The 81938-nt window shown below is 32.3% G+C and carries 71 protein-coding genes; 28 read left to right on the top strand and 43 right to left on the bottom strand.

Annotated features, from left to right (window positions below; all coding sequences use genetic code 11):
* Positions 1-2213 (bottom strand): PKD domain-containing protein (locus ACN0WY_RS13220; RefSeq protein WP_417800665.1); only part of this gene is annotated, 2213 nt, incomplete at its 3' end.
* Positions 2214-2634: 421 nt separating this feature from the next.
* On the opposite strand from ACN0WY_RS13220, the gene mnmE reads away from it, so the two are divergent.
* The 13 genes from mnmE (at position 2635) to ACN0WY_RS13155 (ending at position 14510) form a co-directional block, all read left to right on the top strand.
* Positions 2635-4029 (top strand): tRNA uridine-5-carboxymethylaminomethyl(34) synthesis GTPase MnmE, encoded by a 1395-nt coding sequence (gene mnmE / locus ACN0WY_RS13215; protein WP_417800664.1) that lies wholly within the window; start codon positions 2635-2637, stop codon positions 4027-4029.
* A gap of 304 nt (positions 4030-4333) precedes the next feature.
* Complete coding sequence (locus ACN0WY_RS13210; RefSeq protein ID WP_330486963.1) at positions 4334-4573, top strand: hypothetical protein; 240 nt, start codon at positions 4334-4336, stop codon at positions 4571-4573.
* On the top strand, positions 4574-5974 hold the full coding sequence (locus tag ACN0WY_RS13205; protein ID WP_330486964.1) for a GspE/PulE family protein: 1401 nt from the start codon (positions 4574-4576) through the stop codon (positions 5972-5974).
* A gap of 9 nt (positions 5975-5983) precedes the next feature.
* The gene (locus ACN0WY_RS13200; RefSeq protein WP_417800663.1) at positions 5984-7216 is read left to right on the top strand and encodes a hypothetical protein; all 1233 of its coding nucleotides are present in this window, start codon (positions 5984-5986) and stop codon (positions 7214-7216) included.
* On the top strand, positions 7216-8469 hold the full coding sequence (locus ACN0WY_RS13195; protein WP_417800662.1) for a hypothetical protein: 1254 nt from the start codon (positions 7216-7218) through the stop codon (positions 8467-8469). The genes ACN0WY_RS13200 and ACN0WY_RS13195 overlap by 1 nt, the downstream gene beginning before the upstream one ends.
* Positions 8470-9498, top strand: coding sequence for a cell wall anchor protein (locus ACN0WY_RS13190; RefSeq protein ID WP_417800661.1), 1029 nt, complete (start codon positions 8470-8472; stop codon positions 9496-9498). It begins immediately after the preceding gene.
* 9 nt (positions 9499-9507) lie between these two features.
* Complete coding sequence (locus tag ACN0WY_RS13185; protein WP_417800660.1) at positions 9508-10422, top strand: hypothetical protein; 915 nt, start codon at positions 9508-9510, stop codon at positions 10420-10422.
* A complete protein-coding gene (locus ACN0WY_RS13180) occupies positions 10415-10876 on the top strand; it encodes a hypothetical protein (RefSeq protein ID WP_417800659.1) in 462 nt (153 codons plus the stop codon). Before ACN0WY_RS13185 ends, ACN0WY_RS13180 begins: the two co-directional genes overlap by 8 nt.
* 3 nt (positions 10877-10879) lie before the next feature.
* On the top strand, positions 10880-12112 hold the full coding sequence (locus ACN0WY_RS13175; RefSeq protein ID WP_417800658.1) for a hypothetical protein: 1233 nt from the start codon (positions 10880-10882) through the stop codon (positions 12110-12112).
* Positions 12100-12453, top strand: coding sequence for a hypothetical protein (locus tag ACN0WY_RS13170; RefSeq protein WP_417800657.1), 354 nt, complete (start codon positions 12100-12102; stop codon positions 12451-12453). The genes ACN0WY_RS13175 and ACN0WY_RS13170 overlap by 13 nt, the downstream gene beginning before the upstream one ends.
* Entirely contained in the window at positions 12443-12904 is a 462-nt protein-coding gene (locus ACN0WY_RS13165; protein WP_330486973.1) for a PulJ/GspJ family protein, read from the top strand. The genes ACN0WY_RS13170 and ACN0WY_RS13165 overlap by 11 nt, the downstream gene beginning before the upstream one ends.
* The gene (locus tag ACN0WY_RS13160) at positions 12904-14037 is read left to right on the top strand and encodes a type II secretion system F family protein (protein ID WP_330486974.1); all 1134 of its coding nucleotides are present in this window, start codon (positions 12904-12906) and stop codon (positions 14035-14037) included. Before ACN0WY_RS13165 ends, ACN0WY_RS13160 begins: the two co-directional genes overlap by 1 nt.
* 53 nt (positions 14038-14090) lie before the next feature.
* Complete coding sequence (locus ACN0WY_RS13155; protein ID WP_417800656.1) at positions 14091-14510, top strand: prepilin-type N-terminal cleavage/methylation domain-containing protein; 420 nt, start codon at positions 14091-14093, stop codon at positions 14508-14510.
* A 249-nt stretch (positions 14511-14759) separates the two neighbouring features.
* On the opposite strand, the gene ACN0WY_RS13150 is transcribed toward ACN0WY_RS13155, so the two are convergent.
* The 24 genes from ACN0WY_RS13150 to ACN0WY_RS13035 all read right to left on the bottom strand — a co-directional run bounded on the left by ACN0WY_RS13150 (position 14760) and on the right by ACN0WY_RS13035 (position 45953).
* A complete protein-coding gene (locus ACN0WY_RS13150) occupies positions 14760-15695 on the bottom strand; it encodes a hypothetical protein (RefSeq protein WP_417800655.1) in 936 nt (311 codons plus the stop codon).
* Positions 15696-16023: 328 nt separating this feature from the next.
* Positions 16024-16581, bottom strand: a complete 558-nt coding sequence (locus ACN0WY_RS13145; RefSeq protein ID WP_417800654.1) for an REP-associated tyrosine transposase — start codon at positions 16579-16581, stop codon at positions 16024-16026.
* A gap of 962 nt (positions 16582-17543) precedes the next feature.
* Positions 17544-17957 (bottom strand): hypothetical protein, encoded by a 414-nt coding sequence (locus ACN0WY_RS13140; RefSeq protein WP_417800653.1) that lies wholly within the window; start codon positions 17955-17957, stop codon positions 17544-17546.
* A gap of 11 nt (positions 17958-17968) precedes the next feature.
* Positions 17969-22486: a polymorphic toxin type 43 domain-containing protein gene (locus tag ACN0WY_RS13135; protein ID WP_417800652.1), complete on the bottom strand. Its 4518-nt coding sequence runs from the start codon at positions 22484-22486 to the stop codon at positions 17969-17971.
* An 8-nt stretch (positions 22487-22494) separates the two neighbouring features.
* Positions 22495-27660, bottom strand: a complete 5166-nt coding sequence (locus ACN0WY_RS13130) for a hypothetical protein (protein ID WP_417800651.1) — start codon at positions 27658-27660, stop codon at positions 22495-22497.
* Between the two features lie 58 nt (positions 27661-27718).
* Positions 27719-28330, bottom strand: coding sequence for a hypothetical protein (locus ACN0WY_RS13125; RefSeq protein WP_417800650.1), 612 nt, complete (start codon positions 28328-28330; stop codon positions 27719-27721).
* Positions 28331-28366: 36 nt separating this feature from the next.
* Positions 28367-28900 carry an OmpH family outer membrane protein gene (locus ACN0WY_RS13120; protein ID WP_330486980.1) on the bottom strand — a complete coding sequence of 178 codons (534 nt, stop codon included), beginning with the start codon at positions 28898-28900 and terminating at the stop codon, positions 28367-28369.
* 73 nt (positions 28901-28973) lie between these two features.
* Complete coding sequence (locus tag ACN0WY_RS13115) at positions 28974-29501, bottom strand: hypothetical protein (protein ID WP_417800649.1); 528 nt, start codon at positions 29499-29501, stop codon at positions 28974-28976.
* On the bottom strand, positions 29488-30702 hold the full coding sequence (locus ACN0WY_RS13110; RefSeq protein ID WP_417800648.1) for a hypothetical protein: 1215 nt from the start codon (positions 30700-30702) through the stop codon (positions 29488-29490). Before ACN0WY_RS13110 ends, ACN0WY_RS13115 begins: the two co-directional genes overlap by 14 nt.
* Complete coding sequence (locus ACN0WY_RS13105) at positions 30703-32850, bottom strand: type II secretion system protein GspD (RefSeq protein WP_417800647.1); 2148 nt, start codon at positions 32848-32850, stop codon at positions 30703-30705.
* Positions 32851-32856: 6 nt separating this feature from the next.
* Positions 32857-34104, bottom strand: coding sequence for a hypothetical protein (locus tag ACN0WY_RS13100; protein WP_330486984.1), 1248 nt, complete (start codon positions 34102-34104; stop codon positions 32857-32859).
* A 36-nt stretch (positions 34105-34140) separates the two neighbouring features.
* Positions 34141-34872, bottom strand: a complete 732-nt coding sequence (locus ACN0WY_RS13095; RefSeq protein WP_417800646.1) for a hypothetical protein — start codon at positions 34870-34872, stop codon at positions 34141-34143.
* A 235-nt stretch (positions 34873-35107) separates the two neighbouring features.
* Positions 35108-35608, bottom strand: a complete 501-nt coding sequence (locus ACN0WY_RS13090; protein ID WP_330486986.1) for a hypothetical protein — start codon at positions 35606-35608, stop codon at positions 35108-35110.
* Between the two features lie 398 nt (positions 35609-36006).
* Positions 36007-37287 (bottom strand): hypothetical protein, encoded by a 1281-nt coding sequence (locus ACN0WY_RS13085; RefSeq protein WP_417800645.1) that lies wholly within the window; start codon positions 37285-37287, stop codon positions 36007-36009.
* A 12-nt stretch (positions 37288-37299) separates the two neighbouring features.
* On the bottom strand, positions 37300-37593 hold the full coding sequence (locus ACN0WY_RS13080; protein ID WP_330486988.1) for a DUF7677 family protein: 294 nt from the start codon (positions 37591-37593) through the stop codon (positions 37300-37302).
* 4 nt (positions 37594-37597) lie between these two features.
* A complete protein-coding gene (locus ACN0WY_RS13075; protein WP_417800644.1) occupies positions 37598-38905 on the bottom strand; it encodes a hypothetical protein in 1308 nt (435 codons plus the stop codon).
* Positions 38902-39483: a hypothetical protein gene (locus ACN0WY_RS13070; RefSeq protein WP_417800643.1), complete on the bottom strand. Its 582-nt coding sequence runs from the start codon at positions 39481-39483 to the stop codon at positions 38902-38904. Before ACN0WY_RS13070 ends, ACN0WY_RS13075 begins: the two co-directional genes overlap by 4 nt.
* A gap of 13 nt (positions 39484-39496) precedes the next feature.
* The gene (locus ACN0WY_RS13065; RefSeq protein WP_330486991.1) at positions 39497-39742 is read right to left on the bottom strand and encodes a hypothetical protein; all 246 of its coding nucleotides are present in this window, start codon (positions 39740-39742) and stop codon (positions 39497-39499) included.
* Positions 39743-39751: 9 nt separating this feature from the next.
* A complete protein-coding gene (locus ACN0WY_RS13060; RefSeq protein WP_330486992.1) occupies positions 39752-40093 on the bottom strand; it encodes a hypothetical protein in 342 nt (113 codons plus the stop codon).
* 13 nt (positions 40094-40106) lie between these two features.
* On the bottom strand, positions 40107-41051 hold the full coding sequence (locus ACN0WY_RS13055) for a hypothetical protein (protein WP_330486993.1): 945 nt from the start codon (positions 41049-41051) through the stop codon (positions 40107-40109).
* A gap of 101 nt (positions 41052-41152) precedes the next feature.
* The gene (locus ACN0WY_RS13050) at positions 41153-42307 is read right to left on the bottom strand and encodes a DUF1566 domain-containing protein (protein ID WP_417800642.1); all 1155 of its coding nucleotides are present in this window, start codon (positions 42305-42307) and stop codon (positions 41153-41155) included.
* A 28-nt stretch (positions 42308-42335) separates the two neighbouring features.
* Positions 42336-42902 (bottom strand): hypothetical protein, encoded by a 567-nt coding sequence (locus ACN0WY_RS13045; protein WP_417800641.1) that lies wholly within the window; start codon positions 42900-42902, stop codon positions 42336-42338.
* Positions 42903-43030: 128 nt separating this feature from the next.
* Positions 43031-43768 carry a LytR/AlgR family response regulator transcription factor gene (locus ACN0WY_RS13040; protein WP_417800640.1) on the bottom strand — a complete coding sequence of 246 codons (738 nt, stop codon included), beginning with the start codon at positions 43766-43768 and terminating at the stop codon, positions 43031-43033.
* Entirely contained in the window at positions 43743-45953 is a 2211-nt protein-coding gene (locus ACN0WY_RS13035) for a tetratricopeptide repeat protein (RefSeq protein WP_417800639.1), read from the bottom strand. The genes ACN0WY_RS13040 and ACN0WY_RS13035 overlap by 26 nt, the downstream gene beginning before the upstream one ends.
* A gap of 343 nt (positions 45954-46296) precedes the next feature.
* On the opposite strand from ACN0WY_RS13035, the gene ACN0WY_RS13030 reads away from it, so the two are divergent.
* The 5 genes from ACN0WY_RS13030 to ACN0WY_RS13010 all read left to right on the top strand — a co-directional run bounded on the left by ACN0WY_RS13030 (position 46297) and on the right by ACN0WY_RS13010 (position 51636).
* Positions 46297-47094: a hypothetical protein gene (locus ACN0WY_RS13030; protein ID WP_417800638.1), complete on the top strand. Its 798-nt coding sequence runs from the start codon at positions 46297-46299 to the stop codon at positions 47092-47094.
* A 24-nt stretch (positions 47095-47118) separates the two neighbouring features.
* On the top strand, positions 47119-48114 hold the full coding sequence (locus ACN0WY_RS13025) for a metal-dependent hydrolase (RefSeq protein WP_417800637.1): 996 nt from the start codon (positions 47119-47121) through the stop codon (positions 48112-48114).
* 259 nt (positions 48115-48373) lie between these two features.
* On the top strand, positions 48374-48727 hold the full coding sequence (locus tag ACN0WY_RS13020) for a hypothetical protein (RefSeq protein WP_417800636.1): 354 nt from the start codon (positions 48374-48376) through the stop codon (positions 48725-48727).
* Positions 48727-49167, top strand: a complete 441-nt coding sequence (locus ACN0WY_RS13015; RefSeq protein WP_417800635.1) for a hypothetical protein — start codon at positions 48727-48729, stop codon at positions 49165-49167. The genes ACN0WY_RS13020 and ACN0WY_RS13015 overlap by 1 nt, the downstream gene beginning before the upstream one ends.
* Positions 49168-49272: 105 nt before the next feature.
* Positions 49273-51636: an FdhF/YdeP family oxidoreductase gene (locus ACN0WY_RS13010; protein ID WP_417800634.1), complete on the top strand. Its 2364-nt coding sequence runs from the start codon at positions 49273-49275 to the stop codon at positions 51634-51636.
* 6 nt (positions 51637-51642) lie between these two features.
* Here ACN0WY_RS13010 and ACN0WY_RS13005 read toward each other — a convergent pair whose 3' ends face one another.
* Positions 51643-51933, bottom strand: coding sequence for a chaperone modulator CbpM (locus ACN0WY_RS13005; protein WP_330487003.1), 291 nt, complete (start codon positions 51931-51933; stop codon positions 51643-51645).
* A 2-nt stretch (positions 51934-51935) separates the two neighbouring features.
* Positions 51936-52838: a DnaJ C-terminal domain-containing protein gene (locus ACN0WY_RS13000; RefSeq protein ID WP_417800633.1), complete on the bottom strand. Its 903-nt coding sequence runs from the start codon at positions 52836-52838 to the stop codon at positions 51936-51938.
* A 109-nt stretch (positions 52839-52947) separates the two neighbouring features.
* Here ACN0WY_RS13000 and ACN0WY_RS12995 point away from each other — a divergent pair, with 109 nt between their 5' ends.
* Positions 52948-53307, top strand: a complete 360-nt coding sequence (locus ACN0WY_RS12995) for a hypothetical protein (protein ID WP_417800632.1) — start codon at positions 52948-52950, stop codon at positions 53305-53307.
* 16 nt (positions 53308-53323) lie between these two features.
* Here the strand turns inward: ACN0WY_RS12995 and ACN0WY_RS12990 are convergent, their stop codons facing one another.
* The 10 genes from ACN0WY_RS12990 to ACN0WY_RS12945 form a co-directional block, all read right to left on the bottom strand.
* On the bottom strand, positions 53324-54646 hold the full coding sequence (locus tag ACN0WY_RS12990) for a glycosyltransferase family 2 protein (RefSeq protein WP_417800631.1): 1323 nt from the start codon (positions 54644-54646) through the stop codon (positions 53324-53326).
* Positions 54643-56016: a hypothetical protein gene (locus ACN0WY_RS12985; protein ID WP_417800630.1), complete on the bottom strand. Its 1374-nt coding sequence runs from the start codon at positions 56014-56016 to the stop codon at positions 54643-54645. The genes ACN0WY_RS12990 and ACN0WY_RS12985 overlap by 4 nt, the downstream gene beginning before the upstream one ends.
* Positions 56017-56045: 29 nt before the next feature.
* Positions 56046-57410: a nucleotide sugar dehydrogenase gene (locus tag ACN0WY_RS12980; RefSeq protein ID WP_330487009.1), complete on the bottom strand. Its 1365-nt coding sequence runs from the start codon at positions 57408-57410 to the stop codon at positions 56046-56048.
* A gap of 277 nt (positions 57411-57687) precedes the next feature.
* Positions 57688-58707: a hypothetical protein gene (locus tag ACN0WY_RS12975; RefSeq protein ID WP_417800629.1), complete on the bottom strand. Its 1020-nt coding sequence runs from the start codon at positions 58705-58707 to the stop codon at positions 57688-57690.
* Positions 58694-60235, bottom strand: coding sequence for a hypothetical protein (locus tag ACN0WY_RS12970; protein WP_417800628.1), 1542 nt, complete (start codon positions 60233-60235; stop codon positions 58694-58696). The genes ACN0WY_RS12975 and ACN0WY_RS12970 overlap by 14 nt, the downstream gene beginning before the upstream one ends.
* Before the next feature lie 96 nt (positions 60236-60331).
* The gene (locus ACN0WY_RS12965; protein ID WP_330487012.1) at positions 60332-61042 is read right to left on the bottom strand and encodes a response regulator transcription factor; all 711 of its coding nucleotides are present in this window, start codon (positions 61040-61042) and stop codon (positions 60332-60334) included.
* A gap of 10 nt (positions 61043-61052) precedes the next feature.
* Positions 61053-61370, bottom strand: coding sequence for an Hpt domain-containing protein (locus ACN0WY_RS12960; RefSeq protein ID WP_330487013.1), 318 nt, complete (start codon positions 61368-61370; stop codon positions 61053-61055).
* Between the two features lie 2 nt (positions 61371-61372).
* Complete coding sequence (locus ACN0WY_RS12955) at positions 61373-63085, bottom strand: ATP-binding protein (RefSeq protein ID WP_417800627.1); 1713 nt, start codon at positions 63083-63085, stop codon at positions 61373-61375.
* Positions 63085-63624, bottom strand: a complete 540-nt coding sequence (locus tag ACN0WY_RS12950; protein ID WP_330487015.1) for a heme NO-binding domain-containing protein — start codon at positions 63622-63624, stop codon at positions 63085-63087. The genes ACN0WY_RS12955 and ACN0WY_RS12950 overlap by 1 nt, the downstream gene beginning before the upstream one ends.
* 3 nt (positions 63625-63627) lie before the next feature.
* The gene (locus tag ACN0WY_RS12945; protein ID WP_417800626.1) at positions 63628-64032 is read right to left on the bottom strand and encodes a response regulator; all 405 of its coding nucleotides are present in this window, start codon (positions 64030-64032) and stop codon (positions 63628-63630) included.
* Positions 64033-64194: 162 nt separating this feature from the next.
* Between ACN0WY_RS12945 and ACN0WY_RS12940 the strand changes: the two genes are divergently transcribed.
* Positions 64195-64560 (top strand): YchJ family protein, encoded by a 366-nt coding sequence (locus ACN0WY_RS12940; RefSeq protein WP_417800625.1) that lies wholly within the window; start codon positions 64195-64197, stop codon positions 64558-64560.
* A 158-nt stretch (positions 64561-64718) separates the two neighbouring features.
* Here the strand turns inward: ACN0WY_RS12940 and ilvA are convergent, their stop codons facing one another.
* From ilvA to ACN0WY_RS12910, 6 genes are all read right to left on the bottom strand, one after another.
* The gene (gene ilvA / locus ACN0WY_RS12935; RefSeq protein ID WP_417800624.1) at positions 64719-65984 is read right to left on the bottom strand and encodes a threonine ammonia-lyase IlvA; all 1266 of its coding nucleotides are present in this window, start codon (positions 65982-65984) and stop codon (positions 64719-64721) included.
* Positions 65985-65988: 4 nt separating this feature from the next.
* A complete protein-coding gene (gene ilvC, locus ACN0WY_RS12930; protein WP_417800623.1) occupies positions 65989-67491 on the bottom strand; it encodes a ketol-acid reductoisomerase in 1503 nt (500 codons plus the stop codon).
* Positions 67492-67515: 24 nt separating this feature from the next.
* Positions 67516-68043, bottom strand: coding sequence for an acetolactate synthase small subunit (ilvN, locus tag ACN0WY_RS12925; RefSeq protein WP_330487020.1), 528 nt, complete (start codon positions 68041-68043; stop codon positions 67516-67518).
* A 6-nt stretch (positions 68044-68049) separates the two neighbouring features.
* Positions 68050-69783 carry a biosynthetic-type acetolactate synthase large subunit gene (gene ilvB, locus ACN0WY_RS12920; RefSeq protein ID WP_417800622.1) on the bottom strand — a complete coding sequence of 578 codons (1734 nt, stop codon included), beginning with the start codon at positions 69781-69783 and terminating at the stop codon, positions 68050-68052.
* A 163-nt stretch (positions 69784-69946) separates the two neighbouring features.
* Entirely contained in the window at positions 69947-71623 is a 1677-nt protein-coding gene (gene ilvD, locus ACN0WY_RS12915) for a dihydroxy-acid dehydratase (RefSeq protein WP_417800621.1), read from the bottom strand.
* Position 71624: 1 nt separating this feature from the next.
* Positions 71625-72512: a branched-chain amino acid transaminase gene (locus ACN0WY_RS12910; RefSeq protein ID WP_417800620.1), complete on the bottom strand. Its 888-nt coding sequence runs from the start codon at positions 72510-72512 to the stop codon at positions 71625-71627.
* A gap of 899 nt (positions 72513-73411) precedes the next feature.
* Here ACN0WY_RS12910 and ACN0WY_RS12905 point away from each other — a divergent pair.
* The 8 genes from ACN0WY_RS12905 (at position 73412) to ACN0WY_RS12870 (ending at position 81731) form a co-directional block, all read left to right on the top strand.
* The gene (locus ACN0WY_RS12905; RefSeq protein WP_330487024.1) at positions 73412-74023 is read left to right on the top strand and encodes a GNAT family N-acetyltransferase; all 612 of its coding nucleotides are present in this window, start codon (positions 73412-73414) and stop codon (positions 74021-74023) included.
* A complete protein-coding gene (locus ACN0WY_RS12900; RefSeq protein WP_417800619.1) occupies positions 74020-75213 on the top strand; it encodes an argininosuccinate synthase in 1194 nt (397 codons plus the stop codon). Before ACN0WY_RS12905 ends, ACN0WY_RS12900 begins: the two co-directional genes overlap by 4 nt.
* Before the next feature lie 245 nt (positions 75214-75458).
* Complete coding sequence (gene argC, locus ACN0WY_RS12895; RefSeq protein WP_417800618.1) at positions 75459-76436, top strand: N-acetyl-gamma-glutamyl-phosphate reductase; 978 nt, start codon at positions 75459-75461, stop codon at positions 76434-76436.
* Positions 76437-76490: 54 nt separating this feature from the next.
* Positions 76491-77288: a pyrroline-5-carboxylate reductase gene (proC, locus tag ACN0WY_RS12890; protein WP_417800617.1), complete on the top strand. Its 798-nt coding sequence runs from the start codon at positions 76491-76493 to the stop codon at positions 77286-77288.
* A complete protein-coding gene (locus ACN0WY_RS12885) occupies positions 77288-78415 on the top strand; it encodes an aspartate aminotransferase family protein (protein WP_417800616.1) in 1128 nt (375 codons plus the stop codon). The genes proC and ACN0WY_RS12885 overlap by 1 nt, the downstream gene beginning before the upstream one ends.
* Before the next feature lie 397 nt (positions 78416-78812).
* Positions 78813-79751: an acetylornithine carbamoyltransferase gene (locus tag ACN0WY_RS12880; protein WP_417800615.1), complete on the top strand. Its 939-nt coding sequence runs from the start codon at positions 78813-78815 to the stop codon at positions 79749-79751.
* A 136-nt stretch (positions 79752-79887) separates the two neighbouring features.
* On the top strand, positions 79888-80667 hold the full coding sequence (gene argB, locus ACN0WY_RS12875; RefSeq protein ID WP_417800614.1) for an acetylglutamate kinase: 780 nt from the start codon (positions 79888-79890) through the stop codon (positions 80665-80667).
* Entirely contained in the window at positions 80664-81731 is a 1068-nt protein-coding gene (locus ACN0WY_RS12870; protein WP_417800613.1) for a M20 family metallo-hydrolase, read from the top strand. Before argB ends, ACN0WY_RS12870 begins: the two co-directional genes overlap by 4 nt.
* Positions 81732-81938 lie beyond the last annotated feature (207 nt).

Below are 81938 nucleotides of genomic sequence, written 5' to 3'. Positions count from 1 at the left end.
GTTGATTCCCATTTACGGACAATCGCTCCACAGCCGTCTACTACCGTATTGCTTACTTCGGTGAAAATTACATCAACGACAGTATCACAATTATCGGTTGCAGTGATGGTGGGTACCGCTGGTATGGCTTCACAGTCGACACTTACATCGGCTGGTGTTGCTGATAATACGGGTGCTGTCGTATCGGTTACTGTAATCGTTTGGGTGTGACTTACCGTGTTGCCACAGTTATCGGTTGATTCCCATTTACGGACAATCGCTCCACAGCCGTCTACTACCGTATTGCTTACTTCGGTGAAAATTACATCAACAACAGTATCACAGTTATCAGTTGCAGTGATGGTGGGTACCGCTGGTATGGCTTCACAGTCGACACTTACATCGGCTGGTTCCTCTGATAATACGGGTGCTGTCGTATCTACAACTGTAATTGTTTGTATTTTTTCTGTTGTATTACCACAGCTATCTATTAATTTCCAAGTACGTTTAACTATCTTTTCCCCATTACAACTACCTGTTAGCTCTTCATCTGTAAAGGTAGCCTCTAAGCCAGTATTACAATTATCTGATTCATTTGTAACATCTCCTGTTATACCTACACTGGCATCATAATTACAGCTAGTATCTGAAAAAATTGAAATATCTCCTGGCACTGTAAAATCTGGTGCTATAGTATCTTGAATGGTAATCACCATTGCATCTGTTCCTATTTTACCACATGTGTCAGTAACAGTAAATGTTCTTGTAACTGTAGTAATACATCCATCATCAGAACTAATTGCATCTATATAAGTTATACTTGCTATTGTTCCATCATCAGAAGCAGTATAGCCAGTTGTAAAAAAGCTGTCTTTGATATCAGAAGATGGTGCTAAACTCAAAGGGTATCTAGCATTTAAACTTGTTATATCATTTTCATCACAACCTTCAATTCCTAAGGTTTCTGGAACGCTAATAATAGGATTTTCATTGTCATTCGACACTAAAGTGATAGCTCCAACTTCTTGACACCCATTAGTGTCTGTTACAGTAACCGTATAAGTCCCTTCTGTTAATCCACTAAGGTCTTCTGTTGTTGCTCCTGTATTCCATAAATAAGTATAACCTGCTGTTCCTCCTGATACGGTTAGATCGATAGCTCCATCACTTCCTCCACAACTTAAATCACTTCCTAAAAGAGAAAGTGACAATAGAGGAGGCTCGATTATTGTTACATTTGTAAAGGCAATACAATTATTAGCATCAGTAACGATTACTTGATATGTACCAGCTTCTAAACCTGTAATATCTTCAGTATTAGCTCCATTATCCCATGAATAAATATAAGGAGCCTTCCCTCCTGTTATGGTTAAATTTGCTGCCCCATCACTTCCACCATTACAACTAACATTTGTTCCAACTATACTTGCCTCAGGAGTAGAGTATACTGCAACATTTTTAGTTATTGAATTTGTATCTCCATCTTCATCTGTAACAATTAGTGTTACTACTTTAGTTCCCGAACTAGTATAATTAACCGGATGTGGGCCTTCAGTTGTTGCCATTGATGGAGAAGCTCCTGTTCCAAAACTCCACTGATATGTTAAGGTTCCATCTCCTCCAGTAGAAGTATTAGTATAGGTTACTCTTTGAAAACCTCCACTTCCACAATCGTATTCAAAAGTAAAATCAGGAGCTATTGGAGTTTGCACATCAATTGGTGGTAAATTTTCTCCTGAACATTTAGAATTTTGTGTTGAACACCCTGGTCCTACATTGCTACCGGGAGTTTGCCAAGAAAGATATACGTCGGTTAAAGTTAATTCTTCTCCACAAGTGTAGTTTATTAACTCAAACATTTGGTAAGTACTAGGACTAATTGCCCCTGAGATACCTATACTAATTTTATTTGTTCCAACATAAACATTTCCATCTTTATCAATCTTATCTGCTCCATTCATCAAGTAAAACTGCATATATAAATCTATTTTACTTGCTGCTTTAGAAATGTCTACATATAGGTAAACATTAGAGAGTTGTTGCCCTACTGTACACGTGCTTATTGGGTTTCCATTTGAATCTCCTATATAAACACTTCCTATTTCGACATCCTGAGCTCCACACCCAGAAAGGTTACAGGGACTCTGCATGGATACTGTTGTTTGTGAAAAAACATAATTAGCACTAAACAACAAAAGTATCAGCATTAGTTTTCTTAAATGAGTAGTTTTCATTCCCATACCTTAACTTTTAAAATTTAACTTTTTAAATACTCTAAATTTCTTTAGGGTATTACTCTTATTAAGTCTTAGTGTTCGCTAAAACCATCTTACGGGGATGGGGTAAAATGGGGTGTGGGGTAATTAAGGGATACGTATTTCTGATGTATTACAAGAATGCAATACTTTTATAACACACAATGAGTACACAACAAAAATTTTATGAGGAAACTAAAATAATACTGAGTGGGTATCGTATTATTTTGAGGGATTAACGTTTTTTAAGTTCTAAAAACTGTTACACCAAATGTAATGCTTATTTTTAGTTTTTAAAAATAAAATGTTAAAAAAAGGGGTTTTCCCCCATGCTTGTTCAGTAAAAAATATGTTGTTGATATTTTATAATACTTCCTACTAAATTAGGTAATTTTGCAGTATGATACAAAACGATACAATTATTGCATTAGCAACCCCAGCAGGAGTTGGTGCTATTGCTGTTATTAGACTTTCAGGAGAAAAATCGATAAAAATTGTAGATTCATTTTTCACTTCTGTAAAGAAAAATAAGTCATTATTATCTCAAAAGTCTCATACCTTACATTTAGGTCATATTGTAAATAATGGAGTAATTATTGATCAAGTTTTAGTATCTATTTTTAAAAATCCGCATTCTTATACAGGTGAAGACGTTGTGGAAATTTCTTGTCACGGTTCTAGCTTTATTCAGCAAGAAATTATTCAACTTTTCTTACAAAATGGTTGTCGAATAGCTGATAATGGTGAGTTTACCATGCGTGCTTTTTTAAATGGTAAAATGGATTTATCACAAGCGGAAGCTGTTGCCGATGTAATTGCCTCAAATTCTGCTGCTTCGCATCAAGTGGCAATTCAACAAATGCGCGGGGGAATTACTAATGAACTAAAAGAGTTAAGAGGACAATTACTTGATTTTGCCGCTTTGATTGAACTTGAACTTGATTTTTCTGGTGAAGACGTAGAATTTGCTGATAGAACTAAATTTAAAGAATTAGTAGCTAAAATATCAGCTGTTTTAAAGCGTTTAATTGATTCTTTTGCTTTTGGAAACGCCATGAAAAATGGAATTCCTGTTGCTATTATTGGAGAACCTAACGTTGGTAAATCTACGTTGTTAAATGCCTTGCTAAACGAAGAAAAAGCTATTGTATCTGATATTGCTGGTACTACTCGTGATGCTATTGAAGATGAACTAATTATTGATGGTGTTGTTTTCCGTTTTATAGATACTGCTGGTATTAGAGAAACTGAAGATGTTGTTGAAAGTATTGGTATTAAAAAAGCTTATGAAAAAGCAGAAAATGCTCAGTTAATTATCTTTTTAATTGATTCAAACAAGTATGTACATTCTAAAGAATTATTTTTAGAAGAAATAGCAACTATAAAACAGCGTTTTCCTAATAAACGTTTATTGGTTATTGCCAATAAAGTAGATACTTTATCGTGTCATGACTCCTCTATTTTACAATCAGAAATTGAACATTTAATTTTACTTTCAGCAAAACAAAAAATTGGCGTTAATGAATTAAAACAAGAACTTATTTCTTTAGTGAATACAGGGGCTTTAAGTAATAACGAAACAATTGTTACTAACTCACGCCACTTCGAAGCATTAAACCATGCTCTAGAAAGTATTAATTCGGTGAAAAATGGAATTGAGTTAGGTATTTCTTCTGACTTATTTGCTATTGACATTCGAGAATGCTTACGCCATTTAGGAAATATTACAGGTGAATACGATGTAGATAAAGATATTTTGGGACACATTTTTGGAAATTTCTGTATCGGAAAGTAAGACTCCTCTTTTTATTTTATATTTATAATAGATTTTTAAGTACACAAATCTTTATTCTTTTCTAATGATTTTTACGATTCTTTTATATTTTAATCTCGTATTTATAACTTATCAAGATTTCAAAGAAAGAAAAGTATACCTACTTAGTTTATTCACCTCTTTAATTTTTATAAGCTTTACTCATTATTCAAATTCATTTTCAGTTTATAGTTATTTATATACTAGCATTGTAAACATGAGTTTTTTATCTATAATTTTCTTAGTATTATACTTGTATACTACATTAAAATTAAAAAAAAGTCTTTTGAAAACCATCGGATTAGGTGATCTTTTCTTTTTTATAATTATTGCTATGGGCTTTCCTACTTTTGCTTTTTTAATCATCTTTTCTTCTTCTTTGATATTTTCTTTTATTTTATTTATATTTTTGAAACCTAGATTAACTAACAAAACTGTTCCGCTAGCAGGATTACAATCTTTATTCCTAGTAATTATTTTATTACTGAATAATAATTTTGAAGTTTTGAATTTATACGCTATGTAAATGAAAAATACTCTTTTAACAGATGTTGAAGCGCTTCAACTATTATCTTCTGAACAAGCTTTTTTTTATAACATCCTTCCTAAAACAATCAAAAACAATACGTTAATTATTTATAGTGATTTTGATAATTTAGAGTTAAAACAAGAGCTAGAAGTTATACTTGGTCTAAGTATTGAATTTGAAATAATTGATTCTGACTTATTAAAAAAATCCATTAATTCAAAATATAGAAAAGCTGTTCGTAATCATGAAAAAATACTCAATTATTCAGATGATTTCCTTACAAACATCATTCAGGAAGCTAAAGAAATAGGAAGTAGTGATATTCATTTTGAGGCTTTTGAAAACTCAAATAGGGTCCGATTTAGAATTGACGGAAAATTAATTGAACGTCATGTTATTTTAAAAAGCGAATACCCAAAAATAGTCAACCGACTTAAAATTATGTCGGGTCTGGACATTTCCGAAAAAAGATTACCCCAAGACGGAAGAATAAACTTTAAAAATGGAAATGATGTTTTTGACATTCGTGTTTCTTCCTTACCTACTCTATATGGTGAAAAATTGGTACTTCGTATTTTATCAAAAGACTTATTATCCTTCAAGCTAGAAAGTTTAGGTTTTAATGAAGAAGAGTTAAACATATATCAAAAAGCAGTACACAAACCCAATGGAATTGTGTTAATCTCTGGACCAACTGGGTCAGGAAAAACAACTACTTTATATGCTACTTTACAACTTTTAAATAAACCGAACACAAATATTTTAACAGTTGAAGACCCCATAGAATATACCTTAGAAGGCATTAATCAAGTTCAATTAAAAGAAAGTATCGGATTAGATTTTGCAAGTACTCTAAGAACTTTTTTAAGACAAGATCCTGATATTATTATGGTTGGTGAAATACGAGACCCAGATACAGCAAACATGGCTATTAGAGCTTCGTTAACAGGTCACTTAGTATTATCAACCATACATACAAACTCTGCTTGGGGAACCATTTCTAGACTTATAGACATGAACATTCCCTCTTTTTTAATTGCCAGTACTTTAAATGTTAGTGTTGCGCAACGTTTGGTTAGAAAACTATGTAATAACTGTAAAAAAGAAGTAGTTAAAAATGATACTGATTTACACTTAGCAAACAAACTTTTAAATAACCACACACATTATGAAGCTGTTGGTTGTACTGAATGTTATCATACAGGCTATAAAGGACGTAAAGCTATTTATGAAATAATACCCATAACTCAAGAATTAGTATCGGCTATAAGTACTAAAGAACAAGATATTTATACCTATCTAAAGCAACAAAATATTGCTACTCTACAAGACAATGCTCTTCATTTAGTAAAAGAAGGAGTTACCTCATTAAAAGAAATTTATCCATTATTAATATAAGAATTTATTATGAAAAAACTAATTATTGCTATGCTATGCTTATACAACCTAAGCATTTTTTCTCAACAGTTTACTACTAATACTACTCCTGTAGGCATGGAACATAATGTTTTGTTCGATGCTACCAATCGCTACACTGTAACGCAAACAGGTGATGCAACTGTTAATTTACGAGCACTTTTTGATGGTAGGTTTATTCCAAGTTATAGTGGCCCACCCGCTTCAACAGTATCACCTACTACTATTTTAATAGAAAACTTACCTAACATGCATACTCAAACTGGAGCATGGGTAGGTTGGTCAACGAGATATTGGCAGCCTAAACGATTTAAAATTGAAGGGTATAATGTTTACCAAAATGCTAATATGTGGGTTACAATAGCTGACTATTCTAATCAAGATTATGGAAGCTCTAGATTTGTTTCAGAAAAACTGCCTTCAGGCGCATATACTAAATTACGATATACCATCTACTCCACTCACGGAGCAGATGGAAAACTAGGGTTATCAGAATTATTTTTTATCCATCCAGAAGCGACCACTCCTTATAAAGGATTGTTAGCTTCTGAAAGTGATATTACATGGAAAAAAGAAGCTTCAAATACTTATTTCAACATAGGTAATACTGGGATTGGTACTTCCACTCCCTCCTCTTTATTACACATTAATGGTAAAGGAGGAGAACCTTCCGCAAATACTGAAGATTTACAAAACAAAGCTAGTTTTATTTTGTCTTCAACTCCAAGGCTTCCAGAAGGTTTAGGTACAATGACAAGATTGTATGCAGGTATTGGTTCTAGTCAATACACATGGTTTCAAGCATATAATGGACATACTACTGGTTCTCCTAAAAATATTTCTCTTAATCCAAAAGGTGGTAACGTAGGGATTGGTACTACCACAATTCCAACCGATTACAAACTAGCAGTTGCTGGAAAAATTCTTACCGAAGAAGTAAAAGTACTGTTACAAAATAACTGGCCCGATTATGTTTTTTCTAAAGAATATACACTACCTAGCTTATATGAAGTAGAAAAACATATTAACGAAAAAGGACACCTACAAAACATTCCTAGCGCGAAAGAAGTAGCAAAAAATGGAGGTATTGAGTTAGGTGAAATGAATAGAAAATTGTTAGAAAAAATTGAAGAACTAACGCTATATACTATTCAACAACAAAAAGAAATCGAAAGGTTAAAAAAGTTAGAAGAAAGAATTAACAAACTTGAAAACAAAAATTAATGATGAAAAAGATTACTTTATTTATTTTAGTCTTGATTTCTTTTACTATTAAAGCTCAAAACTATACTCCTTTAAATTATAGTTTTAATGGCACTCCTACTCATGGAATAAAAATTAAAACCAATTTACCTTATGCAAATGGCTCTCAAATGCCTACTGTAATTATAGAAGGATATAACTATTCCAAAGGCAAGTCTATCGGAATTATGTTGAACTGGTATATTTATCAAGATAACTTTCATTCTTATGGAGCCTCAAGTCATGGTGCTTATGCTCCCGGTATAAAATTGGCTAATGAAAATGGTAAGGTGGTTATCTTTTTAGACTCAAGAGAGTATTATAATAGGTTTCAAGTAAGAGCATATGCAAAAGGTAGGACTGCCGATGACATTCCCGCTAACTATGAAAACTGGATTGCTGTTGATGAAGCTTTGTCGGGTACAAATGTAGTGGCTGTTCCTTATAAAAAAGATATTAATGGGAACACAACTATAAAAGGAGACCTTAATATAGGAGGGGAAACAAATACCGCTCTAAGAGTTAGACATATTAATGGAAAAAAAGCAGACAGCAATGACTTTGATAACTTATATCTAAACTATGGTAATCAAAAAGATGTTTGGGTAGGTAGCACTAGTAGTCCTTCTAATTTAGCTGTTTATGGTAAACTAGGTATAGGAACAAATTCTCCTGCAGAAAAACTGGAAGTAAATGGAAATATTTCACTAGCAAGAACTTATAAAATTAAGTTTTTAGAGAAACCGGGAGGAAATGATAGAGCATATATTAGATCAACTAATGGTGAAGGAGGAGATTTTAATTCGTTAATTTTTGCTGTAGGGACAGGAAACGAATCAATGTATTTAAAATATGATGGAAATGTGGGGATTGGAACAACCTCTATACCTACTAATTACAAATTGGCTATTGCAGGAAAAACAATTACAGAAGAAGTAAAAGTACAGCTACAAAGTAACTGGCCCGATTATGTATTTTCTAAAGAATACCAATTAACTACTCTACAAGAAGTAGAGCAACACATTAATAAAAAAGGGCATTTGCAAAACATTCCTAGTGCTAAAGAAGTAGCAAAAGATGGAGGTATTGAATTAGGCGAAATGAATAGAAAATTGTTAGAAAAAATCGAAGAGCTAACCTTATATACTATTCAACAAGAAAAATCAATTAACGAGTTAAAGAAAATCGTTAAACAACAATCTAAACAGTTAGAGAGTTTAACAACAAAAAAATAAATGATGAAGAAAATTATTATTACGGTTTTATTTGTAACCTTCTCTTTTAAAATTAACGCACAAATTGCTGAAAACATTAAAGTATTAAACACTCGATATGATAATTTTGCACCTAGTTATTACAATAACGAAGTAAAATTTGAATTTAAAAAAAGAGAGAATATAGGGGTTCCTGGTATAGGATACTACTCAGGTCTTTTAACCTTTGCACCTTGGGCAGATAATACTGGAGGACATCACCATCAATTAAACTTTAATGAAGGAGGTATTTTTTATAGGAATGGATTGCCTGATGATGAAACTTGGGGTCAGTGGTCAAAAATTTTAATACAAAAAATTAATAAACCTATTGAATTAGGTCCAAAATCAACTCAAGGAGGAATTATATTTGCTCAAACATATGCTGACAATGATTATATCGGAACATTAAGTTCCAATTACAGTTCTGGTGCTATTATTCTAGGGTATGGTGCAGCAGGGATGAATGGTTCAGGTACATCAGGACAACTAGTTTCAACTTTCGATAATTTTTCTGCAAACAGAGGGGCTTTACGACTAGGACAAGGAACTCTTGAATTTTTATCTACTCCAACAGCTGTTCAAACTGCTGTTAATAGCGAATTAAATATTCAGTCTAGATTTTTCATTAATAAATTGGGAAATGTAGGGATTGGAACTGCAAATCCTGATGCTAAATTATCCGTTAATGGAACAATTCATTCTAAAGAGGTTAAAGTAGATTTAACTGGCTGGCCCGATTATGTTTTTTCTAAAGAATATACACTACCTAGCTTATATGAAGTAGAAAAACACATTAACGAAAAAGGGCATTTACAAAACATTCCTAGCGCAAAAGAAGTAGCAAAAGATGGAGGTATTGAGTTAGGTGAAATGAATAGAAAATTGTTAGAGAAAATTGAAGAACTAACGCTATATACTATTCAGCAACAAAAAGAAATTGATGAATTAAAAAAAGAAAATAGCCTCCTAAAAAAGTTAGAAGAAAGAATTAACAAACTCGAAAAATAAAAATTAATTATGAAAAAAATAATATTACTTTTTTTTGTCTTTGCTCCTTTAACTATTAAAGCTCAAAACTATAGTTTTGAATGGGAAAGTTCTTATATCACTTTTGCAAATGGGGTAGAGAATCAAGTTAGTTATATAGATTTTGGAGATATTAAAATGTGGGGATGGATGGAAGTTACAATTACTTCTGCCTATGGATATAGACTCAGTACAGGTAAATATACTAAGAGGTACCAAATAGGAAAAAACCTAGGTAAAGAAGGCTATTTTCATCACACTTCTGAAGTACCAGTTGCTTTTGGACATGTTGCTTCTGAATGGAAACTAGGAGAATTAGAGTTTAATGATAATAATCGCTTAGTTATTCCAATATATCATCTATTAAGTACAGGAAATACCATAGTAGTTACAATTAAAGGTGTAAATAGAGTAAATGGTTTTAACTCAACTACAATTCAAACAACTCCTGTTTCTACTCTCGCCAATAATCAGACTGCTGATAGAACATATTTAAAGCAAAATTTTACTATAGAAAATAATCTGACCATTGGTACACACAAACTTAATAATGGAGATAAATTAACCGTTGCTGGCAAAATTGGTGCTCGAGAAATTAAAGTAACTGTTGACTCTGGTGCAGATTTTGTTTTTGAAAATGATTATAAACTCGTTAAACTTGATTCTTTACAAGAATATATTTTTAAGAATAAGCATTTACCCGATATTTCCTCTGAAAAAGAAATGCAAAACAACGGTATTGAACTTAGTAAATTTTCGATACAATTACTTCAAAAAATTGAAGAACTAACGCTATATACTATTCAGCAACAAAAAGAATTAGAAGCAGCAAAAGAAAAAAACAATACCTTAGAGCGTCGATTAAACGAAATAGAAAAACTTATCAAACATAAAATAGTTGAATAAAAAACAAAAAACATACTTATTACTTGCTGTAGTTGTTTGTGTTTGGGGACTTATTGGTTATAAAATTTACAACCGATTATCTCCAAATACAACAACTATCGCTACTACAAACAATTCTAATCATTTTTCTAGAAAAAAAATAGTTGAAGTACAACCTTATACTATTAGGGCAGATTATAGAGATCCTTTTTTAGGAAAACTTCCTATAAAAAGGAAAAAAGTTAGTTTTAAACCTAAAAAGAAAATAACAGGAGAAAAAAAGAATTTTCCTCAAATAGTATATAATGGCACTGTAGCATCTAATAAATCGAAATCTTTTATTATTACTATTAATGGGGAGCAAGAAATTTTTAACCTTGGTCAAAACGTTAGAGGCCTTACGTTGGTAAAAGGAAATTCAGAAGAAGTGCTTTTAAAGTTTCAAAATGAAACAAAAACTTTTAAAGCACGATAGACTATGCTGTTATTAAAAAAGGTAAAAGCAGGAGCCTTACAGTATGTTTTAGTTATTTCCGTAATTATAGCCATACTCATACTTGCCTTTATCACTTTAATACACCTTCATAAAAAAGTTCAATTAAAAGGAGCTTTATATAAAAAATCAATAGAAAATGTACAGCATACTTTCGACCTTTTAAAAACTCAAAAACTTAACGAGACAAACCTAAATCAACTCAATAACACCTCGATTATAACTAAAGATTGGGGAATTTATAAAAGTGTTCACGTTACATCTTCAGAAAAAAATGAATTCTTTGAACAAATAGGGTTATTAGGTAGTTTTAACCGTAAAAAAAAGGCTTTATATCTTCAAGAAAACAATAAACCCTTAGCGATAGTAGGAAACACCAAAATTGTCGGAGATGCAAGTATTCCTAAACTAGGTATTAAAAGAGGAAATATTGCTGGAACTTCATATAATAGAAATACCTTGTTATACGGAAGGTCTACTTTAAGTAGTACCAAACTCCCTGAAATAGAAAACATAAATACTATAAAAAAGTATGTTTCTTCACATCTTTTAGATGGTAAAACTTCTTTTTTTGAGTTAGAAGAAAGTAAACACTTTAAAAATTCGTTTAAAAAAGAAACGCTGGTTTATAATTCAAACTACCCTATTCATCTTAAAAACATTTCTTTAACGGGTAATATACTCATAAAATCAAACAGTAGTATTACTATACATACTTCTGCCATACTTGAAGATGTTATTTTGGTTGCCCCAAAAATAACCGTTCAAAATCGAGTGAATGGAACATTTCAAGCATTTGCTAAAGACACCATTAATGTGCAATCTAATTGTACATTACACTATCCGAGTGCTTTGGTTGTGATAAATGAAAAAAAAATAGATACTAACAATAACCCTGAAATTATTATTGAAGAAAACTGTCAAATAAAGGGTAGTATTTTACTATACAGTACTAGTAAAACCATGAATTTTAATCCACAAATTCATATCAAAGAAAAAACAACTGTTACTGGAGATGTATATTGTAATCAAAATTTAGAATTGTTAGGAACCGTATACGGAAGTGTATATACGAATCATTTTTTAACAAAACAGTTTGGTAGTACGTATATAAATCATGTATACAATGTAGAAATTAATAGCACTAAACTTCCTAATCAATTTTCTGGATTACCTATAAAAAACCAAAATTATTCCGTAGCAAAATGGCTTTATTAAAGAAAATAACAAGTCTAAAAGTAAAAGCGTCTTCGTTAACCGAAGTAATTGTTGCTACTGTAATTATTTTACTCATATTTGGAGTTGCTTTACTAACAGTAGATAACCTGTTATTTAACACGGTTAAAAATAGCACACATAAAATAGAAAATGAATTGACAGAAATTGTATATCAATATAAAAACGGACAGATTACACTCCCCTATTCTTCTGAAGAAAACGAGTGGATTATCTATTCAGGAGAAGTTATAGAAGAAAACCAAAAACTAGTTGTTTTTGAAGCTGAAAACAAAACCTCTAAAAAGAAAGTCATTAAAAAAACTGTAGCTTATGAAAACTAAAAAAATGGCTGCTTTTACACTAAGTGAAATGTTAATTGTTTTAGTGATTACAAGTCTTGTCGTTTCCTTAACTTTTTTAATATTAGACACGGTTCAAAAACAACTCACTACTATTAAAACAAATTTTAAAAGTCAGCAACAATACCAACTTTTAGAGCGATTATTATGGAAAGATTTTAATAGTTATCACGTAAACTACTCTCCTATTAAAGATACTTTTTTAATGACGAATGCCATTGATACTATTACGTATGATTTTAGCAATGATTACATTTTAAGACAAAACGATACAATTTTCATCAATTTTCCTGATAAATCTTTATTTTTGGACGGAAAAGAAGTTACACAAGGTACTATAGATGCTATGAAATTATATACAAACCCTACCTACAACTTCAAACAGATTTTTATTTACAAACAAAAAGATGCTGCTTTTTACCTAAACAATTAATGGCTTTTCAACTCAACAACATATCAGAAAAACCCAAAAAAGAAAAAACTTCTTTTGATATAGACTCACTATTAAAAAAAGAAATTAGCCTGTTTGGAAATTCTTTTTCTAATAAAAAGAAAGAAAATTTTTATATTGAACTGGGGATACTTTTAAAAGCTGGTTTAGAGTTAAAAGACGCCATTGAACTCATTGGAAATGAACAAAAAAAAGCTTCTGACAAAGAACTATTTAACAGCATCGTTGACGATTTAATCAATGGTAAAAATTTATCGGATGCTATAAAAAGGCATAAGTCATTTACCAACTACGAATTCTACTCTCTACAAATAGGTGAACAAACAGGAACACTGCAAAAAGTAAGTGAAGAGTTGGGTAATTTTTATAAGCGTAAAAATGAACAACGTAGAATAATTGTAAGTGCCTTATCGTATCCTATTGTTGTGTTAATAACAGCCTTTTTAGCGGTGTTTTTTATGTTACGAATGGTGGTGCCTATGTTTGCTGATATTTTTAAACAAAACAAAGTAGAGTTGCCTTGGGTGACTAAAAAGATCATTGCTTTAGCTGATTTTTCTGAAGAAAATGCTCCCTTGTTTTTTCTTTTTATTCTCCTTATTGTTGGTCTTCTCTTTGTTGTAAAAAATAAATTGTGGTTTAGAAAAATAAGTTCGGCTGTTTTACTAAAAACTCCTTTTATTGGTGATTTTACAAGAAAAATACGAATTGCACAATTCACACAGGCCATAAGCTTACTTGTTGCTGCTAAAGTCCCGTTATTAAACGGATTACAGTTAACGCAAAAAATGATCCGTTTTTACCCCTTACAAACAGCCTTACAACAAGTTGAATCAGATATTTTACAAGGAATTAGCTTACATAAAAGTGTTGCTAATCAACCTATATTTGATAAAAAAATGGCTTCTCTATTAAAAGTTGCCGAAGAAACCAATCAAAACGAAATTATTTTCAAGCGTTTAACCTATCAATATAACGAAGAAATAGAATACAGGTCTAAAATGATTAACGCAACCATAGAACCCATCTTAATTTTAGTACTAGGTGGTATTGTTGCTGTCATTTTAATTGCCATGTACTTACCGATGTTCAAGCTAAGTACAGTAATTACCTAATTATTTTATTTTTTTACGATAAACAATTACATTTACCGACAAAAAATTAAAAAATGAGCTTTTATAAAAAGATTGTACTAAAAAAAGTAGACGCCTATAACTTACAAGAGTTATTAATAACCTTAGTTATTATTGGTATTTTAATTTTAATTGCATTGCCTAACTTAATGCCTTTAATTTCTCGTACCAAAAGTATTGAGGCTCAAAATCAATTAAACCACTTACATTCTTTACAACGTAATCACTTTTTTATGCACTCTACCTATAGTGCTGATTTTAACGTACTAGATTTTGTACCTCCTGTTACCGTTGCTAATGGTGGTAGAGCGAATTACCAATACGAAATTATTGAAAGCACCAATAATAAATTTAAAGCTCGTGCTACAGCTATTACTGATTTTGATGGTGATGGACAGTTTAATGTTTGGGAAGTAGATCAGGATAAAAAGTTGGTTGAAATTGTTAAGGATTGATAGTTTATCTATAGAAGAAGAAAACGTAAGGTTTTATTAATTTAAATCTTAGTATTATAAAGATTTCTCATCACTCTTGCACTCCCTCTATCGAAATAACGAATATTTTACTGTTATTTTGAATTGTAGAGTAATGAAAGGAGAAACCGTAAGGTTCAGCGAAGCTAAATCTCAAAAATGCAAATTTCTTCCTTAAGGAAAGTTAACTACATTGATTTTTACGGTTTTTCGTTTTTCTTAAAACTACAGTTAGTTAACTGTAAAACTCGTTACTTCACTTTTGTCGCTTCTATTCCCTGCTTTATCAAAAGATTCAATATACCAGTAGTATGCTTTTGCTTCTACATTTTCTTGTGTAAAACTTTTGTCTGTTCCCTCAGCTTTAAAAGCTAGATTATTTAAGCTTTCATCTGTATAAACGTATAAGCTATCTAATTCACTCGTTCCTGCTATATTTTCTCTTTTCCAAGTAAAGCTCACCGTAGTTTCTGTTTGTGAACTAGCATCTGCTGGTGTTGTGTTTTCAGGGATATTGGGTTTTACCGTGTCAACAGTTAGTTTTCTTGATACATATTTACCATTTTGTGTGCTGCTCTGCGGTCTAACCTGCCATGTATAGGTTCCATCAGAGAAATCAACATCAATCGTTGTGTTAGTTATGGTTGTATCTTCTTCTAAAGTCCCGTTGGTATCTGGTTTCCAAATTTGGACTCTATACTCTACCGCTTCTGGTAATTTTTCCCAAGATAACGTTTGATTAGATACATTTGTCATGACATCATCTTTGGGTGAGGTTAACACCAATTCTTTCGTCGTAATATCCCCTTCATATACATAAAAAGCTTGTGAGGTATAAGGTGTTTCGTACTCTGAGTTTTTTGCTCTCACTCGCCATTCATAATTTCCTTTTGTCAATGCTTTTGCAAAAGAGTTTTTACTGATTGTTGTATCTAATACTACTTGTGCTGCGTTTTCAAAATTTGGATTCGCTACCTGTAATTGATACTTCTCTGCTCCTTCAATACGTTCCCATAAAAAAGAAATACTCCCTTCTGGTAAGCTCACCCCTTCTTTTGGAGCTGTAACGGTTACTGCTTTGTCTGAAATATCATCTACAAACACTGCTTCACATGCAGCTACTAAAACAATTACAAAAGCTAATAAGATTGTCCACTTTATTTTCATATAATACAATTTATTTTTCTTGAATAGAAAGTAATAATATACTTCTAACCTCCTACAAATGTAAAAAAATACTATTTACCCTAATAGCTTTTTTAGTGTGAATAATGTTGCTATTTCGAAAGAACATATACAAACTTCGTATAAGTGGATTACTTCGTCTCACACTCCTCGTAATGACACACTAGAACTGTCATTGCGAGCGAAACACAGTAAAGCGAAGCAATCTTTACATTACAGAACTCAAAACAACATACAACAACTCAATCAAAAGATTATTACGATAGTTACTGCTAATTTGTAACTGGTGGTCTTTATAGTAAATCAAACATCATTTTAAAAAACCAATACTATCTATTTCTAGTATAGTCTCATCCTCTTGGTAATTTCTAGCACTTGAATACTTCCAATCATCTGGGTTTATTACAAAACCACTTTCTACAGGATTGTTATGAATATAGTCTATTTTTTGTTTGATAACTTTTTCACTCCATAGCTCTATAGGTTTGTTATGCTGTTGCCAAAACTGGTATTTACGCGTAGTTACATTCTTTTTTCCTGCTCGTTCAAACATCCACAACAACCATTCTTTTCTGCTTTCTTGCGGATTATCCTTAATAGCTTTTATAACTTTTTTTGAAGTATGTCGTTTAAAGTCTCTTAATAGTCCTGACGGTTGCTCATTGGCTGATCGAAATATAAAATGTACATGACTTGGCATAAAGCAATAACAATACAACTCCATTCCTTTTTCTTTTCTACAATAATTAATACTTTCTGCTAACACATCAAAATATACTTGCCTCGTAAACACATCTATCCAGTTAATTGTAGCAAATGACACAAAATAAAGTCCTGATTTATTATGAAATTTATAATTTCTACTCATGGCTTTACTAAAATACAAAAACTACCTTACATTTTACTGTAAAACAGTTTCTTAATTATTTTATTGATAATTGCACCCGTCAATTCTTCACAGCTACCGCTAGTATTTACTAGTGGCAACAAAGGTTAGAAAAACAAAAAACTACTCTAATTCTTACATTAGAGTAGCCTTTATAATTTACTGTTGGTATTTTCTTACTCTTACCCGCTTACTCATAACCGCCACTAGTTACAAACTAGCGGGAGCGGGGATTTAGCTCCGCTGAACCTTGTAGTTTCTATGTCATAAAGAAGCAGATTTCTCAGTCGCATACTCCTCGTAATGGTACTTAAAATTATTTATTTTAATTCCCCAAAACAAGTAAATCTTTTGACAACAAAAAACTACTCTAACTCTTACATTAAAGTAGCTTATATTATTTCTTTTATTACTTTGCGTACTCATAACCGCCACTAGTTACAAACTAGCGGGAGCGGGGGTATTAGAACCGCTATTTTAAGCATAATAGAATGAGACAAAACAATATTAAAATACAGAACTCAAAACAACAATACAAACTCAAAATAAACAGATTACTTCGTCGCATACTCCTCGTAATGACGCTTAATATTAATTCCTTTAATTACCCAAAACAAACCTCCTGATAACAAAAAACTACTCTAATTCTTACATTAAAGTAGCCTTTATAATTTACTATTGGTATTTTCTTACTCTTACCTGCTTACTCATAACCGCCACTAGTTATAAACTAGCGGGAGCGGGGGATAAAAAACATATTTTTTACCTTATTGATAACCTTGTAAAAGCTACTAAACTTAAAAAACTATCTAAAAACAAAAAAATTACCTCACAACCCAATGCAAAGTAGCTTTTTTGTAACTTCTTGTATTGCCATTGCAAATGGCTAATAATATGCTCGTTTCTTTTTAAACTTCCTTTTAATGCTTGCCATTACGCTAATGCTAAATGTCAAGGTGCGGAGGAATTATTGCTTTATTATAACTTCTTAAATTAGCTTTGTCTACCCAATTAAATGATAACACTTCCTCACTTAACCAGTCTATCTTCATTTTATTCTTATGAAGAAAATTTAAATATAAAAACAACCAATAATTTGATTCCATTTTAAAAATCAAACCTAAAAGTTCTTTAAATGGAAAAATATCTATAATTTTATTTTCTTTAAAATACATTTGTAAACTACTGAAAAGTGTTTGGGGGTCAATCTCTAATAACCTTAAAAAAGCTATTGTCTTATCAGATTCTTTAAAACCTACTAAAATTTTTACACCTTCATCAATTATTAACCATCCATCTTTCCCAATGAATAACGAATATCCCTTATCTTTATCCTCTATAATATTTATATAATCCACACTGACTAAAATTAAAACGATGGTCCCATACTATGATTATGTTTACCAACATGACTAGTATATGATTTCATAAAACTATTAAATTGCGTTCTTACTTCTGGTGTCCAGTTTTTCCAATAATGCCCTGACATTTCATTAGTCATTATATCTCCGTTACTATTCCTTTTAAACATACCTCCAACTACATTTCCACTTCTGCTTTTACCAAGAGACAATGCAAGGTTTTGATGGGGAGACAGACCTTTTACTGAATATTTAACATTTCCTACTAACAGAGTATTACTTTTAGGGTCAAAAATAAACTCAACCGAGTTTTTAGGTCTATAGTTGCTAAATCTGCCTAATGATTTAGCTCTTTTACTAACTTCTATTACACCAGGAGCAGGACCAGAACCTCTTAATTTATTATTCGTCCCTTTACCAGGTTTTACCCCTAAATTAGAACCAAATAAATCTACAGGTAAAAATGCGTTAGATATATCCGATGCTGCAGATTTGTAGACGTTTAATGCATAAATAGAATAAGCCGCTCTTGTGTCATAAGTAAAAGCTTTTATTTTTTCAAATCCTAAAACTGCAATATTATCGTGAATCTCTCCCCAAGAAGCATTATCATCTCCTACATTAATAAGCCCTTGAGCACTTAAATCAGCACTACCTTCATGCCATTCCGTTTTCCCAGTTTTTAAATTTAAATACCAATCATCCGTTTCACCTCCATCAGGATCAATTTTATTCATCGGGTTATTCCCCATACCTAAGTAAGGAGAATTAAATTCTCTTTTTGGATCAGTAGTTAACCACCTTCCTATTCTAGCGTCCCATAAACGTAATTGAAACGCTTCCTTCCCAGTTTCTGGGTCTTTCTCCTGTCCTTGATAGGCATATCTATAAGGTTCTCCATTAATGATTTGTCTATTTGGCATTGGCATACCAAAAGGATAGTAATCAGTCCTACTTATTGCTACCGCATTTGAGCCTTGTTTTGCAATCACTGCTCGTACATTTCCTAAATGGTCGGTTAATTGGTAAACGCTTGTACTAGTTTCTTTATTGTATACTCCTAACCTATTTGCTCCGTAAATTGGTAATTCTTTTAGAGTAGTACCCTCATAAATTGCTAATACACTCCCTGCTGCATTGCGTACATAATTGGTGGTCTTTGTTGGTGTCCCTGTACTATTATAGCTTATTTTTTGTAATCGTTGTCCTTTGTCATCATATACAAAGGCTACACGTACTTTATCATTATATAATACTTTGGTTACTAAACCACTTGCATTGTACTCATATGTTACTTTTTCTGCCTTGTTTTCTATTAATTGACCAATACTATTGTACACATAATTTCCTGCATTCTGTGTTCCAATATCTTGTACACCAACATTTCCTTTAGCATCTATTACACGATCTAACTTATTAGATTTTACTCCTTTATATTCATACGTTAGTGCATCCATACCATTATCTCCTCCTTCAGTATTTTTATTTCTATTCAAACTTAGTATGTTTCCGTTTGCATCGTACGTAATATTATTTACATCGTAATCTCCATTTTGGTAGTTTCCTGAGCTTGGAGATACTATTTTTGCAGAAAATGTTAAGGAAGTAGACGCTTTTACTTCAAAACCTGGTTGTAATGTTATGGAATTTGTTGCTTGTTTATCTTGGGTGTTACTCACTAAAGTGTTAAGAGTAAGCGTTTCTGGTGCATTGGCCTGTGCAACCCCTGTTCCGTTAAACTTCGCTTCTTGTAGCCAATTGTTCTTATCGTATTTGTACCTGTATTCTAATGCTGTAGTACTAGTTTCTGTTGGATTATTTTTTGTATTCCATTTCATGGCTTTGATATTACCATTAAACTGGTCTGTAAACCCTGTTATTGCATTGGTTTTAAATCTACTATCACGAATATAATCTCCCACGTGATAATTTAACTGTAAGCCAAATAAATCGGTATTATCTCCTCCTGGATCTTGTGTACTTGTTAGGTCTGGGTGATTGATTCCTTTTAATTGTCCGTTTAAATTATATACATAATCTATTCCTTGAATGCCTCCTGCTAATTCAGTTCGTTTTAATGCTCCATTTTTATAGTACTTGTACGTTGCATGTGGAGTGAATGTACTTCCATCCGTAGAGGTTTTCACCTCTGTTAAAGCTTGTGTATCGGGATCGTAACTATACCAATGAATAAATTGCTCTGAAGTGTTTTTTTGAAAATATACTTTAGTTACTTGACCCGTTACAGGATCGTATTCATAATCAATTGTTTTAGCACTAGAAAGTCCACTACTTTTTTGTACCATCCATTTTACACGACCGTATACATCATAACTATAAAAAGTTTCTGATATTTTTGCTCCTGATTCATTTGTATTATAGGTATACGCTACATTTCCTGATAAAAAAGTAGGAGTTTCATACATAGTACTTACCAAACTATTAAGTCTTGTTTGACTTGTTGCAGACAAGTAATCATATTCTGTAAAGTGTTGTTCTTTACGTGTTCCTGAAAAACTATTAGTCATATCTCCATCAAGTGTAGAAAATGTTCCTGAAGCTACTCCACTTTCTGTTGGACGTCCTAACGCATCATAGTTTGTATATGAAAATTCTCCTACAGCCGCTTGTTTTGAGTTTTGTGAAAAACGTATTTGTCCGTCTTTTCGATACTTAAAATTAGCCATTCCTTCATCTGGACTTGTGGTTGACACTAACTGACCTAATGAATTATACGAATAGGAACTCTTTAAATTATCATCATGGCTTACCGTAGCTTTTAACTCATCTAAACAAGAAGGATTAAATCCTAGAGGTTGCAAACTCGCTGTTAATTGTCCTACTTCGTTATAATAGTTTAAGCTATAATCGTAATAGTTCACCTTATAACGAACACCCACAGCTTCACCTGATAGTACTGGTTGAATTTTTTTGTTCCCATCAATATAGGTAAGCGCATGACTCTTGGTTAAATTGTTAGCTCCTATATACTCTACACGATAAAAACCTGCTTTTGTGATATCTCCATCATTCTTTTCTGTCTTTAAATTGTATATCTTATAATCTGCAGGGTTTCCTAATAAAGTAGCAGTATTGTTACACCCTTCTGGAATATGAATATCAATATACTTTTGTTCTCCAATCAATGATAACACTTCATACTGTTTAGCTCCTCCCGCACGAGCGGCTCCTAATGTCTTCCCATCTGCATCTGTAAATACGACGGCTTCGTTTCCTTTTTCATCTTGCACAACACTTTTTCCTGCCTTTAACCATACTATATGATTATTGGTATTATTCAATACTGCTGAAATATTAGTATACGTATCAGCTACCGAAGGGTTACTTGGAAATGCATTATAACCAAAAACATAGTACATCTCTTGGGCTGCTGGCATTGAAAAACTATAACCTCGTTTCCATCCATCTGCCTCTGTTACTGTACCATCACCACTAGTATCGTGCTTATTTCCTCCTACAGTCTGTTTTACCGCCCCTGGATTTAACGTGCTATACAGTGTTCGTGAATAAGGACGAGTCGTCTGGTCTTGAAATGCTTCTCTATTGGCATAGTGAGATCCTAATGGATTAGAATCGGGCTTTATAATTACTGAATTAGCTACATCTTCCGATTCGACATCACTTGTTGTTAATAAACTTCCGTCATTCTTCTTTACAAAATCACCCCTAAATCCAAATGACACAGGACTTTCTTCTGGAGTAATTGGAGCACTTAGTGTTTGTAACCCTGGGCGCCCTTGTGAATCATAAAAAGTTTGACTTGCCCACGTATTCTTTTTCTTAATATCATAACTCTGTGATTGCTCTAACTTTCCTAAATCGTCATAATACGATTTTCCGGCTCCTACCAACTTACCTGTAATATCATAACTTTTCGACTTTACCCAGTTCTTATATCGATCGTCTAAATCATCTTCACAACCATTATTTCTAGAACTTGCTTCAAAAGGACAATAATCTAGTTTATTGGTAACAAAATCTCCTAGTTCATTAGAAGCTGGAGTACTACTTGCATAAATAGGTTTTGCATCGTAATTACCAAAACCATCTCTATCTGAATCTAAATAATACGTGTTTAAATTAGGGTTACCTTGTTGCTCTATGCGTATATTTCCCCCTGGTATTAATCCATACATCTCATCTCCCGCATCTTCTACTAAACTTATTGATGCATATCTTTTGTTTGGTGTGTCATTAGATGGTATTGTTACTGTTAAAGTACCTCCACTGAAAAAATTTGAGGGGGTAAATGAAAACCAATTTTCATAGGTTAAAACTTTTAACCCTTCATAACAATATTTTGAGCTCACTGAAAATGTGAGTGTATGTGAACCATTACTTAATGGTATAGTTTCAAAACCTAGTACTATGTTATTATACTTAATTGTTACCTCACATGGATAGTCTCCATCTATAGGCTCAAAAGCTAATCGCTCTTCCTGGGCAAAAAAAGTGCTTGTTAACAACAATAATAAAACACTCAATAGTATTTGTACTTTTTTCATAGCTCTTCTTATTGATTATTTCTTTTATAATTATACCTGTTCTCTGAAACTTTCTCAAAACCTCCTTCAATACCTGCCGACACATTAGTGACTGTTTCTACTTGTGTTTCTATTAACCTACCTGCTGCATCATAAATATAATGGGTAGATAATCCATTTGCTCCTGTAATATAACTTACTTCATCCCACTCGTTGTATACATAACTCATCATACTTGAACTCACTGGGTGTAACCTAAAATCATCAATGTAAGAAGTACCTGAGCTTACTGTTACGTAAATATTTTTATCTCCTGTTGTAAGATCAAAATAATGTGTCATTAAAACCCATTCTCCTGCAAAAACTTTCTCTCCATTAAACGCTTTTAAACTTCCATCATTTATACGAATATTTCCATAATTAGCCTTATCAACCCATACCGATACTTTATACTTCCCTGGACGATATTTTGAATTACGCATCGTTAACAAATACCCTTGAACACTTGAAGTTGCTTTTACACTATACTTACCAGTATGTGCTTTATCTGCTGTGCGCCCTTGTGAAGAAATCCCTCCGTCAAAATATGAAGGATTCTCGCTTGATAAATATTCTGCTCCGCTATAATGCATCTCGTCATATCCTGCATTGGCTGTAGCAATTACCTTTGAATAATTATCCCCCATTTTGGTAGCTGCATAATTACCATTGATATCTTTTATCTCTATCGGTTGAGAGAATTGATTATACTTAGTCACATTGCTAGTCTCTTGCCAATTTGTTGTTTGAGCTAATCCAATGCCCCAGTTAAAATCTACCGAACCATCTGCTTCTGTAAAATCTAAGGTACCATCTTCGTTCTTAGCTCCTTTCCAAGTATACGTTTTATGCTTACGCCAAACTTTTATTTTCTCTAAAAATTCTGCCCTTTGCTGTTGCCCAATACCATCATTAGGGTAATTATTTAACTCTTCATCTATAATTGAGTTTCCGTTATTACCAATATAATCCCAAACGTTATTCCATGTAGTGATACCTACTCCTAAAGGCTTCCAATCATTATCCTTATATATATAACTATAGTTAGCAGCCTCTTGAGTCAACATGTTTTTATTGTTAATATCATCAACCTTAGAGCCCATTTTTGAATACTCATTTATGGTATAAGCTGGGACTGCCTTTGTTTTGAACGCTGTTCCATCACTGGCATAAGTTCGAGTCTCTAAAACCTGACCCGTTAAAAAGTCGTGCTTGTCAAAATGTTTAGTAACTGTCAAGCCTCCTGAGGTCTCCTCTACACTCTCTAATACACTTGGGTAATTAACTTTACTAAATAAGCCATAGAAATAGCCTACACGGTCAGAACCATAATTATTATAAAGGTCGTCTTGTTCCAACCTTTGAATAGCTCTAAAAGTTTCTTGATTCACACCTATTTGACTGTCTTTATCTAGATTCTTTTTGTACTTATATTTAATATCACTTAATAGTTGATCTTCTTTATTAAATTTTTGAATTCTTAGCAACCTTCCTAAATTAGAACTATAATCCTTTAAGGTATACTCATAAAAAACATTTTCTATTTCTCCTGATATTTTCTCTGTTACAGAAAGATTCACTTTTATACCATTATCTAATGTATAAGTTTTGAGATTATAAAGACTATTTAAATAATAAGGACTAAGCGTTTCAAATTCATATTTTTCAGTTCCAATGACTTTCTCATTTGAATCTAAAGAAACAACTTGAACATTACTGTAGAACACCCCTGGAGAGGGAATATCTTTTGAGTATTTTACAAATGAAGTCCTAAATCTATTATCATCACTTTTGGGTGTATAGCAAGTAATGCCTGAAACTCTATCATTAGATAAGTAATAATAATTTACTGAACTAGATACTCCTGTATCGTTTTGTACTTGTATATTCTTTACTCGTATTCCCCCTCCTAGCTTTCCATTTGGGTTCTCTGCACTAGTGTATGATGATGAATTACTTACTAGAGAATAAGATAATCTACAATATTCATCTCCTTCACCTGTCTCATTTACTGGTCTTAAATCCGCTCCACAAAAATCTAAATAACGTCCACCAAATCCATGCTCTATAAACTTTAATTTCATATAATATTCAGTAGTGTTAATTTCTTCTATCACACATTTCGTAGAATATAAAGATTCTTGATTGCTATTCCAACGTTGCCCATCATAATAACGTGCATTATAATATTTTAAGTCTATTTTTTCATTTATATAAAAGCTGTCTTCTATACTAAGGCTTGTACCTTTTAGATTTGGGTCGAAATAAACAAAATAATCTTCTCCTACTTTTTGAACATCTAAAATCTCATTACCAGCGTAAGGGTCATTTGGATCTAAATTTGGGTCATCCGCATAAAGAGCATAAGTATACAATTTAGTATTAACATCATTTTTTCTTATGGCTTCATCTTTATAGGAATCCGACTCATACTCTAATTTAATTTTAGATCCTGTTGGGGTTGTTATTTGGTCTAAGCTCCACATCCAAGGTTTAGTTTTATGATACCCCCAATCATCAACATTTGCTTTATCATAATTTTCAGTATTTAGATATTCAAACTTATATGGAGGAATTAAAACTGTACTTTGTTTTCCTGCAACAACTACCTCTTTTAACGTAAGCCTACCTTTTGATATGTTTTGTGATGTTGGAGTGTTTTTAGCTAACTCATAATTATAGTTAAAAGTTATAACCTTAGTTGCTTCTTTTTCTATATTTAAATTATCAATATCATTTACATCTAACACTTTATCACTAAAATGACTATTAAAAGATGTTAATATATTAGGGTTAGTATAAGTAATATATGGTACATACATAGTTGCATTATATCCATTATTAAAATGGATATTACCCTTTTGTATTGAAGTTAAATTTTGTCCTATGTTTTTACTTAAACTTTGTAAAACACTTTTATTATTTTTTATAAGAATAATTTTTGATAGTTTTAGTGTTTTGTTTTTTGGTATATCAAGATACTGAGCTAATCTTCTTTTTGAATCAACTTTTGCTACTGATACAATTTTTCCATTACTATCATAAAATAAATCATAATCACCTATTTTTTCCTCTTTTCTTGAAACATAACTTTTACTATAATCCGTAACATTAAATTCTCCTGAAAAATAGCTCTTATTTCTTCTAATTATTTCAGCCCCTTGATTATCTTCCCTTAATGATTTTACAAATAAAGCTGTATGTGTTCTTGTTCTAATAGCATCTAAATAATAAATTTGTTTTCTTCCCCATGAATAATAATTTTTTTCATAGTATCTATCAAAACCTACACTAGGTGTTCTCCAACCAAATCCGTCAGACCATTTGCCATATTCAAACTCTACCCAATACCCATAATCTTCACTATCTAACTCACCATTATTATTTACATCAACATAATCAGGTCCTGTTACAGCTGTTAGTAACCAATGTGTTGCATACTGTTTTGTTTGAATCTTTTCATAAAAAGCTTCTTCCTCAGTTTCTTTATCACCTATATTTCTATATACATTTTCAAAATTATATACAGGTAAAGAATAATGATACGTTTTTCCATCCATAGCCGTAATTTGGAAAGCTCCGATACCTTCTCTTTCAAATTCAACATCATTTCTATCTATTCCTTTTGCTTCAAAAAAAGGAACATTATTAGTAGAAGATAAAATATCTTGATTAGTAAATGTTTGAATATAACTTCCTTCTCTTTTTCTATTATTTGATTTTAACAAATCTCCATTAGAAGTCTGAATAGTATTATATTTTACATCATTAATAGAAGTAAACTGTAACATTTCTGATGGTGATGTCCCTGCAACTCCATCTCCAAAAGGTCTTGTTGTACCTTGCTTACTAATTCTTAAAAAAGAGTTTACTGATTTATTAAAATGGAAATTAACCTTATTATTCAATTTATATATACTTGCACCTGCTTCTACTGGATCTACTACAAATTCTTTATTATAATCTGTAACATATTTGCCGTTACCATAATAATCAGATCTATAAGTTTCACCTTTTAAATAAAGTGGTACTTCTTCAAAAAAAGCTGGTGAAATACTTCCAGATAACCCTTGAGCATTCAAATTATATCTATCATAATCTGGATAGAGAAAATCTGCACTATAACGTGAAACCCAACTGATATGAGAATTCACATCATAAATCATTAAATCCATGAAATAATCCTTATTTTGTAAGAAATTTTCAATGCTATTATTAGCATAAGGATATAAAATACCTGTAGTTTTAGATTCTTCAAACTTATATAATTGATATTCAATTTTTCTATGACTGTAACCTATCCAAAAGAAACCCAAATCTAATCCAAAACCACTTGTATCATCATTAAAATAAATGTCATCCTTATTTACTTTAGATATAGACCCAAAAGACGATACACTATTATTATTATAACTAGCAGAGAAACCATTAGAGTTCAAGGACACTCCTATTGAATTCTCTCTGCTTAGCATTATGCTTCCTGAAAAACCTGAAGAAGTATTAAACTGACCTCCTAACATTAATCCAGTATTTCCCAAACCAGTACTAACTCCAAAGCTCAGACCTGAATTAGAAGACATTCCTAAACTAAGACCTCCAGCGGAAAGACCAGTACTAAAACTTGGTCCAGTTTCTGAGTCTATAGTTAACCTTCCATAAGACACATGCCCTAAAGACACTGATCCTCCAAAAGCTCTATTACTACCCCAAGAAGCACCTAAGCCAATAGTAATTCCATTAGGTAAAGCCCCGCCTATTGAAAAACTATAATAATTTTCTTCATAGCCTTTGTCATAAAAAAACTCTTTAATTTTTGAATCTCCTCCCCAATCATCCGGAATTCCACTCACCGATCTATTTAAAACACCTGGGTTAATATTCCAACCAAGGCCTACCCATGAGGCCTCTTGATCCATCGCTATACCTGCATGATAACTCAATGCTAAAGGGTAGCCTCCTTCAGGAGAAGGTATATTCAATATAGGCAGTACATAGCTTAAGTCTCCTGTAACTAAATTTACCATGTCGGTAGCATCCACTGGTTCAAATGCTGTAACCTCAGGAGATATTGGACCTTGTGCATTTATTTTACAGACTAGTGAAAATAACAATAAAAAAATAGCAATGGTTCTTCTGGTTTGTTTATTCTTTATCATATTTGGTTGGTTTTCTATAAATAGATTGCTTCGGTCGTTTCCTTCCTCGCAATGACAATTATTTTTTAAACTTTATTGTAGGTTCGTTCTTTATAATTTTTGTAGGTACTTTAAACTTCACTTCTCCTGTATAGGTTCCTAAATCTCCTATGGTAAGGTTTAAATATGCTTCTTGTAAATACTTCTCATCTCTGGGATATACAAACAGCATTGTCGTAGCTCTGCTCATTCCGTACATTCTCGGGTATACATAATCCAATAAGTCTAAGGTATCTTTCTTGGGAGTAAACACATGTACTTTCTTATCCATTCCGAAAGCCAACTCATTTACCATAGCGCCAAATTCTTGTCGGTTTCTTGGAGTAGTACTTAGTAGTTCTTTATTGTCTCTTGACATTGACAACGTAAAGTAAATATACTGACTATACTTTTCTCTTAGTTTGGCTACCTTTTCTGAGGTTACTTCATCTCCCAACTCCTGATCTACTAATAAATCTGTAGGTTTGTATAGCAACGTAAAATCATAACCATTTACATTTTTCTCTTGTAAATAGTTATGATTTTTGTCTTGTAAGTACTTCCACATCAATTCCTTTGTTTCAAAAGTTTTTGATGTACAACTACTAAGAAGCATCAGTATTGATGCCAACAATAAACAAATACGACTCATAGCAATAACAGTCTATTTTATCCTCTTTAGCTTTTTTTACTTTCCTTCGAAGTCTGAGTTTAATCCCTGCAACACTTCTTCTGTTAAGTCAGCACTCTTATCGGCATACATTACATTTCCAGAACCACTGGCTCCGAAAATAATTTTGTAGCCTTTTTTCTTACCAAACTCCTTTACGAAGTCATTAATATCGTTCACAACTGTTTGGGTTGCCTTTTTATCTTCTTCTTGAATTTGCTTTTGAACAGCTTGTTGATAGTTGTTTATTTGCTGTTGTTTATTTCCTAACAACTCTTGCTTTAACTTCAACTCTTTGCTTGAATAGCCTGAACGTTCTTTTTCGTACAGTTTTAATTCTTTTTGCCAATCGGTAACTAAACTATCTACATTAGATTTTAAAACCTTGGCTTTCTTTTCAAATTCTCCTCGTACTACCTTAGTTCTTTTATAACCATCTAATAATTTATTTACGTCTACATATACTAACTCTGAAGTATTCTGTGAATAAAAAAATGTAAATAACGACACAATTAAGGACATAGAAGCTAAGCCTATAGCAATTTTTTTCATAGTATTTCTAATGTTTTGTTTTCTTATAAATCTCCGCAAAAATAATATTTTCTACTTTTTACCCAACTATTTTTCACTTTGTTTTTACTTTTTGTAAATAAATTTTTAGAAACAACTCAAAAGTGTTTTTTCTATAATTTTTATTTTTTATAAAAGTTATAGAAGTTACCTCACCTAACCGTTGATTTTCTAAATAATGTAAAAACGATAATAATGCTGTAAAACTTCCTTGAACTTCAATAACATAAGTTTCTTTGATTTGTTTTGATTCGAACTTGTGCGGTGAACTTAAAGAGGTAAGTTTTAGACTTGAAGTATCTTGCGTATATTTTGTTATTTTATTCAGTAATAACTGTTGAAATGATGCATTAACTTGTAAGTCATTCACCTTTAATATTGAATCTAAAAACACATTCTCTTGCACTAATGTATTAATTAGTTTATCAGCATTTTTCGCATATTTTAGCCTTTGCTGTTCTTTTTTATAGTTGTTTTTTAAATCAATCGTTTTTTTTATCGTAAACGGATAACTAATCAAAAGCACCATTACAAAGCCTGCAACTAAGAGTATTAAATTTGTATTTGAACTATTCTTTTTCATTAATAATTGTAATAAATAATGTAAAAGAGTTTTTTTGCCTTGTTTTGTTTTCTAAATCATTTACAACAACATCATCAACCCATTTTAATTTAGCTAGTTCATCGACCCATTTTGATATTTCATAACTATCAACAGCTTCTCCTTCAACTACAAAAACATTTTTCTTATATAAAATTTCTTTTTCTTTTTTTATCTTTTTTTGTAATGGTTGAAAAGTTATCTCTTTTAACAAAATACTACTTGGTACTCCATAAGCAATTTCATCTACATACCATGAAATTTTAGATTCCAATACAGAGTTGAAATTATTAATTAATGCTGCTTTTCCTTCTCGTTTTGTTTTAAGCTCTTCAATAAAGTCTTTGTTATCTTTTAATGATGATAATTCTCCTTCTACTTTTTGAATTTCGGTAGTATAATGACTAAAAAAAAGAAAATTGACTAGAAACAAAAGAAAAAGGAAAATTAAAGAGACCATAAGTCCTTTAGAAAACAATCTTTTTTTTACGAATTCCTCTTTTAGAGCTTTTACACAACTTTCTTTATTAGATTCAATAGGAATTATTACGTCAAAGAAAAAATATAAAATTGAAGAAAAGCCTAGTAAATTTTCACATGATAACTCTACACCATTTACATCATATCCTTTGCTATTTCCTTTACTTTCTTCAATACTTAAAAGCTCATTTCCTTCTAAATAAATCTTTGAATTAGAAGTATAAATAACCTCTTTTGAAATATATGAAAATATATTTTTTACTAATCCGTTTCCTAAATAAAAAGCTACAATATTCATTTTAGCTTCTTTAAAAAGCCTTAGTAGTTTGTTAACGTATTCCTTCCTAACTATAGATACTAATCCTTTTTCTTTTCCTTTGTATACTTCATAAAAAAAATCATCTGTACTTATATTGGGAAATGCAGATTGAATTACTTCATTTTTTCTACCTGACAAAGAAATTAATGAGACTAATTTTGTAATTACATTTTTATTATTAAAAACGATACAAGTAGGTACCAATGTATCTTTTGCAAACATTAATAGTTCATCTAATTTTGTAAAAGAGACAGTTTCTACAACTATAAGTTCATTCTTTTTTTTCTGTAATTTTAAATAATTTATACATTCATTACCTTCAGCATCAAAAGTAAATTCAATTGCTGTAAAAATATTTCCGTATTTTAAATTACTAAATTTCATTTATTTAATAATGGTAGGTCTTATCAGTACAGATAATCTTGATTTAGATGCAGTACGTGTTCTTTTACTGAATAGCCATTTTATTACGGGAATTCTTGCCAAAAAAGGAACTCCTGATCCAGAATTTTTCTTTACATTTTCTTCTAATCCCCCTAAGATTACTACATCCTGATCTTTAACTCTTACTGTTGATGTAAACTCTCTTGAGTTCATACCCGGAGGTGCTTCCGCATCAATACGTTCTCCATTAAAACTAGATTGTAGCACATTCACGCTTAATGTAATTTGTTCATCTCCTGCTACTAATGGTCTAATAGAGATTGACAAGTTTGCGTCTATTGGATAATAATTCTTTATCTCCGTTGTTTGCGGGTTTTGCGAACCTATTACATCTCTTCTTGTTACCGCGTAATACGATGTTACTCCGTTAGATAATGTTGCATTATGCCCATTAAGAGTTGAAAGTTTTGGCGTTGACCTTACTTTTACGTTTCCGTTAGACTCCATAGCATGGATACGTGCATAAAAGTTTGGAGTAACTTTCCCAACATTTAATGCTCCAAAACCATTAAAACCTCCTATTATTTTATTTATTGATGCTGCTCCTAAGGTTAAGTCTGTTGATGAAAAAATTTTTCCACCGTCTTTAACTTCACTCTCTGCCAATCCAAACTCTACTCCTGCATTTAACGTATTGGTTTTGTTTACCTCTAAAATCATAACCTCTATTAAAATTACAGGTACTGGTTTATCTATTCTATTAATAAAACTTTTGAATTTTTCAATTTTTTGCTGATCTCCAGTAACAACAAATGCATTGTGTTCAATATCTGTTTTAACCTCTAAGTCTTTAATTAATTCTTGAGGTAAAATATTTACTAAGGCTTCTGATTTAGACTGATGACTACTAAAAGGTTGTCCACCGGTATTGTTTATTCTTTGTTGATAGTTATTACCCACTCCCCTAGATTGCTGACTGTTAAAGTTTTGCCCTCCATTAAAAGAAGAATTATTATTGTACAAGCTATTTTGAGAGAAACTTGAGTTACTTCCAAAGTTTGCACTACTTCTTCTACTCTGCATCGGTTGGTTCATTACTTCAATTGACCTATGCATTAACGGGATAACAACCGAATTTCTTAAGGAGTTTTGTTCTCTTTTACCAAAGAAATAAATATTGTTTTCTATTTTAAAAGTATACTCTGTGTCTTCTAAAACTTTCTCTAGTAAATTATCATAACTAATTTCACTTGCTTTTACCGAAGCTGTTCCAATATTTGTTAATGGGATATTTGTAAAGCTATTTACATTTAATTCATACCCAATATCCTTAATAACAGATTCAATAGCTATGTTTTCAAAATCTACCTCTAATTTTTTACTTATAGAATCTAAGATCTTAAAATAAAAATTGGTATTTCTATACCTAGCTGGTCTAGGGTTAACTTGTGTCTTTCTAGTATCTCTTACATTTTTTGAAACAGTATTATCTACAAAACCTTCAAATAAGTAATAATTATCTTTAGTTTTTGTTACCGTAAGATTATTAGAAAACGCTAATTTATCTACAGCACTCTCAAATGACTTTTCTTTTATATATCCAGATATTTTTTTATAGCCAAGCCCTGGTGAAAACACTAGATTTTTTCCAGTAACATCTGTTATTTTTTTAAACGCTATAGACAAAGTATCATTCTGTAAGTCAATTGAAAAAAGATCTTTACTTTTATCATAAGTAACAGGTATATTTCTAGGCACGTACTTTTTTACCTCTTCCTTTTGCTGAGGCAACTTATTAAGTGATATAATATTTCCTGTTAATTCTATAGTCAAATTGTACTCTTTACACAAGTACAACAATACATCTATAACTTTTGCATTAGAAAATGAGTGTGTCAAATTGATGTTTGACAATTGTGGATCTACACTAATGTTAACTTCACTATCCTTTCCTACTGCTCTAATAAAAGTAGGCAATTGAGACTTACTTATATTAAAATCTACAGGTTTTAATAACCCTGGTACTTTAGTAGTTAACTCATTAAGCTGGTCTCTTAAGGTAGAAATTCGTATACTTTCATTGTTGCTTTGAGAAAAAACAACTCCAGATATCACGAATAGCACTATAAAACTAATTCTTTTTATCACAAAATCTTATTTTATATTGTTAAGAATAGTAGCAACTTTCTTTTCTAGCTCCTCTATTCTGTTGGTTTTATCCTTTAAATTTTTATTTTCTTCTTCTAGCTTTTTCAGCCTATTTTCTTGTTGAAGTGTATACAAGGTTAATTCTTCTATTTTTTGAAGTAACTTCTTATTCATCTCTCCTAACTTTACTCCATTCTTTTCCACTTCTTTTGCACTTGGTATATTTTGTAGATGTCCTTTCTCTTTAATATGCTTTGCTACTTCTTTTAGTGTTGGTAAATTATATTCTTTTTCAAAAACATAATCTGGCCAACCTACCAAATCTACTTTTACTTCTTTTGAATGTATAGTTCCATTGACAGCTAGTTTAACATCAGGATTTGTCGTACCTATTCCTATATTGCCATTAGTTCTTATAGTAAGACGTTCAATCCCATTAGTCTTTAATAATAAATTTTCATCTGCATTAATTCCTAAATTAAAATGACTAACCCCTTCTGTTCCTATATAATGTGTTGAATTACCACTTGTAGCTCTTTTACCTTGAAAAGTAATCCCAGCTGAATTACTTGTTGATGTAGTAGATATTTTTATTTTACTATCTCCATTATCTTCTACATGTAGTTTTTCAGCAGGGGATATTACACCTATCCCTACATTTCCATCAGACTTAATAACCATCTTTTCTGATCCGGGAGTACCATTATAGCCTGTGTAAAACCGATGGTTATGTTGGCTAAAATAATCCAAATCTCCACTACTAATTCCAAAGCCAAAATAGTTGTTGTCTCCTCCTTGCCATAAAGTGATTTTATTTGGCGAAGCGCTAGGATTAGAATGAGAATTATCAAAAATTAGTTTATTTGCTTTAAGTACTTTTACATTCCAATCTATAGTACTCTTATTCGCATTGGCAGATGTGTAAAATGTTTCCCAATTACTCCATCCTTGATTGTTATACTTTCCTAGCCTAATCTTAGGAGCATTACCTCCATTTATTCCTTCCCCATAAGGAAAATATAATTGAAATGTACCACCGTCTTGTGTTGTTGAGTAACTTCCACCTGCTAAAACTGTTCCATAAGAAAGAAAACCATTAACTGGTCTAACAAAAGATAATTGAAGTTTTTTTGAAAACGTTTTAGGTTCATCTGTACTATTCCAAACATTATCCGCTAAAGCAGTTAATTCAGTTGTTTGTGAGTGTAAAGAGAATGATAATATAGACGCTGTTATAAAAATGTATTTTTTCATAATAAACAATTTTTGTTTTTCTTTTTCTAACTTCTATTAAAACTTAAAGCTACTTTCAGTTAATTGTTCTAATAGCTTATTCGGGTTTCTATTGGTGTTCTCATTACAATTTTCTCCTTCGTCTAACAAAGCCCCAATTTTTAGTTTTTTTCTATCTGTTAACTCCCAGCAAAATGATGATAGATCATATCCAAACGTTACCATACCATATAAGTTTAGCTTATCTATAAGTTTACCATTTTGGTATAGCATTAAATACTGTTCTTTATTATTAAGCGTTTGCAAATAAAACGCATTTGTTTTTCTTATCTTTTCAAGGTTTGAAGGTGTAACTACAACTCTTACTTTTGATACTAATGAGCTTGTGTAATTACTTTTTATATACTTATAAACTTCAGGATTTTCATTATTTAGAGCGCTTATCACCCCAACCTTGTCCATAATTTGTAGTTCGATAAATTTTGGTTTTTCTGCTATAGAATCTATATACGTTATTGTATTCGCATTTGAAGTTTGCTGTATTGATTTTATATACCTGTTATACGTTGTTTTATCAAAACTTTGAATAACCGCAGCTACTTTAATTTTTGTTTCATATCTGGGAATACCAAAAACACGATACGCTGTTTTTTGTATCGATCTTTTTTGTTCTCCTATTACCCCTAACTCAATTGGTGAAGAAGCTAAATGTAAGGTCTTTTTTTTAGGTAATACATTACACGATATCATCATTGAGGCAATGATAACTAAAAGCAATTTTTTCATCATAAAATATATAGTATATTTCTAATTCAACGCAAATGTAAAAAATAATTTTAAAGTAACGCTTGTAGATACTTAATAGAGTTTAAAATGTGTTGATTATGAAATGTCGTTGGTTTAAAATTACCTCCCGTAAAAGCAATTCCTCTACATGGTAGTATACAATATACCACTCTCAGATTTTGCAATAATCTTTTCTGTTTCTCTTTTATCTTTGTATGGGGTTATGTAATGTCGTTCCTCAGTTTTTAAATCGATGCATATTGACAAGTTCGACGGTTTCAAATATAACTGTTTTGTATGAAGATTGTATCTTTTTCCACATTACAAACTTTGACTTAGACTCTTTTGTTTTTCTATAAATATTGACTTTAACACTCTCTTCTTCCTTAAGGATTACACTAACATAAGTTGAATCGGTTGCAAAAGTTTCAAGAATAGTCGTAATATATTTAAACTCTTCAACTGCTGAAATTCCATTTACGTGTGTAACATATTTATAGTCGTTTTTTTGGGTGTTTACTTTACCTATTGCGTAATTATTGGGATAATGATACCTATCTGAATACGTACTTTTATCTTGATATGCAATTTCATAATCTCCTATTTTAATGACTTGTACCAGCTTACTAGGAATGATGCGCATGTCAACCAATTCAATCACCAATTTTTCTTTGTTAACTGGAAAAGTACAGCTAACTAGGAATAAAAGCACTATTAATTGTAAGATAATGTTTTTCACCTATTAATATTTATTGTTTTAGAGATCAGATACGGTACCAAAAATTACTATATCGGTTACATTTACATGTTTTATTAATAAACATTTCATAACTTTTTTAATCAAAAACAGTCTGTATAGCACTAATCTTTTTTTAACAAGCATCATAGTCTAAACCTTTAAGGTTACCTTCTTTAAATATCTCATACTTGTTTTAAGGGCTCGTTTATATTAACTAATTGGTATCCTAATTTTTTTCGATAGTATGCTCTTCTACACATTGCAATGTTTGCAAAGATTTGGCTATTCATTCTTTATCTACATACACACTTAGCCTAAAAAGCATAATCAATCCATTAACTGGTTCAGGTTCTTTACAGGTGAGTTTTTTTTGCTTTAAGTAAGGTCTTCATACTGTATTAGTTTGAGCACAATTTAGGAATGTATAGTTTAAGTTGTTTCAGTACCTCTAAAGGTAGTTTCTCTGTTTTAACCTTGTCATCTCCCTTTAATTTTATTTCTGCCTTGTTATTTGAAGAGTTACAAGAATAGCGATAAGTTTCTTCATATTCCTTTGATAACAGTTCATTCACTAATACTTCTATTTTGAATGTTATTTCTTTGGTATTACGATTCATTACTATTTTGTTTTCTGAGTAAATCATTGCACAACCAGAACCGCAAGAGACGACAAAGGAATTTCTTGCTTTTTTTTCTGAATTGATCAATCGAATTCCCTCTGAATTATATTGAAACGTATCTATTTTCGTATAGCGATTTACACTATTTTCTCGAACGTTTATCACACTAACTTTATAGCTTATTACAATTGTTTGCTTTTCGATATCTGTTTCCATCAAGATTTCATCAAACGTAGATTGTACGGTAGCACCATTAGGTATAGTAGGACAACGTTTTAGCTTTTTTAATGATACTGTATCTTTTAAAAACCATTGGTTTAAGAAATCTAAATGCTTGTCGGAACATTGATACCCCAAATTTAAATAAGAAAGAAGTTTACACGCTAGGTTAGTTCTATTTTGATCAGGTTTTCCACTCCTCCATTCGCATTCGTTCCCTACAAAGGTTGCAACAAAACCTAAAGCAGCTCTTTCGGGTTCAGTGATGTTTTTTTGATAATCTTTATTAAGTACTATGGTGTTAATATCTGTTTTTAATTCTTCGTCATACACCGTGTCACGCCATAAAACTTTTATGCTTTTATTAGCAGATATACTTGAACTTATTTTGTTAAATGAAACTAAACACGGTTTTAAGTATGTTATATCTTCATCCCCCGCTTCTTGTAAAATTTTTAATTCCCATTTTATGGAAATTATATCTCCTTTCACTAATTCATTTATCGAAATATCCTGATACATTACTTGTACAGTATCCTTATTTTTTTTAGCTAAAAAACACCAATAATCATAATTATCATCGTAACTTAAAAAAGTTACAGTATCGGTATAAATTGTTTTGAGTTCTAATTGTTCATCTGGCCTTAAACGGCTTTTAAAACTATCAAGAGTCTTACTTTCTTCTTCTGAATACTTTATAGTGTCTTTATTATCTGTTTCTACTTTAAATACTGTGTTGCTTTCTGTCTTAATAGGTTTTTCTGATTTATTTTTACAAGAGGTTAAGTTAAGACTCAGTAAAATAGCCAGTAAAAAAAATGGTGTAATTTTATTTTTCATTTTTTTTAGAAATTAATGCAACTCTAATTCCCAGTCTTCGTAGGGAAACGTTACTTTAAAATTAGAATCACAATACGAACGAATATAATCTACCGCTCTTTTTTCGGCATGTTTTGCATTGAGTACTTCTCCATTTTCATCCAGCTCTATGACATTGGCAAAAATGGCAAAGGCTTGTTCAATTGCACTGGGCTCTTCGCCATAAAGTTTAAGATAATCAATACCTTTTAACTGGTAGTGTGTACCGCTTGCCATAAAATAAGCAAAGGTTCTAAGTGCTCCGCTAAATGATTCGCTTAGTTTCATATATTTATTTATAGGTCTTTCCATCAAATTTTAACACCAATGTTTTAGTAAAAATGGTATCTTTCTCTTCACAATCTCCATTTTCGTCTTTAAAAAGTAAGCTATTTGTTATTTTATTCTTTATAACGATATCAAAATACGCATTTGTTTTTTCTTCAGAAATAATGAGTGTTTTTTCTTCAAGGAGATATCTTTCATCACAACCTCCATTAATTTCACCTGTACCTTTCTTTACTTCAAAATTATGCAAGACTTTGTGTAAGCTATTATTCTCTATTATAAACAAGGAAAGACGGTCATTTTCATAAGGATTTGCGCGCGAACTACCAACAAAATGGGTTTTAACACCAAAGGCACGCTCGTTTTCTGTAATAGTATATGGTGCGGTGTCTATAATTATTTCTGTTAGCATTATGGCATCTGAAACCCAACCGTTGGTTTTCGAGCTTTCAAAATAGTGAAATAACACTTGTTTGTTTTCCATATTAACGTAGGCAATATGTGTGTTGAATGTAAAATAATGTTCTTCTTCGCTTCCTTCAACAATTTCAGGAATAACTACAATCGCTTCATGTGGACGGTTGGGCAGTATTTTAAATGCTTGTAAAACTGGCATTAGTTTAGAGCGGTTTATATTTAATTCGTCTATTACCAACTCATAAAATATATCACTGATGTTTAACATTCTTAATTTTCCGTTGGGCTCAATTTTAACAAAACCTGTTTCTTTGCTTACCCTATATTGATAATTGATGGTAATGCGATCTGTTTCTATTGTTGATTTTGTTCGAACCCAGCTTTCAACAAGCTCATCATAAGCTATCATTTCAGAAGCAATCACATTGCCTTCTAAGTCATAATTTATAAGTCTAGATTCTATTACCTCATCGCTTTGTAATGCTGTTATTACTACGGTATAAAAATCTTTAGACAATTTTAATCGGTACGCATCAATGGCACGGTAATTAGATTTGAGTTCTTTCCAGTTTTTATAAACTTTAGCAAGCTTTAATGCTTCTGTATTTATTTTTTGATAATCGCCCTTGTGTGTAAGGTTACCAAACGAAGTACTATCTACCAAAGGAACGCTTTTTAGTTTTAGTTTTTGTAGTTCTTCTCTAAATGTTGGAAAATATTCTGAGGGAGATTGAGCTGCTGCTTCAATTTCATCTGCTTTTGCTTCTACAGCATTTTCAATTTCAACAGCCACATCTACAGGAGTTTCGAATTCGATAGATTCTCCCTTGTTTTCTTTGGTCTTTTGAGCACAAGAGAGAAACATTAGTATAAACAGTATGTAAATGTTTTTCATTTTAAATCTATTTTTTTTTGTAATGTAAGAGTATCTGTTTTTACAGGATAACCTTTCTCATAGTATTCCAATATCCCATAATGTTGTGTACTGTCTTTTTTGTAAGAGTAAATCTGTAAGATGGCTAATTTTTCTTTTTGATACATATTCAAATCCTCTACCGAAAATCCTCCTAAATCCTCTTCATTTTCTATAAAATAAGCAGTACCATAATCTCCAAACACTAATAAATTCCAGTTTTTTGTGTACTCATAAAAACGTAAGGAATAATTAGTGTCTATGTTTTTTGTTTCTGCAAGTTTTTGATTTACAAAGTTTTTAATTGACTTATTCAAAGCATTCTTATTCTCTGTAGTTTTTTTAACTAGATATAAATCTGAATATATTTCAGATTGGATAAATTCCATTTTTACAATGAATAGTTGATAAATGGCAATGCTAATAATTGCAATAAGAAGTATTGATAATGCCCCAAGAACTCTTACTTTTTTAGTTACAACCCATTTTAATATTTTATAGAGCAGGAATATGCCTACACCAAGGAATAAGAATAAATAAATGATAACAAGTATTTCCATTTTACTAACTTATTTATTCCCAAACACGCATTGTAGCATTACAATATCCTGTAACTATATCTAAAATATCATCAGCTCCGTCTTGCAGGGTTTGGTTGGCTGGATGTTCTATTTTTATTTTTTTTAATATTTCAATAGCTATATTTTGTGTTCCCTCAGAGTCTTTAAAAGCAAATAATACTTTTCTAACTTCTTCGTTAAAACAATTACCTTGTTTAGCAAATTCTAATAGGGTTTTATATAGTTGCTTGTTGGTCATTTACTGTTTTTAAATTACATCAATCACTTTTTCTAACAGGTAATGTACTACTATCACAAAAGCAGTAACTATCATAAGAGCTCCAAACTGAATAGAAATTAGTTTACCATTATTTTTCGACTTCTTTTTTAGGTAAAAAACATCCAAAAGAATAAATAACAACGTAATTACAAATCCAATTATCAAGCCTACATGAAATAGTCCCCAGTTGTAAAACATGTGAGCTAAATAGCCCAATCCTTCTTTAGGTATATTATTAGCCCCTAAAACAATCCGCATATACGTTATACCTAACACTATGGAAACTATTGTCCATAACATATAAGCAAAAAGTTGTTTTAGTTTTTTCAATTTTCCTAACAGGTTAATCTTCTAAATAAGGTAATGCCTTTTCTTTATAATATGCTTCATATTCGATCATACCCAGGTTACTAGCTGTCCAATACAGCAACTTATACAATTCATATCGATGCAAATTAGTGTTTTCAATTGGCGTTGCTTTAACTTCAGCCATTAATTGTTCTATTTTCCCTTCAGCATCTTGATAGTCGTGAAAATAATTCAAATCAAAATAATATTGAGCTAATATTAACTGCTGAATAAAAGGCGACCATTCATTTATACGGTTTAAATAATTTTCATATTCTTCAACGCTAGCTCCCCACTTAGGGGATACAAATGCTAAATAATTTTTGTGCAATTCAGCATCTTCTGGAAATTCATTTATCACATTTTCAAAAAGTTGATGCACATATTGTCTATTTGCATCGATAGCTTTATAAATAACTAATAAACAAGCAACAGCATTGGTTTTAAAAATGCTATTTTTATTGTTAACTTCAATTAAAATAGCTTCTGCCTTTTTTAGGTGTTTTTTAAAAGATGCTAACTTTTCGTTTGATACACTGTCAATAGTTCCACGACCGCGAATTTCCCAAGCTTTATAAATTAATTGATATCCTTTAATTATTTTGGGTAAATCGTTACTAGGCTCTTTAGCAATCCATTCGTCACTTATCTTAATATCTCCATATTGTCCTAAACTTTCAAAAGCAAACGAACGTTGGCTAGAATTCATACTTTTTAAAGTTTGCTCTACATTACTAAACTGTTTTTTGTTAAAGAAGGTTATTACTTCTTTAAGCTTTGGATCGTTTAAATGTGCATGACTTTTAAATTTATACCTACCTATGAGGTTTATTAAATTATCTATGGGACTAAAAATGCCATATTTGTCTAAAAAGTAAAGAATTCCAAATCCTACTAGAATCCATTTTACCAATGGGTATTGCGATAAAAAATCTATCATAATTATAAATTTGTATTGTTAAGTAACTCGCTTTAAAAGCGAATAAAAAAATCGTATAAAGAAAATGTTTTCTACGATTTTTTTATCATTAGAGTGTTATATTAAAAATCTGTCCAAGCTCTTACGGCTCTTACATTTAAGTTGTTAATTCCTTTACTAAAGAAACTATTATATCCATCAGAAAATCTAAGAATCCTAGCTACACCATCACTAGATTCAGTGCTACTCCAATAAGCGGACGACCAAAAAGCAGTTTCTTCAATAGCAGTTCCTGAATTTTGAAGAGAAGTTTCATTAATAATTTCTTTATTATTATACATTTCTTCAAGTTCATCTATACTTGGCAGAAACCAATCATCATAATTATTTAAACTTAAATCATTACAAATTTGTGCCGCATAAGAACCAACTCCTTGAACATTTACAATGGCTGTAGTATTTGCTTGTCCTGTTCCAATTTCTAATGCTGTAGCACCTGTACTAACATTTGTACCATTCCACCATTGAATTCCTGTACTTTGGTCACTTACAGCACATACCATACCTTCATCTCCTGATGCATTAACCCAAAAGATGACACCTCCAAACTTATACTCACCAATTTCATGCTGGTCTTCTAAATTTATGGTTGCTGTTACGATTTGAATATTTCCAGAATTATCCACAGAAATTGAAGCTGTAATAACAGGGTTGATTTCATAATCGAATAAAGCAGCATCGGCAACGGTCAACTCTCCTGTAGAAGCATCAATACTTAAAGCTCCCACTGGTGTTTGAGAAGCAATACTAAAGCCAAGTGTTGCATCACCGCTTGCTTGAACTATGCCCAGTGAGTGTCCATTAGTAGGATTTTCATCAACAGTCGTAGTATAGTCTTGTACGCTTAACTCATTTGTATTGGTTACTGTAATAGTTACCGTAGCGGTATTTTGAGCTTTATCTGCAGCAACGGTAGCCGTAATTGTAGGATTTGTTTCAAAATCGAATAAGGTAGCATCGGCAACGGTCAACTCTCCTGTATTTTCATTTATTTCTAGCGCACCATTGGGTGTTTGTGAAGTAATACTAAACGTTAAAGATGCGTTATTATCACTTTCAACGGTTCCTATAACTTGCCCTACAGAAGGGTTTTCATCTATTGCAACCTCTAAGTTTTGAAGATTAATAACAATTGGGTTATTGTCTTTACTACAACCATAAGCTATTATCAATACTAATAAAAGTAGTGTTTGGGTAAATTTGATTACATTTTTCATATTATTTAATTTTTAAGTTTATTATATTTTAATAATCCATCTCGATAAAATCTCCATTTAATTTATATCTGAATGTAAATGTTGTACCTCCGTTTTCAGGATTTAACATGACTACATATTCGGTTTTAGTCACATCCCCATTCTTTGGAAACTTGATATACGCCATGTTTAAAACAGGATTTTCTATACTTTTTTCAGCAGTTAACTGCGTACTCGATTTTTCAACCAATTCACCTAATTTAGATAAGTTGATGTTGTTGTTTAATTGAAACATGAAGTCTGCTGCTTTACTTCCCTGAGGTACTTCTAATGAGATTTCTGAATTTTGCTTCCAGTTATCTTGCATATGGTTCCATTGTCCCATTTTTAAAGATTCAGGAGCTGAGGTAACAGTTACTCCTATAATATTTCCTATAGATTTATTGTAAGTAATCGTTACATCTGTGTAATATGCATTATTACCAAATTCGCTTTTAACCTCTTTTTCTATAGCGGCAAACCCTTCTTTATTGGCCACTTGCTTGCTTGTCGAATTTCCGCAAGAAACCAACAAAGTAAATACTGCTATGATTGCTATGAATTTTACTACTTTCATTTTCGTGTTTTTTATAATTACACGACTAAAAGTATGTAGCTAAAGTGAAGTAGAAAATAGAGAATCTATTTCTGGGGTTTTTGAATAAATAAGTGCGATACTTTATAAAATATCCGTAAAACAGGAAGTTAATTATTTGTCCAGTTTAAAAAAGTATGTAAAAAATGTTCTTTTTTCCGAGAAGACACAGGTATTTTCTTACCACATTTTAAATGAATAACTCCAGTTTTATCATATTTATCTATGAATTTTAAGTTAACCATGTAAGATTGATGCGGACGTGTAAAATTGGCTTTACACAGACGTTCTTCAAACTCTTTTAAAGTTTTTGAAACCATATATTTTTTATTGTCACTACAATAAAATGTAGTGTACCCCTTGTCTGATTCGCAAAATAACAGTTCGTCTAAATCTACTACTTGAAAACTATCCTGTAATGATAAAATTAGCTTTGAATCTTCATTGTTCCAAGCCTGTTTTGCTACTTGTACTTGTTGTTTTTGTCGGTCTATTGGAAGATGAGCTACTTTTTGAAGTGCTGTTTGTAATTCATCTATATCAACAGGTTTTAGTAGATAGTCTACCGCACCTATTTTTAAAGCACGTAAGGCATGCTCTTCATAAGCAGTAATAAAGATGACTTTAAAATTGAGGTTTTCGGTTTGTGCTAAAAAATCAAACCCTGTACCATCGGTAAGATTAATATCTAAAAAAACCAATTCAGGTTTACAGGCATTAGCAACTACTACGGCATCTTTTACGGATTCACATTCACCTAATACAGTTATTTCAGTATCAAGTAACTGTAATAGATTTTGCAAACCTTTCCTAATATATTCTTTATCCTCTATTATTAATGTTTTCAATACTTTCTATTTTTATATAAGGAATTGTCAACGTAACTACAGTTCCTTGTTCATTATATTTTTTTCTATCTTCAATAGTAACAGAACCATTCATTTTAAAGTCTTTCGATAGTATTTTTAATCGCTCAGAAGTAATCGTTGTCGATAATGATTTTTTGTCTTGATTTTTATCTTTCTTTAAATCCTCTAGACCTACACCGTTATCTTTAATAACACAAATTAACTCTTGGTTAGAATAACTGAGCTCAATATTAATGGTTCTATTTCCTATTAGATTTACAAAAGCGTGTTCTATAGCATTTTCTACAAATGGTTGAATCAGCATTGGAGGAATTTTAAAAAGCGATGTCTCAATATCTTCTTCTACAGAAATAGTATAAGTATATGATTCGTTTTCTAAGTTTTGAAGTGCTAAATAGTTTTCTACAGCTATTAACTCTTGAGAAAGTGATACAGTTCTATCTCGAGAATTTTCTAAAATAGTTCGAAGTAGTTTTGAAAACTTAGACAAATAAGAAACCGATTTTTTCTGTTCTTTGTTCAAAATCATGCCTTGTAAAACTGAAAGTGAATTAAAAATAAAATGCGGCGTCATTTGCGAGCGTAACAATTTTTGCTCCATGATTACATTTTGTGTTTTTGATTTTTGATTCCTCAGTTTTAAGAATAGAATGATGATACCTAAAACCAACGTTGTTATTAAAAAAGCGACGATACCTAACAACAAATTACGTTGTGACTTTTTTAAATTTTGAGAAGTATCAAGTACTGTTTTGGTTAATTTTAATTCTCGAATACTGGCTGAGTCTAAAGCTTGTTTATATTTATACTCGTATTCCAATTGGGTAATTTTTTCAATATTTTCTTTATTGAAAATACTATCATTTAATATTTTGTATTGCTGATAGTTTGTAAGAGATTTTTTATAATCACCTGTATTTTTATAAATTATAGAAAGAAGTTCTGCGGTTTCTTTTTGCAGTTCTAGTAATTTCATTTCAATAGCTATTTCTTGACTTTTCAAGACATAATTGAGCGCCTTCTGATATTGCTTCTGAAAGTTGAAACACCTAGCTAGCCCTAAGTAGGAACGACATAAACCGATTGGAGAACCTACTTCTTTATTCACAATTCCAGCCTCTTTGAAATTCTTAAAAGCTTTTCCTTCTTGTTGTACTAAAATTTGAACATCTGCTACATCATTCAAACTTATACCAACTCCTCTTTTATCGTTAATTGTTTGACGTATTTGTAAAGCCTTTTGAAATTGTTCTAAAGCATTTATATAGTCTAACTGGGTTTTATAAATAGTTCCTTTAAGGCTTAAACATATAGCAATAGTCACTTGACTATTTTGCTTTTTAGCCACTTCTAAAGCTTTATTTACATATATTAATGCTTTTTCAATATTGCCAAGGTTATTATAAACCATTCCCATATTCAACATTAATCTTGCTGTATAGTTAGATAGTCCTAACTTTTCATAAATACCCACTGCTGTGTTAAAATTCTCTAGTGCTCTAGGGTAATTTCCTTGTTCTCCAAATATGCTTCCAATGTTAGTGTATGCTCTTGCAACACCCATAGTATCTTTGACTTTTAGTTTTAATTCTTTAGATCTAGTATAATTACGAATAGCTTCTACATAATTTCCTTGATCAGCATAGATATTACCTATATTATTTAAACTTCCAGCAACACCTTTTAAGTCATTTAGTGATTCATCTATCTCTGCGGATTTTTTATAATACACTATAGCATTGGAAAAATCACTTTGATAATAATAAGCCATTCCTATACCATTGTTTGCATAAGATTCTCCTTTCCTATTATTTAAAGATTTGTATAATTTAATCGCTTCTTTAAATTTCAGAATGCTTTCTTTGTAATTAGATTTGTTAACATCTATATGCCCCTTGTAGTAGATAACATCTGCTTTACCTGTAGCGTAATTTATTTTTTTTGAAATTGTTTCGGCTTCATTCAATAATAGTCTAGCTTTTTCATTTTCTAAATCTTGAATCTCATAATAAAGACGTACCAAAAGATTAACTCTTATAGAATCTTCTGCTTTATTATTTTCTAATCCAGTTTTAAGGCTATCTATTTTTTTGTTTTGAGCCTGAACATTTACAATAAAAATGATGGAAACAGCTAATGTAAGAATATACTTGATGAATTTCATAAAATTTTTCTACTGGTTTATAGCAAAATAACGGAACTAAATCTAGTAAAATTAATTTTAATAGCTTTTAACTAATACTTATTCTAGTTCTTATTTAAAAATAATAGATGATTAGGTTAGAGTGTAAAAACCAAAACACAAAGTTTGAAATATAGAATAAAATTTTATCACCTAATCTAAACGAAGAGTTTACTTGATGATTTCTTGTTATAATTATAACTTCAGTTAAAAATACTCTTCTATTTTTACTTCAAATTTATAACGGTTTACTACGCTTATAAAACAGATTATTTTCATTTCACTGAGGTTTATAATTTTACTTGTCGAGACTCAATTTATACTCATGGAAAAAGACAGAAAAATAAAATTACAAGAAAAAAAATATCAATCCGTAGGAAAACTTACTACAAGTAAAATTATTGATCTCTTTATCGAAAGTGAAAACGAAGCTTTGCACCATAAATTTCAAGGTCAATTTTATCCTTCCCGTCATTATGATATTAACGCTACATTGACAAAAGCCCTCAAGGGAATTGACAAGCAAAAAATAATTGATGCTTATTTTCATGCCGCTAGATTAGGAATTATAGTAAAGGTAAGAGAAGACAATTACCCTCTTTTCTTAAGAGGAGTTGAAAAAACACTATTATCTCTTGGAGAAGGATACAATATCAATGTTTTAAAACCTAGTAAAGTATTTATCCTTTTTGGTATTACTTCACCAAATGACATAGAAAACCTGTACAATACATCCTACAACGAGTTTTTAGAAACCTTAAAGTTTATCACCAAAGTTAATTCTTATACCAGTTATCCTAGTTTACGAAAAAAGTTAAAAGCTACGCTTTTCTTAGAAAATCCTATACTTTTAAAAAGAGCTCAAGAAATGACTCCCTTCTTTAATCAATTCAATTTCGAAACTGCTGGGGCATTGGTTTTATTATTGGTTGACGCTTCTAGTACCTCTAAACAAATTCTTCTAGCATATCATAAAACAAGTTTGCCTAGAGAAACCGTTTGGGTTCTTGGAAGCTTTTACAAAGACTTTAAAACTTCGAAAGCAAACAAGCTATTACTTAACGACTTGTATAGTACATATCCAACGAAATGGATTGATGAATACTATCGTTCTATTTACTAGTCGTTTTATAAGTATTTTTGCCTTATGGATTCACTTACGCAAATTGTTTTGGGTGCAGCAGTTGGAGAGGCTGTATTAGGAAAAAAAGTTGGTAACAAAGCAATGCTTTACGGTGCTATTGCGGGTACAATTCCTGATTTGGATGTGTATATTGGTAAGCTTTTTAATACCGTTACCGCACTTGAAATACACAGAGGTTTTACACATTCTATTCTTTTTACAATTGTTTTTGGATGGATTTTCGGCTGGCTCATTTCTTTGTATGAAAAAAAAGCCTCCACCAAAGAGTGGGCTAAACTCATGTTTTGGGGATTTATTACGCATCCAATTCTAGATGCACATACCACTTGGGGAACTCAACTTTTTTGGCCTCTCGATATTCGATTGGCTTTTAAAAACATTTTTGTTATTGATCCTTTATACACACTGCCTTTCTTAATATTTCTACTAATGGCAATGTTCCAACGTAAAGGAACTGTAAAAAGAAGAAAGTATAACAACTTAGGACTTATTGTAAGTAGTTCTTACATGGCAATTACTATTGTTATCAAAGGAATTACTTATACTAAATTTACACATGCTTTAAAAGAACAAGGGATAGCTTATAAAGAGTTAGAAACCAAACCTACGCCTTTTAACACTGTTTTATGGTCTGCAAATGTTGAGACAGATGATGCATATCTGATTGGTTATTATTCTTTTTTTGACACCAAACCGATTGAGTTTTACTCCTATCCTAAAAATCATCATTTACTAGGTGATTATAAAGATGATATTTCTGTAAAACGACTTATAAAGATTACTAAAGGTTGGTATACTATTTTAGAAAAAGATAATGCTTTATATTTAAATGATTTGCGCTTCGGACTGCTTAGTGTAGCTCCAAATTTTCAACAGTTTGCTTTTAGCTTCAAAATAACTGAAGAAAATAATAAATTAGTTATAGAAGAAGTTCCTAGAGATAGAGAAAAAGCCAAAGAACTCGTAAATGATCTTTGGGTTAGAATTCAAGGAAATTAATTGAGAAATCGCTGTATATGTCGTAAATTTGCAATACTATTTAAAGCAGCATTCCTCAGGTTTGAGACAAAAATATTTTCACTTTTTTTCTATCATTTTTTTAGTTCTTACTCAATTCGCTTTTATTGCTGCGTTATTGCTAGAACATAAAACTGTTTTTACGGTAATATCTTTAACAACACTTATTACTACACTCCTAATTTACACCTATATAAAGTTCTTTAGAATTAAAGAAGTAAATTTTGAACCATTTTATGTAATGATTTTTGTCATAGCCGGCGCTGTACTTACAAGTTACCTACATCTTTTTACTGAATTGAATACTGTTTTGGCTGCAGCACTTATTGGTACCATTGCTTCTTTTTTACCCAATTTGAATAAAAGATCAATCGTTTTACAAAACATACCTAATGCTATGTACTGTGGTTGTTTTGTAGGAATGTCGCAAAAACACGTTGCTATCGATTATAGCTTTATAATTATTGCCGGCATTATTGCTGGTATTTTTTACATGCTTTCAAAAAACCTATTTCATGGAGTTGGTGGTAAATTAGGTACTCTTGCTTTTGGTAGCGTTGTTATTTCATCTTTATTATTGTTAATTCTCTCATAATGCTTACAACAATATCAATATACTTAACAAGTACACTTGGAGCTTTTTTAACCTTTTTAGTAAGTACCAAATACAAACAGGGACCTGTACGTGCTTCTGCCCTATTAACGCTTATTGTAGCTGGTTTTTGCTTTCTTTTTCCTAAGATGTTTTCAGAAGATATAATCAACCAAATTCCTTGGGTGTTTTTTGGGGCTTCTTTTGTTGGCATGACTTCTGGCAAGCTTACTCGAAACTATATTTCAATTATTTTCGCAGGAATAGTTTTCGGATTCGTATATACATTTAGTCCTGATTTTTTTAATGGTTATGGAGGGGCTTTAGGAACAGCTGCATGTATTTCCATCTTAGTCGTTATTGGAATAAACCACCTTATCCGACTTTCAAAAGTCTCAAAAAAGAAAAAAGAGCTACTTAAAAAAGTTTCCCTTAAAAGTTAAGTTCCTTATAGGCTTGCCTCCTAAATCTAAATACAAAATCATTCAACCCACTACAATCTCCTTTATTTTTTCTTAACTTTATCTTCTTAAGATTAGAGAAAAAACATGGACAATACATCTAAAAAACAAGCTTCTGCAGAACCTCCTTATAAATTATTAAGTTTAAGAACAGGTAAGCCAAAAGATTGGGCTGCGGGTATTCCTGCTGTAAAACATTCTATAAAAAACCTTATTGACGAAAAAACGTTGATTCGAGGAGGGAAAGCGCTATTTAAAATGAATCAGTTTGATGGTTTTGATTGTCCAAGTTGTGGTTGGCCTGACCCTGATGATGAACGTTCTCCTATTGCTGAATACTGTGAAAACGGTGCCAAAGCTTTAGCTGAAGAAGCCACTAGTAAAAGAATTACTGCAGATTTTTTCAAACAAAATTCCGTGTATGATTTATCTCAATTAACTGATTATGAAATCGGACACTTAGGTCGTCTTTCTGAACCTATGTATCTTCCCAAAGGCGGTACCCACTACGAGCCTATAAGTTGGGAGGATGCTTTTAGTAAAATTGCCGAACACTTAAACAAACTCGAATCTCCTGATAATGCTGCTTTTTACACCTCAGGAAGAACAAGCAATGAAGCTTCCTTTGTTTATCAACTTTTTGTTCGCGAATTTGGAACCAACAACTTTCCTGATTGCTCTAACATGTGCCATGAAACTTCTGGTTTCACCCTAGCTCAAACAACAGGTATTGGAAAAGGAACTGCTACTTTAAATGATTTTTATGATACTGACATTGTAATAATTATCGGGCAAAACCCTGGAACAAACTCACCACGAATGTTGAGCGCTCTAGAAAAAGGAAAAAAGAACGGTGCTAAAATTATTGCTGTTAATCCACTTCCTGAAGCTGGGTTAATGGGATTCCGAGATCCTCAAAAAATAAATGGGATTTTAGGAAATGGAGTTCAACTTGCCGATCTATACCTTCCTGTTAGAATTAATGGGGACTTAGCTTTGTTAAAAGCTATCGAACAACTCTTGTTACATTTTGAAAAAGAAACACCTGGTAAAGTTTTCGACCAAGATTTTATTAAAAATAAAACGGTAGGCTACGAAGAGTTGATTCAGCAAATTGAACATTACAACATCGATGAATTAGCTGCTATAGCTGGTGTTTCTAAAGAAGCTATTCAAAAAGCTGCTGAAATGCTTGCTTACAAAAATCGAATTATTATTTGCTGGGGAATGGGACTTACACAACAACCTAACGGAGTTGATATTTTAAAAGAAGTGCTAAACCTATTATTCTTAAAAGGTAGTATAGGTAAACCCGGAGCAGGTTCTTGTCCTGTACGAGGGCATAGCAATGTGCAAGGAAACAGAACCATGTTAATTAACAATCATCCTTCCAAAGAACAATTAGATAAGCTTGAAGAAGTTTTTGGTTTTAATCCTCCAAGAGAAAACGGTTATGATGTGGTTGATACCATAAAAGCAATGAATGAAGGAACAGTAAAAGTACACTTTAGCATGGGTGGAAATTTCTTATCAGCTACTCCTGACACTACCTATACAGCAAACGGATTAAGACAACTAGATTTATCTGTTTCAGTTTCTACTAAGCTTAATAGAACTCACTTAATTCACGGTAAAGAGGCTTTAATTTTACCTACCATTTCTAAAAGTGAAATTGATATGGTTAACCATAAACATCAATATACAAGCGCCGAAAATGCAATGGGAATTGTCGAGTGGTCTAAAGGAGTATTAAAGCCTATTTCTGACAAGTTAATCAACGAGACACATATAGTTTGTAGAATGGCCAAAGCTACTTTAGGAAGCAAAAGTGTAGTTGATTGGGATCGTTACATGAACAGTTATGATGCTGTTAGAGATGATATTGAAAAATGTATTCCTGGTTTTGAAAACTACAATGTTCGTGTAAAACAAAAAGGTGGATTCTATCTTCCCAACAATGCTCGTGAAGGAAACTTTAAAACAAAAGAATATGGCAATCGCGTTCCTTTTTCGATTACAACATTGCCTAAAAACACATTAGCCGAAGATGAATTTTTAATGGCCACAGTAAGAACACACGACCAATTTAATACTACTATTTATGGCTTAGATGATCGTTATCGTGGTGTTTATAATGAACGTCGTGTAGTTTTTATGAATAAAAACGATATAGAAAAAGCTGGTTTTAAATCTGGTGATAAGGTAGATTTATATAATTATGATAATGACACAGAGCGTATTGCTCCACTATTTATTATTGTTGAATATCCTATTCCTGAAAAGAACACTGTTACTTACTTCCCTGAAACCAATGTATTGGTTTCAATTCACAACACCGTAAAAGGAAGTAATATGCCTGCCTCAAAACATATTAAAATTAAAATTAAAAAGCACAATCCTGATATCTATGATAAAATAGACGAAACTCTTTATAAGAAATCTAACTCATAAATTAGTTTACTCGTAGCGTTTTAATTTATTTTCTAATTGTTGAATTGTTTTATGCATAGAATCCATTCTATCAAGCATATTATTAATTACATCAATACCTTGCATGTTTACCTCCAAATCGTAGTATAATCTGATTATTTTTTCTAAAACAGGCAGCTGTTCTATGTACAAGTATTTATTCGAGTCTTTTACAACAAACTCTATGAGTTGAAAAGACTCAATACTTTCTATAAATTGTTCATCCAAGTTGTGATGAACAATAACTTTTTGTATGCTTATTAATTCTTTATCATTCATCTCTATTTCAATTTAGATAGTTTAGTAAATAACGCTCGTTGTTCGTCTGTTAAATGGCTAGGAATTTTTATGTTGTAAGTAACGTACAAATCACCAAACTGCCCTTCTTTTTTATACTTTGGAAAGCCTTTACCTTTTAATCGAACTTTGGTTCCATTCTGAGTTCCTCCTTTTACCTTCAGCTTTACTTTATCTGTAAAAGTATTTATAACCACCTCTCCTCCTAACACTGCTGAGTATAAATCAATAGTTTGCTCTGTGTACAAATCAGCACCATCACGTTTAAAGTTTATATCCGGGGCTATTTCAAAAGTAATGTATAAATCTCCTTTAGGTCCTCCGTTCAATCCCTCACCTCCATGTCCTTTTATTTTAATGGTTTGTCCATTTTCTACTCCTGCAGGAATCGTAATTCGTATTTTCTTACCGTTTACCGTCAATACTTGTTTTTGTGAAGTATATACATCTCTTAAGTTTAATTGTAAGGAAGCATTAAAGTCCTGACCTCTAAATTGTGCTGTCCTCCTTCCTGAACTTCTACCACCACCAAATGCAGCATTAAAAAAGTCAGAAAAATCTGTCCCCTCAAAATCTGAGGACGAATATTGTTGGTGCGAGCCTCCTCCACTGAATCCACTTTGATTTCCTCGTTGTTTTTTAGCTTCTTCATAAGCATCGGCATGCTGCCAATGTTCACCATACTCATCGTACTTTTTTCGATTTTCAGGATTACTCAACACCTCATTCGCCTCATTAATTTGCTGAAACTTCTTTTTAGCTTCTTCATCATTCGGGTTTGTATCAGGATGGTATTTTCTGGCTAGTTTACGGTATGCTTTTTTGATATCAGCGGCAGTAGCTGTTTTATCTATTCCTAAAACTTTGTAATAATCTATAAACTCCATAGTATTGATAACTAGTATAAAACACTCGAAAATATACGAAATATTATCATGTTAAACTAATGATAACCTCCACTTAATTTATTCTTATTTTTGCATTTTACGAAGATTTATGACGATAGAAGATTTAATAGGAACCTACAATATTATTGGTAGCAACCAAGACGAAAGTAGTAATACATACAAAGGAACACTTTCTTTGACTCTTGATGAGAATAACAGAATAATTGCCAAATGGCTCATCAATAATGAACAAGAACAATATGGAACTGGTTTCTTTAAAAATAATATCCTTGTAATTAATTTTAACTACACTGGTGATGACAATACTATTTATAAAGGCGTTGTAGTTTATTCTTGTCTTTCTAAAAATATTTTAGACGGGTTTTGGTCTGAAAAGCACGGAAATCCTTTATTTCTTGGTGAAGAACGCTGTTTTAGGGTTCAGGAATTACAAGAGTTAGTTAACTAAGATTTTATTGCTTCTTTTACAAACCAGCTCTTTTAGCTTGTATTGAAGATTTATATGGATTCCAAGGGTCTTCGAACGATCGTTTGAAAAAGAATTCTTTATAATAAGCTATAGTTCTTACTATTCTTAAGTAAGTTCCTGTATATATCGTCATTAAAATTACATAAGGCCACAAGTATTTTTCTTCTTCTCTTCTTTCTGAAAAAATGTAAATACTTAGCATTTGTACATACGACATTACAAAGTATAATGTGAAGTTCATTGGGATAATAAACTGTAAAGAACTGTTATAATTTACAATAATATCTATGATATAAACCCACCACATGATATCTAAAATAACATTGTAGAATACGTTTTCTGCAAGTGAAAAAAAAGTTGACCAATTAAAATTTGCCGTAGGAAAATACACATCCTTATGTTTTCGAACTCTAAAACGGATAATAGATTTATCCCAACGTAAACGTTGTTTTGTCAATACTTTAAATTTTGAAGGCGCATTGGTTAAGCAAATTGCTTTTTCTTGAAAATACACCTTATAACCAGACTTTCTAATCTTTACTGTGATATCTCCATCTAAACCTGGACCTATATCCCATCCGCCAATACTATCTATTACATCTTTTCTAAAAGCTCCAAATGCTCCCGAAATAATTTTATAGATTCCTAAATAAGACGTAATGATTCTCCCTACTGATACTGTTTTTAAATACTCAATTGCTTGTAGTTTTGCACACAAGCTTTCTTTGTAGTTTCTCACTTTTACATTTCCTCCTACAGCAGCAATTTTATCGTTTATAAAAAAAGGTAAAAGTACTTGTTCAATTGCATCGCTATCAAAAGAACAATCGGCATCCAAATGCACAATGTATTTACCTTTGCTAAAACGCAGCGCTAAATTTGCAGCTGATGCTTTTCCTCCTCTCATCTCATTTCGTATAAACATATCTATCAACCCTAAACGTTCAAGGTTTTTACCTATGATAGGAGTATCATCATCAGAGCCATCATCAACAATAATTAATTCAAAATTTTTAAACGTTTGTTCTGCCAATGATTTGGTTAGCTTATACAAGTGTTTTCCTTCATTTTTCCCTGGAATGATTACAGATACAAAAGGATTTTCTTGAAAAAGTTTTCTTTTAGCTTCTTCAAATTTTTTAGCTCTTTTTTTTCTTGTAATGAGAAAAACAAATGCGATTACATAGTCTATGATTATATAACGTGTAAACTCAAAGATTACGAAATACCAAAACACTCTTATAAATTTTGGTAAGCCAACCACAAACCAGTAATTAACATATTCTGGAACTAAATTATGTAGGCTTAAAAATATCATTCGAAATACGTATTTGAGTTATCAGTGCCTAAAATTTTATGAATCTCTATTCTTATTTCTTGTTGGGTATCACTCAAGTTATCTGATAATAACTTTGATAGATTATATTGTATGTTCTCTAGTCTTTCTAACTGATTTTCTTTAGTTTCAGGGAGTAAAATATAGTAGCTATTAAACTTTTCTGCAGATAAGATGTCTGAAGCTTTTAAATACGATTGTATTATTGAACTTATTTCTTTGGTTAGGTTTAATTTTAAATCGATGTTTAACAATTCTAGTTGCTTATTTTCAAACGTTATTTTTGTCAAATAACTGTCTCCTTGTGTTACTTCTATTCTCTTTATTTCTTGGTTTACTATAATTTTAAAAAGACTCGTGTTCATACTACCTACAGAAATAGTTTCCGACTGAGGTTGATTTGTACTTTCTTGATTAAATAATATTTGTTCTCCTATTTCGGTTATTGTATAACTTCCTATTGTTTTCTCTAAAAGTTCATCTAACTTGTTTTCTGTTTCACAATCTAAACACAAAGCTTTCATGTTGGCATTTTGAAATTCATGATTACAAGTATTACACGAATAGATTGATGAAGGTTTATCATAATCTATTCCGATATGTCTGAGGTTTTTATCACATTTCGGGCAGGCCAACCCATCGTCAACTTTAAAATCCTTTTCTGGTGCAACATGGGCACAAACAAAATGGTGAACCATATCATTTGCTATGATGTCGATAGAATCACATTTCGGACAGCATTCTCTAAAATTTAGATAATTACCAGAACAACTTTTACAAAGGTGTACGTAGTCTTTTAAGCTTACAGATAAACTATTTTCTTTTACTGCTTTTTCTAAATTTCTTAATAATGATGTTGCTTCATTTTTTTTGTAGAATAATGAGATAAAGGGAAATTCATATCCTATATAACTTTCTCTACTTGTAATTGGTGTTAAAACTTTATTTCTCGAATAAGAAAATGCCATTGTTTTTAACTGAATAAGCTTTTCATGAGAAATTGCTTTAGGTACTGTTAAATTCTTTATTCTCTTTTTTATAGTTATTACTCTTTGTATATAAGAAGAAAGCATGTTTAGCTCTACGTCACCATCGGTATGAATGGCTACTTCTTTAGGTAGTTTGTAAATGCTATTCACAAACAATGGTGACAGGCTAACTTGAATATTTTTGTGTGTTCTTATACTATAAATAATATCATTGGCATTGGTTAAAGTATCTGTATCAATAATAAAACCATCTAAATATGCTAGCTCTTCGTTTTGTAACTCGCTAGTATGTGAAACCAACAAGAACGAATAACCATCTTGTATGATTCTTCTCGAATTTGATTTCTTTAAAACATTTAGCATGATTTCTACTTTTTGGTTGATTTTACACTTTACAATGACATATATACTGCTGCTGGAAATTTGTCTTTTTTATCTCCTTTAACATCAAAAATTAATGTTTCTTTCGTTCCGTTTTTTAAATAATCGTAGTATGCTAAATGCTTATAGTCTTCATGGTCTACCGCTAAAATGATAGCATCAAATTCTTCTGATGTGGTATTTTTAATGGTAAGTCCGTAACGTTTCTTTACTTCTTTTGGATCAACCATATAGTCTTGCACCACTACATTATATCCTCTTTTTTGAAGTTCTAAACACATTTCTGCTGTTTTAGAATTTCTAATATCATTTACATTTTCTTTAAAAGCTACTCCTTTTACTAAAACTGAAATATTGTTCTTTAAAAACCTTTTAGCATATAATTTTCTTTCTATTTGTAAAACAATATGATTTATCATGCTTTCATTTACTTCTCTAACTTGTTCTAGTAGCTTTGGGGTATACCTCATTGTCTTTGCCTTGTGTATTAAATAATACGGATCAACTCCTATGCAATGCCCTCCTACCAATCCTGGGAAATAATTGTGAAAGTTCCATTTAGTTCCTGCTGCCTGTAATACATCTTTTGTATTAATTTCTAAAACATTGAAAATCTGTGATAACTCATTCATTAAACCAATATTTACATCTCTTTGAATGTTTTCTACCACTTTTGCAGCTTCTGCAACTTTAATTGCTGGTGCTCTGTGTACACCTGCTGTTACTACTTCTTCGTACACTTTCGCCACTGTTTCAAGAGATTCATCTGTGCTTGCCGATACTATTTTTTTAATTTTTGTAAACGTGTGTTGTGTATCTCCTGGGTTAATTCTTTCTGGTGAATATCCTACAGTAAAATCTTTGTTTAATTTTAATCTTGAAATTCTTTCTAAAATTGGCACACAAACTTCTTCGGTACACCCTGGAAATACTGTCGATTCAAAAACAACACAATCTCCTTTTTTTAAGTATTTTGCTATCGTAGCTGTGGCTGATTTTAACGGTGTTAAATTTGGCTTTTTTAAATCATCTATAGGAGTTGGTACCGCTACGATGTAGAATTTAGCTTCTTTTAAAATTTCATCATTCGACGTAAAACTGATATCCTTTCCTTTAAACTCTTCTGAAGGTAATTCTTTACATGGGTCTTTATGTTGCATTAACTGTAGTACCTTGCCATCATTAACATCAAAGCCTATCACTTTAAATTTTGATGCCATGTGAACTGCTAAAGGCAATCCTACATATCCTAATCCTACAACTGCCATGTTTTCTTTTTTTTCTAAAAGGCTGTTAAATAACTGACTCTTTTTGTAAGCTAATTTTGGAAACTGCTTTTCAACCTGTATCTTGTTTGTTTTTAATGCTGTGCTCATCTTATTTGTTTTTTGTTAATTAATATACTGCTAAAGTACACTCGCTTTTAAGCTGTTAAAGCGTTTATTGGCTTACTAAAAACTTTCTGTAGATGAAAAAACAATAACTATAGATAAATGGTTTTTGTCGTTTTTATATAAGTGAGATGAATGTTGCTAAACAGGTTCATTTTACAACAAGCTTTCTCTTTTCCTTTCTAACAGTCACTAAGCGAGCATAACAAAAAACCTGTAAAGTAAACTTCACAGGTTCTTATTTTTTAGTAAAAACAGCTTATTAGAATTTTCCTACTTTGATCTTTAAGTTTAATTTATAAAACTTTGCCCAATCTGGTATTTGTTCTTTATGTAAAGGAATAATCTCCGTTAAAATATTTCTTTCTGTTGGTTCATATTTCTTTTGAAATTCAGTTGGTGCCTTATAGGTTGCTATGTACAGTTTATTAATAATTCCTTTAGAAATTGTTTTATCAGGAAACTCGACCTCTACAATAGCTCCCTTATTTATTTTAGACAGATCTTTTAAGTTAAAATATGCTTTTATAAAAACTTTTTCTACATTATGAATTGTCAATACATTTTCTGTTTTATAACAAGCTTCTTCACTACTTTTTAAAATTTGACCAACAACCCCTTTTATTGGAGAAATGTATGTATTTTGATAATCTTCATTACTCGTTGTTATTAATTGAATATCTGGTTGAATTAACTTCCTATCTGTCTGTAAAAAGTATAATTCGCTCTGTTCCATTTTTATTTGACTTTCAAGTAACATTTTTTGAGTCAGTAAATCATCTAACTTTGTTTTTGTATACACATCTAGTAAAATAAGTTTTGTTATTTTTTTCTCTTGAATATTCAAAAACGAAAGCCTTTCTTTCAATCCTTTTAACCTTATTTGCTTACTATTAATTTGCCTTTCTATTTCTAATAGATTGTTATTTTGTTTTTCTTTTCTATCAAAGTTTTTTAATACTATAGATGCGTCACTATCAAAATCGTTTTGAAAGTAATTAAATAACTTACTTCCTTTACTAACAGTATCTCCTTCATTAATATAAATTTCTTTGAGTCTTACATCGTTTGTAAAATTAACATCTACTTTTTCCATTAACATCTGTCCATTACCTTCTAACCATAAAGTTTTATGATACACAAAGCTTGTTAACCAAACAGCAAGCCCTATAATAATTATAAAATACAAAGCTCTGTCAAAGCCCAGCTTTTTCTTTTTAATTACAGGTTCTTTTAGCGTTCTAATTACTGCCTTTCCTCTTTTATAATTAAATGCTTTCATCTGTTTTTATTTTAATTCTTTCTACTTCTTCTTTAATAAACTGCTCTACTGTTTTAGTACTCTTATTTACCAAAACATAATTAATTGATCTATTTTTTAATTTTTCTTGAATGGCTAAATCATTTCTCAACACTACTACGCTTAACCCTTTAGCTTTTAAAAAATTAAGCTGAAAATTTAGGCTGTATTTTTTACTGCTTACAAGCACTAACCTTTCTAAACTTGTTGTCTTTTTAAATGTGTAAGGAACAAACAAAGCATCAATTTTGCTAGTTTCATTTAGCTCAAAAAGCCTTGTTATTACTTTATATAACTGTCTTTTTAACTGCAAAACATTCTCTAATATTCTAAATTGTTCTTCTAAAAAGTCTAATAATAAAGTTCCTGTATCTTGAGTTTTAAATTCTTCTTTTATTAATTTTAGTATTCTTATTCTTTCTTCTAAAACTTGCCAGTTTTTGTATTCATTTTGCAAGTCTTTTAGTTTTTCATTATACTCACTTATATAAGTGAGTGTGTTATTAAATTGTTCTAATGACGTATCTGCTTCTTGTGCTTTTAAAATTTTTATTTTTGTTTCAATAATTTTCTTTCTGTTATTAAAACGTAAGGGTGCTTTAAAACGAATACCTACGGAAGGAAAATACCGTTGCGTTGCTTCTGAATAACGGTAGTTTTGATTTACATACAACGATAAGTTAATATCATTTAATCGATGCTGTTGTAAGTGAATATTCTCTTCTTTAACGTGTATTGGTGCATAGGTTTCTTTAAGTGAAAAGCTGTCTAACCGTACTTTTAACAGTGGAAGTTTTTTTATTTTTAAATAAGCTGTAGAAACACTATCTCTTAGTAGAACGTTTTCTTTCTCAAACGTTGTTATTTGTTCTTCTAAAACATGTATTTGACTGCTTACTTGTAGTAACTTTTCTCTTTTTATTAGTTTTTGATAATACAGTTTATTCAGTAAATCAAAGTAATCATTTTCAAATGATAGAAATGTTTTTTGTAAGTGAATTACTTCCTTGTTTAAAACATAGTTATAATCTATTTTAAACTGTTTTCTCCATAACTCCTTTTGTACTTTATCACTTTCCTCTTTTAATACTACTATTTGATTCTCTACTCTTTTAGCCTTTGTTTGGTTTTCAAAATATCCTGACTTTAATACGTTCCATTCTACTTCTGCTTTTACACTAGTAATTATTGAAGTGTTTGTTTCTTCATCTAAAGCATCACTAAAATTATGATTTGCATTTGCTTTAAACACTAATCCTATATCGTTTTTATACTGATTAGATTCAAGTGTTTTTAAATCTATCTCTAATAGATTTACATTTTTATTTTTTTCTAATTTGAATTGTTGAAAAGGGAGAAATATCTTAGTTTCATTCTCTGGAAATGTTAACGTGATTTCTGCTTTTTTTACCAAGTTTTCTGCATCTTTAATTACCCCTTCTAAAGATTGTCCAAATAAGAAAAATGGTATAAAAATTAATATAATGATATGTAAACTCCTCTTGTTCATTACTCAAAACTAGTAATAACAAGAGTGTTGAAGTATGATAATCGATTAACTGACTATTTACTAAAGATTAATGGCTTTTTTATACAGATAAAACGATTACAGCAAGTTTAATCGCCTTTTTAGTTCATTTCTATTAGATCTGCTCACAGGAACTATATCTTGTTTTATAAGCACACTATTATCTTCTATATCAATAATCTTATTAATATTAATTATATATGATCTGTGTACTTTTAAAAATGAAGCTGCAGGTAATTTTTCTTCAATCTTTTTTAACGGACTATGAACTATGTAGTTTTTTTCTTCTGTTTTCACTTTTATATAGTCTCCTTTAGCTTCTACCACATAAATACTAGGTATATCTATCTTTACCAATCTTCTATCGATATTTACATATAACGTATCTGCATCAGTAGTTGGATTGTGAGCGACTGGTTTAGCATTGCTTTCTTTTCCTTTTGCAGCAATAATTTTTTCTACCGATTTTTTAAAACGACCTAATTCTATAGGTTTTACTATATAATCCACAACAAAATCATATTCAAAAGCTTCGACGGCAAAGTTTCTATCAGAAGTGGTAAGAACAATTTTTGGGGGCTTTTTTAGCGTCTGAATAAGATCAAACCCCGTAAAATCTGGCATGTGAATATCTAAAAAAATAGCATCTACTTTATTACTGTTTAAGAATTTTATGGCTTGTATTGCATTAGAAAACTCACCAACAAGTTCTAATTCTTCTACTTGTTCGCATACTTTTTTAAGAATCATTCTTGACATTAATTCGTCATCTATAACAATGCAGTTCATAGGTAGTCTTTTAAATTATCTTTAAAAAATCGAGCATTACAGGAAGTACATTTTCGAAATATTCTTTATTTTCTATACTATTGTCTGCAAGATTGTTTTCAAAGTCGTTGGTTATTTTATAGCTTTTTTCCAAGCCTAAAATACTCATTTTATGTTTAATTCTATGAACAACTTCTTTAGTTTTCTTTAAATCTTCGTTTTTAATATGTAAAAAATAACGTTCTATTTCTCCAGAAAGTTCTTCTTTTAAAACTCCTATAACTTGTTTTTTAAACTCTTCATCTCCCTTAGAAAGCTCGTTTATATACAATAGATTGGGTTGTTCCATAATTACTTTTTTATTGTAAAAAAGAAAGTTGTTCCTTTATTTACTTCAGACTCTAGCCAGATTTCTCCTTTATATAAGTTTACAATTTTTTTTACAATAGACAAACCAATACCAGAGGAGTCTTTAGTTTTATGTAGGGATTGAAAAATTTTAAAAATTTTATCAAAATGTTCTTTTTCAATACCAATTCCATTATCCTTAATTGAAAATTTATAAAATGAATTCTGGTCTTTTACAGCTATTTCTATAATTCCTTCTTCCTTATCATTAAACTTAACAGAATTACTAATTAAGTTTTGAAATAGTTGCTGAAATTTTATCTTGTCTCCTTTAACAACAGGAAGTTTGTTTACAATCTTGATTGAGATATGAGTTGGTAGGTATATCACTTTTTGTAATTCTTCTACTAGAGAATTTATATCAACGTCTTCCTCTTCTTTAGATGCATTCACAATACTTGAATACTCTAATACATCGGTTATTAACTGCTCCATCTTTATCAAAGTATTTTCAATATGATCAAAATTCTGGAGACTGGCTTCGTCAAAAACTCCTTCATTATCACTTTTAATCCAACTGGTTAAGGCATGAATACTTCTTATGGGTGATTTTAAATCATGAGATACAATATGTGCATATTCTTCTAGCTCTTGATTGCTTTTTGCTATCTTTTTTAATAAATCAGCATTTTTCTTTTCTACTTTTTTACGTTTCCTAATATTTAACGCACTTCTTAACTGAAGTGATACCAAACCAGCGATACCTTCTATGGTTTTAAGGTGCTCTTCAGTGAAATAATTTTTCTCTAAATGCTCTGCATTTATTACCCCTATAACTTTATCTTCATGTGTTATGGGTACTGTTAATTCTGATAATTTTGGTATGTGATAAATTACATACCTCTTGTCTAAAGAGGTGTTATTTATCATTTCAGAAACACCTGATTCAGCAACACTTCCTACCACTCCTTCTCCTAAAGGTAATCGCATTTTATCTTGAATTACTTTATTTTTTCTTTTATCAAAAGAGGCTATTAACTCTAACTGTTTCTTTTTCTCATTTACCAAATAAATAACACAATCATCCGTATTTAAGTAATTTGCAACATTGTTTGATATTTCCCAAGCAATTTCATAGATATCTTCTTTTCCTATAATAGCTTTAGCTGTATTATTAATTACTTCAATTACTTGACGTTCTTTTCTTTGGTTGGTTATGTCTCTAATAATTCCTTGGGCTGCTATAGGTGTGTGTGTTTTATCAAAAACTACACTAGAGTTTATGTTTACCCACTTTACTTCATTTCTTTTGGTTATAACTCGAGCTATATAATTAGTAAAATAACCATTACTCAATAACTCTGCATAGGAATTCATGGCATAATTATAATCTTCTGGGTAAATAAGACTCACTACGTTTACTTCTCCTTCATTTACATCAAAACCAAAAAAATCTACCGCGACATGATTCATTTTTAACACATTTCCATGAATATCCATCACCAAATAGGCATCATTAATGTTTTCAAAAATTCCCTTTAACTGTGAGTTCTTTTCATCTAAAAGATCTTCTAATTTTGCATTAACCTCTTTTAGCTCTTGAGAAATATTGAATAACTCTAATGATTTTTCTTCTAATATTCTCTCTGCTTGTTTTCTAGCTTTTTTTTGTCTTTCTAGCGCTCTTTGTAGTATTTCTATTTCTTTTATGCTCACTATTTTTTGTTAATAATAAACCTTACTTCAGTTCCATCTTTTTTTATTTTTTCTAAAACAATTTCTGCCGAACTATTAAAGTGCTCAAACGTTTTATTCATTAAACCTAGTCCAAAATGATGCATCGCTCTACTAGACTTATATAGCATTACAAGTGAATTCTTACTTTTTTCTTCTACGAGAAATGTAGGTAATTCTGCATCAGGATATATCTTTTTAACCTCTACATGAATGTGATCTTCTATTGAAGACAGCATTTCTATAGGGTCTTTATATGTAGCTAAAAGCCCCGGATAACTCTCTTCTAAAACAGAAAAAAAATGTTCAGCATATACTAATAATAACTCATCTGTTGAAATTCCCGTGTTTTTACTTAAGTTATCTAGCAATCGTAACATTTCAGAAAACTTGTAGGTACCTATAGCAGTATACACTCCTCCTGAATCTAGCTCAGACTGTTCTATAATTTTATCTACCATTTCGATACCGAACTTATCTTCTACTAAATCTAAAAACTCCGTAAAAACGATTCCTTTCATAGCTTATTTTTTAAACTCATTAAGACTCCAATACGCTAATACTGTGCTTATTTTTTTTTCATAGTCTTGATATTTTAATGGCTTTAAAACATATCCTGCTATTCCTAACCTATAACATTCTGAAATATCTTTATCATTATCAGAGGTTGTTAATACTATGGTAGGAATATGCTTAAGTTTATCATCACTTTTTAAGATAGTTAAGAACTCTATTCCATTAGTATCGGGCATATTCAAATCTAATAAAATAATATTTGGCAACCCTTTTTCCAATAAAGATAAGGCTTCTTTTCCATTATTTGCCTGTGTAATGATATGTTTTTGTAAAATAGATGAAATTGCTCTATTGAACTTAAGTATCTCTATTTTATCGTCTTCTATTAATAATATTTTTATTTTTTTATCCAAAACCTCAATTTAAAAACTAATTTCATAAAAATAAGTCAATTTTAAAGTTATGATTTTTTTCTTTGACAAAAAACTATATATCTATAGACGAAATGCACTTTACTATAGACGAACTGATTTTACTTTTTTTCAATTACTTTTGACAACAAATAATTCAAAATTATGCAATGTCCCTGCAATCCTGCTATATTATATAGTGAATGCTGTGCAAAAGCACATCAAAATATTCATTCAGTTACCTCAGCTGAAGCTTTAATGCGTTCAAGATATAGTGCTTTTGTTTTAGCTAATATTGATTATTTACAAAAAAGTCACCACAGTAGTACTCGACCTGCTAAAAGAGAAAAGAAAGATATTTTAACTTGGACAAAATCTGTTAACTGGTTAAAACTAGAAGTACTACAATCAACAGAAAACACCGTTGAATTTAACGCTTTTTTTATGGAGAACGGCAGTATCGATGTGATTCACGAAAACTCTTTTTTCTGTAAAGAAAATGACCATTGGGTGTATTGGGGTCAAAAATAAGATTGTTTACATCGTCATTTCGAACGCTACTGAAATCAACAATATATTTGACTGAAAATATATTGCGAAGCAACCAAAATTTCTTACACAATGAGTCACAAATAATCAGAAAACTTGTCCTTTAGGTAGAAATGACGATGTAAACAATCTCATCAATATTACACTAAAAATTCAAATAAATTAGGCTTATCATTTAGGTATTCACCATAAAAACTCCGTTTTTTCATTCTATGAATTAACGGCTCTAAATCTTCTTTTCTCTCTAGTTCTATTCCTACAACTGCAGGTCCATTTTCTCTATTGGTCTTTTTAGAGTATTCAAAAAAAGTAATATCATCATTTTCACCCAATACCTCAGCAACAAATTCTTTTAAAGCTCCTGCCCGTTGTGGAAAACGAACAACAAAATAGTGCTTCAATTTATTGTATAATAAAGCTCTTTCTTTAATTTCTGCTGTACGGGTAATATCGTTATTACTTCCACTAATAACACACACTACATTTTTACCTTTCAATTCTTCTTTGTAAAAATCAAGTGCGCTTATGGTCAAAGCACCAGCTGGCTCAACTACAATGGCTTCTTTGTTATACATTTCTAAAATGGTTTGACACACTTTTCCTTCGGGAACGGTAATCATATCGGATAAGTTTTCTTTGCATATCTTATAAGTCAACTCTCCAACTTGTTGTACTGCAGCTCCATCAACAAACTTATCTATACTCTTTAATATTACGTTCTTATTTTTCTCTAATGACTTCTTCATAGAAGGTGCCCCGGAAGGTTCTACTCCTATAATTTTTGTCTTGGGAGATAATAATTTAAAAACACTAGATAAACCAGAAGCCAATCCACCACCACCAACAGGTACAAAAACATAATCTATAGGTTGCTGTGATTGTTCTAAAATTTCTAAGCCTACCGTTGCTTGTCCCTCAATAATTTTTTCATCATCAAACGGGTGTACAAATGTTTTCTCTAAAGTATCTGACAATAATTTTGCTGCTTTATAAGCATCGTCAAACGTATCACCTATCAGTCGAATGTCTACAAAGTCACCTCCAAACATTTTTACCTGCTCTACCTTTTGTTTCGGGGTTGGTGCAGGCATATAAATAGTTCCGAAAATTTCTTTTTTCCTACATGCCAACGCTACTCCTTGCGCATGATTTCCTGCACTGGCACATACAATTCCGTTTATTAATTCCTCCTCTGTTAAAGAGCTTATCTTATTATAAGCTCCTCTAATTTTGTAGGAACGGACCTGTTGTAAATCTTCTCTTTTTAATAAAATAGTAGCATTGAATTGCTGGGATAAATTAAAATTTTCTTGCAAAGGTGTAACTGCTACGACTTCTTTCAAAGTCGTAGCAGCTTGTTGTATTGCAGATATTTTAGGAAAATAGGTTTCTTTTTGAACTTCCATACGATTATGCTAAAACGGGTTCTTCTTGACTGACATTGGTTTTGATAACCTTCATAGCCGTCATTGCTTCTCTCAATTCTGCTCCTACTTTTTCAATAGGGTGATTGCGAATTGCTTTATTCACTTTAATTAATTCAAGATTATCTACTTCGTTAGTATTATTATAATCCTTTCCGATAACATCAGTACTTACCGATTTCATAAAATCAGTTAATAATGGTTTGGCAGCATGGTCAAATAAATAACATCCGTATTCAGCAGTATCAGAAATAATACGGTTCATTTCAAACAACTTCTTACGTGCCACAGTATTGGCTATTAATGGTAATTCATGTAACGATTCATAGTATGCCGATGCTGAAATAATTCCTGATTTTACCATCGTTTCAAACGCTAACTCTACTCCTGCTTTTACAAAAGCAACTAACAACGTTCCTTTATCAAAATAGGCTTGTTCTGAGATTTCTTCAGAAGTAGCGGTTGTTTTTTCAAATTGCGTTTCTCCAGTAGCGGCCCTCCATGTTAATAGATTTACATCATCGTTTGCCCAATCTTCCATCATCGTTTTTGAAAAGTGTCCTGACATGATATCATCCATATGCTTATTAAACAATGGAGCTAATACTTCTTTTAATTCTTCGGAAAGCTGGTAAGCTTTAAGCTTTGCTGGATTCGATAAACGATCCATCATATTCGTGATTCCTCCATGTTTTAATGCTTCTGTAATCGTTTCCCATCCGTATTGAATAAGTTTAGATGCGTATGCTGGTGCTACTCCTTCTTCTACCATTTTATTGAACGACAAAATAGATCCTGTTTGTAACACACCACATAAGATAGTTTGCTCACCCATTAAGTCTGATTTTACCTCAGCAACAAATGAAGACTCTAAAACTCCTGCTCTATGTCCACCAGTAGCAAACGCATACGCTTTTGCTTGTGCCAACCCTTTACTCTCTGGATCATTTTCAGGATGCACCGCAATTAATGTAGGCACACCAAATCCTCTCAAGTATTCTTCTCTTACTTCTGTTCCTGGACACTTAGGCGCTACCATAATTACGGTTAAATCCTTACGGACTTGCATTCCTTCTTCCACAATATTAAATCCGTGAGAATATGATAAAGTTGCTCCTGATTTCATCAATGGCATCACTGCATTTACTACCTGTGTGTGCTGTTTATCGGGTGTTAAATTACATACTAAATCTGCTGTAGGTATTAACTCTTCATAAGTTCCTACTGCAAAACCGTGTTCTGTGGCATTTTTGTACGATTGGCGTCGCTCTTTAATAGCTGCTTCTCGTAATGCGTATGAAATATCTAACCCTGAATCGCGCATGTTTAATCCTTGGTTCAATCCTTGAGCTCCACAGCCAACAATTACCACTTTTTTGCCTTCTAATGCTGTAGTTCCTTCTGAAAATTCTTCCGCATTCATAAACCTACATTTCCCTAACTGTTCTAATTGTTCTCTAAGTGATAATTGGTTGAAATAATTTTTCATTTCTATTGTATTTGTGTTGTTTGTTTATGCTTTTATTAATTGTAATAGTTTTGATACTGGCATTTCATCTTTCGTAATGGCTATTCTACCAGACCGAACAAATTGCATGATACCATGCTTATCTAAAATGTGATATAGTTCTTCGACTTCTTCCTTTGATCCCGATTTTTCCAAAACAAAAAAGTTTTTGTTTATATTAATTACTCTTGATTTACTTTGATTGATAATCGTTTGTATTTCATCATTTTGAATTAGCAAGTCCGTACTTAATTTAAACAAGCATGACTCTTGGTAAACAGTTGCCTCATCTGTATGATAAAAAGCTTTGATTACCTCTACTTGCTTTTCAATCTGACCAATTATTTTTTTTACTTGTTCCTCGGTTACCTTCACTAAAAGTGTAAATCTTGAGACACTTTTAATTTCAGATTTTGACACGTTAACGCTTTCTATATTTAAGTGTCTTCGTAGAAATATTGCTGATATTCTGTTTAACAATCCAACATTATTTTCTGTATAAATTGAAATTGTATAGGTGTTTTTTGTATGCATATTTTCTTATTTTAATCGAACATCAGATACCGATGCTCCTGTTGGAATCATTGGAAATACATTGGCTTCTTTTTCTACACAAACTTCTAGGAAGTAGGCTTCTTCAGCTTGCATCATTTCTTGTACAGCACTCGCTAAATCTTTTCTTTTAGTGACTCTATTTGCAGCCATATGATATCCTTTTGCAATAGTTACAAAATCAGGGTTTGTCATTACGGTAGAAGCGTATCGCTTGTCGAAAAACAACTGCTGCCACTGACGTACCATTCCTAAAAATTCATTGTTGAGTACTACAATTTTAACCGCTGCTTTGGTTTGTAAAATGGTTCCGAGTTCTTGTATGGTCATTTGATAACCGCCATCACCAATCACAGCAACTACTTCTCGCTCTGGAGCTCCCATTTTAGCACCAATCGCTGCTGGTAAGGCAAAGCCCATGGTACCTAATCCACCTGAAGTTATACTACTTTTTGTTTGGTTGAATTCCGCATAACGACTTGCTATCATTTGATGTTGGCCCACGTCGGTAACTACAATAGCTTTTCCTTTAGAAGCTTCATTTATTTGCTTGATAACCTCTCCCATTGTTAAACCTTCTTTGGTTGGAAACAAATCATTTTTTATCACGTTATCAAACTCAACGGCATCGAGATTTCTAAATTCTTGCAACCACTCTTTGTGTGAGTTTTCTTCTAAAAGAGGAAGTGCTGCTCTTAAAGTTTCTTTTACGTTTCCTAAAACAGCTACATCTGTTTTTACATTTTTATCTACTTCCGCAGGATCTATTTCAAAATGAACTATTTTGGCTTGTTTTGCATAACGATTTAAATCACCAGTTACACGATCGTCAAAACGCATTCCGATAGCAATTAACACATCACATTCGTTGGTTAGTTTATTCGGACTGTAATTCCCATGCATTCCTACCATTCCTACATGTAAAGGGTGTTTGGTTGGTAAAGCCGATAAACCTAACAATGTACTTGCTGATGGAATTCCTGCTTTCTCTATAAAGGCTTTAAATTCTTCTTCTGCTTCTCCAAGTAGTACACCTTGCCCCCAAACCACAAATGGTTTTTGTGCATTATTAATCAATGCAACGGCTGTTTCAATATTTTGTATGTTCATGCTCGGAACAGGTTGATAACTTCGTACTGATGTACATTTTTTATATTCAAAATCAAACTCTTCGAACTGCGCATTTTTAGTAATATCAACCAAAACTGGCCCTGGTCTTCCAGAGCGAGCGATGTAAAATGCTTTTGCCATGACTTCAGGTATGTCGCTTGCTTTGGTTATTTGATAATTCCATTTGGTTACAGGAGTTGAAATTCCCACAATATCTGTTTCTTGAAACGCATCAGACCCTAATAAGTGGGCTCCTACTTGGCCTGTAATGCATACCATTGGCGTAGAATCTATCTGCGCATCGGCAATACCAGTAATTAGGTTGGTTGCTCCTGGACCTGAAGTTGCTATCGCTACTCCTACCCTACCTGTAGCTCTAGCATAGCCTTGTGCAGCGTGTGTTGCTCCTTGCTCGTGACGTGTTAATACATGATGCAATTTATCTTGATATTTATACAACTCATCATATACAGGCATGATAGCCCCTCCAGGATATCCGTATAACAAATCGACTCCTTCTGCTAATAAACATTTTACTACAGCTTCTGCTCCTGTAATGGTTATTTTTTGTGTCGTTTCTTGCTCTGTTTGTTGTTTCGTTTTTGTTTCCATAAACTCAGCTTTTGGCTTTTAGCATTTAGCTATATGCTTAGTTATTTTATTATTTTTTAACGCTACTATGTATAGTCTTAAATCTTAATTCTGTTGTCTTTTTTTAAAAATCAAACACCTCTGCAAGCCTCAGGAAATTAATCCTCTGGCTATCGCCCTGCGATTAAAATTCGTCGGTTACACATCCATTAGAAGCAGATGCTACTGTTCTTGCATATTTATAGAGTACCCCTCTTTTTACTTTTAAAGGTGGAGCTGTCCATTCTTGTTTTCTTTTGACTAATTCTTCTTCCGAAACCTCAACATTTATCGTATTCGTTTCAGCATTAATGGTTATGGTATCCCCGTCTTTTACTAAAGCGATTACCCCACCTTCTTGCGCCTCAGGTGTAATGTGACCTACCACAAATCCATGCGTTCCTCCCGAGAAACGACCGTCGGTAATTAGCGCAACCTCTTTACCTAATCCTGCTCCCATAATAGCAGCTGTTGGCTTTAACATTTCAGGCATTCCAGGGCCTCCTTTGGGCCCTTCATAGCGAATTACCACCACATCTCCTTTTTCTACTTTTCCGTCTCTTATCCCATCATTAGCGGCATACTCTCCTTCAAAAACTTTGGCTTTTCCTGAAAAATACAATCCTTCTTTTCCTGTTATTTTAGCTACAGAACCTTCTCTGGCTAAGTTTCCATAGAGCATTCGTAAATGTCCTGTGGCTTTGATAGGAGTTTCTAATGGTTTTACTACATCTTGCCCTTCCGTTAAACTTGGAACTGCTGCTAAATTTTCCTCCAATGTTTTTCCAGTTACGGTTAAACAATCGCCATGTAACAACCCTTTTTCTAGTAAATATTTTAAAACTGCTGGTGTACCTCCTACTTTGTGTACATCTTCCATAAGGTACTTTCCACTAGGTTTTAAATCGGCTAAAAATGGCGTTTCATCAGAAATACGTTGAAAATCTTCTAAGGTAAATTGTACCTCTGCTGCTTTTGCGATGGCTAAAAAGTGTAGTACTGCATTGGTAGAACCTCCCATTACTGTTACCAATCGTACCGCATTTTCCAACGATTTTTTAGTAACGATGTCTGATGGTTGGATGTCTTTTTCAAGTAATACCCGTAACGCTTCTCCTGCCTTAACACATTCTTGCTCTTTGTCGTTACTTATCGCTGGGTTCGATGAATTATAAGGCAAACTCATGCCCAAAGCTTCAATTGCTGATGCCATCGTATTTGCGGTATACATTCCTCCACAAGCTCCAGCTCCTGGGCACGCTTTCTCAATCACATTTTGATATTCTTGTTGCGTAATGGTTCCCGCTACTTTCTCTCCCCATGCTTCAAAGGCAGATACTACGTCTAACTTTTTTCCTTCATGGCATCCTGAAGCAATCGTTCCTCCGTATACTAAAACTGATGGACGGTTTAAACGTAACATCGCCATTAAGGCTCCCGGCATGTTTTTATCACAGCCTACCACAGTTACCAATCCGTCATACGACATTGCTTGGACCACCGTTTCCATAGAATCAGCAATGACATCACGAGAAGGAAGTGAATAGCGCATTCCTGGGGTTCCCATAGATATTCCGTCAGAAACACCGATGGTATTAAATATCAACCCCACTAAATCGGCATTTTCGGTTCCTTCTTTTACCAATTTTGCCAAATCGTTTAAGTGCATATTACACGGATTTCCTTCATATCCTGTACTTGCTATTCCTACCAATGGTTTTTCTAAGTCTGATTTCGACAAACCTATAGCATGCAACATGGCTTGTGCTGCTGGTTGTGTATCGTCTTGCGTTACTTGTTTACTAAATTTGTTTAGTTCCATGTTAACTTGCTTTGCGTTTTTGACCTAAGCCTACTACTTCGTCTTTGTATAATTTCATTAATTTATATCCGTGTGATTTTTCCCAGGCTAGAGGAAATTGATAATCGTCTAGTGACTGTAATCCAACTACTTCGGCAGCAGTTCCTGTAAAAAAGCAAGCATCTGCATTTTTTAATTCTTCTAGCGTAAAATGCTTTTCTTCAACAGAGATTCCTTCTTCTTTACATAAATCGATAACTGTAGCACGGGTAATTCCTGCCATAATGTGACCTCTTGGTGGCGTGTATAACTTCCCATCTTTCTGCATAAAAACATTGGCTCCTGAACATTCAGCTACATTACCGTTCATATCTAATAACAATGCTTCGTCATAACCGTTATTTTTTGCTTCGTTCGTTGATAGTATAGAGTTGGTATAGTGACCTGTTACTTTGGCTTCTACAAAACATGATTTTGGATTCGGACGTTGGAATGAAGACGTTTTTACACGTAGCAATTTATCTCCCATATACTTGCCCCACTCCCAACATTGTATTACTAAGTTCGTCTCTTTAGAAGTCAACAAACTCATATCGGCTCCAGTAGTCACTAACGGACGTATATATGCATCTTTCAAACCATTACGTTCTAATAATTCATACGTAATTTGTGTTAATTGTTCTTCTGAATACTCCAATTGAATATTCATGACTTCTGCTCCATACTTAAGCCTTTTATAATGCTCATATGGCTTGAAAATTTTCGCTCCTTCGTTGGTATTGTATGCTCTTATACCCTCGAAAACCCCATTTCCATAGTGTAAACTTTGACTATACAAGTTAGCACTTGCTTCTGCGGCTTTGATAAACTCTCCGTTGTAATAGATTACTGTTTCTTCGTTGTAATACATTTTTCAGTTGTTTTGCTGTTCAAAATTATTTTTCGTTTTTTATTCTCTTTTCTATTTTCCTGTGCTTTAATGATTTCTAACCTATCTTTAAAAAACACAATTACCTATAAATCAATACATTAATTTTTTAACCTTATGATATTCACGGAATAAAAAAAGCCTGTATCTAGAGTTAGATACAGGCTTCCTTATAGGCAAAAATTATCTGTATCAACTCGGTGGAGAGCTAATAATGACAATAATAATTACCACGATGTTAAAAAATTGATTCATGTTTTTTGCAACTAAAAAAGGCTTCCTAAAATTTAGGAAGCCTTTTTAAAATTTATATTATTTAATAATAAATACCACTTCCTTATCCTTGTGAAATAATCACAATGACAATAATAATAGAAATGATATTTACTACTTGTTTCTTCATTTGATGCCACAAATATTTGAAATTATTTTTTAGTTATCCTAATGTTTTTTTGTTTTTTTTATTTCCCTTTATAAAAAAACATCTCATAACCTCCTATATTACTTACACTTATAAAAAAAATTATTTTTTATTTAGTATTTATCAAAATTTATTTTATAGATTTGCGGCATCATGCAAACAAATAAAATATACAACTATATACCCAGTTTATCAGTGCGGTCTTACAGACGGTACTAGTCTTCCTTTTGCTTTAAACTGAGTATTGTATAATTTATTTTTTTATCTGTGATTTCAATCATTTACATTTTTATATCGTTACAAATTCCTGTTGTTATTTTTAACAACTCAACTACTGTACGACCTACTTTTATCCGACGTCGCCCGTAAGGGTATGACTTCTTTTTGGGAACTCAGGTGCGTCCAGTTCTTCTTTCAAACCAAGGATTATTAACAGAAAATATATTTAAAATCAATTTCAATGAGAGTTGTTATTGCTAATCAATCGCATAGTAAGTATGCAGAAATTATTTGTCAAACTATTGACGAAGCTGCACTGGTTAGAGGCACAGGAATTGCCAAAAGAAAACCAGAATATATTATTACAAAACTAGAAAATGGCAATGCTGTTATAGCACTAGACGGAGATAAGTTTGCTGGCTTTTGCTATATCGAGGCTTGGAGCCATGGCAAGTTTGTAGCGAACTCTGGATTAATCGTACATCCAGATTATAGAGGTATTGGCTTAGCCAAAAAAATTAAAAAAGTAGTTTTTGAGCATTCAAGAACCAAGTTTCCTAATGCCAAAGTATTTAGTATCACTACTGGCTTAGCGGTTATGAAACTCAACAGCGAATTAGGCTATCAACCTGTTACTTTTTCTGAACTTACAGAAGATCAGTCTTTTTGGAATGGGTGTCAGACTTGTAAAAATTACGATGTCTTGCAACGTACACAGCAAAAAATGTGTTTGTGTACCGGTATGTTATTCGATCCTAACAAAAAACCTCAAAACATAAAAGTAAAAGCCAAAGTCTTTCAAAGACTCAAAAGAATTAAGGAAACCATCTTCCTAAAAAAAGACAAAAAATGAAAAAATTAGTAATTGCTTATAGTGGCGGATTAGATACTTCGTACTGTGCGGTAAGCTTATCAAAACAAGGATATGAAGTTCATGCAGTTAGTGTGAATACCGGCGGATTTTCTTCCGAAGAAATTAAAAGAATTGAACACAACGCTTACACCATGGGTGTGGCTACCTATAAAAATATCAATGCGGTAACCGATTATTACAACAAAGTAATTAAGTACTTAATTTTTGGCAACGTATTAAAAAACAACACCTATCCGCTTTCAGTAAGTGCTGAAAGAATTATACAGGCCATAGAAATTGTAAACTACGCTAAAAGTATTGGTGCTAGTTATATTGCTCATGGTAGTACAGGTGCCGGGAACGATCAGGTGAGATTTGATATGATTTTTCAAACAATTGCTCCTGAAATTGAAATCATAACGCCTATTAGAGATTTACAACTTTCAAGACAGGAAGAAATTGAATACTTAAAAAGCAACGGTATTGATTTGTCTTGGGAAAAAGCTAAATACTCGGTTAATAAAGGCTTATGGGGAACCAGTGTAGGTGGTGAAGAAACGTTAACTTCAGAACATCCGTTACCGGAACACGCCTATCCTTCACAAGTGACTAAAACGACTCCGGAACAAGTAAAACTTTCTTTTTTTAAGGGAGAATTAATCGCTGTTAATGACAATGAAAAAGCTCCTGAACAAAATATTGAGCAACTGAATGCCTTAGCTTCTAAATTCGGAATTGGTAGAGATATTCACGTAGGCGATACTATTGTAGGTATTAAAGGAAGAGTTGGTTTTGAGGCGGCAGCGGCGTTAATCACGATTAAAGCACATCATTTGTTAGAGAAGCACACCTTAACCAAATGGCAATTGCAACACAAAGAATATTTAGCAAGTTTTTACGGGATGCATTTGCATGAAGGTCAATATTTAGATCCTGTGATGAGAGACATGGAAGCTTTCTTTGCTAATAGCCAAGCAAAGGTAACCGGCGATGTGTTTGTAACGCTAAAACCGTATCACTTTACCTTAGACGGAATTGATTCTCCGCACGATTTAATGAATGCCAAGTTTGGTAGTTACGGTGAAATGAACAAAGGATGGACCGCTGAAGATGCTAAAGGGTTTATTAAGTTATTAGGAAATCAGAATAAGATATATCAACAGGTGAATCAATTAGCGGTTAGCGGTTAGCAGTTAGCAGTTAGCGGTTAGCGGTTAGCGGTTAGCGGTTAGCGGTTAGCGGTTAGCGGTTAGCGGTTAGCGGTTAGCGGTTAGCGAAAATATAAATTTAGAATTCTGTTAGTTAACATATTTAATACTAACTACTAAAATAAAAACCGTCATAACGAGGAGCGATAGCGACGTGGTTATCTCGAAAAACGGATAACAAAACAAACAACAAACAAATCTCACTTAGTGAGCAAACAACAAACAATATGATACAAGTAGGAATCATCGGAGGTGCTGGTTATACAGCAGGAGAGTTAATCAGACTTCTATTACAACATCCAAAAGCGGCTATTAATTTTGTGTACAGCACTTCTAATGCTGGTAACAAAATAGCGAATGTGCATCAGGATTTAGTGGGGAGTACCGATCTAACTTTTACCAATGAAGTCAACACTTCTGTAGATGTTTTATTCTTATGCTTAGGACACGGACATTCTAAACAGTTTTTGGAAACACATACCTTTTCAAATCATACAAAAATTATTGATTTAGGGAATGATTTCAGATTGGAAGCCGACAGTACTTTTCAAGGGAAAGAGTTTGTATATGGGTTACCGGAATTTCAAAAAGAAGCCATTCAACAGGCATCTTATATTGCCAATCCGGGATGTTTTGCTACCGCAATCCAATTAGCTTTATTGCCGTTAGCTAATGCAGGTTTGTTGCAAGAGGATGTGCATATCAATGCAGTAACCGGAGCTACCGGAGCGGGAACTTCGTTATCGGCCACCACGCATTATACATGGAGGGATAACAATTTTTCGTACTACAAACCTTTTACGCATCAGCATTTAGGAGAAATCAATCAGACTTTGCATACTCTTCAAAACAGTTTTGACAATAATGTATGGTTTATGCCTAATAGAGGAAATTTTTCCAGAGGTATTTACGCTACGTTGTACACCCATTTTGAAGGAACTTTAGAAGAGGCGACACAACTCTATACTGAGTATTATAAAGAGGCTGTTTTTACGCATGTAACAGACCAAGAGCTGCATTTAAAACAAGTAGTCAATACCAATAAGTGTTTACTTCATGTACACAAACATGGTAATAAATTACTTATTACCAGTGTAATTGACAACTTATTAAAAGGAGCTTCCGGACAGGCGATTCAGAATATGAACCTGATGTTTGGCTTTCAGGAAGGTACCGGATTACAACTAAAAGCAACCTATTTCTAATAGTTACAAAGAGATTAACGAACAACAACACAACATACAATCAAAGCTTTCCAGATGAACATAGCAATTATAGGAACAGGAAATTTAGGTAAATCCATTGCAAAAGGATTGATACAACACAACTCGTTTACACAGCTCTTCTTAACGAAAAGAAATACGGATGAACTCAATGAATTTAAAAGTCTCCCAAATGTTTTCATCAGTACCAACAACGAGGAAGCCATTGCGCAATCAGACATCATTATTTTTGCGGTGCAACCTAGACACTTTGAGGGAGTTTTAAAAGAAACTACTTCGGTACTTACGGAAAAGCATATCTTAATTTCTACCATTACCGGTTTTTCTATAGAAAAGATGGAAAACCTTATTGGAGCTGAGCCTATTATTATGAGAGCGATGCCGAATACGGCTATTGCCGTAGGTAAATCTATGACCTGTATTTGTAGCAATGCTCAAGGAAAAGCACACCTGCAAACCGCAACCACTATCTTCAATCAATTAGGTACTTCTATGGTGATTCCTGAAAGCCAAATGCAGGCGGCTACCGTAGTATGTGCAAGCGGTATTGCCTTTTGGATGCGTTTGATACGTGCCACTACACAGGCTGCGATTCAGCTAGGTTTTGATGCTAAAGAAGCACAAGAGCTAGCCATGCACACCAGTGAAGGCGCTGCCAATTTATTAATTGCCACCCGAAATCATCCGGAAGAAGAAATAGACAAAGTAACCACCCCAAAAGGTTGTACTATTGAAGGCTTAAACGAAATGGAACACAAAGGTTTAAGTGCTGCTTTAATACAAGGAATGGTTGCCTCTTTCAACAAAATTAACACTATAAAAACAGCAAACTAATGAGTTTATTTGACGTATATCCTCTTTATGATATTACCCCAGTAACTGCCAACGACGTATATGTATACGACGATAAAGGCTCGCAATATTTAGATGTATATGGCGGACACGCTGTAATCTCTATCGGGCACTCACACCCTACCTATGTTAAAAATATTAGCGAACAAGTAAGTAAACTAGGTTTTTACAGCAATGCCATTCAAAATCCGTTACAGGTTGCATTGGCTGACCAATTAGAAAAACTATCGGGTTGTAAAGACTATCAGTTATTCTTATGTAATTCGGGGGCTGAGGCTAATGAGAATGCTCTAAAACTAGCCTCTTTTCACACGGGCAAACAAAAAGTAATTGCCTTTAAAAACTCATTTCACGGGCGTACTTCTGCGGCAGTAGCAGCTACCGACAATCCTAAAATCATAGCTCCTATCAATGCACAACAAGAAGTGATCTTTTTAGAGTTTGAAGACTTAGAAGGTGTTGAAAAGACTCTTCAGAATAAGGATGTTTGCGCTATTATTATCGAAACCATTCAAGGTATTGGCGGCTTAGACGAAGCTTCTACCACTTTTTATAAAGGACTGGAAACCTTATGCCAACAATACAACACTGTACTGATTGCAGATGAAATTCAGTGCGGATTTGGTAGAACGGGTGATTTCTTTGCTTTCCAAAAGCATGGCATTACGCCACATATTATTTCTATGGCAAAAGGAATGGGGAACGGGTTTCCTATTGGTGGTATTTTAATTCACCCAAGCATTCAAGCTTCTCATGGATTGTTGGGTACTACCTTTGGTGGTAATCACTTGGCTTGTGCGGCATCTTTGGCGGTACTTGACACCATAGAAAAAGAACAGTTGATGAAGAATGTACAAGAGGTTTCCGCTTACTTTATTGAGCAAGTTTCCACCATTCCACAACTAAAAGCTATAAAAGGTAGAGGTTTCATGTTAGGTTTAGAATTTGATTTTCCTATTGCCAACTTAAGAAAATCATTATTATTCAATCAGCATGTATTTACAGGAAGTGCTAAAAGTCCTAACCTATTGAGAATTTTACCATCGTTAACCTTACAAAAGGAGCATGTAGATGCTTTTATCATCGCCTTACAAAAAGAATTGAACTAATCATAACACAAGTAGCATGAAACTAAAATCGCGGAAAAACCTCAATAAACCTTGGTTTTATTAATACCATAAATTTTGAGTTAATGATAACTTGGTTGTCAGTTCGAGTATCGACCCTTAGGGAGATGTGCTTCGGCTTTTCTCAGCAGAGCTATCGAGAACTAATAAATGATCTCTCGATACAATTTTTCTTCCTTTTAGTCAGAAAAACCACTCGACATGACACATCAAAACTTAAAAGACTAATGATTAAAACATTAACAATAAAACTTTGGTTACACACAACCCCACAAATACAAATGAAACATATAAACAACCTTATTACCAATCCCGAATCATCTGGGTGACGTAATACCAAAATATAGATTGCTAAAGAGGCAATCATCCATACAAAACCATGAAAAAATATACCGCTATCAACGATATTGAGAATCTTTCAGATACCATACAAAAGGCTATTCAGTTAAAAAAGAACCCGTATCAATGTACGCATATAGGTCAACACAAAACCTTAGTTATGCTGTTCTTTAACGCTAGTTTACGCACCAGATTAAGTACTGAAAAAGCAGCTAAAAACCTAGGAATGCAAGTAAGTGTATTAAACGTTACCAATGCTTGGAATATGGAGTTTGAAGATGGTTCCGTGATGAACTTAAACACTTCTGAACATATTAAAGAAGCAGCCAAAGTAATTTCTCAATATGCCGATATTATTGCGGTAAGGGCATTCCCTACCCTAGAGGACAAAGAAAAAGACAGCGCCGAGACCGTGCTGAACAGTTTTGTAAAATACGCCACCGTGCCTGTTATCAATATGGAAAGTGCTACCGACCATCCGCTACAAGCCTTGGCAGATGCGATTACCATTACGGAAACCAAAACGGTAGCCAAACCTAAAGTAGTACTGTCATGGGCACCGCACCCGAAGGCATTGCCGCACTCGGTAGCCAATGCTTTTGTACACTTAATGCACAAAATGGAGGTAGATTTTGTCATTACCCATCCGAAAGGATATGAACTAGATCCGGAAATCACGAAACAGTTCCCTATTGAATACGACCAACAGAAAGCTTTTGAAAATGCCGATTTTATCTATGCTAAAAACTGGAGTTCTTTTAATGACTATGGTAACATATTGAACGAAGACCCTAACTGGATGATTACGCAAGAAAAAATAGGTGCTGCTAAATTTATGCACTGCCTGCCCATCAGAAGAAATGTAGTAGCAGAAGATGCGGTTTTAGATGGCGATAATGCATTGGTGATAGAACAAGCCAATAACAGAACTTTTGCAGCTCAGGTAGTATTAAAGGAGATTTTAACTCATTTAAGTTGAATTTTAACTTGTCAGTTCGAGTGTCGACCACAGGGAGATGTATCGAGAACTACTTGAAAGCGTCTCGATACAATTTTTCTTCCTTTCAGTACGAAAAATCACTCGACGTGACATTAAATTAAAAGATAGTTAACAAATGAAAACCATAAAGATTGTTAAAATAGGCGGAAACATCATTAATGATGAAAAAGCTTTGAACAACTTCTTAGCTGATTTCGCTCAGCTAGAAGGACCGAAGGTATTGGTTCATGGCGGAGGGAAATTAGCTTCTGAATTGGCCAACCAACTCAACATTCCGGTAACTATGATTGAGGGCAGACGTATAACGGATACACAAACGTTAGACGTAATTACCATGGTATATGCCGGAAAAATCAACAAACAAATTGTTGTTCAGTTACAAGCCTACAATGCCAATGCTATAGGTTTTACCGGAGCAGACGGAAACACCATTGTATCAGTAAAACGTCCAGCAAAACCTATTGATTACGGATTTGCCGGAGATGTAGTAAAGGTAAACCCTGAGCTTCCTGCCCTATTAATCAATCATGGGGTAACCCCTGTATTTTGCGCGATTACGCATGATGCAAACGGACAATTACTCAATACCAATGCCGATACTATAGCCTCGGAAATTGCCATCGGTTTATCGGCACATTTCAGTACCGAACTCTATTATTGTTTTGAAAAACCGGGCGTGTTAACTGATGTTACTGATGATACTTCTGTTATTGAACAAATCACGTTAGACACCTATGCTCGACTAAAAACTGACGGAGTCATTTTTGAAGGTATGCTTCCTAAGTTAGACAATTGCTTTCATGCCCTAAAAAACAACGTTCAAAAAGTACACATAGGCAATACAGCTATGGTATTTAACTCAAAAAACAAACACACCTCATTACAACTATCATGATACAAAGACTTACCACAAAAGCCATCAGGCTGTTAAAAAACCTAATAGAAACACCTTCTTTTTCTTCGGAAGAAGATGCTACTGCCCTACTATTAGAAAACTGGTTTCAGGAATACAACATACCGTATACCCGAACGCAAAACAATGTATGGTCTACCAATCAATATTTTGATGCCAATAAACCTACATTGCTATTGAACTCACATCACGATACCGTAAAACCGAACAACGGATATACCAAAGACCCGTTTAAAGCTATGGTAGAAGATGGAAAACTTTACGGATTGGGAAGTAACGATGCCGGAGGCTGCTTGGTTTCCTTATTAGCAACCTATACCTATTTTTATGCTCAAGAAAACCTACAATACAACTTGGTATTTGCAGGAACAGCAGAAGAAGAAAGTAGCGGCCCTAACGGGTTAAACGGATTATTAAAAACCTTACCCAAGATTGATGTGGCTATTGTGGGAGAGCCTACGTTAATGAATTTAGCCATTGCCGAAAAAGGTTTGGTAGTGTTTGATGCCGAAGTAAGCGGAACCCCAAGCCATGCCGCACACCCGAATCACGATAACGCCATTTATAATACGATTGAAGTATTGCAATGGTTTAAAAATATTACGTTTGAAAAAACGTCGAAAACCTTAGGAGACGTCAAACTCACCGTAACACAAATCAATGCCGGAAAGCAGCACAATGCCGTTCCCGCAGAAGTAAAATTAGTAGTAGATGTTCGTGTAAACGACCAATACACCAACCAGGAAGTAAGTGACTTTTTACAGGAACACGCACCGTGTAAAATTGAGCCAAGAGGATTGCATTTAAACTCCTCTTCTATTCCGATAACCCATCCGTTGGTACAAGCAGGCATTGCCTTAGGAAGAGAAACCTATGGTTCACCTACCTTATCGGATCAAGCCGTGTTGAGTTGTCCGTCGTTAAAACTAGGCCCCGGAGACAGTACCCGTTCGCATACTGCTGATGAGTTTATTTATCTGCAAGAAATTGAAGAAGGGATTGCGTTGTATATAGCGTTGTTGGAGAAGGTATTAATAAGGAGTTAGATGTTAGATGTTAGATGTTAGAAATAAACAAGACTAGGGAGCAAAGAAAAAAGAAAATAGACTTTTAAAACATCTTTGTTCTAACAGCGAAGCGGTCTATTCTCTTGATTCTAAATAACCGTCATAACGAGAAGCGGTCATTGAGCCTTTCGGCTTCGCTCAAGGTAAACTCAAAAGTCGAAATGAGCGACGTGGTTATCTCCAGAT

This window comes from Tenacibaculum sp. (genome assembly GCF_048269885.1).
Lineage (GTDB): Bacteria > Bacteroidota > Bacteroidia > Flavobacteriales > Flavobacteriaceae > Polaribacter.
The sequence above is the reverse complement of the archived record's forward strand: the minus strand, read 5'-3'. Positions and strand labels throughout refer to the sequence as shown.

Coding starts and splice junctions, on each gene's coding strand:
- mnmE (WP_417800664.1), top strand. CDS start 2,635: ATGATACAAAACGATACAATTATTGCATTAGCAACCCCAGCAGGAGTT.
- ACN0WY_RS13205 (WP_330486964.1), top strand. CDS start 4,574: ATGAAAAATACTCTTTTAACAGATGTTGAAGCGCTTCAACTATTATCT.
- ACN0WY_RS13200 (WP_417800663.1), top strand. CDS start 5,984: ATGAAAAAACTAATTATTGCTATGCTATGCTTATACAACCTAAGCATT.
- ACN0WY_RS13195 (WP_417800662.1), top strand. CDS start 7,216: ATGATGAAAAAGATTACTTTATTTATTTTAGTCTTGATTTCTTTTACT.
- ACN0WY_RS13190 (WP_417800661.1), top strand. CDS start 8,470: ATGATGAAGAAAATTATTATTACGGTTTTATTTGTAACCTTCTCTTTT.
- ACN0WY_RS13185 (WP_417800660.1), top strand. CDS start 9,508: ATGAAAAAAATAATATTACTTTTTTTTGTCTTTGCTCCTTTAACTATT.
- ACN0WY_RS13175 (WP_417800658.1), top strand. CDS start 10,880: ATGCTGTTATTAAAAAAGGTAAAAGCAGGAGCCTTACAGTATGTTTTA.
- ACN0WY_RS13170 (WP_417800657.1), top strand. CDS start 12,100: ATGGCTTTATTAAAGAAAATAACAAGTCTAAAAGTAAAAGCGTCTTCG.
- ACN0WY_RS13165 (WP_330486973.1), top strand. CDS start 12,443: ATGAAAACTAAAAAAATGGCTGCTTTTACACTAAGTGAAATGTTAATT.
- ACN0WY_RS13160 (WP_330486974.1), top strand. CDS start 12,904: ATGGCTTTTCAACTCAACAACATATCAGAAAAACCCAAAAAAGAAAAA.
- ACN0WY_RS13155 (WP_417800656.1), top strand. CDS start 14,091: ATGAGCTTTTATAAAAAGATTGTACTAAAAAAAGTAGACGCCTATAAC.
- ACN0WY_RS13150 (WP_417800655.1), bottom strand. CDS start 15,695: ATGAAAATAAAGTGGACAATCTTATTAGCTTTTGTAATTGTTTTAGTA.
- ACN0WY_RS13145 (WP_417800654.1), bottom strand. CDS start 16,581: ATGAGTAGAAATTATAAATTTCATAATAAATCAGGACTTTATTTTGTG.
- ACN0WY_RS13135 (WP_417800652.1), bottom strand. CDS start 22,486: ATGAAAAAAGTACAAATACTATTGAGTGTTTTATTATTGTTGTTAACA.
- ACN0WY_RS13130 (WP_417800651.1), bottom strand. CDS start 27,660: ATGATAAAGAATAAACAAACCAGAAGAACCATTGCTATTTTTTTATTG.
- ACN0WY_RS13125 (WP_417800650.1), bottom strand. CDS start 28,330: ATGAGTCGTATTTGTTTATTGTTGGCATCAATACTGATGCTTCTTAGT.
- ACN0WY_RS13120 (WP_330486980.1), bottom strand. CDS start 28,900: ATGAAAAAAATTGCTATAGGCTTAGCTTCTATGTCCTTAATTGTGTCG.
- ACN0WY_RS13115 (WP_417800649.1), bottom strand. CDS start 29,501: ATGAAAAAGAATAGTTCAAATACAAATTTAATACTCTTAGTTGCAGGC.
- ACN0WY_RS13110 (WP_417800648.1), bottom strand. CDS start 30,702: ATGAAATTTAGTAATTTAAAATACGGAAATATTTTTACAGCAATTGAA.
- ACN0WY_RS13100 (WP_330486984.1), bottom strand. CDS start 34,104: ATGAAAAAATACATTTTTATAACAGCGTCTATATTATCATTCTCTTTA.
- ACN0WY_RS13095 (WP_417800646.1), bottom strand. CDS start 34,872: ATGATGAAAAAATTGCTTTTAGTTATCATTGCCTCAATGATGATATCG.
- ACN0WY_RS13085 (WP_417800645.1), bottom strand. CDS start 37,287: ATGAAAAATAAAATTACACCATTTTTTTTACTGGCTATTTTACTGAGT.
- ACN0WY_RS13080 (WP_330486988.1), bottom strand. CDS start 37,593: ATGAAACTAAGCGAATCATTTAGCGGAGCACTTAGAACCTTTGCTTAT.
- ACN0WY_RS13075 (WP_417800644.1), bottom strand. CDS start 38,905: ATGAAAAACATTTACATACTGTTTATACTAATGTTTCTCTCTTGTGCT.
- ACN0WY_RS13070 (WP_417800643.1), bottom strand. CDS start 39,483: ATGGAAATACTTGTTATCATTTATTTATTCTTATTCCTTGGTGTAGGC.
- ACN0WY_RS13065 (WP_330486991.1), bottom strand. CDS start 39,742: ATGACCAACAAGCAACTATATAAAACCCTATTAGAATTTGCTAAACAA.
- ACN0WY_RS13055 (WP_330486993.1), bottom strand. CDS start 41,051: ATGATAGATTTTTTATCGCAATACCCATTGGTAAAATGGATTCTAGTA.
- ACN0WY_RS13050 (WP_417800642.1), bottom strand. CDS start 42,307: ATGAAAAATGTAATCAAATTTACCCAAACACTACTTTTATTAGTATTG.
- ACN0WY_RS13045 (WP_417800641.1), bottom strand. CDS start 42,902: ATGAAAGTAGTAAAATTCATAGCAATCATAGCAGTATTTACTTTGTTG.
- ACN0WY_RS13035 (WP_417800639.1), bottom strand. CDS start 45,953: ATGAAATTCATCAAGTATATTCTTACATTAGCTGTTTCCATCATTTTT.
- ACN0WY_RS13030 (WP_417800638.1), top strand. CDS start 46,297: ATGGAAAAAGACAGAAAAATAAAATTACAAGAAAAAAAATATCAATCC.
- ACN0WY_RS13025 (WP_417800637.1), top strand. CDS start 47,119: ATGGATTCACTTACGCAAATTGTTTTGGGTGCAGCAGTTGGAGAGGCT.
- ACN0WY_RS13020 (WP_417800636.1), top strand. CDS start 48,374: ATGATTTTTGTCATAGCCGGCGCTGTACTTACAAGTTACCTACATCTT.
- ACN0WY_RS13015 (WP_417800635.1), top strand. CDS start 48,727: ATGCTTACAACAATATCAATATACTTAACAAGTACACTTGGAGCTTTT.
- ACN0WY_RS13010 (WP_417800634.1), top strand. CDS start 49,273: ATGGACAATACATCTAAAAAACAAGCTTCTGCAGAACCTCCTTATAAA.
- ACN0WY_RS13005 (WP_330487003.1), bottom strand. CDS start 51,933: ATGAATGATAAAGAATTAATAAGCATACAAAAAGTTATTGTTCATCAC.
- ACN0WY_RS13000 (WP_417800633.1), bottom strand. CDS start 52,838: ATGGAGTTTATAGATTATTACAAAGTTTTAGGAATAGATAAAACAGCT.
- ACN0WY_RS12995 (WP_417800632.1), top strand. CDS start 52,948: ATGACGATAGAAGATTTAATAGGAACCTACAATATTATTGGTAGCAAC.
- ACN0WY_RS12990 (WP_417800631.1), bottom strand. CDS start 54,646: ATGATATTTTTAAGCCTACATAATTTAGTTCCAGAATATGTTAATTAC.
- ACN0WY_RS12985 (WP_417800630.1), bottom strand. CDS start 56,016: ATGCTAAATGTTTTAAAGAAATCAAATTCGAGAAGAATCATACAAGAT.
- ACN0WY_RS12980 (WP_330487009.1), bottom strand. CDS start 57,410: ATGAGCACAGCATTAAAAACAAACAAGATACAGGTTGAAAAGCAGTTT.
- ACN0WY_RS12975 (WP_417800629.1), bottom strand. CDS start 58,707: ATGAAAGCATTTAATTATAAAAGAGGAAAGGCAGTAATTAGAACGCTA.
- ACN0WY_RS12970 (WP_417800628.1), bottom strand. CDS start 60,235: ATGAACAAGAGGAGTTTACATATCATTATATTAATTTTTATACCATTT.
- ACN0WY_RS12965 (WP_330487012.1), bottom strand. CDS start 61,042: ATGAACTGCATTGTTATAGATGACGAATTAATGTCAAGAATGATTCTT.
- ACN0WY_RS12960 (WP_330487013.1), bottom strand. CDS start 61,370: ATGGAACAACCCAATCTATTGTATATAAACGAGCTTTCTAAGGGAGAT.
- ACN0WY_RS12950 (WP_330487015.1), bottom strand. CDS start 63,624: ATGAAAGGAATCGTTTTTACGGAGTTTTTAGATTTAGTAGAAGATAAG.
- ACN0WY_RS12940 (WP_417800625.1), top strand. CDS start 64,195: ATGCAATGTCCCTGCAATCCTGCTATATTATATAGTGAATGCTGTGCA.
- ilvA (WP_417800624.1), bottom strand. CDS start 65,984: ATGGAAGTTCAAAAAGAAACCTATTTTCCTAAAATATCTGCAATACAA.
- ilvC (WP_417800623.1), bottom strand. CDS start 67,491: ATGAAAAATTATTTCAACCAATTATCACTTAGAGAACAATTAGAACAG.
- ilvN (WP_330487020.1), bottom strand. CDS start 68,043: ATGCATACAAAAAACACCTATACAATTTCAATTTATACAGAAAATAAT.
- ilvB (WP_417800622.1), bottom strand. CDS start 69,783: ATGGAAACAAAAACGAAACAACAAACAGAGCAAGAAACGACACAAAAA.
- ilvD (WP_417800621.1), bottom strand. CDS start 71,623: ATGGAACTAAACAAATTTAGTAAACAAGTAACGCAAGACGATACACAA.
- ACN0WY_RS12910 (WP_417800620.1), bottom strand. CDS start 72,512: ATGTATTACAACGAAGAAACAGTAATCTATTACAACGGAGAGTTTATC.
- ACN0WY_RS12905 (WP_330487024.1), top strand. CDS start 73,412: ATGAGAGTTGTTATTGCTAATCAATCGCATAGTAAGTATGCAGAAATT.
- ACN0WY_RS12900 (WP_417800619.1), top strand. CDS start 74,020: ATGAAAAAATTAGTAATTGCTTATAGTGGCGGATTAGATACTTCGTAC.
- argC (WP_417800618.1), top strand. CDS start 75,459: ATGATACAAGTAGGAATCATCGGAGGTGCTGGTTATACAGCAGGAGAG.
- proC (WP_417800617.1), top strand. CDS start 76,491: ATGAACATAGCAATTATAGGAACAGGAAATTTAGGTAAATCCATTGCA.
- ACN0WY_RS12885 (WP_417800616.1), top strand. CDS start 77,288: ATGAGTTTATTTGACGTATATCCTCTTTATGATATTACCCCAGTAACT.
- ACN0WY_RS12880 (WP_417800615.1), top strand. CDS start 78,813: ATGAAAAAATATACCGCTATCAACGATATTGAGAATCTTTCAGATACC.
- argB (WP_417800614.1), top strand. CDS start 79,888: ATGAAAACCATAAAGATTGTTAAAATAGGCGGAAACATCATTAATGAT.
- ACN0WY_RS12870 (WP_417800613.1), top strand. CDS start 80,664: ATGATACAAAGACTTACCACAAAAGCCATCAGGCTGTTAAAAAACCTA.